Below are 115,343 nucleotides of genomic sequence, written 5' to 3'. Positions count from 1 at the left end.
AGCATGCCGCCATTGATGCCGATCGCTATCAGCAGATGTATCAACAATCAGTGCAGGACCCGGAGGCGTTCTGGGCAGAGCAGGCCGAGACTTTTTTAACTTGGGACCGAAAGTGGGATCAAGTGTGTGAAAGTGATCTGCGCGCCGACAAAGTGGCGTGGTTTCAAGGCGGTAAACTCAACGTCAGCGTCAACTGCATTGACCGCCATCTATCTGATCGCGCGGATCAAGTTGCCATCATCTGGGAAGGGGACGATCCCGCCGAAGATCAATTGATCACCTTCCGCCAACTGCATCTGGAAGTCTGCCGGCTCGCCAACCTGCTGCGTGAACGAGGCATAAAGAAAGGGGATCGGGTGTGCCTCTATATGCCCATGATTCCTGAAGCCGCTTACGCCATGCTGGCTTGTGCCCGTGTCGGCGCCATTCACTCGGTGGTGTTTGGGGGTTTTTCGCCTGAAGCTCTCAAGGATCGTATCCTTGACGCCGATTGCCAATTGCTCATTACCGCCGATGAAGGCGTGCGTGGTGGCAAAAGAATTCCCTTGAAAGCCAATGCCGACAAAGCGTTGGCGCAATGTCCCAACGTGCACACGTGTCTGGTTGTTCGCCGCACGGCTTTAGAAGGCATTGGCTGGGAAGAAGGGCGTGACCTTTGGTATCACGAAGGCGTCGCCAGCCAACCCGAGCAGTGTGAACCGGAAAGTATGGATGCCGAGGACCCGCTGTTTATTCTTTATACCTCTGGTTCCACAGGTAAGCCCAAAGGCGTACTGCACACCACGGCCGGCTATCTGCTGCAATGTGCTATGACCCATAAATACGTATTCGATCACCAGGAAGGTGATGTCTACTGGTGCACGGCCGACGTGGGCTGGGTAACCGGCCACAGCTACATTGTTTATGGCCCTCTGGCCAACGCGTGTACCACGTTAATGTTTGAAGGCGTGCCCACCTATCCTGATGCATCGCGCTCGTGGCAAGTGGTGGACAAGCATTTGGTGAGCACTTTCTACACCGCACCTACCGCCATTCGTGCCCTAATGGGGGCCGGAAACAAATGGGTGGAACAAACTTCTCGCAAATCGCTCAAGTTGTTGGGAACCGTGGGTGAGCCCATCAACCCAGAAGCCTGGGAGTGGTATTACAAAATCGTTGGCGAAAAACGATGCCCGGTGATGGATACCTGGTGGCAAACGGAAACCGGCGCACACATGCTTACGCCTTTACCGGGAGCAACCGATCTGAAACCCGGTTCAGCAACGCGGCCGTTTTTCGGGATACAACCGGTATTGCTGGACGAGAATGGCAAAGAGATTGAAGGGCCGGGCTCGGGTAACCTCGCCATACGCGCCTCCTGGCCGAGCCAGTTGCGTACCGTTTACGGCGATCACGAACGGTGTGTTAATACTTACTATAGCGCCTATCCGGGTTATTACTTCACCGGCGATGGTGCCCGGCGCGATGAGGATGGTTACTACTGGATTACTGGCCGGGTTGACGACGTGCTCAACGTGGCGGGCCACCGTATGGGGACAGCGGAAGTGGAAAGCGCTTTGGTGTTGCATCCATCCGTGGCGGAAGCGGCCGTGGTGGGTTTTCCGCACGACGTGAAAGGGCAGGGAATTTATGCCTATGTGACATTGATGGGTGGCGCGGAAGCGGGTGACCAGCTTGAACAGGAATTGCGAAACCTGTGCGTCGAGGAGATCGGCGCTATTGCCAAGCCCGATTGTATTCAGTGGGCGCCTGGACTGCCAAAGACGCGCTCGGGGAAAATCATGCGACGCATCTTGCGAAAAATTGCCGCCAAAGAATTTGATGGCCTGGGCGACACTTCAACTCTGGCGGATCCCGCTGTGGTGGATGATCTTATTAAAAATCGCGGAAGCTGATATCTCCTCCCCCTAAACCTCAACCTGGTGCGCGCTCAAAAGTTGCGCACTAGGTTCGTGGCTTAAAATGTTTTGGAAGTTGAATTGCGCCCTTTTTGATTTATATCAAATGTTGCGGGCTCCCTTATGCATTTTTATCGATTATAGTCGAAGAAAAAAACGCATAAGGATATAGAATGAAAATAAACACGCCTGTATCAAACATTGAAGAAGACTACCCGACCAACGCCAATATTCTCTCCACTACCGATCTCGACGGAAAAATAACCTACGTCAATTCCGACTTTGTTCACGTCAGCGGATTCACCGAAGACGAACTCTTGGGCCAAAACCATCATGTTGTTCGGCACCCGGACATGCCGGCCGCTGTTTTTAAAAGTTTCTGGGAGACCATTAAAGCCGGTCGTTCCTGGATGGGGGTGGTAAAGAACCGGTGCAAAAACGGCAATCATTACTGGGTTGATGCATACGTTACCCCTATCTATAAAAATGGCCGCATCAGTGAGTATCAATCGGTCCGTCGAAAACCAAAACTGGATTTTGTTGCGCGCGCACAGAAGGTGTACGCTAAAATGGCTCGGGGCAGGCCTAGAGTACGCGGACCTAAGTCGCTGCCTCTGAGAATAAAATTATTGCTTTGGGCATCCTTGCCTGCGTTGGCGATGCTCGCAGCCTATGCGATTAACCCGCCTATGATTCATCCCCTGGTGGTCGTCTCATTGGCTGTTCTCGTATCTGTCATGGGAATATTCTGGTCCATGCGGCCGTTCCAACAATTGTTAAAAAAAGCCCAGCAAATTTCCAATGACCCGGTGGCCTGTTACGCCTACACGGGCCGCACCGATGATATCGGCTGGATGTTCTTGGCGATAAAAATGCTTGAATCAGAAACAGCCGGTTTGGTGGGGAGAATTGCCGATTCGGCGACTAGTCTGACGGGTAACGTCGGCAGTCTCAGTTCCGTCGTCGACCAATCTCAAAGTGGTATCAATCAACAGTTCAGTGAAACTGAACAGGTTGCCGCTGCGGTCAACGAAATGACGATGAGTATTCAAGAGGTTTCCTCCAGCGCTCAGAGTTGTTCAACTGCGGCCCACACCGCACTTGAGGAAGCGACGCGTGGAAAATCTTTGCTGGACGAGAGTCGGTTCGCCACCGAGAAACTGAAGCAGGACATGGTCAGTGTTGAGCGTGTCATTGGGGATTTGAGCCGAAGGAGTCAGAGTATTTCGTCGATACTGGATGTAATTAGGGATATCGCGGATCAAACCAATCTTCTCGCGTTGAATGCCGCCATCGAAGCGGCGCGGGCGGGCGAAGCCGGGCGTGGTTTCGCTGTGGTCGCGGACGAAGTGCGCTCACTGGCCAATCGCAGCCAGTCTTCCACCGAGGAGATTCGGGACATGATTGAACAACTTCAAAACGGTGCGAATCACGCGGTCACCGCCATGGAGGAGAGCCAAAAGAGTGTAGATACTTGTGCGACACAGAGCTCCCAAGCCGTAGCATCCTTTGACATTATCCTGAAGTCCATTCAGGACATCAGTGATATGAACCACGGTATTGCCGCTGCCGTAGAGGAGCAAAGTGCCGTAGCGGAAGAGATTAATCGCACGATCGTTAATATTCGCGACTTATCCGAGGTAAACCTCACCGCTGCTGAAACAACTTCCAGTACGAGTCAGGCGATGCACAAAGTGACTAAAGGGTTCAGTGAATTGGCGGCGCAATTTTGGCAAAAACAAAGTGGTTAAATAAAAAAACCGGAAGCGTGGTGCTTCCGGCTTCACGTTACAGCGCTGTGCAGTGAGTTCCCTTATGGCTGGGTTCCTGGCTGAGTCTCGTCCGGTGCAGTGCCGGGCTGTTGGGGATCCCGCGGTTGAGTGCCGGGTTGCCCCTCCTGCTCTCCACCAGGTAGGCCTTCCTGCTCTCCGGGACCACCAGGTTGGGTTCCTGGCTGACCTTCCTGCTCACCGGGACCACGTGGCTGAGTTCCCGGCTGTCGTTCTTGCTGTCCGGGAGCGCCAGGTTGAGTTCCGGGCTGGCGGTCTTGTCCAGGAGTGCCTGGTTGGCCTTCTTGCTGCCCTGGTACACCAGGCTCAGTGCCGGGTTGGCCTTCAGGCTGGGTACCAGGTACGCCTCGCTCACCCTCGGGCTGGGTACCGGGTTGATTGCCTGGTTGTCTGTCCTGGGCACCAGGTGTCCGGCGTGGCCGCTCCCAGTCGTCATCGTCCTGCGTGTCCCTGTAGTTGCGGAACTCCTCTTCTGAAACGCGGCCATCGCCCGCTTCATCCATCTCTTCAAATTCTTCTTCAGAGATGCCAGCACGCTCTGCATCTTCCTGGCTGATGTAGCCATCACCGTCGCGGTCAATGACGGAGAATGCCGGGTCGGTATCCTGATCTCTGTCGTCATTCATACCGTCGACAGCCAAAGCGCTGGCAGACCCACCGGCAAGCAAAAGCGACGCGAGAATGGCAGTGTAAGTCTTCATAGTTAATCTCCTTGTTACGTCATTCATTGAAAGACCGTACATGGCATTAACTGCGCATGGACCTAAGTTAACGCAGGGATCATGCCAGTATAGAAAAACTCCCTGAAATCAGCCAATTGCGAAAATCCGTTCAACGGAGGGCTAAATGAGCTCGGTAAAAGTGTTGCAAGCCGGCAACCCTTACACGCGGTTTGAGAAAATTTTTTTGGTTCGGGCGCTTTCTTCAACAGGCTTGCACGTCCGCAGAGAGAATTGGTTGGATTGGCTGCAAATACTGCGTAAAAAAGGCAGCGCAAACCACGTCAAGGCGTTCCGGTAATACTTGTAGTGTTGCAAGTTGGCGACAACGGCAAAGGGATCTGGAGCTGGTCAGAATGGCCGCCGGTGGGAGTAAAACGTGGATAATCGTTAGAACAGCGGAAGGGAAGGGCAGGAGCCCCCAAAGGGCCCTGCAATTGTTGCGGACTGATGACCGAGCTGTCAAAACCTGAAACGCAATCCAAACTTCAAGGTATCAATGTCGGTAGTGTGATCCCCCGGCAGTTCCTCAAGCCGGTTATCAATATCATAGCGGGCGTATTCCACAATAAGATCTAAAGACTCCGTTAGGTTTACGTCCGTACCAACACCAAAGAAGAAATCATTGCCATCAGCACTGATGGAGCCGGCGTCGGTATCGATACTGGAGCGCCAAAAGAACTGGCCGGCTTTCGCGTAGATGCCCCAGACTTCCGATAATGGCAGCCTGCCCTGTACCGCTAAGCCAAAACCGTATGAGTCCGCAGAAGCGAGGTCGCTGCGATACCGACTGAAATAGATCGCGTTCGCCTCAACCCCGAAGTAGGCATTGAAGTAGCCACCGACGGTGCCTTCCAGAAAGTCGCTATCGTCATCGAAGTTGCCGCCGCGAGATCTGAAAAGCCCGTAGCTGCCGCCAACGTAAAAGTGGGGGGACTGATCGTATTGCCGCGCATCGTATCGGCCACGTGTTTCGGCTCGCTCCCGCGTTCCCGTACCAGGGCTAGTAGTCGCACTGACGAGAGATTCTTCTACCTCTGCTTCTTCGGCGTGAAGAATTGGGGTCCCGAGAGATAGTGAAGCGACAATCAAAGAATAAAAGAACAGTTTCATGCCATGACTCCTTCTGCAGTTACTTTCACCTTCTTCGCTTATAAGTTGGACATGGGCGAAGCCGGATTAATTCCCCTGTGTAATTAGCGGACTGGGCGCTGCGTCTATTGGGGGAGGTTCGGCGTTGCGTAAAATTATTAGTAGTCGAAATCGGTAGTTAATGCGGCCTTCAGGAAAGGTAGATCAGGAACCGCAGAGCGGCTCCCGATCCAGAGTCTGCAGTAGATTAATCGAGCAGACCATTGTCGTCGTCGTTGTCATCGCGATCGTAGGCACGATCTTGTTGATGTTGACGAAACTCTTCTTCGGTGACTCGGCCATCACCATCGCGATCCATCTCTTGGAATTCCTCTTCAGAGATGCCAGCTTCTTGAGCAGCGTCCTCGTCGATAAAGCCTTCGCCGTCACGATCCAGCTCGGTGAAGTCTTGATCTCCATGTGCGCCTCGCTCACCAGCGGTGCCCCGATCGCCAGCAGCGCCGGTAGCCGCCATGGCAGAAGAGCCTAACGCCAAAAGCATTGAAGCCAGAATAGCGTAAAAAGTTTTCATAGCTTTCCTCCTTTGATAACTCATTGGTTGTTGCGAACTACATGGCATATTTGCGCATGGACTGTTTACTACGCAGAGAGTGTGCCAGACATTGGTTTTACGTTTGGAATCAGCGAGATAGAGAATCTGCAAGAAAGGGGTAAACATCCTGGGCGACAGCACTGTTGCCTATTGGAGACGAATTGCAGAATCACCCTAAAAAAATTTCCGAGAAGCAGGCGAGTTCTAGCGATTTCGGTGACTGCCACAGAAAGTATCGGTGGTTCTTCTGTTGATAGAAGGCTTAGCTACAGCCTATACGCTCGACATGTCTTCGGTAAAAATCCCGGGCAATTCTCTTCGTGTATCACTTGTGGAAAGAGCTCCAAATGCGTGTTGTTGCCAATAGGCAACAACACGAAAAAAGTGGAGGGATTGTTGGTCGCGAGGAGTTGCAAGTGTACGGAAGCTAGATAGAGAAAACTGGCTGGCGTAGTTTCAAGCTAGAATCGGATTCGGGTCTTGCGCATAAACTGACTGTCGTCTTGCTCCATATCCCGTAACACGATTTTAGCGTTGGCGTGCCGGGGCTTAGCGCGCATGTTGCCTCGCTCGGTCGCCGTTACGTATTCTTGTGCCGGATGGGTTCTAATTTCAAGTATGTCGAAACAAGATTCAAGGTTGCTCTGAGAGTCGGATAGCCTGACGTCAGAATAGAGTTTCCATCCCTCAGAGCTTGGTAAGCTCGGTGGGGGAAGAGTTGGGCTTCCGCGAACCGATCGAGAAAATAATCCTGCTTTCCAGTCTTGACCTGAAGTGTAAGGACACTCCCAGGCAAGCTCAATGCTCGGCTCGGTCAGCGGAAGGGCTCCGCCGAAAACAGCGGCTAGCACGGTTCCCTTAATGGCAACTCCCACGGCAAATCCCATGGCACTACCTCCTTTTTCTACTGCTCGACCAGCTTGATTCGTCTCCTTCCTCGGTGTTCAATCGGGGAGTATGTTACTCCAGCACATCTTCACTGTATTCACCGTAGGTGTCGTGAAAACGGTGAAACTCCTCCTCGGAAATGCGTCCGTCCCCGTCCTTATCCATCTGTTCAAATTTCTCATCGCTGATGCCGGCTCTCTGAGCCTCTTCCTCGGAAATGTAACCTTCATTTGTCTGATCAAATTCAGAAAAGCGATCCTCAACCTCTTCTACGTCTAGCTCGCGCTCATTGTGATCATGGGCATTGGCTGAGCTGAAAGCTGCTATCAAAACTATGGAAGCCGTGGCCGTCAAAAATCGTGTCATATTCCACCTCCCTCTACCGACGTTGTGAAATGTAAGGTTTGTTTACGTGTATGGACTCGTCGCAGGTTTCATGCCAACTGGTTATCGGTCGCATAATTATCCGGTGTCATCGTCCGGTTCCACATTTTTGGTAAACGTTGTTTAGCTTCTGTTGCAAAATAGCTACACGTGTTTTGCGTATCGCGAAGAAATTCAGGTAGTATCCACTGGTACCTGTTGGCAAATGGCAACACTTTTAACGGCGACGTTCCGAGTAGCGTTAAGGAACATGCACTGGAATGAGAAAAGGACGTAACGTACTGTCGCTGTTTCAACAATGGCTTCTGATTGCCATCGTTTCCATGATTCCTGTCCTGGTCGTGGTCACCTATGCAACGTGGTCCTTTTACCAACAAATGCGTGTTCAAAACGAAGTGGTCAATGCAACGGATTACGCCAATCACTTAAGAGCGGTTATCAGCGAACAGTTGAAGGACCTGGAGCGTAACGCCCGACAGTATCGGTTGCTCAGAGATGAGCGTTTCGCAGAGTCGTATCAGCGGAGCCTGGAAAGTATGCGCAGAGTACATTATGCCCTGGAAGGCGTATCTCCGCTGGATGAAACAGCGTTGCAGGTGGATGCGGGGACGGTGGCGAGATGGGAGATGCCATTGGATAGAGCACGCGGAATGCTCGCGGCACTGGTTCATAGTCTGCGTCAGAATCCGCTGCGCGATCTGGAGGACGAAGGTTTTTCCGAACTCCTTGCCGATGTGAGTGAGTTTCGCGTGGAGTTTGATCAGCAAATTTCGATCTACATTCAGAACCTAACCGAGGAAAGCGAAGAGGAGTTGCAGTCAATACTCTGGCGTCTGTCGCTGATGGGGCTAATCGCTCTGCCTTTGACATTGCTCCTCATTGGCCTCGGATTTATACAGATGATTCGTCCTCTACGGCGATTGTCTTCTACGATTATTAATTTGGGGCATGGGGATTGGGAGTCTCCCATCTATATACCCGGGCCGAGGGACTTTCAGGTGCTGGGTGATCGGTTGGAATGGATGCGCGGCCAGCTGATAGAAACTGATCGACAGAAACAGGCTTTTTTACGCCACGTGTCACACGAACTGAAAACCCCGCTATCGGCTATTTTGGAGGCAGCTTCACTTTTGGAGGATGAGGTTCCGGGGGAAATTAATGTTCACCAAAAAGAGGTGTTGCGAATTTTGGTGAACAACTCGCAGAATCTCCAGGAACTCATTCAGCAACTTCTCAATTACAACGTCATTACGCACAGCTTTCGAGTGCAGAGCACATCGGTAAATCTTGCCGATCTGTGTGAGAAGATCAGTCGGCGACTGGACCAGAAGGTATCCCGGCATCATGTGGTTTGGGACTTCCAGGGTGTTCCGGAAACCATCACCACAGATCCACAGTTGCTGGAAATGATTCTTTCCAATTTGCTTTCCAATGCCTTTCATTTTTCCCCATCTGGCGCCACGGTAAAGGTTCGCTGGCGCCAAGAAGGCCAGAGCATTTCAATTGCTGTAGAGGATCAAGGCCCCGGTATTCCTATCGAAGAGCAGAATCGAATTTACGAGCCGTTTTTTCAAAGCTCGTCTCTGCGTCGGCACGGTCCGGCTCAAGGCAGCGGTGTCGGGCTTACGATTGTTAAGGAGTCGGTGCACAACCTGGGCGGACGAATTGATCTCAAATCCAAGCCGGGCGAAGGTTGCCACTTTTCCCTTTGGTTGCCAATCGCGGAGTAGGGATAGCTATGCTCAGGTATCGAGTTGCAATGCTGTTGATCATTGGGGGGCTGTCTGCGTGTGCGCTACAGCTCCCTCAAGTGGCTACCGAAACCTATTGTACGCCGGACCACAGTTATGTGCTGGAAGAGTCTCGACAGGAATCCAAGCGCGGGGTACATCCATTCCCCGACTTGCAAAGCTTAGTGGCGTACCGTCGCAGTGCTTGCGCGCTGACTGATCTTGAGCAGGAGCTATTATTGGCAGAACTGCAAGCGGAGGAGGGCGACGCCTCGACCATGGCGATTCTGATGCTGGCCAGTTGTGCGCCGGACCAGACGCCCGGACTATTGGCGAATCACTTGGTTAAAGCTCGTGCCATTGATGAGGGGCCGCCGGGGTTTCAGGATATGGTGGCTTTGCTTGGGGCTCAGCTGCGATCCTATTCGCTGGTTGAACGGCGTTTGCGGGAAACGGAAAAACAGTTGGAACGGATGATCACCGGAATTCGAGAGATCGAAGCGGAAATGGGCGGAGGGAATAACAGATCATGGGAGTAAAAACCGCAACGGACGCCAAAATTCTATTGGTTGATGATGACCCTGGAATGCTGCAGTTGCTAAGTATGCGGCTGGCGGCCTCGGGCTACAAAGCCACGAGTTGCGAGACTGGAAGAGAAGCCCTGGCGTATTTGCGGCGAGAGCTGCCCGCTGCCGTGGTCACCGACTTGCGCATGGAACCCATGGACGGCATGACCTTGTTTCATCAGATTCAGGAGCACTGGCCGAACATCCCGGTCATTATGCTTACCGCCCACGGCTCAATTCGAGAAGCGGTAGAGGCCACGCAGCAAGGCCTTTTCTCATTCCTGACTAAGCCCGTCGATAATCGCGAATTGCTGAATACCCTATCGCAAGCGTTGGAGGTGGGTTGTGGTGTCGGCCCTGAACGGGGTTGGGCCGACGACATTCTGACTCGCAGTGAAACAATGATGAAGCTGCTTGAGCAAACGCGCCTGCTGGCCCGCAGCGACATCAATGTTCTGATTAGTGGTGAGAGCGGAACCGGTAAGGAGCTGCTGGCGCAAGCTTTACACCGGGCCAGTGGCCGGCGTGACAAAAGTTTCGTCGCCGTAAACTGTAGCGCTATTCCGGCGGATCTGTTGGAGTCGGAGTTGTTTGGCCACGTTAAAGGTGCTTTTACCGGAGCCGTGCAAAACCGAGAAGGGCTATTTCTGGCGGCCGATGGTGGCACCTTGTTTTTGGACGAGATTGGCGACATGCCCGCTTCCTTGCAGGTCAAGCTATTGCGTGTGCTACAAGAGCAAAAGGTGCGCCCAGTGGGGGATAGTCACGACCGAAAAATTAACGTTCGAGTGCTGTCCGCAACCCATCGGGATCTGGATCAGGCAATCGTCGATCACGACTTTCGCGAAGACTTATACTATCGCTTGAATGTGGCGAGTATTGCTCTGCCGCCGCTACGGGAGCGAAAAGAAGATATTTTGCTGTTGGCGAAGAGCTTTCTTGACCAAATCGCCAAGCGTACAGGCGACATGACCAAGCAGCTGTCTCCACAAGCGCAGCAACTATTGCTGCAGTACCATTGGCCGGGAAATATCCGCCAGCTGCACAATGTCATTGAGCAGGTGGTGGCCTTGTCACCCACACCCTTAATCACCGAAAACTTTATCGCCGACGCTTTGCCAGGCGAACAAGTCGTGTCGCCCGTACCATTGAACGATGCCAAAAAGCAGTTTGAGCGGGACTATTTGGTTCAATTGCTGTACACCACCAAGGGCAACATCAGCGAGGCGGCCCGCATGTCAGGAAGGAATCGCTCAGACTTTTACAAAATCATGAAGCGGCATGATCTCGATAGCGAGCAGTTTAAACACGATTGAGGCTAGACGTGAGGCATACTTGCCAAGGCGGGCGAGCCTCGTCTATGCTGTTTTGTAATGGACACCCAAACTTCCAATTCCATTGCGCGGCCTTGGTATCGGCGCCCGGCGAGACTTGTGCTGGCTGGATTAACTGCCCTGATATTGGTGGCGGCATTCTACCTCTGGTTTGTATTGCTTAGTCCTTTCGGACATCAACCGCCCGAGGGTTATCCGGCGATTGATCCTACCCGTGAACACAAAGTCTTCGTGTATGGTACCTTGCGTAATCCACTGGTGCGCTTAGTGGTCATGGGCTCTATGGGGGATCCACGGCCGGCTACCTTGCCCGGTTACCGCAAGCAGGGCCTGGATCTGGCCGTGGAACCGGGTAGCGCTACAGAAGGTCTGGTGTTTATAGTCACGGTCGAACAATTGCGCCGCCTTGATCGATATGAACGGATCGGTATCCGCTATGAGCGCTTCGAATACACGTTAGAGGACGGCACCCGTGCCTGGGTTTATCGCCGGTTGCCGGAATGAACACGAGCACCACAATGAGTGATGATATGACCGGAGAGAGCAGTCCCCTCCAAATGCCACCTTGGCAGCACACCATAGATGGCGATTGGCGCCGTGTGGGAGTGGAGCTGGAAATGACTGGGTTGACCATCGATCAACTGGCGGAGATCGTGGCTGGGTATATCGGTGGCCGCGTTGACACCAAAGGGCGATACGAGCGAGCGTTAAAAGGTGACCCGGCCGGTGATTGGGTGGTAGAACTGGATTTCGATTTGCTTAAACGCCTGGGGCGAGAAACGCGGGACAAAAGTACGTTCGCTGGCGAATTGGGTGACTCTGCCGAGGAGGTCTTAAAGTGGCTGGCGGAAACGCTTGTGCCCTTGGAACTTGTCAGTCCACCGCTGCCCTTGAATCGTCTGGGGGAAATTGAAAAAATCATTGGCATGCTTCGTAGTGCGGGCGCCAAGGGCACCTCCGATCGTTTAGTAAACGCATTTGGGATGCAGTTCAATCCTGAGGTTCCCAGCACCAACCCCGATGTGCTTACGGCTTACGTAAAGGCTTATGCGTGTTTGTATGACTGGTTGTTTTTGCGCGCGGATATTAACGTCTCCCGCCAGGTCACCAATTACGTCGATGCGTATCCTGTCGATTATGTACGCAAGGTCGTCGCTCCGGACTACTGGCCGGATCTAAGCACCTTGATAGACGATTATCTTCTGGATAATCCCACGCGCAACCGGGCCTTGGACCTTCTACCGTTGTTTTTGCACTTAGATCAGGGGCGAGTGCGCAAGGTAGTAACGGATCCCTTGGTAAAAGCCAGGCCGACCTTTCATTACCGACTTCCGGACTGTGAAATTCATCTTCCCCAGTGGGGACTGTACCAAGCTTGGAATGACTGGGTGCAAGTGGAGCGCTTGGCGGCGGATCGAGATCGCCTTGAAGCCTGCTGCCAAGCTTACACGAAGTACCTGAATCAACCGCTGGAGCGGTGGTTCGGGGACTGGAGCAAGGAGTTGGAGGGGCAATGGCTCGTCCGGTAATCGCTATCACGGGTCCAGAGAAGGGTGCATTCGGGCCGCGTTCGACCGTGGCGCTTGCGGTGTGGCTTTATGGAGGCAAGCCTCTGCAGATCCGGCCCAGCCAAATTGACGAGACATTTGATTATCAAGGGGTGGTAGTTACCGGCGGGCACGACATAGACCCGGTACTTTACGCCGCTGAGCCCGAAGTAGAACCTCGCTACGACCGGGCTCGTGACGCGCTCGAAGCTCGGGTAATCAAAGACGCCTTGGCCCGGGGGTTACCACTGCTGGGTATATGCCGTGGGGCTCAGTTGCTCAATGCCAGCCTTGGCGGCAGTCTATTTCAGGACTTGCGTCCGCACCGCGATAAAACGTCCCACCGACGTACACTCCTGCCCCTGAAAACCTTACAGGTGGTCCGGGGCTCGGGTTTGGAGCGGTTGTTCGGTGCAGGCACTTGCCGGATTAACAGTCTGCACAATCAAGCCATTGATCGCGTTGGCGCCAATCTAGTCATTACCGGGCGTGACTTGGACGGAATTGTGCAGTCCGTGGAAGATCCTGACCAAGGCTTCCTGGTTGGCGTACAATGGCATCCGGAATTCCTACTGTTCATGCGCCGTCACCGGGGCCTGTTTAAAGCACTGTTGGAGCAGGTCAAACACAATAGGGAGTCGGACGGCTCCTTCGCTTAAACGGCTTTTATTGTGACGGGGCGGGCCTACCATATGGCCATTTGATTTGGATCAACCGTTCACCAGGCGGTGGCGGGTATGCTTCAGTCGCATTATTAGAGGTGCGGTAGGAGACAAGAGCGAAAACCACTGGGCTTGGATACAATTAATGGCGGAAGAGAATCAAAAGCACTTCCTCAGCCGTTTCGGAGTTGAGATCGCACTGGCGCTTTTTGTCGTTCTCACACTCGTGGCAATTGTCGCCGAGCGACCGATCCTGCAAACCGGCTTCACCATCGATGCTCGGCACGGAGAGGTATCTCACTACAACGACTCTGTCGATGGCGGTCTCAGCACCTCTGAAATCATTGATTCCGACGCCATGGAGTGGCGCTGTGTTTTGGCCGAACAGGCCATCTATTCGTTCTGCGGCTTTGAGTTGATACTTGATCAGGCACGGACGGACGGACTGGATTTGCGCAACTACGATCGCATCAGAATCTGGTTGGACTACGAAGGCCCCACAGAAAGCATCCGCTTCTACCTGCGCAATCACGACCCGGTTTATAGCACGCCCGAACTCCACGACACGACAAAATACAATCAGATCGAGTTTGATGCCGAGATGGCCAGCGGCGGGCCGTTTGAATTTTCCATGCACGACTTTTTTGTCGCCAACTGGTGGTTTCAACGCTACCGCATTGCGCCGGAGCTGGCACACCCGCAGTTCGACAATATTGTGGTTCTCGAAGTGCAAACCGGCTCTGCTCCACAACCAGGGCTGCATACATTCCGTATGGAGAGAGTGGAGTTCACTGGCCAGGTGCTCACGTCTGAGCGTTGGTATCAGGGCATTGTTGGCAGCTGGTTGATAGCGGCATTGGTGTTTCTAGGTTCGCGTACGGTCAAACTCAACCGCGAGCTGAGAAGAAGGAGTCAGCGCGAGCGGGAGCTGCTGGAAATCAACGCCCTGCTGGACCACCGCGGGCAGCAACTGGAACAAAAAACCAAAACCGACCCGCTTACTGGAGCCTTTAACCGCACCGGCATAGAAGAAGCGCTAAAGGTAGGGCTGGAAGAGCGGCGGCGCGCCGGAAAACCGCTGTCTATTGTGATGTTGGACATCGACCAGTTTAAACCCATTAATGACACTTACGGACACGCTGTGGGAGACCGTATCCTCACAGCGCTCTCTACACTCGTCCAGGAAAATATTCGCGGTAGCGACCTATTTGCCCGCTGGGGTGGTGAAGAGTTTGCGTTGGTATGTCGTAATACCAGTCTCAGAGATGCTGCCGCCATCGCTGAAAAGCTACGGGTGAAAATTTCCCTGCACCACTTTGATGAAGATGTCGGCGTCACGGCTAGCTTTGGTGTGGCCACTTTGGGTGAGCGGGAGTCTCTTGAGCAGATCTTTGAGCGTGCGGATCAAGCCCTATACCGGGCTAAGGACCTAGGCCGAAACCGGGTGGTGGTTTCCGACTGAATATACAGTAAAGGAGAAGCAAAAAGCCCGCGCGATGCGGGCTTTTTGCTTAGAACTATTAGCTAGCCCGACGCCGCATTCGATACAGCGCCAGCAATCCGATAAACAGTAGTGACGCGGCTGCAGGCTCCGGAACACGTGCTGTAACAGTTATTAGATCCTGTGATGTGTCTGAAGTCAGGATGTAAAAGTCGTATACCCCTGAGGCGGCATTGTTGTCCAGTGAGCCCAACCAACTACCGGCTAAGTTAAGAGTGGTTGAGCCGAAGTGAGATGCTCTAAAGGAACCGCTGCCCAAGTTGAGGCTGTCAGTACCTTCATTGATAATTTCCCACAGCGCCAACTGGAACGCCGCACTGCCCACTTGGCTGGATTTGGAGCTTTCGTAATAGCTAGAAAACAGGCGGTCTATGAGGGTGCCTTGGCTTGTGCCGGTAAAGCTACCGAGGCCGGCGGTGGCCGTGTACACCGAGCTGGTTTGTAGAAAGGTGCTGGTTTGAATACAAAATGCACTCAGTCCATCATCCCACTGAATCATATCTGTACTGTTATTGCTGGTGGAAAATTCAAACTCGCCCGCGAATACTCTGGGGCTTACACCAGTGATGTGCCCGGAAGGGGTGCCGCTACCGAGGTTGTGTTGATAGTTCAGTTGGATGGTCGCTGCTTGCGCCGATACGGCGAGTAGAGCTAGCAGGCCACCCGCCAGTAGTGCGCGGTAAACGCGTATTAGTTTCATGGCAATTCCTTATTGCTCTGTTGGTGTTGTGGTCGCTTTTGAGCAGATTTCGTGCCATGTTTAAAAAGTCCTTAAGTGATAATGGCTTAAACGGATCGGGTGACAGACGCGCTACAGTTAGTGGAAAATAGCCCGACACTCGCGCCTCAAATGGCGGCCCGTCACCGGATCTGCTTGGCGCACCCAAAATCTTCCCCACCATTGGAGTGGTCATGCGTCAGTTGTTATCTATCCTCACCCCTATGTATAACGAGGCTGCAGGCCTGGGCGAGTACTTTCAGGCTCTGGAAGCGGCCTTGGCCCCACTGGATATCGATTACGAGATCGTCTGCGTGGATGATGGCTCAAGGGACGACACTCTGTCTCTGCTCAAACAGCACGCCGAGCGCAATCCGCGGATCAAAATCGTGGCATTGAGCCGCAACTTCGGCAAAGAGGCCGCCATGACCGCCGCTCTGGATTACGCCAGCGGCGACGTGGCTCTGCCCATGGATGCCGACCTTCAAGACCCCCCGGAGCTGATCGCGGCCATGCTGGCCAAGTGGCGTGAAGGGTATCAGGTGGTCTACGCCAAAAGATCATCACGTAAAACCGATGGCCTCATTAAGCGAAAAACGGCGCGTTTGTTTTACAAGGTGTTTAACCGCCTGAGCGACATCAAAATCCCGGAGGACGTCGGTGATTTTCGGCTGCTGGATCGCGGAGTCATTGAAGCCATCAAGCAATTACCGGAAAAAGACCGCTTTATGAAAGGGCTTTTCTGTTGGCCTGGGCTCAAGCACACCGTCATTGAGTTTGAGCGACAAAAGCGCGCCCAAGGTACCTCAAAATACAACTACTGGAACCTCTGGAACTTCGCCCTGAGCGGCATTACCTCCTTCAGTACTTTCCCGATTCGCGCGGGTATTTACCTGGGGCTGACGGTAGCCACCTTCTCGTTTCTGTTTGGCCTCTGGGTAATCTTTAAAACCGTGATTACAGGGGTGGATGTGCCTGGTTATGCGTCTCTTTTGGTGGCCGTACTTTTTATGGGCGGTATACAGTTGTTCTTTCTTGGCCTCTTGGGCGAGTACATCGGGCGTATCTATAAAGAAGTAAAAAACCGACCCATCTATTTGGTGGAAGACGAAATCGGTTTCCATGCGGACAAGGCTAAAACTCCATAGCGGCTTCCCTACAAACTCATAAGCTCTTTGAGTCGCTGGGCATTGCGTCGGGATATTTCGATTGTCTCGCCATTTCTCATGGTCACGTCGTACCCCTCGTGAATCGCTTCTGAGATTGATGTAATCGCATCGAGATTAATAATGAACTGGCGGTTGGCTCGGAAGAAAAGCTTGGAGGGCAACCGCTGCTCCAGCTGACTAAGGGATTTTTTAACAAAAGCCTTTTTTCCATTAAAGAACAGTCGCGCGTAGTTTTTGCAATTCTCAAAATGCTCGATGGATTGAACTTCAATCAAATGGCATTCGCTCCCGTCCTTGACGAAAATTCGGCTGTTTAGCTCCAGGGGAGGCTCCGGTTGCTCGGAGTCTGATTCTTCCTCTGATGCCAGTTTTTCGATGGCCACCGCCAACCGTTCCTGGCTAATGGGTTTGAGCAGATAATCGACGGTCCGGTAGTCAAATGAGCGGATCGCGTGTTCTGAATAAGCGGTGGTGAATATAATGCGAGGCTGGTAGTCGAGGGTTTCAAGAAGCTCAAAACCAGTCTCGCCCGGCATATGAATATCGAGGAACAACAGCCCAGGACGGTGTTGGTCAATTAGTTCACGGGCCTGGACGGCATCTCCGGCCGCGCCTACAACTTCCAGATCTTTAAAACCCGACAGCATCTTGAGTAGACCGTTTCTGGCGAGGCGGGAATCTTCTATAACAAGTGCTTTCACGACGTCTCCTTCGGCAAAATCATGGTGACAACGAATTCGGTATTGACCTTGTCAGCTTTTAGGTGAGCGGCGTCACCGTACAACAGGCTAAGGCGCAGTTGAATATTTTTGAGGCCTGTTCCCGTGCTTTGCAACGGATCACACTGGGTATTTGGAACAGGGTTTTTCACAGTGATCCGCAGTTGTTGGCCGAGGTCTTCGGCCACAACTTCCAGAACCGATCGTTCTCGCAACTGGTCGATACCGTGCTTGATCGCGTTTTCCACCAACAGTTGCAGGCTCATGGGTGGAATAAGACAACTTTGTAGCGCCTCAGGAATTTGCAGTCGAAAATCCAGCCGCTCCTCCAATTGCAGAGACACCACTTCAATGTAGCGCTCAACGATGGCTAGCTCCTCGGCTAGCGTGACTTTTTCGTTTCGCCCACTTTCCAGAGAATACCGAAGAATTTCCGAAAATGCGGTAATGGTATGATCTGCATGCTCGGGGTTTTCATGGATCATAAAGCGAATATTGTTCAGGCTGTTGAACAAAAAGTGCGGGTTGAGTTGGTTGGACAAGCTGGCTAAGCGCGCTTCTTTTAAGCTGATAGCCAGCTTTAGGTTGTCCACCTCAGCCTGGCGGGCCCGTCGTGTGTTACTGATGCCCAGATAAACAAAGATCCAGGCGCTAGCAAAAAGGGCCGTGGCCAGAAAGTTGCCGACAAACATTTGCATCAGCTGCTCAGTTAGGCTCGTATTGGCCTCAGTCAGCGCTTCTGATACGAACTTTTCCGACCAGAAAAGGGGCACTAATATGGCCAGCGTAAGCAAGGTGACAAGTAATGCGACGCCGAGCGCGTAGCCAAACGAAAGCCCCATAAGGCGGCCAGTTTTCAGATGCTGCCAGCGGTATTTTTGGTAGTGCGCCCGGAAGTAAAGCACGCCGAGCGTGAACAGAGACAACCAGACGAACGTGCCCACTAAGTTAAATGGCTTCTCTTCCCGCCATAGAAAGATCTGTATCACTTGCGCTAAACCCACCAGCAACAAAAAAGTGCCCTGGTACATCCAGAAGGTGCGGTCCTTGGGAAACAGGCGAATCCTTTGCGAGATACCACCGATTTTTGGTGCGTCCAAAGCGTTCATAAAGGTAGGGCGACTCATATCAAATAGTCCAGGATCTAAGGCCGATCATGCCGTGACTTGCAAGGTGCAATGTGAAACCAAGGTGTAGAAGGGTCACTAAAGCACAGAAAACAAAAGTAGCTCGTTTGATACCCGTCTCGCGCAAGCGTACCAGAGTAACGCTACTCCACACGGCGGCTACGCCGTAAGCCAAGGTCAAGACAAACATGCTAAGAGACAGAGCCGAAATATGGCCCAAAGCGTTCAGCTGCGTATTATCCACGGTGGCGCCCCGAATGATCACGGCCAAAAGCAGCAGGCTTGTCATGGTTGGCCAGAACTTCGCCTGCGCCGGGGCAGAGCGAAACGTTTTTCGATAGACAGACAGTGGCGCCCATGCAAGTGCATAAATAATGGCTACTGCACTAAATAGAGCCAGCGCGGCCAAGAATCCCATTTGTCCCCACACCAACAGCGGGGATGTTTTCACGTACAGCCCTGAGTCAATTTGCAGGGCTTCGCCAGCTAATGGATCCTGTACCCAAGCCATATTGGGTAGACCAGTCCAGGTGCTGACCAGAAGGTTATCTCCCAAAGCGTATTCCTTGCTGGGCGCTGGCCAGCCGCCCGCCACCGGCATACGTCGAAGGTGGGAATCTTCAGTGTAAATGCGCAAGGCTGTTAGATAAGAAGGCAGAAAGTTATCTCTGTCGCTGCGAGGGTTGATGGGCGTGTACAGTCCCGTCGCGTTAGCGAATGATTCTGGTAAAGGGGACGGTTCTATTGTGGGGGGCACCCGATCGCGCAGCAGGTATTCGCGGATGGCATCTGAAACGCGACCCCTCACTTCGCCGTTGCCCGTGAAGGAAAAAGTATAGCCACTGTTCAGCTCGGGGGCGTAAGCAAAGGCGGACACGGCGCCCATCATGCCTCCGTCATGGCCGTAAAATGGCACGGCGTAGTCCTCAAACCCCGTCACGTAATTAGCCAAACCATAGCCGGAAAGGACGCCGTGTTCCGCACCCAGGGTGGTCGTGGGGCGCTCCATCCTGTCAATGGAGGCTTCTGCGACTAACGTGTTCTGCTCGAATTGGCCACGCTCAAGAAAGAAGTGCAGCAGGTTTACCATCTCCGCAGGTGACGCGTTGACGGAACCCGCGGGCCGGTAAATGATATGCCAGTAGTTCAGCGCTTCGTCGTTAGTATAAGCTCTGGCGTGGCGCTCGGCGTCTTCGGGTTTAAAGAAGGTAGCGGTGGGCATATTGAGCGGATCAAAGAAGTTTTCTTGCACATACTCTTCAAGAGGCATGCCGGTAACTTTCTCCACCACGTAACCCGCCACACCGGTTCCAGTATTGCTGTACGCCAGTCGCGTGCCGGGGACCCACCGGGATTTGCGAGTTTTTGGAAACAGGGCCAGTGCTTTGTCCAGAGTAATTGTGGCAGCGTCACGGTAAGCTAACTCGGCAATGAGCGAGTCGCCCCAGCCCGCAGTGTGTTCTAACATGTGGACCAGTCGGACCGGGTGCTCCGCTTCCCAAGGATTGTCAAAAGCCACTTCTGGAACCAATTCACGCAAAGGTGCGTTCAGGTCCAGTCGTCCTTCTTCTACCAGCTTGAGCACCGATAGAGCGGTAAACATTTTTGAGATGGAGCCGATCCGAAACAGGGTGTCCGGTGTGGCGGGAATCTGTTTTTCCACATTGGCCTGTCCCATGGCCTCCAGCCAAATCAATTCGCCTCTATCAATCACCGCAATGCCCAGGGCGGTGGTGTCCGTCTCCTCAAAGGCAAGGGCTACGGCGGCTTGGAGTTTTTCCAGAGTATTGATGGCCTCCTTCGGGGTTTCCGCGCGAGCTGGCAGTGCCAGTGCGAGCGACAGCAAGAAAAGTAGCAGAACGCTCCCCAAAAGTGCGCGTCCGTGAGCGACGCTCGCTGAAAAATCGTGTTTATTCGTGTAGACCATGGGTATCTTCCTTATATTGGCAGCGTCTCACCAGCCTTCCGAAAGCGCTTCAACCGTTGTTGTCTGCATTATCGACCTTCGCCCGGCTTGCCAGGGTAATAGGTGCCGAGCGGCAGTTATCCTATTTATTCCAAAACTGTCAACCTACGGATCAATCCATCCTCAATGGCATAGATTACCGTACCGCGTTTGCTGACGACGCGTTCGTCAATATGAAGGGTGAGGTCGACTTGATCGATCACATAGTCGCCTTGAATGATTCGTGACACAACCACTTCATGGGGCTTCATCTTGAAAGTCTCTGCAAAGGCCGCTCTGAATGATTCAATTCCTTGTAATTGCGGCTCTCCAAAAGGGCTATAGGCTTCAATTTCCGGGTGAAAAAACGCGAGCATCCCCTCTAAATCGTGGTCATTGTATGCCACCAAGTGACCATCAACTACGGTCGCCGCTTTACTTTCAGTTTCAGGAGATACGTCGCCTTCAGGTGCTTGTTGCTCGGGTGCTGAAGCGCAAGAGAAGGTGATTAAACATAGGGCGATTACTATCCATACAGATTTCATTGTGCATTTCCTTATTTGATGGCGAGAACGAAAGCGTTATGTTGTTATTGTTAAACAGTGCAGAAGTGAGCGGGACATTAGGTGCTAGACGGCGGCATTGGGGGATAAACGGCAATACCGGCTACCGCTGGGGTGCCTTGTGCAGTACATCGTTGTAAATCTTGTTTGCCAGAATAACCAGCGCTAACCCCAAGGTGATGGCATTGGCGGTCACTATGGCCCAGTCGCGCAGATGTAATCCATAGCTCAACCAAAGGGCGACACCCACGGTAAAAATGCTGTACATGGCCAGGGACAGCGACGACGTATCGCGCGAGCGTATGACCTTGATCGCCTGGGGTAGGAAAGACACAGTCGTGCAAAAAGCGGCGGTAAACCCCAATATGTCGAGATTGGTCATTGTCTGGTTCCAAATGTAGAGTAATAAAGTGCGAAAGATACGGCGCGGAGGAAGCAGTGCATTATAATGGTCGTAGGTATCGCTGACCATGAGCGAGCTTGATTCGCGCCCTCAAATTTGACCTATTTCTGACTATTTATTGACGGGAGACTCTGTGGCACACGAGAAGCATCTGGATAGCCCGGCCCAACCGATAAAATCGAACAAAGACGGCAAGCGCATTGCGCTGGTTCTGGGCTCGGGCGGCGCGCGCGGTTTGGCGCACATCGGCGTGATTCAGGAGCTGGAGGCACGCGGATACCGTATCGACGTGATTGCCGGTTGCTCTATGGGCGCTTTAGTGGGCGGATTCTATGCCGCTGGCAAGCTCGATGCGTACACCGAGTGGGCGATGACACTGCAAAAACTCGACATACTCAAACTCCTGGACCTGGGCGGTACCAGCGGTTTGATCGCCGGCCAAAAGATAATGACCAAACTGGAGGAATGGATCGGCGACATCCGCATTGAAGACTTGCCTATTGAATACACGGCGGTGGCCGTGGATATTGAGCGTGAGCGCGAGGTCTGGTTCAGTAAGGGCTCCCTTTACCACGCCATCAGGGCATCCATTGCCATTCCGGGGGTGTTCACACCGCACCTGTATAAAGGGCGAATCCTGGTGGACGGCAGCGTCCTGAATCCCATCCCCGTCGCGCCCACATTGCGCCGCATGACGGACCAGATTTTTGTGGTGGATGCCAACGGTCCGCCCGTCAGCGTTATGCCTCAACCGGAGGATACTGACGATAAGCCAGCTCAAGGCTGGTTGTCCTCCATGGCCAGAAAGGTCGGCCTTGGTTCTGACCCCGATCCTCAAACACGCGCAAAGCTCAGTGCCGTAAGCGTTATGGAGCGCTCATTGGATACCATGATGGCGGCGCTTACTCGCCAACACCTAGCAGTGTTTCAGCCGGATATGGTATTTCGCGTACCGCGGGATTTGTTCATGATTCATGAATTTCATCGGGCCACAGAAATCATAGAGATGGGGCGACAATTGGCTCGTGACCTGCTCGATAACCCCGAACTGGAGCGGCAGCAAAAGCTTTAGCGACGCTGCTCCCCTTCCTGCCTCGCCTGAATGGCGAACCAATCTTTCCATCATCGTGGCCCCGCGGGTTGACAAGGGCGACGGCGTGACTTACGATTCCTGACAACGTTGTCTTGGTTTCCCCCTGCGCTTTCTCAATACAGCGGGCCGTACGGGAACCCTGTTACGAGAGGTAAATTATGCTCAAAGCACCAGCCAATCAGCCCCTATATCTAGGGGTGGACGGTGGCGGAACCAAATGTCGTGCCTGCGTGGCCGATGGCCAGGGGAACCTGCTCGGCGTGGGCATGGCCGGTTCCGCCAACGCGAGTCAAGGGCTGGAGCTGGCTCAAAATTCCATCGTGTTGTCTGCCCAGCGAGCATTGGACGATGCGGGTTTGCCCCCGGAGACGCTGGGGCAATTGGTGGCAGGATTGGGCTTGGCGGGCGTCAACCTCCCCAGCGTCTATCGGGCCATGAAAGAGTGGGCCCATCCTTTTGCGTCCGTGTTTCTAACCACCGATCTGCACATTGCCTGTTTCGGCGCCCATGGCCAGGAAAACGGCGCTGTGATCATTGCCGGTACCGGATCGTGCGGCTATGTGCGCGTTGACGGTGATGAAACCATGTTGGGCGGCCACGGCTTCCCCCTGGGTGACAAGGGCAGCGGTGCCTGGATGGGATTGGAAGCAGTTAAAGCGATATTGCTCGCCTGCGATGACTTAGGGCCAAAGACCAGTCTCACGGCACAAGTGGAAGAGTTGCTGCAAGTTCGCGGCCTGGCTCTGGCTGAACGGCTCGCTAAGGCGGGGCCGAGCGAGTTCGCGCGATTGGCGCCATGCGTAATGGCCGCTGCGGACGCTGGCGACGAGATCGCACGGAACATCGTGCAGGAGGGAGCCGATTATATCAGCGCCTTGGCCGGACAACTCCTGAAATGCAATCCGCCACGGCTCGCTCTCCTGGGTGGGCTGGCACAGCCGCTGACACCCTGGCTCGACCCGGCGGTGGCGCGACAACTGGTGACACCCTTGGGGCCACCGGAATCTGGTGCGGTGCGCTTTGCTCAGCAAGAACACGTCGCTGGCGAAAGTTAGCGGTTGCATAAAGGAAAAAAGAAGTGCTTTGAAGAGGTCCTCGGTATGGATGATTGCATCCATCACGCGAGCGATCGGCATTTTCGATTACTGGGACATCAACCAACTCGCCCATACCAATAGTGAGTAATTATTATGCAAACATCTACGCCGAATGAGCAGCACCGGCCCAGCGCCTTGCTTCCCATGATCATCATTGGGGTTTTGTTTTTCGTCTTCGGTTTTGTGACCTGGTTAAACGGGTCCCTGATTCCGTTTCTGAAAATTGTCTGTGAACTGAATGAATTCCAGGCTTTGTTTGTCACCTTCGCCTTTTACATTGCGTATACCGTTATGGCTTTGCCCGCCGCTTTAGTGCTAAGGCGAACCGGCTACAAGTTAGGCATGGTCATTGGCCTGGGTGTTATGGCCGTCGGCTCCCTCATTTTCATCCCTGCTGCGCAAACCACTCATTACGCCGTCTTCCTTATTGGCCTGTTTGTACTTGGGACCGGGCTGACACTGCTGCAGACGGCCGCTAACCCCTACATTGTTTGCATCGGCCCACGCGAGAGCGCCGCCATGCGCATCAGCATTATGGGGCTGCTCAACAAAGGTGCGGGCATAGTCGCCCCGGTTTTGTTTACTGCATGGATTCTCACCAACATGGATCAGTTTGAAGAGAGTGCGCTTATGGCGCTGGATGCCGAGGCACGGGCCGCACAACTGGCTGAGCTGTCCCAACGACTGGTGGTGCCTTACATTTACATGGCCATTGCGCTGGTGGCGCTGATGCTGTTTGTACACTTTTCGTCTCTGCCGGAGCTGAACGTGGACTCGGAGCAGGATGACAATGTGACCGAGAAGTGGGGCATTTTGAAGCATCCTCAAGCTGTGTTGGGTGCCGTAGCTCTGTTTATGTACGTGGGTGTGGAAGTGATCGCTGGCGATACCATTGGGATGTACGGTCGCCATCTCGGTGTCAGTCATTTCGGTTCCCTGACCGCCTATACAATGGCGTTTATGGTTATTGGCTATCTGCTCGGCATCGCCTTGATTCCCCGCTATATGAGTCAGTCGCAAGCACTTGTAGGCTCCGCGGTATTTGGGGTGGTGTTTACGCTTGGGGTGTTGATGGGTTCCTCCGAAAGTCATTTATTGGCAACGGTTCTGTTTGGCTGGATGGGCATTCCCACAGTTCCTGACACCGTTACATTCCTGGCCCTGCTCGGTTTGGCCAACGCGCTGTGTTGGCCTGCTATTTGGCCCTTGTCGCTGCAGGATTTGGGTAAGTACACCAGTGTGGGTTCGGCTTTGCTGATTATGGGCATTGCTGGCGGGGCTCTGATTCCGCTGGTGTACGGCTATTTCGCAGAAAGCATTAGCAGTCGCGCAGCTTATTTCATTATGTTGCCTTGCTATGCCTTCATTCTTTTCTACGCATTCAAAGGCCACAAATTGCGCACCTGGGGCGGGCAGCCTTCAGGCGCTGCTGAGGCAGGCCGTTAAGCGCGGTTTTTGCGCGGTGTATCGCCAAGAGCGATGTATCGCGCACAAATAGTTCCTCGTTTGCGGGCGTGAAGACTTCGGCCGCTTTTTTTGTGAGGTGAGACCATGGCAAAAACGCGTTTTTTGGCTTTGGATGTAATGCGCGGCTTAACCCTCGCGCTGATGGTGCTGGTCAATACGCCGGGCAGTTGGAATGCGGTCTATGCGCCGCTACTGCACGCTGACTGGCACGGTGCCACCCCAACGGATTACGTGTTCCCATTTTTTCTGTTCATCGTTGGTGCAGCGCTGTTCTTTTCCAGTCGCCGTCCGGTGCCAATGGCGACCCAATGGATAAAAATTGTCCGTCGCAGCGCACTGATTTTTATAATCGGTGTACTGCTTAATGCCTTTCCGTTTACCGCACCACTGGATGAGTTGAGAGTGTTTGGGGTGTTGCAACGGATTGCTTTGGCTTACCTGTTTGCCGCGCCTATCGCCCTGTTTCTCAAAGGTCCCGCGCGCTGGGTGCTGATGGTGGCGATCCTGTTTGGGTACTGGGCTTTGTTGCAATTGGGCAGTGATCCGTACGGTTTAACCGGTTCGCTGGTTCGTGCCGTGGATTTATGGCTGGTGGGCCCGGACCATCTTTGGCAAGGTAAGGGTGTGGCGTTTGACCCGGAAGGGTTCCTATCGACTTTACCGGCGATTGTCAGCGTGCTGTTGGGCTTCGAAGCAACGCGGATTTTGTGCACCGTCGAGCCACGCCGTAAGGCCTTGGCAATTCTGGCGGTATCGGGCGTGCTGTTGATATTGGCCGGATTACTTTGGCATCCGTTCTTTCCGGTGAACAAGTACCTTTGGACTAGCTCGTTCGTGTTGTTAACCGGCGGAGCGGCCATTGTGTGTTTACTGGTATTGGTGTGGCTGGAACCCGTAACCCTGCTCCGTCCCATGTACCGCGCCTTTCAGATACTGGGTCAGAATCCGCTGTTCATTTATGTTTTATCCATTGTCTGGGCGCACGTACTCTATTTGATTCCGGTTGGGGATCAGTCCGCCTATCAATGGACTTTCGAGTTGTTTGATCAGGTGTTGAGCCCAAAGATCGCTTCGCTTCTCTTCGCACTGCTTAATGTGGCCATTATGTGGGCGGTGGCTTGGTATCTGCACCGTAAGCGGATCATCATTTCAATTTAGTCTGCACAAAAAAGAGGCCGGGCGGGAAAAGTCCCGGCCGGCCTAAAGGACTATCTTCGAGGGTCACACTGTTAAAACTTTTCCGTCGATCCAGCTCTGGTTTAGACGCAGGTCGTCATCAATGCAAATCACATTGGCTCGGTACCCGGGTGCAAGCGTGCCCAGTTCGCGGGCCATTCCCAGCAGTTCCGCCGGGTATCGGCTCGCCATTCGTACCGCTTCATCCAAAGGTAAATCCAAATCTTTAACGCAGTTGCGCACCGCGCTGAGCATATCCAGATCAGAGCCGGCGAGTGTGTCGTCAGCGGTCGCACAGCGGCCGTTGACGGCGCGAATGGTTTCGCCTTTGAGGACAAACTCTTTGTGTTCCGCGCCCACCGTAGGCATGGCATCGGTGACCAGCAACATCTTGCCAAGTGCTTTGGCGGCAATGGCCACTTTAAGGGTGCTGGGGTGAACGTGATAACCATCGACGATCAAGCCGCACCAGCTGTTGCAGTCTTCCAAAGCCGCGCCGACCACACCTGGCTCCCGGCTGCTCATGGGAGTCATAGCGTTAAACAAATGGGTAAAACAGCTCAGACCGGCGTTCAGCGCGAGCCGGGTTTCCTGATAGTCTGCCGCAGTGTGGCCAGCGGAGACCAAAACACCCGCCGATACCAGGGATCGAATCATTTCCGGTGTTGTTAACTCAGGAGCCAAGGTCACTAACGTTTTGCCGGTTTTTAAAGAACTCAGCAATTCCAGAGCTTTGCGATCCAGGCGGCGGAATTTGTCGGCGTCATGCACGCCCTTGCGTTGTGGATTCAGGAAGGGGCCTTCCAGGTGAATACCCAACACGCCGGGCACGCCCTCTGCCATGGCTTGAGTTACCGCTTCGATCCCCCGGGTCATCACTTCCAGGTCATCACTGATCAGAGTTGGCAAAAAACCGGTGGTGCCAAAACGCCGGTGTGCGGCGCCCATAATGCGCAAGGTTTCAACAGTCGGAGCATCATTAAACAAAACGCCACCGCCGCCATTGACCTGAATGTCGATCAACCCCGGCAGGAGGCATCGACCTTTTGCATCAAATACGGCGGCGTCCGAGGGGATTTTGGTGGTAGGACACAGGTCGAGAATACGCCCGGCCTCCATCACCAGTGCGTGATCGGTCAGCCATTCGTCGCCGGTAAAGATTCGTGCATTGATGAGCGCGTGTTTCATGGATTCGGTCTCGCTATGGTCAACGACGTTGGCATCAGGTGGTCTCCGTTACCTTGCGCAAATGCGGCGGCTCGTCGGGGTTATAACCGCGCGCGATGGCCAGTTCATTGACCATTCGATAGAAGCTTTGCACTGCCAGAATGGGGGCAATCGCTGGGTGTGCATCGGCCACTATGGGTAGATTGTCGGTGCCGGTGGCTCCGGTCATCATCACCCGGGCACCCCGTTGGCGAAATTCTCGTACCAACTCCTGCGTGTCAGCCAGCGTGTCGTCGATTTGGGTAATGGCCAGGACGGGAAAATTCTTGCCCACCAGCGCCATGGGGCCGTGTCTCACCTCAGCGGCACTGAAGGCTTCAGCGTGCAGGCCGCACGTTTCCTTGAGTTTCAGTGCGGCTTCCTGAGCAACCCCAAAGCCGATGCCGCGCCCGATCACAAACATGTTGTTCACCGGCTGAAAAGCGTTCACGGCTTCATGCCAATCGCACGCCCAGGCTTGACTGAGTGCGCCCGGTAAGGTGTCCAGAGCGCTGTGCAGTTCAGCACTTTCAGACCAGGCGGCCACCAGCTGGAATATCGCTGCCAGGCTACCGATGTACGATTTGGTGGCCGCTACGCTCACTTCATCACCCGCGTGTAGCGGTAGCACCAAATCCGCCAAGCCAGCCAAGGGCGAATCGGCCACATTGACCAGGGCCAGTGTTAGGGCACCGGCCGCCTTGGCGCGCTCCACATTGGCGAGCAGGTCGGGGCTTTTTCCGGATTGCGAGATGGCAATAAACAAGGTCTGGTCAAGCTGCTGCTCGGCCCGATACACGGAACCAATGGAGGGGGCTGCCGAAGCGGTTATCAATCCCAGGTGAGTTTCAATCAAGTATTTTGCATAAGTCGCTGCGTGGTCCGAGCTGCCCCGGGCGCAGGTGACGACCGCTCTGGGCTGGTATTGGCGCAGGCGCTGCACCGCTTCGGCCACCCGTTCGGTGTTCGCGGCTCTCTGCCTTTGCACCACCGCAGAGGCCTCGGCGGCTTCCCGAAAAAGGTGCGTATTTTGGGGCTCAATGTGTGCTGATTGGGGCATAACTCTCTCTTGTCTGTCAGTGTGGGCGTCAGTCCTGTTCAAGCCGTGGGAGCTTGTTGAGGGCTTGCTCCCGCTTAGACAACGTTGTCATATGGCGCTATTGTGCTCGCATTGGGTGGACCTGTAAAGCCCCCTGGCGATCCAGCGTTGCCAGAATCGGGCGTCGGGATGGGTATTAGGGGGTTGGTGGCGTCGTGGAATCGCGCAGGATCAGCTTGGGGTGGAAGCCTTCACTGTCCAGCGTGGAGGGACTCTTTTCCGCGCGGAGTCGGTTGATTAGAAGAGCCGTGGCGCGGCGGCCGATTTCGGCAATAGGCTGCTGCGCGGTGGTGAGATTGGGCCAGGCTTGACGGGAAAATGGGCTGTCTTCAAAGCCCACAATGGACAAATCCTTGGGCACTTCGATCCCGGCCAAGCGGGTGGCAAACAGGGTACCGGCGGCGATTTCGTCATTGCAGGCAAACACCGCGCTGGGCCGCTCGTTCAGCGCCAGCAGTTGTTTGCTGCGCTCAACCCCGGATTCAAAAGAGTACTGGCCTTGGAGAATCAGTTCGGGTGTGGGTTCGATCTGGTGCTCGCGCAAGGCTTCCAGGTAGCCCTCCAGCCGCTCGGTACTGGATTTGTGTGCCTCGTCCCCGCACAGGAAGGCGATGCGGCGATGCCCCAGTTCAATCAAGTATTCGGTGATTTGATGCGCAGCGGAGCGGTCGTCGATATACACGCACGGGCTGTGGCCTGCCGGGGGTTCGGAGCCAGAGATAATCGGGACCGTAGCAACGCCGCGCTGGCTCAAAGCCTCCAGCACCTGAGGCATTTCCGACGCGGGCGGTGTGACCACCAGCCCGCCCACTTGACTGCGATCCAGCATACGGAACAGCTCATTCAGCAGATCCGGCGCTTTGGTATCGCAGGGGTGAATTACCAGTTCGTAACCTTGGCGGTGACACTCTTCCAATATGCCCCGTTGCATATCGATGACGTAGTTGCTGTTGGGGTTGTCATAAATAAACCCGATCGACGAGGCCGCACCGCGCAGGCCGCGCGCGGACAGGTTGGGTTGGTAATTCAATTCCTTGATCGCCTTCCAGACCTTGTCCTGCAGGTCCTGACCCACTCTGGGTTCGCGGTTGATTACTCGGGAAACGGTTTTGAAGGACACCCCCGCGAGCTTGGCGACGTCTTTGATCGTGGGCTTCATTGGTGGTGACTCGCTTCCCTTGGTGAGCAATTTGGAGGACGGCAATATTAACACACTAGGGGTTGGGGCCGCTGTTACCGCCCTGGCTGCATACGCCGTGGCGGTTGTTCGGCGTTGTCAACGTCGATTTGCTATTGGCGCAAAAACGTTTTAATGTATTGCAGACAACGTTGTCTGAGCAGTCTGAGCCTGTGGCCAGACTGGCCGGAAATCACCGCCCCGCCGGCCCAAAACGGTTGGGAGCTGAGGAGAGCACGATAATGAGAAGTTTGATCCTTTTGACACTGAGCCTGTTCAGCCTGGCGGCATCCGCCCAGAACCTGAGTCAACAAGAGTTGAAGACCTTTGCGGAGGGTGCAGACCTACGTTTTGCGGCAATCAGCAACGTCGGCGCTGGCGCCCCGCACATCAAACTGATGTTGGAAAACAACACCGATGTCCAACTGCCGTCAGGTGCCGGAGACTGGGCCATTTACTTTCACTCAGTGCGCCGAATCACACAGACCGAGCAAGCCGGACTGAGGCTGTCGCACCTCCAGGGGGACTTGCACCGGCTTGAACCCACAGGGGATTTCCCTGGCCTCGGTGAGGGGCAAGAGGTCGAACTGAGTTATTCGGCCTCCGCGCATATGGTGAGCTACACCGATTTTATGCCCCGGGCATTTATTCACGTTCCGGGGTTGGAGCCGGTGATCTTTGCCAATACCGACACCGAGAATACCCGCGAATTTGTCGAACCTTTGGAGCGCGAGGAACAATTGCTGCGCTCCAGCTCCGATGTCACGCCCATTGCCACGGCGCAGAACCGTTACCAAGCCCATGAGGCGGCGAACCAGGTCCGCCCAAACAGCGCGCAGGTCCGTGAGCGTATCATCCCGAAGCCTTTACGCACCCAAACTCGCTGGGGTAACACTACCTTGGATAGCAATTGGCAAATTCGTTACGCCGGTCGCCTGACTGGAGAGGCTGCTTACTTACAGGATCGTCTCCGGGAAATCCTCGGTAGCGAGCTAAACAGCGAGCCGGACCATGTATCCATCGACGGGCCAGTGATCCGTTTGACCGTGGACCCAGAGGCCGACGCATTGCCCGAAGCGCCGGAGAGTTACACCTTGCGCTTCGAGCAAAACGCCATCGTCATTATCGGACGCGATAACGCTGGAGCATTTTACGGACTGCAAAGCCTGCTCAACCTGTTGCCCGCCGAAACCGAAGGCCGTTATGACCTGCCCAGACTCTCAGTGGTGGATAGCCCGCGCGCACCCTGGCGGGGTATGCACTACGACATGGGCCGCAACTTTCACGGTAAGGAAGTCACCCTGCGGCTGATCGAGCAGATGGCTCGCTACAAGCTCAACAAGTTGCATTTGCATCTGACCGAGGACGAAGGCTGGCGTCTGGAAATTCCGGGGCTGCCGGAGCTCACCGAGATCGGCGGGCACCGCTGTTTTGATCTGGATGAGCGCGAGTGCTTGCTGACCCAACTGGGTACTGGACCGCACACCAGCGGATCGGGCAATGGGTTCTACTCGCGCGAGGATTTTATTGAAATCCTTCGTTACGCCGCCGAGCGCCATATCGAAGTCATTCCGGAAATTGATATGCCGGGCCACGCCCGCGCTGCCGTAAAAACCATGGAAGCCCGCTACGCGCGATTGCAATCCCAGGGCCGGGAGACCGATGCGTGGCAGTATCGACTCGCGGACCCGGAGGACAGTTCCGAGTATTTAACCGTACAAAACTACGACGATAACTCCATCAATGTCTGCATGGAGTCCACCTACGCGTTCATCGACAAAGTGATGTACGAGTTGCAGCAAATGTACCGGGAAGCCGGCCAGGTACTCAACGTCTTTCATATGGGGGGCGATGAAGTGGGTAAGGGCTCCTGGACCGGATCCCCAAAATGCGCGGAGTTGATTCAACGCGAAGCCGGTGTGGCCGGTGTGGCCGATTTAAAACCCTACTTCGTGAGCCGAGTGGCGGCGCTCGCCAGCAAACGCGGCTTGGCGTTGGCCGCTTGGGAAGACGGCTTGATGTACGACGCCAATCAGCCGTTTAACCGCGCTCAGTTTGCCAACGAGCGGGTATTGGCCAACCCCTGGGACAACATTTGGGAGTGGGGTGCTGGCGACCGCGCCTATCGATTGGCCAACGCCGGTTACGAGATCATTCTCTCTCACGCCACACATTTGTATTTTGATCACCCTCATGAAGCTCACCCGGAGGAGCGCGGCTACTACTGGGCAACGCGTTACACCAACTTGGAAAAAGTATTCGGCTATATGCCGGATCACGTTTACGCCAATGCAACGCGCACGCGTGACGGAGCCCCCATTGAAAATCTGGAGGCGTTGGTGGGTCGCCCCATGGTGCCTTTGAAAAAACCGGACAACGTACTTGGGATGCAAGGGCAAGTGTGGACGGAAACTATCCGCACGCCCGAGCAACTGGAGGCCATGCTGTACCCGCGTTTAATGTCGCTGGCTGAACGCGCCTGGCACAGAGCAGACTGGGAGGGCTCGGCACCTGACACTCGAGCGCGCCGACAAGACTTTGTAAACTTCGCCCATGTTCTGGTAACGCGCGAGCTGCCCAAACTCGCCGCCAGTGGGGCAAACGCTCACCTCCTGCCACCCGGTGGAAAAATGGAGGACGGCATCCTCTATGCCAGCACCGACCTTCCGGGCCTGACGATTGAGGTGAGCACGGATGGGGGGCAATCCTGGTGGACCTATCGCGAGCCCGTAACCCTTGAGGCCGAGTCAGTACATCTACGTGCTCGTAGTCATACGTACCTGAGCCGCAGTACCCGGCTCAAATAGCTTGGGTAGCGCCGCCGGGTCGTTTGACCCAGGCCCTGTGGTTGTGGAACGAGGGGGAGCGAATTCTTATCAGCTACGACGACCCGGCTCGCTCAGCGAGCCGGGTTGCTTGAGGATGCGAATTGTTTAGGAGAAACCTGCCGGCCCCGAGTCAGCACCTGGCGGGCCCCCTGCGTTTGTTTTCCCGGGCTAACCCTTTGGCCCCAGTATCAACCACAAAATAAAGCCAATCACCGGTAAAAAGAGCAACACCAGAATCCACACTAACTTAGTCGTACCACGGGCACTGCTTTTTGCGGTTTTTACAATGGCGTAAATCACGCAAATCAACAGGATTAACCCGAGTATGCCAGTTACTTCTACGCCCATAACAACCTCCTTCTGTTAACTTCAGTAGACCACCCGTCAAGGTTGCCACAGTCCAGGGTGGGTTCATAGGGCGGGGTTGAAAGGGGTGATTGGAAGTGTGTGTCAAATACATCAGATTAAAGCCAACATGTGAAAGAAGCTTTAATCTCGGAGTTGGTCCCAACGTTACGGCGTACTAATGAGTGTGCTCTTCCGCCCTAGGAAGGGAAAAATACCTATTAAAAACAATAGCATAGAAAATTTGGTGGTCGGTGGGGCGCATTATTGTCTACTTCGTAGAAAAGAGTGCTATTATTGGTCGGCGTTTGAACAAAATTTAACAAGATAACAATAGCCAATTACCCCGACACGCCCAATCGCTTGCTAATGAAGCAGCCAAAAGCCGGTCAGGGCTCACGCACAAGGAGGTTTCCTGTGAGTACCCAATTCTCTTACCTTACTATTATTGCACTGGCGGTTTTTCTGACGGCCTGCGGCGGTGGTTCATCCACTGAAAAGTCTCCCGATTTAGGATCAAACCCGCCGCCGGTGGTGAGAGACGATACGGGCTCCAATAACGACTCTGATTCGTCCAACTCTGATGAAGAAGAACAGGATTCCCCTTCTGAAGAAACGCAGAATGACCCTCCCACCGTGTCGGAGCCCGAAGAGGAAGCCGAGGAGCCTGCTTCTGACGATGATGAGAACTCTGAAACCGAGCAGGGTGAGGAGGAGCCCTCCCAGGACAATGACGGAACTCCCGCTGAGCAATTTGACGGTGACGTAGCGGTGCATTTCCCTTGGCGTTCATCCACCGTTACTGGCAGCAGCCTTACCTTTAGAGGTGAAGTACCAGCCCTGCCCCCAGGCTATCAGTTGTTGATCAACGGTGAGCCTGTTGAGTTGATCGAGACACCCGTGTCAACCGCATCCGCCAAGCCTGGCCTTAGTGGCTATCATTCTCATGCAAGCATGAAATCAACGGCGGCGGCTTCTGAAGAAGTGATTGTTCCCCAAGCGACCTCTCGTTGGGAGTACATCGAGCAGGAAGTGGCAACTGGAGTAGTTGAGTACGTCATACAGGTAGTTGATGCCAACGGCAATCCGGCTACTCCGGAGAATCTCGTGAAGGTCGAGCGCAAGCTCGTTCCAACGAGCTTTGATTTCGACCCCGTTAGCCGTAGATTAGTTGGTCTAGCCGGTGGTCAAACTGGTATGGAGTTGGTGGACCTGGATGTGGTAACCGGTTCGACCACTCAAGATGACTCCATTATGACGTCCATACCCGTTGGGTCGTGTCACAAGCGCGACACTGATGAACTCATCTACTTAACAGTCGGGCATTCGCAGAGCGATCCAGAAAGCACCTATTTTGTGTTTCATCGTGCACCGCTTAGTAGTGACGCGGATCAGAGCGTATTCCATACTCAGCCTCAGCCGGACGGTGGTAATCAAGAGCTGGCTTTGTTGTGTGACCCAACACGGAGCCGCGTTTACCTTGTGGTTAACCGTCACTTTTTTGCCGAAGCGGATGAACGGTTTTCCATCGTCTATGAGCTTGATACTTCCGGCAATCAGGACGAGCCTTGGTCCACACTCTTTCAAGGTGATCTGTGGAAGGATGAAGGCATAGCGTTCAATCAGGCTACATTGGCAGAAGACCATATTCTAATTTATGCGAATCAACATGAGGTGACCGGCAAACGAGGTATTTACCGTATTTCTCTGGAAGACGGGGAGCTGGAAAGCGTAGCATTGGATTATGACGAGTTCGGGACAATGATCGCACAGGGTTCGGAGCCAGAAGAGTTATACACCGTGCATTTTGAGGGGGTTGATATCTTGAATGGAGAGGTGCATACCCGGATCAGCGACCAGGATGAGGATCATGACTTCCTATATTTTGATCAAATCCGCGGAGCTGCTTTAGACCGAGAAGAAAACCGCCTCTTGGTGGGGGATAGCGGCCTTAATTTGATAATGGGTATTGACCTGGACACTGGGGCCAGGGAAGCCGTTTTCTCTCCAGGACAAGGTGTTGGGCCTAAGTTATTGGCTGCCAGGGCAATGGCGGTCGCAAGCGACTTCCAGTCAGCCTATGTCATCGATGATGGCGGAAACACTCCAGAGAAACTGGTACGCATTAACCTTGATACTGGTGATCGTGACTTGATTGCGATTCTGCGGGACGACGGGTTTAATCAAAGTGCGCCCGGTCTCGCTCTGGATGAAACTGAAGGTCTTTTGTATGCCGTGCGGGGCAACTCCATTTACCGGATTGATGGTGAAAACGGGGATATGGAGATCATTGCCTCACCTGACGATGTTAGGGGTGCGGCCTATACCTACCTTAGCCAAGTCGTTTTTGATGAGGCCAACCAGCGCTTGCTGGTTGCGGCTCCGCTACTCCTAAATGATGACGATCCGTCGGATTCTGGTGCAATACTTGCCATCGACCTCAATGATGAAGATTACACCCGCACGGTAATATCCAAGGCGGGAGTTAAGGGCGAAGGCGCTACTTTGAATACCGTGAACGGCCTTGCGTTGCCTTCAGATGGTGGCATTCTGTATGTGGGTGACCAATACGCCGGTGCAATTTATGAAATAGATTTGGAGACAGGCGACCGGACGGCTTTAACTCCGAGTTGCAATCTCCTCGGTCTGCAAGAAGACGAGTCACTGAAGGCCATCGCGTTAAGCGCCGACGAAAGTGTGCTAATGATGACGTGGGAAGGTACTACCTTCATCGACCTGGAGTCAGGAGAGTGTGTGAACCATATCAACGATTTCTCCGCTCACCGCTTGATCCCCGCTAGGGGTGACAGCTTGTTCAGCCTGGAGCTCAAGGGGCTGTACTTGCTGGACCCCGAAACCTTGGAGAAAGTCATCGTCTCCCAGTAGGGTTATGGAGCCGCAGTGCACCAGAGAGGCCTCCGAGCTAGCATCCCGCTAGCCGGAGGCCTTTTTCGGTTGCACCCACTCAGTCTGAGGTAGCACAATACGGCCTGGATCCCTTTGCCGCACTCAAAATAAGCCCCACCCATGTTTTTTTCCCCTGAGCGCCAGCATTTCTTTAAGCCGCTGACCAGCAAGTACCGCGAGCAGGTGGTGCAGTGCCTGTGCCTGCTGTATGAGCGGCTGTACGGCTCCAATGCCGACTACGGCCACTCCCTGTCCCGGGATCAGGTGATCGAAATACTGGAAGAGGCTCTGGCGCGGGCGCCGGTGCTGGAAGCAGAGGGCGACGAGCCGGGGGAATCCCGTCAGGATGAGGCCCCCCAGCGTTTCAAATCCAACCGTGAGCAGGCCAACTGGATTCTCAAGCAGCTGCTGGACGGCGGCTGGCTGGAAAAGCAGGTGGATACCGCCACCCTGCAATCCACCTACCCCTTTACCCGCCTGGGCCGGCTGTTTACCCAGCCCCTGGTGGAATCGGACAGCGCCCGTATCCGCACCCGGCACCGCAATACCCGGAACACCCTCAACGCCCTGGAAGCCTTCCTGAGCCGCGGCGAGGTGCACGACCTGCTGGATGCCTACGAATACTCCGAGCGCATCGTCACCGACTTTACCGATGTGATTTCCGAGCTGGAGGAGCGCAAGCGCGAGCTGGTGCGGGAGGTGGAGTCCCAGCAGCTGGTACAACAGGCCACCGACCAGTTCTTTGAGTTTATGGAAAAACGCTTCCAGCCGGACGTGGCCGTGCGCCTGTCCGCCGACAGTGTGGAAAAACACCGGAATCAGATCGACAAGGCGGTGGCCCGCATTCGGGGCAAGAGCAAAGACTTCAAACAGCAAACCGAGCTGCAATTGCGGCGCCTACTGCCGGAACTGGCTCAGCCGGGGCAGTCCGTTCTGTGGACCATTCTGGACACCATTGAGCGGCGCATGGGCAATGCCGCGGAAATTATGCTCCCGGCCCTGCGCCGTGCGCTGCACAGCTTTACCAAGCGGGCGGATATTATTATTCGCCAGCTAAGTTATCTGAACAGCCAAAACAACAACGACCTGGTGGCCGTGTGCCAAACCTTGAGCCAGCTCGATCCGGCCGACGCCGAGCAACGACTGGAGGCCGCTGCCGAGCAGATGGCCGGCATGAAGCTGCAATTGATCGATCCCGGCCAAATCAAGCTTCAAGAGCGCAAACGTGCCGGTACCGTGCAAACAGCGGTGAGCGAACAGCCGCCTCTGGACCCGGAAGCTGAGCGCGAGCTGATGATTCAACGGCTGCTGGATCAAGCCTTTGTTCTGGACAGCGGTGGGCTGCGCGACTATGTGTTCCGCGCGCTCCGGGAGGGCCGTAAAGTGTCCAACCGGAACCTGCCTATCGATAGCGCGCGGGATCTGTTGGCCATGGCCCATGTAATTGAAGTGGGTGCAGTGAATAACTTGGGTGGTGGGCACCAATTTTCCGTCGAGCCGACCGGCCACTCCCTGTCCTCCGAATACTATCGAGAGATGGACGAATTTACGATCGAGCTAAAGTCGACCGAGACTTCTACTGAGTAAAAACATGCTGGATGAATACCTAACCGAACACTTGCAGCCGTTGAATCTGAGCCGGGAAGAGTTTTCCGAAGTGCTGTTTCGCCTGTTGGATTACGGCGTACTCTGCCGGGACGAAAGCCACACCGAGGCCGCCCTTTATGACCGCTACCTTCAGTGCAGCGGACTGGTTGAAGATTATCTATCCGTGCTGGGTGTACGCATACAACACGACCGTCAGTTCGCCTTTGTGCGCCTGTTTCCGCCCGGCGCCACCATCCCCGGCATGGCCGATGAAGACAGCGCACCGTTTAACAGCGGCTTTCGAATTCGGCCCACGCAACAGGAAGTGGCGGTGATTCTGGTGCTGCGTACCGAATACCAAAAGAGCCTGCGCGAAGGGCAAGTGGACGAAAAGGGCAGAGCCATGTTGTCTCTGGAAGGTTTGGCCATTGCCATGAACAATTTGTTGAAGCGCTCCCTGCCGGAAGGGCAAGTGGAACGCAAAAACCTGTTTCGCCGCCTGCGCCAGCTGCGCCTGATTCAATTCAACATGGACGACGATTTGGACAGTGACGAAAGCTGGCTGAGCATTCAGCCGGGCATTACCAGCTTTGTCAGTGACGAGGTGTTGGAGACCTTGTTGGGCGATGACGCGGGTGTAGTTGAACCAGATGAAGCGGCCAGCGCAGCGCCGATTCCCGCCAGCCAAATGTTTAATGACAACGACGCTCGCGAAACCGACGAGGAGAAAAACTGATGTTCCTCAAACGCGGTATCTTCGTGAACTGGGGCAATATCCCCCAACTGGAATTCGAATTCGGCCCCATCAACTTGTTTTCCGGTGGTAACGGCTCCGGTAAAACCACCGCCGCCGATGCCATACAAACTCTAATGACGGCGGCCCACGAAAACCTGTTCAATTACAACCCGGGTCAGGATGAAACTACTCAGCGCGGGCGCGGCGGCAAGCAAGTACGCACCTTGGCTTCATATGTATTGGGTTGCGACGATGGCAGCTACGCCCGCCCCTGGACCACCGACGGTTATGTGGCCGGTGTTTTCTGCCCCACAAAAGGCGAAACTGGCGAGGCCTTTACCGCCGTTATGTGCGTGCGCGCGCACCTGGACACCGCCGGCAGTCAAAAGCAGGCGCGCATGGATGAGCTGCGCTTTTTGATTCTGCCCGGTGAACAATTGAGCTTATCGCACTTCGTAAAAACCTATACCGATGGCAAGCACGTGGTGCCCATCACGGATATCACCACGCTGCTCAAAAAAGAGTTCGGCAGTAAGGCACTGGAAGAATACGACAAAAAAGGCGCCTACTTGCGTCGGCTCTACGGCGCCTTGCGCGGCCGGCGAGATGCGGTTTCCGATCGGGAGGCCAAACACGCCGCGCGTACCTTTGCCAATTTCATGGCTTACAAGCCGGTAAAAAGCATCACCGATTTTGTCGCCCGTGAAATTCTTGAGCCGCGGGATCTGGGCGACGCCATTCGCAATGTGTCCGAGCTGATGAAAACCATTCATCAAATGGAAACCGACACACGAGCGATTCGGTCCGCCATCGAAATCTTGGACGGTGCCCGGAGTCACGCCCAGAGTTACGCGGATCTTTGGACCCAGCGCTGCCTAACCCAGTACGCCGAAGCCAGTCGTAGTGTGTTGGTCAATCAACGTAATTATGTTGCAGGTAAAAGCGAACAGCGGAACATTCGCGAAGCCATCGAAGAAAACCACGAGCGGCAGCGATTGTGCGAACAGCGTCGTGCCCAGATTCACGAATCCCAGGTGGCTTTGGAAGCCCGGCGCCAGGGCATATCGGCTCTCAAGGACAAAGATCAGCTGGAGCAAAGCATCGCCGACTGCACCCGTGAACTGGGTAGCAAAGCGCGGCCTCTACACGAGCAGAGCCAGCAGCTAGCGAGCAATGTGCGTGCGACTCAGCAGCTGTTGACGCAACTGGCCGAATGCTCCCTGGGCGTAGACATTCCCGATCTGGATACCAAAACCTTTCGCAGCTTGGCCAAAGATGTCGTTGCCACCGAAGCTGATGTGGACATCGACCTGAGCCGCCTCCTGGCCAAGGACTGGGTGGGCATTGAGCAGTTGGAAAGCGACCTGGAAAAACTCATGGCCGCCGAAACGCAGCATCGCCGATGGGCCGATCGCTTACATAATCGGGAGGCCACGGAGGAGGGCGTCAGCCTGCGGGATCAGGTGAGTCGGCAGTGCGCCACCGCCGAGCGCAAGCGCCAGGAGTTAAACGGCAAGCTGAAACAAAAGCAAAAAGACATTCAGCGCTTGCAGAGCCGCCAAGTCAGCTATCCACCCTATGTGGAAGCGGCGCTCACCGCCATTGCCCAGGCTTGTCCGAGCGCGGACCCCCGAGTGCTGTGTGACTATGTGGAAGTCCTGGACCCACAGTGGCAAATGGCCATTGAAGGTTATGTGGGTGGCGCGCGTTTTTCCATTATTGTGGAAGAAGCTTTTGAAGCCGAAGCTATGCGCATTGTGCGCGCCATGCCCGGCGGACGGCGCAATCGCGCGCGGGTAATTCAGGGCCACAAAGCCCGCCGCGATGCGGATCGACAGCCAACGCCGCGCGATTCCATTATTGACGTTATGGAATTCAGCCACAAAACCGCTGAGTTTTACCTGAAGGCATCTTACGGCACTGTGCTGCGCGTGGAAGACGCCGAAGCCTTACGCAGAACTGCGCGCGGCATAACACCCGATGGCCTGGGTTCTGGCAATTACAGTATGTGGCGCTGTGATCTGGACGATGCCGAGCTGGTTTTTGGTCAGGCGGCCCGTGAACGGGCACTGCGTGCGAAAGAGCGGGAGTGCGACCTACTACTTGAAGAAGCCAACCGCGCCGAGCAGGATTACCAGCGCTTGGCCCGTATTCTTGAATTGATTGAGACGATTCAACCGGCGAGTTGCTCCGCCCCGATTCGTGCCATGTTGGAACTGCACCGGCAAATCAACCAGGCCGAATCCGCCTTGGCCCAGCTGGACCTCAGTGACTTCCAACAACTGGAAGACGAGTTGGCGCAACTAAAAGAAAATTACACCGAGCAGGAAACCCTGCGCGGCACCCTGCAGGAAGAGGTGGGCCGATTCAAAGAGCGCGAGCGCCAATGCGAACAACGGGTCAAACAGTTGGCGGATGCCCAGGACGGGTTGCAGTCTCACCAGGAACAATTGGAAGAGGCCGTTCAGTCCCTGGCAGAACACTACCCGGAAGTGGATGCGGAAAAGGCCTTGGAAGAAGCCGCCCAGCGCGCCGAAAAGGCCGGCAGTGAATTTAGCCTAATCGATGAAGTAGACTCCCTGACTCGACGCCTGGAAAATACAGAGCGCGAACTTGCCAGTGCTGTGATGAGTCACAACCAACAGTGCCAGCGCCACGACTCCATCGTTTACGACCTGGGTGTGGGCGAATACCACGGTCCCGAGTTTTTCCAAGGTATCGTTAAACTGCGTCGACAGATCGATCTTATCCACAATCGCCTGAAGAACAACGTGCTGGTGGATAAGTACGGGAAAATTGAAAGCCTGAAAGACAGCTTCAATACCGCTTTCATTACCAACCTGTGCCACTCCATTTACCAAGCGATCTGTGATGGCAAGCGAATCTTGGATGATTTGAGCAAGGAGCTGGAACACCACCGCTTTGGTGCTGACCGGGAGCGATTCTATTTCGGCTACGAATGGGTGCCGGAGTTTCGCGACTACTGGCGCTTCTTCAAAGAAATTATCGACGTGCCGAACCTGGGCGACGGCGCCAGCCTGTTTGACGCCGAGCTTTCGGAGCGCGCCTGCAGCGTGCGTGACAAAATGCTCACCATGTTGCTGGACCCGGACGAGCAAATCGCCTTACGGGAACTGGCGCGCATCAGCGATTACCGTAACTATCGCCACTATGAAATCTATAAGCAGCCCGAAGGCAAGGCCGCCATTGCCCTCAGCCAGTACGGCACAGGTTCCGGTGGTCAGTTGGAAACACCGGCCTACATTATTCGTTCAGCGGCGGTCACCTCGGCGTTTCGTTTTAATGAGGGCAACAACCATTTACGCATGGTGCTGGTGGATGAAGCCTTTTCCAAAATGGATGAGCACCGTTCCCGGGAAGTGATCAACTACCTGACTGAAACCTTGGGCCTACAGTTGCTGTTCATTATGCCCAGCAGCAAATCCGGCCCGTTTATGGATTTGATCAGCAACCAATTTGTGTTCAGTAAATGTCCCACGGCCACGCCCATGGGCGAGCTGCACAGCCGGGTACTGGTGGATCGCAAAGCCTGCAACCAAGAGAAAATTTTGCAGCTGTGGGCCAATCACAGAAAAACCGTTAAGCAGCAGGCACTTCTGGACTTTATGGAAGATATTCCCCAGTAACGGAGCTTAATGAGAGAAAGTTATGGGCGACGCACCTAAAAATCGACCCTTCGCAGAACCGCCTCCTTGGTTGGAGGAAGAAGCGTTGCCGCGTCGTCTTCTGGAGCGCTTTCTCACCAAGCTTGAAAAGGGCCAACAGCGGCTCAGCTTGCGCATTAATCCCAAAACCGCGCCGCAGCTCTATGACTTTCAAAACGAAGATGTATCTTTTCTGTGGGCATTGATCAAAAGCCTGGATAAGGAATACCAGATTCTTACCGTCAAACCGGCGAGAGTTCGGCCAGGAGAGGAGCCCTACGAAAATGCGCAACTGGTGTTTATGCCCGACAAGGAAGAGCTGGTGCGCCACTGGCTCAACCGACCAGCGTTAGATCCTTACGCGCTGGTGTGGCAGCACACCCTCGCCAAGATGGCCAATCGGTTTGAAGATGGCGGTGATGCGCTGGCGGAGAGAATGGTTCGAGTGCCGGAGCAGGGCGCTGAAAAAACCTTGAGAGCTTTCGCCCGTATTGGCGAAGAACTTCAGCAACCTCAAACATTAAGAACTCTGTCCGCGCGCTGCTTCTGGGGCGATTCCAAATTCCTTGAGCGCCATGAAGATCTGGTTGGAATGCTGTTTCCCAGCCTGGCTCACAACCTCATTCCCCGTCCTATTCTCATGTCCGTCTATCTTCCCCAGCGGCTGGAGAAGGTACTGTTTATCGAAAACCAAGATTCCTTTATCGGCCTGGCGCATCAGGAGCTGCCCAACTGCGCTCTCGTCTACAGTGCCGGTTTTCGAGGCAGCGCCCTGCGCATTCGCGACGCGGGCAATGCCGTATTCAGCTACCTCAACCCCGGTGATCACGGCGAGGTTCTGCAACAGTTTCGTGATTGGTGGTTCAATACCGCGGAGGAAGGATACGCCACCGATATTAAAACCCGCTTCTGGGGAGATCTGGATTTTTCCGGCATGGCCATCCTAAAAGCGCTGCGCCTGATCTTTCCCGACATTGACGCCTGGGAGCCCGGCTACACGCCCATGCTTGAACGCCTAAGGCAGGGTGAAGGTCACGCTCACGATTCCAGCGGTAAACACTTGCAAAAAGATCCTGGCAATACCGGCTGCGATTTTGCCGACCGCGAGCTGCTTCCCACCATCCGCACCACTGAACTTTTTGTGGATCAGGAAGTTGTCGGATTCTGAGAACCAATCTCTAATTGTCTCACTACCGCACAATGAGTCGTGATCTAATAACGCAAGAATCATCAAACACTGCTCGGATATTCTGAGAAGCAAAACTACTGAATGTTCATGTTCGCCTAGCTTTCATCACACTTTTTCTTTTGAAAGTTGCTACCGATACTTCTTCAAACCTTCACTCGCATTTCGGACTTCTCAAAGAAAACCTATAGAAATCGAAACTGGAGATCTTTTTTTTCGGGTGTTTCTCTCACAAAGTTTTTCTTGAAATCGAAAAAAATTGCTAAAAACTAAAAATATTTGAAAGAATTTCTTTTTCATGATGAATCGAACGCCCCGATCACGGTTTGTCGATGGCACAACTCTTGCCCGTGGGATATAGTTCCATCGACTTAGCGTCGCTCAAGGGCGAACCGCTCAGGTCGCTCTACGCCCGCCGCAAGCTTTGGGGCGCACAATTCGTTACTGTAGTTTTGTGATGGCGCGCGCTAATTTGGTGCGGCCGTCGCGTCTCTCGCACTACATCGTTGCATAAAAAGGAGAATAGTATGCACGCCAAGCGCAGTCTCATTGATTCATTTACCCCTTCCGTCACCTCCTCCAAAAATTCCCTAACCCAACCAACATTTCGACGGCTTTTACTTCCCAGTCTGATTGCCTCAACGATCATGGCAACGCCGGTGTGGGCGCAGGGCACACGCCAGTCAGTGGTGGAAGAAGTATTGGTGACGGCGCAGATGCGGGAACAAGACATGCAGGACGTGTCCGTGGCGGTGAGCGCTTTTTCCGGTGAGGCCATCGAACGCATGGGTTTTGAGGAAGGGCTGGATATTACTCAGCAGGTTCCCAACATGAACTTCTTTGCCATCTTTGGCGAAGCCTCAAGCCCCTCCATTGCCTTACGCGGCGTCAGCTTGGTGAACTTTTCTGACTCTTGGGAGGCGCCGGTCGCAATTTATGTGGATGATGTTTACCGTGGCAATCCCGCCGGTTCAGCTATTCAGTTATTCGATCTGGAAAGGGTGGAAGTGCTGCGCGGTCCCCAGGGCACGCTCTATGGCCGCAACACCACGGGTGGTTTGGTTCACTACATTTCCCGCAAGCCTACGGACACGCTGGAAGCCGCCGCCAGCGTCAGTTACGGCACTTTCAATGAAATGATCGTGGAAGGCATGGTGAGCGGTCCGCTGAGTGATGGGATACGCGGGCGCCTGGCTCTTAAGTCCACCACCAATGACGGCTGGCAGACCAATACCATCGGTGGGCAGGTCATCGATGGCAACACCATACCGGACGATAAACTTAACGAAACGGACAACCTGGGTTATCGCGGCCAAGTGGAGTTCGATTTGGGGCTGGATGGTCTGCTGCGTTTAAGTGTGCACGGCAGTCATGCCGACCAGACCAGTGTCGGTTTTGCCCATATGGGTTATTTGCAAGAACCGGTTGAAGGCAGCCCTAAATGCTCAGTCCCGGATATCCAAGCAGGCCGTTGTACCAGCGCTACCTTCGGCGGAATGGAAGATACTCCCGGTCTTACCGGCATGAGTCAAACCGACGGAAGATTTGGGCCGAAGTACGTAGCGTCTGGCGCCACGGGCGGCCTGAGAACCGAAATCGACACCTTCGGTGTCTCTGCGAACCTGACGTGGGACTTCGGCGGCTTTCAGTTGACCTCCATCACCGCCTACGAAGAGCTGGACAAATTTCTACAGGACGACGGCGATGCGACTCAAGTCATTTGGTTTGACGAGCAATACACGACCGAATCCGAGCAGTTTACTCAGGAAATTCGTCTCAATGGCGCTAATGATCGTATGACCTGGGTCACTGGCGTTTACTACTACGACGACCACCGTGACATGCTTACCGAAGCGCCAACCACCGCCGATGGTTTATGGCACCGGGAAGCGGTACAACTGGATACGGAATCCGTCGCGCTCTTTGGCCAAGTTGAGTACGATCTGACCAGCCAGCTAACAGCCGTTATCGGTGCGCGCTACACCGATGAGAGCCGCGAATTTCATCAAGACAACGGGCCCAGTTTCTATGAGGGCTTGGAGGAAATTAGTATAACGCGCGACTTTTCCGATAGCGCGTTCACTGGCCGTTTGGGGCTCGATTGGCGCCCCGTACCCGACACGCTGATTTATGCCAGCCTGTCTAACGGGTTCAAAAGCGGCGGCTTTTCCGCCAGCTACAACGGCTCAATTGAAGCTACCCTGCCCGTGGATTCGGAAGATATCGTCAACTTTGAAGTGGGTTTGAAAACCGACTTGGCGGACGGCCGTGTGCGCTTGAATGCCGCCGCCTTCACCTATGAAATTAAAGGTTACCAGGCGCAGGTATTCCTGACTGTTGCGGAAGGCAGTGTAATAACCAACGCTGGTGACGTGCGCGGTATGGGCGCTGAGCTGGAAGTGACGGCACAGGTGACGGATAACTTCGAGCTGATTGCAGGCGTGGGTCTTCTAGACACCGAGTTCGACTCCGAACAGATGTTTATCGTGGCCGGTGACGAATACGGCCTGGATGGCAACGAGCTGCCCTCGGCGCCGGGGCTCACCTACAACTTTGTAGCGCGCTACTACATGGGTCTCGCCAACGGCAGCGAAGTGGTATTCCAGGGTGATTACTCCTGGCAGGACGATCACTATCTGCAATTATCAAATGACCCCTACGCACACCACGACGCTTACGGTATCGGCAACGCCAAAATCAGCTGGCATTCTCCGGATCAGCGTTACACCGTAGCAGCATTTGCCAATAACATCTTTGATGAAGAGTACTACACCTACCAAAACACCTTGGGTCCCGACTGGGGCTACGGCGTTTGGGGTAAACCGCGCACCGTCGGCGCGCGCTTTGCTTGGAAGTACTAAGCGTGAAACAGTCGGCCGCCTCTGGGGCGGTCGACTCTCTGAAGCAACGATCAACACCCACCACAACGAAGTAGCTCTGCTATAATCCGGAAAAACTGCCGGGACAGGGAGCTCCTGACGCTTGTCAAACACTTATCACACCGCCAGCGCTGCCATCCATCCAGACCGCCATATGGTAGAGATCGGCGGAGTTCAAACGCGCGTCCGCCCTAAAACTTTCCAGCTGTTACTTCTATTCCTGGCTCACCCGAAGCAGACGCTGAGCAAACAATACTTGCTGGATACCGTCTGGGATGACGTATCCGTAGATGAGCAGGTGTTGTTTCAGTCGGTGCGTGAAATCCGACAGTTGTTTAAAGACAACGACTTGATCAAGACCTATCCCCGCAAAGGCTACGCCTGGATGGCGGACGTGCATCTTCAAGAGAAGAGAAAAGTTCGGTCTAAATTGCACATATGGCGACTTGCGTCCTTGTTTGTGTTGTCGCTCTCGTTATTTACCGCGTTGATTTACACCTATGCCCGCCCAACGTCGAGCGGTTTGGAGGGGCCGGTTTTAGTACTTCCTGTAAAAAATCGCATAGCCGACAACAACCATAATTGGGTTCCGTTAGGAGGCATGGACCACCTTATCGCTTTGCTTTCAGTGCACCAAACTATTCCGGTTTCAGGCACAGAATCCGTACTCCAAGCAATGCGACATGCGGGCCTTGAGCGAGACTATCTAAGTGCTGATCTTACCCGTCTACAGGCGCAAACAGGCGCGGCACTGGTGGTTGAAAGCGAACTCGCGGGGTACGTTGAAGATTACCGCCTGAACTATCGGCTTTACTTCGGGCCTAGCATAAAACGCGGCACCGTCTTGGCGGCTACGGTCGAGCAGGCATTGGCAGAGTTAAGCAAAATTGTGGCACGGCAAACGGGCCAAGCTCCCGCCGCCTTAGCCACGCAAATCGACAGTAATTTTAGCCATGAGCTCATGTTTCGCGCCTTTGAACAGTGGGATCAAGGCGAGCATCGAGCCGCCGCCAATTTACTGCGGAGTCTAGTGGATCTGGAGCCGGGTAACCTCGTGGCGCACCGTTTACTCGGCGAATTGTGGATTCACCTCGGGGACACAGATGTAGCGGCGGAGCTTCTAGAACGGGCCTTGCATTACAGCCAGACTTTAACGGTGCCAAATGGCGCCGAAACGGGGCGATTGGCTTACTGGTTGGCGCGAGCCAGCGCCGAGCAGGGTGAAAATGAAGTTGCTCTAGATCTACTGCACTTAGCGGATACGGCGTCGGCTGAGCAAGACGATTGGCTTTACTTGGCGTATAACGCCCAGCTGCTCGGCAGGCTGAAGCAAAAAGGTGGTCACCACAGTGAAGCAGAACAAGCCATTCGCGCCGCTATTCGATACCACCAGAGGATCCGCTGTCCGTTGGGTGAAGCCCAAGCCCGCCTTCAACTGGCCGAACTTTCGTCCACTCAGGGGGAGAATGCTCTGGCAGAACGCTATCTCTCTCAGGTGCGTGACTTGGTTGAACGCCATCAGTTAGGCCAATTGGCCGACTTCGCTGCTCTCAGTAATTCTTTATAAAACAACAGTTTGAGAAAATTTAAGAATATTTCATTGGCTCAATAGTTCCCTGAGCCTGAATACTGCGCGCTACCTTCACTCAGGTCCGCCGCACTGCAATGAAAACAACTAAATTCTTCTCTGTCCGTACTTTTACGTCCCTAAGTCTGTTCCTGGCGATTCTCGTCATGGCAGTGACCTCGATTCTGCTGTTCGTAAATCGCCATACTACGACGGTCGCTCTGATGCACACAGTGCTGGGCTTACTTTTTCTGGTCATGGCCTTTTGGCATTTGAAGAACAACTTCGCCGTACTTAGGCAATACCTGAAAGTTAAAACGAGGGCTGGCGCTATCAACGGCGCGTTACTGCTCGCTTTGCTGGTTGCTCCCATCGTGACCATTGCGGCCTACTTTCATGCGCCGCCGCTGCTGAGTTTCTACGAGTGGGGCAATACCTTGAGAGCCGGAGACCGAGCGGAGGTGCAGCAAAGATTTCAGTATGTGCGGGTGAACCGGAAACAGGCTGATGCCCCTGGGTTGGGCTTAACCATCGATGTTCGGACTGGGCCATACTATCGCTGGCCTCAGTACGCTATTTGGCTGGAAACCTTGGATGGCAACCTGATAGAGCCTATTTATGTCACTGGCAAACTGGCTTCCAACCGCTTTGACATCCGAGTTGTGCCCAAAGACGCCTCTGCCGTTCTTACCTCTGATCCGTTCGAATCGGGCGAACAAAGCCCGGAGCAAATATTCTCATTCATCAACGAGCCGGAAACGCGCGACCAACGGCTTAGGCCCGAATCCCTGCCAGTGTTTTTGCACGCTATGGGAGCGGCCCAGCGGTCGGCCATCGATTCCCTTGAACTTGACGGTTACACCGGCGCTACTTTACTGGATAGCTTTCTACTATCCGCTAATGCTCAAGCGCAGCTGGGAGAACCTTTCAAAGTTCGTTTCGAAATCAACCAGTCTTTTGATTTTAACGACTACTGGTCCAGCAATCGCTTTCCCGACGATCCTGTGTACTCCGGTGACGGCTATAGCGCCCAACCCTCGCTGATTTATGAAGCCATTATCGATCCCCGGTCGGCAGCTCGGTATTATCCCATGAGCGTTGTGGGCCGAGGCCATCATTCGGGACGCGATGGACATGTTCATCCCGATATTTCAACAATGACAACCGCTCTCGAACTCGTGGACCGAATCATCGTTGAAGTCGATTACCCTTAACCCATAGGTGACACTCATGGTATTCAAACCGACCACCACCACACTGCTAGTGGTAACCCTATTCACGTTCGGGTGCGCCGTGCATGGCGGAAAAACCCCAGAAATTGAGCGAACGCACTACGGCGATCATGAGCCGGAGATTGGTTACACTCAGGTCGTCCGCGTGGGCAACCGGCTGTATCTGGCCGGCTTAACGTACCAGGCGGATACCGTCGCCGAACAGCTTGTCGGCATATACGACAACATTGAACAGATCCTATCGGACTTTGACGCCACCACGGCTCATATCCTCAGGGAAGTTGTATACACGACGGACATTGAAGCACTGATAGAGACGATCCCTGTTCGAAAATCCTATTTTCCCAGCGGGGCTTATCCCGCGGCCACTTGGGTGCAAGTGGAACGTTTGTTCTTGCCAGACTTGAAAGTTGAGGTAGAGGTGACCGTGCTGCTACCGAATTAAGGATAACTTTCGTGAGCGTTCGCAGGGGGAATAAAGGGCCGGCGCGCAGTCAGCTTCTTAAAGACTCCCTCTAACGTTGAGGCTCCCTGATCATCGCTCGCATTGTGGGGGATGACCCGTGTTGAATTTCTCCCACCACGTGAAACCCATGGCGCTCGTAAAGGGGAATATTGCGCGGGTTCGAAGAATCAAGATAGGCCAGCTGGCCTTCCTTATCACATTGGCGCAAGGCGTAGTCGAGTAATGCGGCGCCGTACCCCTTGCCCTGTTGGCTAGGGTCAACCCCGATCAGTGGGAGATACCAGTACGGCTCATTTGGGTGGTAGCGGTCCATTTTCTCCATAACGCCGTAGATTTCTTCAAGTCGTTCTGGCGTTACGCTTTTCTCCGCAATTTTCGCCATAGCCTCTTCGTCGGGCCTCGTGCCTGGTGGTAGCCACAAGGCGGCTCCGCGTCGGTCACTGGTGCAATGGGCTGTGTCGGCGTTAAACGCCTTACCTCCGAACGCTTCAACGAAACTCGGCATGACAGCCAGGTACTGGTGTGCGTTCGGCCAACTCCAGCGCATCATGGGGTCTGATGCGAAAGCTAACACGATGGTACTTATCACTGGTGCCACGTCAGAGGCAGAGGTGTTAACGACTTCGGTCGCCATAAAGATTCTCCCGCTGTAATTGACGTTGCATACGCTCGTCCATTTCCAGTGGTGGGGCAATAAACGACACGCCGCATTTTCATTGGACTTTCAAGGTCCTTATTAGACACGAATAGTGTCTGTATGTTTTTAGCCCAACAGGTGGTTATCTGAGCAAGAACACGCTGTCAGAAAAGGTAAGAGATCTCTTGGCCTAGGGCGTGGGTTTCGTCAGAAATCTGCGAAAAGCGCGGCGTAGTTCTTCAGTGCCATTCTCGGTATACCATCGACCATGAGCCAATATGACCCGCTCGGGATCCCACGCAAGCATCGTGTCGACCACGCTTCTGATATGCTCAGGACGCCGTTGAAACGTGGCCGCCATATCGCGCGGCATGCGGCCATCGGGGTCGCACACGCCACCTAGTTTCAGCAGAGGTCGTGTCCACCAAGGCATTTTCGTCAATTCAAAGTTTTCAATGAGGTCAGTCAGTATCAGCGTGCGGCTGGCGTGGTGGAAGAAAACCACTTCTCTATGGATGCCCGAGTCGGCAACCCGTTGGCTAATCTCTGATGCCCATTCGAGAGGGGCTTTATTTCCTAGCTCGTGGTCAAATATCAGTGGAACGCCTTTACCTTTGGCGCGGTCGACCACGCCAGGACTAACCCAGGTTGCCGCATCCTGAAAGCGATCTTGCCACGGTGAAACCCAGGCATAGTGGATCCAGTTCGGCGCGATTAAATGGCGCACCGGGCCGAGAGCGGCAACCGCCTCAGAAAGACCTTCCCTATCAGCGATGGGTGAGTGCATCCAAATATCGCCGTTGGCCAATCGAACCACTGTCATCCGAGTGGGGAAGGGTACACCATAAAACGAAATCCAGCCGCCATCCGCAATCCAAATGTCCGTAGCAACATTCTTCAAAGTGTACAGCGGCTCGTAGCCTGTCGTTTTCCTTTTGAACATAAGAGATCCCTAGTGGATTTTAGATGTCCAGACCATCATCCCTGCGTGTTGCGATCTCCAAAACGAGCAAGGTGGTGCCAGACCTTCTTTAAATCCTGAGCATCGTACAAATCTGAGGAAACTGCTTCCCAATAATGGGCGGAGTGATCATCATTCCTTAATGATCGAGGGTTCCGCGGGTTGTCCGTACAGGGATTCCAACTCTTCAATCTGGGTAATTGCCGACATTTTCGACTCCTTTCCGGTTTGTGGACCATGATCGCACACCGGAATGCCGGGCGAAATAGTAGACCATCGCCCGATACGAGACTGGGCGATGGTCTATTCGTGCGGAGACGGCTGTCGGTTTACGAAGCAGCAATAAGGTCCGCTTCGACCCGCGGCTCGGTGAGTTGTTGGTTCATCTCGCTGAACAGTGCTTCTAATCCCCGATAGTTGTCCTTAAAGACCGAAATCATGTATTGGCTTGCCGGGTCTGGGAAGATATCCAGCTCGCCTCGCTGCAGCGCGGTCAGTGTGTTGTTCGCGGCCTCGGCGGGCGCAGTTTTAGGTCCGTCCGAGCTAGCGGTCATGTCCGTATCGATTGGGCCGGGATTAACCGTGAACACCTCAATATGGTCGCGCGCCAACTCGATACGCAGCCCCTGGCTCCAGGACAAGGCCGCGGCCTTGGATGCACAGTAGCCGCCCAGCACGGGCAAATTGGCAAAAGCGCCAATTGACACCACGTTGACAATAGCGGCAGGGTGGCCGGCTGAAGCGTTGGCTCGCAGTGTCGGGATCAGTGCGCGGGTGACATCGATCGGCCCGTAATAGTTGGTATTCATATCGCGGACCACCTCAGCGCGCGGCGTGCCCTCGAACGGGCCAGCAGCCACAATGCCGGCATTGTTGATCAGCAGGCTGAGATCAGTGGTGCGTGCGGCGATGGCGGCAATTTGCGCAGCATCCGTGATGTCCAAGGCCAACACTTCGACCCGCGCGTCGTTCAGCTCTGGCATGCTCTCTGGATCGCGGCAAGTGGCGTACAGCTTTTGGATGCCGGCGCTCAACAGCGCCTGGGTTAATGCCAGGCCGATGCCCCGGTTGGCGCCGGTGACAAGAGCGGTGTGTCGGGAAAAATCCATGGTCGTACTCCTTTGCGTTGGAATGAGGCGGTTTTGGCTATAAATGGGACCAATCGGTCCATATATGGGCCAAAGAAAAGCGAGCACAAACGGCTCGCTTTTCAATTCACTGTGCTTTCTAACCGGTCGTCTTCACAAGACTGGGTCCAGCTCCAGGTATAATAGAACCGAATGGTCCAATAATCAAGAGGGCAGGCGACGCCGGCTCACCGCACCAACAAAAGCTAACGCTGCCGGTTATTCAACGACAATTTCAAACAGTGCCCGCATATTCTCCTTTGCGGCAACCGAGTTCTGGTTGCTGGGGTCTGTTTCATAGCTGACTGGGCGGGTATTGCCGTAGCCGATGGTAGAGAGCCTGCGGTTGGAAATACCCTGATCAATCAGATAGTTTTCAATCGCGGTAGCGCGGCGCTCACTCAGTGCTTGGTTGTGCTCCGCTGTACCGGAAGCGGACGTGTAGCCCGCGATGCGCACTTTGGTTTTCGGGTTTTCTTTCAACGTTTTTACGCTCGTTTGCAGAAGCGCCTTCGCCTCACTGGTGAGTGTTGATTGGTCGAAATCGAAATGAATATCGTCAAATGTCAGTGCGATTACCTTCTCCTCGACAACCGCTGGGCGGGGTGCAGGCGAAGGTCTTACCACTGGCTCGTTGCGGGTTTTTGATGTGCTACCGCCAAAGGTGAAGGTGACACCCATAGTCGCGCTGACGTTGTGAAAGCCATCGCTGAAGACTTCGCTTACGAAGTGATCGCGCAGATCAAAGCGCAAGGCCAGGTTTTCAGCGATCCAATACTTCGCACCGACGCCCAAGTTGAAGGTGGACATATTTTTGTCGGAAATGCTGGGGCTGTAATCGGCCGCGCCGTAGCCGAACACAACATAAGGCGAAAGTTTACTTCGCGGGCGAAAGTGATACAGCGCATCCAGCTGATACAGCATTAGGTCAACACTGTCCGCTGGGCTCGAAAATTGCCCTTTGGCTGGGTCAGTTAAGGTTGCATCGTCAACATCGCTGCCAACGAAGGATACCGCACCTTCAAGCGCCCAATGTTCGGTGAAGCTGTAACCGAGGCGGATACCGTAGGTGAAGGAATCTTCCAAGTTCTGTTTACTTTCAAACTTGTGAAGCCCCACAAACGGGCTTACTGAAAACTGACCTGCTTCGGTGTTCGCCTGCGCGGGGAATGATGCTGCGAGAGCGAGGGCAAGCAAGGAAACGGCGGTTGGCATTACCAGGGCTTTACGCGCAACGGCGGTAGGGCATTTTGTGTATGTAGTGATTATTTTCATTGTTCGATACCGGTAGGGGTGGGGCGTGGGCGCCACGGAAGTCGGGCGCCCTTGCTTAATACTGTGTCAGTAGAATTTACTCGGCGGGCACGGTAATCAGGGCACCGTCTTGTACTGTGACCTCGGCGCCGCGAGCAAACGCGCGTCCAGACATTTCGGTACCGCTGTTAACCGTAATACCGATCATCGCCATCACCGTGCCAATGAAGTTGGAGTCAGTCCCGCCGATGGTTGCCGAGCTGCCAGCGACCCAGAACACGTTCTTGGCCTGAGCACCGTTGGCAAGCAGTATGTGAGTGTTTCCGCCGATGGTGTCGATGGTGGATTCCGATTGGAAGATAAACACCGCATCCGCATCGTTGTGGGCATCGAGAGTGATCGTGCCATCGACGGGGATTTCAATGGAGGTTCCTGACCAGTAAAGACCGGGAGCAAACACACCGTCAGCGCCGCCACCACAAGTGGCTGAAGGGTTGGTGGTCAAAACACCTGAGTCAACCAGAGTACAGCGATTGGTTGAACGGTTTAGTGCCTCGTCATAAGCCGCTTCCAGGTCGTCCATTGCGTCGCTTGCCAAGGTGGTGCCGATCTCAATCACGCCACTGACAGTACTGTTATCACAACCGATACAGGCGCCCGCCGGAAAGATACCCACATCACCGTCAATACGCAGGCCCGTGGTGCTGTCTGGTCCGCCACCCAAGGTAACTCCGGTGTTAGACAGAACACCGTAGGGTAGAGTTGAGCCCAGGGTAATCGTGTCCTGACAAAATGTATCGCTGGTGGTGAAAGTCCAGGTCACATCATTGTCCAGCGAATTGCCATTCACGTCGGTAACTTCCGTGGTGACTGTGGCGGTGTATTCAATGTTGGCGTTCAGCTCCGATGCGGGTACAAACGTCGCCGTGGTGCCCTCCGAATCAAGACTCACGGTACCGGCAACCTCGATGGTGTTCTCTGTTTCCACCAAAAAGAAGCTGGTCGCGGGTGATTCAATCGTGTCGGCATTCAGTGGTTGATCAAAGACGGCCCTAATCGTTTTGTTGGTGCACACATCAGAGACTTCATTTTCTGGATTCATTTCACTGACAGCGATCGGCTCGGCGTCCACGTTGAGCGTCGTAAACATCCAACTGTAGCTGCTAGCTAGTGCTGTGCCGTCTTCACTTTGCACGCCTGTGGTGATTTTGGCGGTATAGAGAGTGCTCGACTCCAAGTTGTCAGCAGGCACAAAGGTCGCTGTCATGTTATTTGAGGAGTAAGTCACATCCCCGGTCACCGCTGTGTTATTCGGAGCTGTCAGGGTAAAGTTGGCTGCGTTGATGCTGTCTGCATCCATCGCAACGCTAAATGTGGTGTTGACCGCTGTGGACAATGCTACATTGCTCACATTATTGCTGGGGTTAGTTCCTGTTACAGTGGGAACGATATCTTCAGTTGGAGGGGTGAGGGAATCTCCATCCCACTTGCCGCCGCCACAGCCGGTGATAACAGCCATTGCCAGTACGGCAGTCAGCCATACTGATAATTTAAAACAGTGCATAAGGTTTTTCATATTAATTATTCTCTTAGGGGTGCAAAGTCGTATACGGCAGACGAAAAGAGGCCTGCGCACGACGGTGTGTGCGGTGGATGGTATAAGGGAGTTCTGCTATCGAAGGTCGAATGAGGAGCATTGCGGCCCGCGCTAGGGGGCATGAATGCTTAAAACTCTAGTTCTGTGGCTTGGTTCAAATCTTGTGAATCGTCAACTAAGCGTTAAACGAATCAACTTCCTATACCAGTCACTGTACTCCCTATTCTCGTAAATAGGTGAGTTATATTTTACTGCTTTAATTCAGCAGCGCTTCCACCATCTGCATGCTATGGCGCCGCTGCTCGGGGGTGAAACGCATCTTTTCCATGACTTTCAAGCCGCAGATCAGCGCAAACAACTGATTTGCGATTGCCTCCGGGTCGCGCTCGGGTGCCAGCTCCCCGCATTCTCGCATCGCCAGGCAAGCTTGGCGCAAAATCTCCAGCGCTTTGTCCCGGCGTTTGAGCAGCATAGGCCCGGCAAAATCGTTGCTAACCCCCAGCTCGCAGGCACTGTTCACCAATAGGCACCCGTCGGGCTCGTGATCGGCCTGATAGCTGGCCGTGGCCTCGATTAGATCCATCAAGAACTGCTTGGGGGATTCAGTCTGCGCCAAGGTGTCGCGCATATAGCTAGCGGTCATCTCCCCGTAGCGGTCCAGGCACAGATTGAACAGCGCATCCTTTGAACCAAAAGTTTGGTACAGGCTGCTTTTTGACAGCCCCATCGCGTTCATAAGCTGGTTGGTGGAAGTGGCTTCATAGCCGTGACGCCAAAACAGCAATATGGCTTGCTGCAGCGCCTGCTCAGGGTCAAATTGCAGTGGCCGGCCGCGGCCGGCAGAGGTGGACTTGGTCATATTAGCTCCCGTTGCTGGAATAATAGAACCGGGTGGTCCAGTAATCAAGAGGGTAGTTTAAGTAATTGCCATGAGCCCCGTCAGAGTTCGCGCGGAAGCACATTGAGTTCACGCAACATAGCGCGCACAAGCACGAGGCGTGCAGAAGGCTTACCCCATTTGTTCCATACGTGTTCACCTTCCATATTTAACGCATAGAACCACACGTCCTCCTCGCGCTCAACGTAACCAACTAACCATAGAAGCTCGCCATTCGGAGTTACATCGGCCGTACCGGTTTTTCCACTGAGTCGATAGTCAGGGTTTTCCTCTAATACGATGATGTCTCTAACTAACTGGAATGAGCGCTCACTTAACCCAAGCCTTCCGCTGTACATGCGCTCTAAAAACCGTACCTGCTCATCTGGAGAGATTCGAAGGCCACCGTGGAGCCAGAACGCATCAATCCCCCCGTCTATGGATTGATTACCGTAGTCGAACTGGTCAAGGTAGGCCAGCATACGCTCGGCGCCAATCTCGCGTGCGATCTCCTGATAGTACCAATAGGCGGAAGTCCGCATGGCGGAGCGAAGTGTGTGATCTTTTGACCATGTGGAAGACCAAAAGCCAGCATCCGCTGGAATGTTTCCGTCCCATGGGATCAAGTGATCTGGCCCCTTTGCGACCCCGGTTTCAATAGCAATCAAAGCGTTCGGAATCTTATAAGTAGACGCTGCCGGAAACCGCTGCTGCGCGCGCTCCGGATTGTGCCTGATGAGCTGTCCGGATGCGGGGTGGTAAACCACAAAGGTGGAGTCATTCGCGTCGGTCCCGGAGAAGTATTCACTCAGATCGACTTCTCGTTCCTGTAGGTTTGCACCCTCTGGGCTTGGGGACTCAGTTGAAGGAGCGCAGGCGATGCTAGTCGATGCTAGTAGCAGAGGGGCGAGACGTCTAAGAATTGAAGCGCTAAGCGAGCCGCGCAGGGTGAGCAATGTCATTGATAAAACCCTTGGGAATAGGTTCCCAGCTAAAATTTGAGGTTATCGCCAATCCGATTTCGTTATTTTGTAGAGTACATGCTCGGAGAGTGGGTGATCTGGCTCGATCTTGGGGTGATTAAAGTTATTGCCGGTATTGGTCATACCAAGGCGCTCCATTACCGAGCGAGAACGCTGGTTGCGTACGGTTGTGAATGACACTACCTCATCCAGGTGCAGCTCCTCAAACGCAAACCGTAACGATGCGTTGGCCGCCTCTGTAGCGTAGCCTTGGCCCCAATAGTTTTTATGGAGTCGCCAACCCACTTCTACGCAGGGTGAAAATGGCAGGTACGCGGGATCATGCAAGCCAACGAACCCGATGAAAGCCCCACTTTCCTTTAAGCTTGCGGCCCAGAAGCTCCAACCTCTATCTGTAATCAGTTGCTTGCAGGTATCTGCCAACGAGTCACTTTCCGCACGTTCGAGGCACTTTGGGAAGTACTCCATAACGACCGGATCTGAATTCAGCTCAGCGAACACACGGAGATCGTCATCTCTCCACTGTCTGAGGCACAAACGATCCGTCTCCAGCTCCTTTGTGTTCACTTTCAACTGTCCTTGTTACAGGGGAGTGCGCCTCTATCCCAAACAAACCAATAAGTTGGCACGGCGCTGCCATCTGGCGCATTCCATACGCTCTCTTGGGCGTTGTGTGCACCGAGTGATTTGTAAAATTCCTGCGCGTTCACATTGTTTTGGTTCACCAGCAAGCACAAGCCGCTGCTTGGTTCCTGTTGCTGGCACCAACGGGAGATTTCAATTAAAAGCGCTTTTCCGATGCCGTTTCCTTGATGTGTTTTGCGTACATGCAAGTTGTCCAAGTAGGAGCCCCATTCGGGATTTTCGCCTGCGTAAGCGCAGGCGAAACCTAGGAGTTCTCCATCCTGTTCCGCAATGGCCACGTACTGGTTAGGCTTTGGACTATTTAGCCGGCTTGTCCAGATATCATTTCGTTCCTTCGGAGCAATGTCCGCAAGATACTGCGCCGTTAAAGCGTTGTGATACGTTTCTCGCCAGCTCGTAGTATGGATATCAGCGATATTCTGGGCATCGCTTGCCAATGCTGCTCGGATCTTCATGTGGGACTAGGTTCCTGGTGCGCCTGTTTTGGTTAGAGCTCTCGCTCTGGAATACCAACTTATCAGTAGGGCTCGGAGGTATGCGTACCGATTTCTTGGGCACCTCAAAGCCCGGGAGGCCCGGCTAACCCGCGCCGCTTATGGTGTCTCCGTTGAGCTGACTGTTAATTCGTAGCTTCATCAGAAAGAATGATATACCGGAAAAAGTTTGGCGGCCATTTTCGATGGTGAAGCCTAGTCTCTCGTAGAAGGGTACACCGGCGCTTGAAGAACGGACCCAAAATTCTACGGGGTCGGTGTCTTGCTCACTCTGGACGTGCACGGCCTCCCATAGACGGCTCGCGACTCCTTTGCGTCTATGATGTGGGCAGACAAATAGAAGATCTATCTTGTCGCCACCGGTCAGTGAGATAAGCCCCTGCATCTGATCTCCTTCTTCGGCGATAAGCGTTACGCGCCGGTCCTCACCGAGTTTAGCGACGATTCCGGATTCTGAGTTCGATTCGACAAAGCGAAACCAGCCAGCGTCATCGAAATCATCCTCCCTGTGAGGCAAAGCAGACCGCTCGATTAACTTTGAGATGTTGTGAGAGTCTTCGATCCTCGCGCTCCTGATCCTCATGTCTAGTCCCTCGTAGTGAATCCAGTCGTCTTCATCGGCATCCGAGTCGTGATTGTCGTCCCTGCACATTTCTTTCATTTTTTGTCCACTTTCCTTGCTGAGTGTTTGTTTACTTTAGAACCGTACCTGGCGCCCTTCCCAAGAAGTACGCCCTAAAGAAACCATCACTATTAAGGAAATGACCATGAAAAAGCTAATTTTGATCGCCCTGGCTATCACTGCAACCACTGGCGCAGCACAAGCCCACGACCACGACATAGAGCAAACTGAAAAGGCAGCGATTGTCGAACTGATCCAACGTGAACAGTCATCAGTAACTTCCCTGGAGCGCAGTATCCGCGAATACCACGAACTAACCAAGCAGCAGATCCGTAAGATCCAGGAACAGGTAAGACAGCGGGCCGAAGAAGTAGAGACCTTCAAATATCTGACTTTTTCCAACCCATTCTTTGGAAGATAGTGTGCTTTCGTTTATTGATGTTTGGGTCACTAGGCGATTCTATCCCTCGCCTCCCGTGGCAGAGCCCCAAAACGCAAATACAGCGCCGGCAACACGATCATGTTGAGCCGGGTTCATTACCCTCTATCTGGTCAAATACCACAAGGGGCTCTGCAGGCACATTAATTCAGTTCGCGGCTAGTCGCCATTGTGTCGCTTTGTGTCTTGCTGCCAGAAGTGTAATGCTGCACGATATCTCAGAATTTGTATCGCTTAACTAAAGTAAGAATGAGGAGAACTATCATTCCTTTGAGGTCGCTCTCAATCCATGTCTAACTCCTTGCAGTTTGACTCAGATCAAAGCGTACCTTGGCAGGTCAAGTAGCCTCATTGGCGTTGATGATTACCGAGAAACATGGCATTTATGAGTCAACGAGCGAGCATGACGGGGCCGGGTTTGCAGTACCGGTAGATTGTACGAACAGTACCGGGGTTAATCATGAGCACTGAAGCAAAACCTACGACAGCCTTGGCGAAGCTGACTGTGCCAGGCATGGGCTCGGATCATTGTGCTGGCATTGTAAAAACCTCTCTGAAGCGCCTGGAGGGGGTGGGAGAGATTTCCACCAATATCGCCGCGCACCGGGTGGAAGCTAGCTACGATTCCAGCGTGCTGGATCTGGCCGATATCCGCACAGCGGTCGAAAAGGCTGGTTACGACGTCGCCTCTGCCAGTAGTTCGGGGGCGGGCAAAACCGTTCAGCTAATCGTGCCGGGCATGGGCTCTGATCACTGCGCCGGTATTGTGCGTGAGTCCCTCCAGCGGCTGGAGGGTATCGAGCATATCGACACCAGTATTGCCAGCCACAAGGTTCGTATTGCACTGAGCGAGGGCGGCCCCTCTGTAGAACAGCTTAAGCAAGCCGTAGAAAAGGCCGGTTACGACGTCGCCCAAGCCTCCTCTGAGGGCGACGATGAAAGTACCGAGAGCGATGCCGATATCGAAGGCGCCTACTTGAGCCAAGCGCTGAAGCGCTTGTGGATTGCTGCGGTACCGACCACTCTGATCATGCTGCTGATGATCCCGCACATGTTCTGGCAGCCCATTCCTGGGTATCTGCTGATTGTAGCGCTACTAGCGTTTCCGGTGGTGTTTCTCTACGGCGGCGCGGCTACGCACAAGTCCTCCTGGCGCTCGCTTACCAACCGCACTTTCAACATGGATGTGCTGATTACCATGGGTAGCTTGCCGCCCTATGTGATCGGGCTGCTAGGCTTTTTTATCACCATGACGTCCTTTATTGAGATGGCCGCCACCATCATGACGTTTCACCTGCTCGGGCGTTATCTTGAAGCCAAGGCCAAGGGCCGCGCGTCGCAGGCCATTCGCAAGTTGTTGACACTGGGCGCCAAAACCGCCCGGGTGGAACGCGACGGTCAGGAACTGGAAGTGCCCATCAAGGAACTTCAGACCGGCGATATCATGGTAATTCGTCCGGGTGATAAGGTGCCCACCGACGGCGAGGTAATAGAAGGCGAAAGCCACCTGGATGAATCCATTGCCACCGGCGAGTCGGTACCCGTGTATAAAGCCCCCGGCGATAGCGTCATTGGCGCAACCATTAATAAAGAGGGGCGTTTGCGCGTGAAAGCCACTAAGGTGGGTGGCGATACCTTTTTGTCACAGGTCATCAAATTGGTTGAGCAGGCACAGGGGTCGCGCGTGCCTATTCAGGAATTTGCTGATCGCATGACCGGGCGTTTTGTCCCTATCGTTATCGTCATTGCTCTGGCGAGCTTTGTCGTATGGCTACTGGCCGCCGACAGTCTGCGCCCGATACTGGCCTGGGGCGCAGAGTTCTTACCCTGGGTTGACCCCACCGGGGCCACTGTCTCTCTCGCTCTTATCGCCGCTATCGCCGTGTTAGTAATCGCTTGTCCCTGTGCTTTGGGTTTGGCTACGCCGACTGCGCTGATGGTGGGCTCGGGTATAGGCGCGGAGCGCGGCATTCTGATTCGCTCCGGCGAGGCCATTCAAACCTTCAAGGACGTCAAGGTGATGGCGCTCGATAAAACCGGCACCATCACCCGAGGCGAACCCAAACTGACGGAAGTCGTAGCGGCCGACGGCGTTTCTGAGAAACAATTGTTGCAGTGGGCGGCGGCCGTGGAAAACGCCTCTGAGCACCCCATTGCCCGCGCCATTGTTGAGGGTGCCGGTGAGCGCGAGGTAACACCGGGCGGGGTATCAGAATTTCGCTCCACCGGCGCGCGTGGTGTTTCCGGCAAGGTCGATGGTGCCCTTGCGCTCATTGGCAACCGCAAGCTGCTGGACGAAGAAGGCGTAACCGGGCTGGAGGCCTTAGATAAGGATCTGGATGATCTGGAGGGACGTGGCCGCACCGCTGTATTGGTCGCTGTTGACGGTAAAGCCTGCGGTATTGTCGCGGTGGCCGATACCATCAAAGAGGAATCGGTTACCGCCATTCGCGGCATGCATGATCTGGGTCTGCATGTGGTCATGATCACGGGCGACAACGAACGCGCTGCCCGCACTATTGCGGAGGAGGTGGGCATCGACGAAGTGCAAGCCGGTGTTCTTCCAGAAGGCAAAGCGGATGCCATCCGCGAGCTACAAGAAAAGTACGGCAACCATGTCGCCATGGTGGGTGACGGCATTAATGATGCGCCCGCGTTGAAGCAGGCCAATGTGGGCATTGCCATAGGTGCTGGTGCCGATGTGGCCATCGAGGCAGCCGATGTCACCCTGGTTCGCGGTGAGCTGACCGGTGTGGTGGACGCTATGTACCTCTCCCGCGCCACCTTTGGCAAAATCGTGCAAAACCTGATTTGGGCCAGTGGCTACAATTTGGCGGCAATACCCATCGCCGCTGTTGGTTTACTGCACCCCATGATTGGTGTGATAGCCATGACGGCGAGTTCGCTATCGGTGATTGGGAATTCACTCCTGCTCAAGCGGGTAAAGCTGGGGGCAGCGAGCAAACCCGAAACCCGATAAAACTACCATCCGCACAGTCGATAAAGGAAAATTCAACATGGCGAAAAAATCTAACTACTGGACGAGCTTGCACGGGCTGGCAACGCTCACTCTTATCGCCGCGGCACTCTATTTTATCTTTGTGGAGCACGGCTCCCATGTACTTCCGTATCTACCTTTCCTGATTATCTTGCTGTGCCCATTGATGCATATATTTATGCACAAGGGCCATGGTGGCCACAATCACGGCGCGGGCAAGTCCAGTGAGGCGGAAGAAGCCTATCGTCGCGGACTGGAAGAAGGCCGAAAACATTCGAACAGAAACTCCTGATGACAGGAGTATCGTCAAAATGTAACGACTTACCCCCCTGGGAGAAGTCGTTGCAGGACCGCTTTCTAGGAATATGAGTAGTTGCTCCTGATCTTTTCGAAATTCGAATCTTGAAAAAATCCCACCTCTGGATGGGACGGTTGATTAGAGAAGCAATAAACGCCGTAGATGAAACCGATACTGGTGTTGTGGCGCTCGTCGGTGACTCTAATCCGTTATTGAGCAAAAAACCGGAGGATTCATGGCTGAGCAGGAAGACAGAACAACGCAATACAAGAAAGGAAGCTTGACGCTACCGGGGACTGTAATGCTGGGAACCGGCGTTATGATCGGGGCCGGAATCTTTGCTCTTACCGGGCAGATGGCGGAGATGACAGGGGCTCATTTCCCATTTGCATTTCTGGCGGCTGCCGTGATCGTTGGTTTTAGCGCCTATTCTTACATTAAAATTTCCAATACGTGGCCATCCGCTGGCGGCATCGGCATGTATCTGCACAAGGCTTACGGCGACCGCTTGCCGACGGCGTTTAACGCCTTGCTGATGTATTTTTCGATGGTGATTGCCCAGAGTTTTCTGGCCCGCACGTTTGGCTCTTACACCATGCAGCTTTTCGGTGGTGATGAAAGCGGCCGTATGGTACCCATTCTGGGGGTGTCACTCATCCTGGCCGCTTTTTTGATCAATCTTTTGAGCAATCGGCTGATTCAGGGGGTGGCATCGTTTATTGGCGTGCTGAAAATTGGTGGTATCCTAATCTTCGGCCTTGTGGGTGTTTGGGTCGCAGACAGTATTTCTTTCGACATTTCTCCCGATACAGAGGTTGGATCGCTCGGCAATTTCCTAGGGGCAACCGCTCTCGGCATACTCGCATTTAAGGGGTTTACCACCATTACCAACAGCGGTTCGGAAATCAAAGATCCGCACCGCAACGTCGGCCGCGCCATCGTAATTTCCATTGCGGCCTGCGTGGTGATCTATACCCTGGTTGGCTTCGCCGTTGCGAGCAACCTGTCGCTTGCTGAAATCATCGAGACACGGGACTACTCCCTTGCTGCAGCGGCAAGGCCGGCGCTGGGCGAGTATGGCGTCTGGTTTACGGTAGCGATCGCCATCATGGCAACCGCAGGGGGCATCTTGGCCAGCATTTTTGCAGTTTCCAGAATGTTGGCCATGCTGACCGAAATGAAACTGGTGCCCCACAGTCACTTTGGTATGCCCGGCAGCATTCAGAAACATACTCTGGTATACACGGTAGTTCTGGGGCTGGTGCTGACCGCTTTTTTTGATCTTTCCCGGATCGCGGCTCTGGGTATTGTGTTCTATCTAATAATGGATATTGCTATTCACTGGGGTGTGCTTCGTTATCTCCGCGAGGAAGTTAAAGCTAGAGCGTGGGTGCCAGCCACAGCGATTTTACTCGATTTACTCGCGCTCGGGGGCTTTGTCTGGGTCAAATTAAATTCTGACCCCTTCGTGATCGGTGTGGCGGTTGCCGCGATGATCATCATTGCGGTTGTCGAATACGTTTTCCTGAAAAAATCTAGGCAGGTCGAACAGTCGGGTAGAGAGGGCTCTCATACTCACCACCACTGACAACTTGAAATCAACGTGGAGAATAGAAATATGATGGGTCACTCAATGTGGGCAGGGCATTGGCTTTGGATATTGGCTATTGCCATCTTAGTCGTCATCCCGGCTTGGCGCATCTGCCAACGTGCGGGATATCCGGGATGGCTAGGCCTCCTGATACTGATACCCCTCGTCAATATCGCTCTCTTTTATTTCATAGCGTTTGCGAATTGGCCCGCAGATAAAACCCGAGAGCCTAATGGCTGATATTCATCAAGCCCTTGGCCCGGTTAACCCACTTTTTATTTTCTCAGAGGAACAATCGAATGCAAATTAAAACCTTTTTTGATTTAATTGATTGGACGCGAGGATTGCACGAAAAGCTGGCGAAATGCCTTTCCCATTGTGCTTCACGTCATCAAGATGAACGTGCTTCAATGCTGCTTAATTATCTGGCCTCGCACGAAACTGAGATGGAGAAGATGGTCGCGGCGTTTGAGCGTCAGGCGGACCCCAAAGCGGCTCACACCTATGTTTATGATTATGTTCCGCACAACCCAATTACGACACATTTAGTTTGCGATAATCACTACGCCAATCTGGACGCGGCCTCTATCAGGGATGAAGTCTTCGATTTTCACGAGCACATTATTAGACTCTACCGAACGCTCCTTGGGAAAGCTGAAATTCGTGAGGCTGAAGAATTGGTGCAATCACTGCTGGATATGGAAGAGTATGAAACCAAGCGGTTAGTTCGCCAGGTAGAACGAATGGATGATCTATAGAAACATCAAGGGCATCACTTATCGCTGGGTCCACCGGGTGGTTTTCGGAAATGGTAGGGAACTGATCCTACTTAATAAGTACTGGCGCGAACCCACCTCCCGGTGTACGAAAATTGGTAGTCTGGCCCCGGTAAAGGCGCGCTGCCGCTAACAGCAGGTTGCCGCGATAAGTATATAGGCGCACATCGACCTTGAGCATTTCCCGTTCGCCATCGACCATAACCAGGCGCTCTGAAGGTGGCACAAAAGCCTGGGCGACATAGTCGTTTTCGAGAATTCGGGTGAATGTGCTTTTGGTAAGCTTGCTGCCCTTGTACACCCCTTTGCTCCCATGGCCTGCAACTGGCTTAAAGAACCATTGTCGCCGCTGTTGCCAAAGGTCCTCTCCATTACTGGCATTGACCTGTAGGGTGCGCGGAATACTAAGGCGAAGCAATTCAGTGTTCTCAGCGCTTAAGCCCCAGTCCATAAGGGTGGTGGGATCGGACAATAGCGCCAAATTGCGTTTGTCCGCGAACAGTGCATGGGTGCGTGGGTTGGGGGTAATGACTGCAGCTTCTTCCAGCCAAGCCGAGCGCAACGCAGCATGTTCAGGAGCCTCCAGCCCGAAGTCCACCAGACGGTTGTAAACTAGGTCGATCCGCTTGCCGTTCCCATACAAAACGCCGTCTTCATAATGCAGATCTTCGGGGGAAAGGATTAGTGCATCGATGCCAGCTCTTTGCATAACCTGCTGAGCCAGCCTGAACTCTGGGTAAAGGTATTGTTGTTCCGGTTGTTCGTCGATTATCGCGATTCTCTCCGGGCGTCCATGCCCGCGCTGAGCGCGCCATTCACTCTCGAATTGACGGATGACCGCACCCTCGAAGTCGGCGTTCCCGGACTCACTGGTGGTTCCGCCACAGCACTGGCGCTGGGCGCGGGCCAGTATGGCATTAAGAAACGCACCGCCTGCGTTGGTATTGATTTCGATCAGGCGTGGCCCGTCTTTGCCAAGATGAAAGTCATAGCCCATAAAAGCGCCGACGGGGCCGGGGTCCAGTTGAGCCGTTGCCGGCGCCCAGGAAAGCACCTTTTCCCGATAGCTGGGAAGCGTAGCGGCGGTCTCCAGCGCCTGGACCATAGCCTGCATTTGCGCCAAATCCTGAGGTGCTAAAAATAGGGTGACGTCGGAAAAGAACTGACGCCAGACTTCGCTGGACAAAAGATCGGTGGCTTCATCGCCCAGTTGATGGGCGAGTTCCCGCGTTACTGCCGGCCGATCAAGAGTGATGCAAGCACAGCTCTGGTTCAGTCTTGCTGAGTCTGTTTGATCTGGAGTTTCAGAGGGTGATTGCACGGGACTACCCACCAATTAGGTTTACGAAGTTTGCTGTTAGGTTTTGATCAGGACTGAAGTGCCGCGCTGGACCGGCGCGTCTCGCTCGGCAACGCTCCAAAGCGCAAATACAGCGCCGGCAACACGATCATGTTGAGCAGGGTGGAGCTCAGCAGGCCGAACAGAATGACGATGGCCATGGGCGCCTGGATCTCGCTGCCGGGCTGGCCGGCGGACAAGGCCAGCGGCACTAGTGCCAGCGCAGTGGCCAGAGCGGTCATGGTGATGGGGACCAGGCGCTCCAGAGCGCCCCGGCGCACCTGCTCCCAGGGATCGGTGACACCCTCGTGTTGAGCCAAGTGTTGCATATGGGCAATGAGCATCACGCCGTTGCGGGTAGCGATTCCGAACAGGGTGATAAAGCCGATCAGCGTGGCTACGGTGAGCACACCGCCGGCCAGCCACAGGCCCAGCACACCGCCGAGCAAGGCCAGGGGCAGGTTGACCATGACCAGCAGGGCGTCCCGGCTGGCGCCCAGCACCAGATGCAGCAACAGAAAAATGCCGACCATCACCACGGCGCTGAGCATCAGCAATGTGCGCGTGGCCGCCTCGGCCTGTTCAAACTGTCCGCCGTATTCCACAAAGTAACCCGCGGGCAGATCAACATTGGCCTGGATGCGCTCGCGCGCTTCATTGACCACGCCGGTCAGGTCGCGTCCGGCGACATTGGCCATGACGATGATGCGCCGTTGAACGTTTTCCCGGCCGATCTGATTGGGGCCTCGGTCGTAATCCACTCGGGCCAGAGCCGACAGGGGTATCTGAGCGCCGCTGTCAGTGGTGACCGGCAGCTCGCGGATGCTGTCGATATTGTCCCGCGCTCTGTCGGGCAGACGCACCACCAGATCAAAACTGGCGTCGCCCTCCAGCACCCGGGATACCGCCGTGCCGAAAAAAGCGGTTTCCATCAGGTGGCTGACCTCGCCCAGGCTCAGGCCGTAGCGGGCCAACGCGCTTCGGTCGAAGTCGACGGTGACAAAAGGAATCTCTGCCTGCTGTTCCAGCGAGACATCGACCGCGCCGGGCACGGCGCTGACCTGTTCTTCGATCTGCGCACCGAAGCGGCGCAGGTCGTAGAGATCTTCGCCAAAGAGTTTGATGGCGATATTGGCGCGGGTGCCCGAGAGCATATGGTCGATGCGGTGGGAGATCGGTTGGCCGATGGTGATATTGGCACCGGCAATCCCCGAAAACTGCTCGCGCAGATGGGCCAGTAGTTGCGCCTGGCTGCGTTCCTGCATAGCCAGGGTCACTTCGATTTCAGAGGCATAGATTTCCTGGGCGTGGGGGTCGCGCTCGGCGCGGCCGGTGCGCCGACCGGTGGCCACCACCTCCGGCTGTTCCAGCAGAATGGCTTCGACCCGGCCGGCCAGGTCATCGGACAGTTCCAGGTCGGTGCCGGGCAGGGTGACCACGTTGATGGTCAGGCTGCCCTCGTTAAAGTCGGGGAGAAAAGCCCGGCCGGCGGAGGCCAAAGCAAACAGGGTGATGGCCACCCCGATAAAAGAAATCGCGGCCAGGGTGCGCCAGCGCGGCAGGGTGAAAGTGAGCAGAGGGGCGTAGCCGCGCTTGAACCATGCTGCCAGGCGGGGCTCCTTCGTCTGGCGAAGGATGCGTCCTTTACCCAACAACCAATAGGACAGCACCGGCGTCACCGTGACCGCCACCACCAGTGAGGCGAACATGGCAACAATATAGGCAAACCCCAGCGGTTGTATCAGCCGCCCTTCCACGCCCACCAAAAAGAAAATCGGCAGCATCACCAGCACCACACTCACCGTGGCAAAGACCACCACGCCCTGGACTTCCCGGGTGGCGGCGTTCACCACCGACAGAGTGTTGTCCCGTTCGGCTTCAGGCTTGGAGGCGTTGATCCGCAGACGCCGGAGAATGTTTTCCACCACCACAATGGCATCGTCCACCAGCACACCTAGAGCGATCACCATGCCGCCCAGAGTCATGGTGTTGATACCAATACCTGCCGCCTTCATGGCCAGGATGGAAGCGACCAGCGACAACGGAATCACTGTGACGGTGACCAAAGTGGCGCGCGCACTGGCGAGAAACGCAAAGACAATGGCGATCACCAGCAGGGCACCGTCGCGCAGGGCGGTGGCCAGATTGTTGATGCCCAGCTCGATAAAATCCGCCTGGCGAAACAGGTCGCTGTGCAGGGTCATGCCCTCGGGCAGGCTGCGCTGAATGTCCGTAAGGGTTTCATCCAGGCTGCGGGTCAGGGCCAGGGTGTTGGCGCCGGGCTGCTTCTGGATGCCGAGCACCACGGCGGATTCGTTGTTGTAACTGGCGGTGCCGCGTTTGGGTGCCGGTCCTATGCCCACGTCTGCCAGATCGCGTACCAGTACCGGCCGGCCGCCGCGCTCGGCGACAAAAATCTCGCCGATTTCGTCACTGTGTTTGATGCGCCCCAGACCGCGAATCAGAAATTCCTGATTGTTGTCGACATGAAAACCGGCGGAGGTGTTTTCATTGCCCCCGGCCACGGCGGCCATCAGTTGCGAAAGGGTGACTTCATACTCCGCCAGGCGTTGGAAGTCCGCCACCACCTGAAACTGGCGGGTGTCGCCGCCGTTGGGGATCACTTCCGCCACGCCCGGCAGGGCCATCAGGCGCCGGCGCACCACCCAGTCGGCGGTTGTCTTCAGATCCATAGTGTCGTGCCGGTCCGATTGCAGCGCGACAAACATAACCTCGCCCATGATCGATGTGACCGGCGCCAGGGTTGGCTCGGGCAGCCCCGGGGGTAGTTCACCGCGCGCGGTGGCCAGGCGTTCGGTCACGATCTGCCGGGCCTGGAAAATATCCGATTCCCAATCGAACTCCACCGTGATGATCGAAATCCCCACGCTGTTGTGGGAGCGTACCCGGCGCACGCCGGAGGCGCCATTGAGCGCAGTTTCGAAGGGTAGGGTGATCAGGGTTTCCACTTCCTCCGGTGCCATGCCGTGCCCTTCGGTGAGCACGGTGACGGTCGGAGCGGTCAGGTCGGGAAATACATCCACTGGCATCTGCCGCGTTTCCATCAGGCCCCAAGCGAGCAACAGCAGCGCAACAAACAACACCACCAAGCGGTGGCCCAGTGACCAGCGGATCAGGTGTGCGATCATGCGGACGGCCCCCGGTTAATGCGCATGGCCGTGGCCCATGGCGTCGGGGGTGGCGGCGGCCAGGCGAACCTGCATGGCGCCTTTGCTGACAATGCGCTCGCCTTCGGCAAGGCCCTCCAACACCTCGAACCGGTCGCCGTCGCGGGCGCCCAGGCGCACCGGGCGGCGACTGAAGGATTCGCCGCTGACCATCACGTACACCACCGGCTCGCCACCGTCCTGAATCACGGCGGATGCCGGAATGGAGAGCGCCTCTCGGGATTGACCGGTATAGATGCGCGCCTGCACCCGCTGGTTAACCTTAAGTCGGGGATCGGGCGCTTGCAGCGCAAAGATCACCGGCAGGCTGCGGCTGACTGGGTCGATCATTGAACCCACGCCCACCAACTGGGCGTTGTCGCCAACGTTCACTGTCATAGGCTCGGCCACACCGGGCAACTCAAAGGCCGCGCCGCTGGGGGAATCCAGCCGTCCTGCATCGGCCTCGCTGACCAGCACTTCCAGCCACAGCTCGCGCGGATCGACAATATGAAACAGGTGGCTGCCGGCATCGACGGCAGCACCGTGGGCCACCGGCACCCGGGCAATAATGCCATCCAGCGGCGCCAGCAACTCCAGTGCACCACCGTCCTCGCTGCCCAGTTGAGCAAGACGCAGTTCCGCCGAACGCAGGCGCGCCTGGGCCAGTTCCTGTTCGGCGCGCGCCTCTTCCAAGTGCTGGGTGGAAACCGCGCCCCGCTCGTGCAATTGCTCGACTCGGGCCAGTGTCGCCTGCGCCAGTTCCAGTGCTGTGCGCGCGGCCCGCTGTTCGGCGTCCAAAGAGGCGTGATCAATACCTTCGCCGGTGCGAGGCACTAGGTTCGCCAGCACCTGACCTTTCTCAACCGGGTCGCCGAGCGCGGGAAAATCACCAACGGCACGCACTGACCCAGATACTACCGCTGTAACCACAAACTCTCCGTTGGCAGCCGCGCGCACTCTGGCCGGTGCGCTTACGGAATTCCGCAGCGGTTGGCGCTGCACCGGGGCAACGGCAAAATCACTGCGCCACTGTTGTTCTTTATACAGTCCGATTTCGCCCGTCGATGCGCTGGGGTGGCGCGCACGGCGAGCGTCACTCTTTGAGGCGTGGACGGTGATCGTGCCTAGCTCGTGGGTGATCTCCTGCTCGTCGATGCTCAGCACCAGCCGCAGCTCACGCTCACCGTCGGCGCGCGGGGCGATGGTGGGGCGAAAAATCCCCGGAGCGCGTTGGGCCTCGATGCGAAAGCGCTCCATGGGTTCACCGCCGCCAGAGAGCACTACATCCAGATGGCCCTGTTCAATGGGGCGGTAATCGGCCAGCCGGGTGAAGTGCGCTACCAGGGCCGTTCGCTCACCGGCGATCAAGGGCTGGAATTCGAGAAACAGCTCCGCCGTATCGGTGAAGTGAGTGATCTCCCGAGTGGGCAACTCATGCTCGTGGGAGTCTGCGTGGTGATGGTGGTCGCTACAGGCCGAGATCAAGAGCGCGAACAACAGGGCCCAGGTGAATCGAGATAGTGGCCGTTGCCATACGGACATCGGATCAATGATCATGACTGTGGTCGTGGTCGTGGTCGTGGTCGTGGTCGTGGTCGTGGTCGTGGTCGTGGTCGTGGTCGTGGTCGTGCCCATGTTCGTGATCATGGTCGTCCGGCAGCGCTTCGATGGAAACCGGTTCCTCATCGCCGTAGTAGGCTCGTGTTTCACCCTCGGAATCTGATGTGTGTTCGTGTGGGTGATCGTGGTCACCGTTGTGATCGTGCCCGCGGTCGCACGCCGCCAGCGTCAAGATAGTGCACAGAAGGATTAGGGTAAGGCGAGGTGTCATGGCAGTTCTCCGGTAATTATTGTGTCATTCAGTTCTGCTTAGCGCGCCGTTCGGCAATTAGGTCCGCCAATTTGTCCAGTTGATCCGGCCCGCCGCGAGCGGTGAGGTCAACATAAGCTTTCAGCAGCTCATCCGAGCCGGGGTTAGCGATGCGCTGAACGGTTGTTTCCACCATCCGGCCAATGAGCTCCTGACGAGAGACGGCCGCCGAGTATTGGTAGGCGTGTCGGATTTTTTCCCGCTGCAGCAACCCTTTGCGGTACAGACGCTCAAGCGTGGATTGCACGGTGTTAAGCGCAATGGCGCGTGCGCTGCCCACGCGGGCGTGCACAGCTTTTGTGTCGCTGGAACCTGAGCGCCAGATATCCTCAAGTACGGCCACCTCAAGGTCACCTAACGCTGGTGCCTGAAGGTTATTCATAGAAGAGTATCCAGGCGGGCTGTGAGGCGTTTGAGTCTGGCAAACGTAAAACCGACTGTCAATCGGTTTTCGGAGGAATGCCAGGGGGAGTAGCGGGTAGACTTGAGGCGCTAAGTTGGGGAGCAGCGCGCCGCTTGGCGAACTGACTTCTCCTCATACATGCGGCGGTCGGCGTCGGCTATGGCGTCTAGTATACCTCGCGTTGGATCGCGGGTGGCTTTGCCTATCGACGCCAAAACGCCACTTTCATCCAGGGAGGCGCGAAGCCGCTCCGATAAACCATCTAACTCTGTAGCGCCGGATTCGACGGCCAGAATCCCAAACTCATCACCGCCGAGCCGTGCAACAATATCGCTTTTTCTCGCCGTGTGGTTGAGGACTTGGGCTGCACGGCATAGCAGTTCATCTCCCTTGGCGTGCCCCTCCAGGTCGTTTATTTCCTTTAGCTGGTCCAAATCGAGAATGACAACGCCTACGGGGCTGCCGTAGCGACGGGCTCGGGCCTCTTCCGTTGCAACCGCTTCGTCCCAGCCTCGTCGGTTGAGAAGGCCGGTCATAACGTCCGTCATTGCCTCGCGCTGGCTCCGCTCCGCGACGCGTTCATGCTCGATGGCGTTGAGTTCGTGCGACAGTATGGTGCCAAGGAGCCTCGCAAAAAGCTCAACCAAAGGGAGTTCGTTTTCGATCGACTCTAACTGTGGGTTTGGATCGATTCCACATAAAGTGCCGAACAGTGAGCCATCGTCCCGATACACCGGTACCCCGACGTAGGCTCCTACCTTTACCTGCTGATTAATGGGCGCTTTTGCGTAGGCGGAAACCTCTAGGGCATTCGGCGCAATTCTTGGCCCTTCCCCCCGCACCATGCGAGAACAATAGCTGTCTGCCCACTGAAAAACAGCGCCGTCCGCTACGCCATAGCTGCAGTCCTCCGCTTGTAGCACAATCCAGTCATGGCCCTCGGTTCGTGTCATCATCCATAAGTCAAAGCCGAGTCGCTCACGAAGTTGGCGTAGGACGGCTCGGCTGGCCGAGTCAAAATCCTCGAACGGCGTCATATTGATGGCGTTTTCTTGCATTTTCTTTCCTCTGGGCGAAGTTCGCCCTGGCGACATTAGGGTGGAGCATAGCTGGCGTTCCTTCCAGGGGCGTAAACGGAAACTTTAGGCGCGATGAAACGTCTGGGCCGAATGTTGTGATTTCTTATCGTTCGGGTCGTAAAAATACATTCGGTTAGAGCCGGATTTTTTGGCCTTATACATCGCCTGGTCAGCGTCTTCCACCAGCGCCTCAGGAGAAGAAGCATCCTGGGGGTAGAAGGCGATGCCCACGCTGACCGAAATTCGGACAGAACTTTGCGCGACCTGAAATGGTTGTGCCAGGGCCTCAATAATGGTGTGTGCCACAAGCTCAACATCCTCGCGCCGGTCGGCCCCGGTGAGTATCACGGTGAATTCATCGCCACCCAGTCGGGCAACCGTATCCTCCTCGCGGACGCACTCAGTCAAGCGCCCGGCCACTTCAGTCAGCAACAGGTCCCCGGCGTCATGGCCGAGCGTATCGTTCACGTACTTAAATCCATCAAGGTCCATAAACAGTACGGAAATGGGCTGGTTGCTGCGCTTTGCGTGTTTGACTTCCTGCTCAAGGCGATCCTGGAACAGTCGCCGATTGGGCAGCCCGGTAAGTAGGTCGTGATGAGCATTGTGCCATACTTTTTCTTCCGCGAGCGCTCGTTCAGTCTCATCCCGGAGGATGCACACCGTCGCTTCGGTGTTTTTCCGCTCATCTAGCACGGGCGCAAGTAGGTATTCGAACCGTTCACCCTGACCAGACGCGAACCTATGATGAAATTTGCCTCGGTAAGTGGATTGGTCGGTAATGACTCTTTTAAGGTTGCTCTGGAAGTCAGAGGCAAACGAAAAGCCTAGGTCGATCGTGGATTTTCCAATGATATCCGGTGGACTAAGCGCAAAAAGTTCAGCAGTGGCTCTATTCGTATAAATAATCCCTCCGTCCAAATTCATGACAAAAATCGGATCAGGCGAAGCGAGCAAAATGGCGCCGAACAGTCGAGTTTCCATCTCTTTTTCAGTGGTATAGTACTCTAGCGATTCCGCCACGGCCTGGTCTATGGCTTCATGGAACCGGGTAAGGTCTTCAAGCTGTTGTCCTGTTACTGTTGGGTATTCGCTCGTCCAGAGTGACACCACGCTCGCACGTAGGGCGCGAAACTCCGATACAGTGTCCATAACACTAAAGCCGCTGTCGTGTCGCTCGCCGCCGTGTACTTCCGCCCAGGATTCCTCCTCACCCTCTGGTCCGCAGCCTTTGGATTTGGCAGTTTGCTCGTCTTCGCTTTGGTAACAGTCGAGATCATCGGCAATCTCCAACAGCATATCCCTGGCGTGGTCGCGCAGGCCCGCCCTGTCCATGTCGTCTGCTTGGGAGATGGTCTTGGCGAACGCTTCCCAATTTTTCAGAATCGGTTCTATCTCGGATCGAATGAAATGAGCTAATCGCACGTTCGTTGACATTTCGTTGACTTCCTTTAATGGGATCAAGATGGCCCCTAGACTGGCCGGCGCAGAAAGGGATGAGCCTTGGTGGTGGGCCTTATATGGAGCGTCGAGCGATAGAACTCGCTTTGGTCGTTGCTGGAACGCACACTCTTTGTTTTCGACATAGGTTGATCGTCGAAGTTGCCCTGTTAAACCAAAACCTTCTTTGGGTGTCGGTCTTGTCGGCTCGGCTAGGCCGAAGGTCTGCTTGGTTGATGAGTGGTCCCGTAAAAACACATCCGATTTGAGCCAGCTTGTTTGGCCTGATACATGGCGCGATCGGCGGCCTCGAGTAGAGCGATAGGAGAGGATGCGTCTTTGGGGAAAAAGGTGGTGCCAATGCTGGCAGAAACCTTGACAGATTGTTGGGCGACCTTAAATGGTTGAGCAAGCGAGTCTATAATATTCTGCGCTACATGCTCGACATCTTGGTGATTTTTTGCCCCAGTGAGAATCACGGTAAACTCATCGCCCCCCAAACGGGCAACCGTATCCTCCTCTCGGACGCAATGGTTCAGCCGCTCAGCCACCTGCACTAGTAGCAAGTCCCCCGCTTCATGCCCCAACGTATCATTAACACTCTTAAAGCCATCAAGATCCATGAAGAGGACGGAAAGTGACTGGCCAGTGCGCTTTGAATGTTTGATCTCCTGCTCCAAGCGATCAAGAAACAGGCGACGATTCGGCAGCCTGGTGAGAAGATCGTGGTGAGCGCTATGCCATACTTTTTCTTCAGCAATCGCCTGTTCAGTTACGTCGCGAAAAATGCACACGGCCGCTTCGGTGTTGTTCTTCTCGTCCAGCACGGGCGCAAAAAGGTAGTCGAACCGTTCGCCCTGACTGGAAGCAAAGGTGTACCTGATTTTTCCTCGGTGCGTGGAGTGGTCAGTAATCACTTTTTCAAGATTTCGCTGAAAGTCCGAGGCGAACGAAAACCCAAGGTCAAAGGCCGTTTTTCCGATGATCTCCTTAGCATCTAACGCAAAAAGATCCGCGGTGGCCTTGTTGGCATAAACAATCCTTCCCTTTAGGTCCAGCACATAAATCGGATCAGGTGACGCAAACAAAATGGCGCCGAACAGCCGAGTTTCCATTTCTTTCTCGGTGGCGTACTGCTCCAATGATTCCGCCACAGACTGATCTATGGCTTCATGGAAGCGGGTAAGGTCGTCAAGCTGTTGCTTTGAGGCGGTTGGATAATCTGCGGTCCAGCGTGACACTACGCTCGCGCGCAGGGCGCGAAACTCCGATATTGTCTCCATGATGCTAAAGCCGCTGGAGTGTCGGTCGCTGCCGTGTATCTCCGCCCAAGACTCCTCCTCTTGTCTTGGCCCACAGCCTCTCGAATTGGCGATTTTTTCAGAATCGCTCTGGCAGGCGTCCAGATCGTCGGCAATCTCCAGAAGCATATCCCTGGCGTGATCACGCAGATCGGCCTTACCTAAACGATTCGTCCGAAAAATGGTTTTGGCAAATTCTTCCCAATCCTGAAGAATCGGTTCCATTTCTGTCCGGATAAAATCCGCTAAGTGCACGGTCTTTGGCATTTCTTGTCTCCCAATGATACGAGAGGTCGGGCGGTGCACCGCCTGACGGCACAGAGCAGGGAAGCATAAACCTTGAGGTTGGCGTCCCGTACAGTCGGGGTGGCGGCTGCCACATAGCGAGAAAAGATCGAAGGGTAAACCGCCATTAAGTGGCTATCGGTGCAACGACCAGACTCACTGTGTGGTGATCGCCGATTTGTACTCTCAGGCTCGGACAATAAAATACTTATCGAAGTTGCCGTACTGATACAAAAATCTATAAACTAGTCCACTCCTAGTGCAACTTAGCGGGTTGTCGAATGCCAAACTTCTAGCAAAGAGAACTTGATCTGTTCTCTGAACCTCTCTTCCGTGATGGACTCTTAATATGCTTAGGCACTCTCTTCAGTTGCATGAATTTTTACGCCATGAACACGAGGCCATCCTCGCGGAGTGGGAGAGCATGGACCGTCGATTGCTCGAGTCCGCCGATGGCCTATCGCAGAAAGATCTTCGCAATAATATTCCTGGCATATTGAAGAATTTGGCGGATGTCGCTGAAAAAGCCCAGGGGGATCCCTCGAAAGTCAAAATTTCCAGCGATGGACCTGAAGGGCATGCACAGTACCGGTGGAGTCAGCGCTTTTCTCTGGAAGAAGTAACTCGGGAATACGCCTTCTTGCGTACGGTGATTCTGCAAAAACTTGTGCCCCGTGTCGGCGAACTGAGCAGCGGTGAGTTGGTGCTTGTCAACGAGGCATTGGATCAAGCCATTGTGCAGTCAGTGATAACGTTTGTGGCTAAGGCGAACAGTGAACTTAAGGCTGAGCGTGAGCAGTTGCAGGTTACGCTGAGGAGCATTGGTGACGCGGTAGTGAGTACCGATGTCAATGGCCGCATCACGTACTTTAATCCCGCTGCGGAGAGGGTAACCGGCTGGTCGCAGGAAGAGGCCTTAGGGCAGCCCGTGGGTGATGTGTTAATCACCGTTCAGGAGCTGTCTTCCCGTGCATCTCAGACCTTGAACTCTGACAGAGAGCTGGCAGGTAATGAAGCCGAAGTACTTTTGAAGAGACGTACTGGTGAATTACTGCCAGTGGAGGAATTAACGGCGCCCTTGTGCAACGACAAGGGCGAGGGACTGGGTGCGGTGACCACAGTCCGGGACATGAGCACCATTCGCGCCTTGACGTCAGAACTAACGTATCAGGCCAGTCACGACCCGCTCACAGGCCTGCCCAATCGGGCACTGTTGTACGCAGAACTGGAAAAGGCGCTCGTCATTGCCGAACGCGAGAAGGGCCGACTGGCGTTGCTGTACCTGGATCTGGATATGTTCAAGGACGTCAACGACATGCTGGGGCATACCGTTGGGGATGAGCTACTCAGGCAGGTCGCAAAGCGACTGCAGCATTCAGTGAGGCGTACCGATACGGTCAGTCGACTGGGGGGGGACGAATTCGCGATTCTCCTTACGGGCTTTGAGCCGCTGAAGTATCTGGGCGACGTGAGCCTTAAGGTGGCGCGACACCTTCGCGCACCGTTCGTGTTGGGCCAGGATACCATTGACGTATCTGTCAGTATCGGTGTTAGCGTGTATCCGGAAGACGGGCGAGATGCCGACACCCTGGTCAAGCACGCCGATGTAGCTATGTATCAGGCCAAGGCGTGCGGCCGGGATAACATTCAATACTTTGCGCAGGAAATGAACGAACGGGCCATCGAGCGCTTCCACTTAGAAGCCGATCTGCGCAGGGCCATTGCGGAACATCAACTGTCTTTGTGCTTCCAGCCGCAGATTGCCTTGAACTCCGGGCGCATCATAGGCGCTGAGGCGCTGCTGAGATGGAAGCATCCGCAGAAAGGCCTAATTCCGCCCGATCGGTTTATTCCGGTAGCGGAACAAAGTGGTCACTTAATGATGTCTATCGGGGACTGGGTTCTGGAGGAGGCCTGCCGGCAGGCGAAGGCCTGGAGTGATGGGGGGCAAGCGCCTATCCGGATATCGGTAAATGTTTCCATGACTCAGCTTCGGTCTGATCGCTTCCAGAAACGTGTTGAACAGCTACTGCACCAATACCATATGTCGCCTGACCAGCTTCAACTGGAGCTGACAGAATCCATTATTATGAGCGATGTGGCCGGCGCGAAGGATCATATCCGGGCACTTAAAGAGCTGGGCGTCCGGATTGCCGTAGACGACTTTGGCACCGGGTATTCGTCCCTGAGTTACTTAAAAGATCTCCCTGTGGACGAGTTAAAGATTGATCAGAGCTTCGTGCACGATATTTCTTTGGATGCCAACAAGGCCGCGATCGTTCAAGCGGTAATCCGCATGGGCCAGAGCTTGAAGCTGCGAGTGATAGCGGAGGGCGTTGAAGACCAGGCGGCCGTGGATTTTCTCACCAGCAATGATTGCGAAGCGGCGCAGGGGTATTACTACAGCAAACCCATTACCGCGGCGGCATTCGAAACCTGGGCTAACCAAAGCCACGCACAGCATGTTTCATCAGTTGGGCTTACAGGTTCTACGCTCTCAAATACCCGCAACTAAATTCAGACTGCTAGGGCGTCGGAGCCGCTTGCGCTAAGATTTGTTTGATTAACCGGCGGTTGGTGGGCATGGCCTGCAGATATTGCGGCAGGCGCTTGAGCACTTGCTCGAAGGTCGAACGTGCCGCAGCGTAGTCGCGCGCACCCCGTGAGCCGAACAAAACCTCGGGTTTAAAACCCATGCCATAGAGCACATACCAGTAGCTGGCCGCCGGAAATACTTCATCCACATGATAGAAATCGTTACGGTTCGGTGTACGCTGCTGCCAGAGGCTTAACAATTCCGTTAGTGACTGGGGGATGCTGTCAGCGTCGCGGTTATCCTGCCAATAGGCGCCTGGGCGCTGGCTCAACACATAGTGCAACTTCAAAAATTCAATGATGCGGTTCCACCGGTAATGGAAGCGTTCATTAAAACGCTTGGCTACCACGCCCATGGTTGCCCGGGTCATTGGCAGTTCATCGCTGATCATTTTGGCTGACAGCTCCACCAGCGCCAAGGCCGAGGCCTCCAGCGGCTCCAAAAAGCCCGAAGCCATACCAACAGCTACACAGTTGTGCTGCCAAAAGACCTGGCGGTAGCCTGGTTCAAAGCTGATCAAGCGCGGCTCCAGTGAATCGGCGGTGGCCGTATCCACGCTAGCCCGTAAGTATTGGTCTAGGCATACTCTTGCCTGGTCTTCGTCGGTATAACCACTGGCGAACACATAGCCGACACCGCGACGGCTGGGTAGGCCAATATCCCAAATCCAGCCAACGTCCTGGGCGGTGGACAAGGTGGCCGAGGCGATATCGGCATCGTCGGTGGCGTAGGGCACTTGCACCGCCAAGGCCCGATCATTGAACAAGATATGGGATTGGGATCGAAAGGGCACCCCATAGTGTTCCCCAATCAGCAGTGCCTTAGATCCCGAACAGTCGATAAACAAGTCACCCTCTAGGAGACCGTGCTCTCGGGTATGCAGGCCTTCGATATCGCTGTGCTTATCGCCATTTATCCCGGTGACGTGATCGGAAATAAAACGCACGCCTAATTTATTCGTGCAATGCTGTTTGAGGCGCTCCCCAAAAAGACCGGCATTTAAGTGATAGCCGTAGTTAAAAACGCCCTCGTAATCGGGCGTAGTGATTTGCTTAGGTGCTAAAGCCCGCTCGCACACATGGGGTTGGGCGCCCATTACCTCGGCGAAGGGCTTGTCGGTGGGCAGTCTTTGCCAAACATCAGCCACGGGAAAGTCATGGTAACCTTCGGGCAGCATGAAAGGATGATAGTACTGGTCGCCCAGCTCACCATTCGCCCAGCCGATAAACTTGGAACCTTGCTTAAAGGACGCTTCGCAGGAGGCAATAAAATCGCTTTCTGGCAAGCCAATGCGCTTGAGAGTTTCTCGCATTGTAGGCCAGGTGCCTTCACCGACACCGATGGGGCCCACGTCGGGGGATTCAATGAGGGTAACCTGAACAGAATCGTCAAAACCGGGTGGATGATCTGCGGCAATCAATCCTGCCGTAATCCATCCGGCGGTACCTCCGCCTAATATGACAACGCGCTTAACGGGGTTGGTCATGATCATCTCTCATGGGTGCATTAACAAAATTCAATAAACACATTGGCGGTTAAGCGGCCGTTTGCGGGGTTGGATTGAATATCTCGAGTAGGATCTATTAGACCGGAATGCAATAAATTGCCTGGGTAAATCACCAACCGATTTGGGCGGTGGTCAACCTTTCCAATTAACTCATAATGGTCATCGCTACCCTGCATGTAGGAGGATTCTGGCAATCCGTTTTCTTGCATGTAGGATTGTGCGGCGGCGATATACTCGCCACGACGCGCCACTGAGATTCGTTCGAACCCTGTCGGGCGATGGCGAAAGAACCCCGTGCCGCCAAAGGGGCCATCTGTCATATAGTAGAGCATGGCGAAGAAAAATCGCTCGTGGCTGTCGTAGTGAGGAACTCGCTGCAATAAAGCCAAGTCCTCTGGCTGTCGGGTAACGACAGAGAAAAAACGCTCGATCACTTTCTCCGTCAGAGTTGCGGGCACAGCATACTGGCGATACAGCAAGGGTGAGCACACCGTCTTGATTGCGTCATAGAACTCCGTGGGCAGCTCTGACTTAATGCCTGGGTAGGCGCTGACTTCGTCGGCCTTAAAGGTTGTTTGATCGAGGGCCAATTTCACAAGCGCATCGACGTCGTCTAGCACGTCGTCCACGATAACGATTGGCGTTTTTTCATTGCCAATTCGTTCGACGGACCAGTTCAGCGCTGATGATAGCGTTATTTCCTGCATAGCAAACTCTTCAGGCCTTATCGGTGCTCATGCCGGATTTTGCGGTAGCAGATCTACAGTAATAATTAATGAAGTCAGAATGTATGGGCAGAGAGGCGAGATCTTTGTTGACCTTCTCTTTAATGCCGGACAAAAAGTTCGACAGTTCGTCGTCATTCATCTCGCTGGTGACTGCGTGGGGCAGCTTCGGCATCAAGCCTTGACCAATCATCACTTGAATCCATGACTCCTCTCCAAAGAGCTCGAGCCCATGCTTGAATATCCTGCCCGTCTCTTTGAAAAGCTCTATACGGCTTGCCAGTGAATCCGGTACAGACATGGTTCGGCAGTAGTTCCAAAAATCGGTATCGTTACGCTCGGTGACCTTGTAATGCAAGATTATGAAGTCTCGGATGTACTCAATTTCGGTGCTTAGCTGTCGGTTATATTCATCTATGTCAAGTTGACGAATGGTGTCCGCCGGGAAAAACTTAATAAGGTAGTGAACGGCGCGTTGAATCAAATGGATGCTGGTCGACTCCAAAGGCTCAAGAAAGCCACTGGACAGACCCACGGCAATACAGTTCTTTTGCCAGTGATGGGTTCTAGTACCTGTTCTAAAGCGAATAGGTTTTGGCTCGGTAATGGGTTTACCTTCAAGGTTCCCCAACAAAAGTGAGTGTGCCTCGTCATCCCCCATGTAACCGCTGCTGTAAACCAAACCGTTGCCAACGCGGTGCTGTAGTGGGATGCGCCACTGCCAGCCACTGCCATGGGCAATAGAGCGAGTGTAAGGAATAGGCGGTGCTACGGATTCGGTTTGCACAGCCAGAGCTCTGTCACAGGGCAACCAATGGCTCCAGTCTTTATAGCCAGTCCCCAGGGCGTCGCCGATCAGCAATGCCCGGAAGCCCGTGCAATCAATAAAGAGATCGCCCTCGATTACCTCCCCCCGCGCCAATTGCAATGACTCTATAAACCCATCAGATTCCCGCAACTTAACGGAGGTAATTTCTCCTTCATGGCGCTTAACACCCCAAGGCTCGCTGAGCTTGCGTAAATAGCCGGCGTAGAGGCCTGCATCAAAATGGTAGGCATAGTTGAGTCCGGTTCTCGGCAAAACGGCGAACTTATTTTGCCGGGCGGCCAAGTGCTCGGTGCAGTAGTCACCGTACTCAGTCACCATGCCCCGTTGCTTGCCGGCCAGCCAGTAGTTGAAAAATTTACATACCCAGCTATCCCGACCCGCAAAGCCAAACGAGTGGATGTAATCAAGGCCCACGTTGTGCCAGTTCTCGAAGGCAATGCCCAGCTTGAAGGTGGCATTCGTCGCCGCCATAAAGGCTTTCTCGTCGATCCCCAGAATGTCATGCAGAGTTTGCAGGGGCGGAATGGTGGCTTCACCGACGCCAACAGTCGGAATTGAATCGGACTCAATCAGCGTGATATCGAGCGTCTTGCCCATGACTCGGGATAAGAGTGCCGCCGTAATCCAGCCCGCGGTGCCGCCGCCGGCTATTACCACTTTTTTCACTTGCTGGTTGTTCAATGGACTCTCCACAGCGAGTTAACCCGCTTTTATCAATTGAAGTTAAACGAAACGCACAAAGATATTGGCCGTTAGTCGTCCCTTGGCTGGGTCCGCACTGATATCCCGATCTTTTTTGACCAGTGTAGAGTGCAGGAGATTGCCAGGGTAAATCACGAGACGGTTAGGCTTGTAGTCGACCTGATGGTACAGCTTGAACTGGCCAGAGCTCCCCGTAATGTAGTCCTTCGGCGGCTCGCCATGTTGGCGAAAATACTGCTTTACACTATCGAAGTAGTGCTTCTCTGTATCCTGAGTCACGGAATACAAACCCGTGGGGACGTGCTGAAAAAAACCGGTGCTACCATGTTCGCCGGGGGATAAGTAGTGCAGGACGGCAAAGAAGTGCGGGTCCGGCGTGTCAAAGTGGGGCACGGTCTGCATCAAGCTCAATTGGCTTTCAAGACGGCTAATTAAAGAAAACGCGGCCTGCTGCGGCCGAAGCTGTTTATCTTTGGGGATGTTGTAAAGCTGGTAAAGCCCGCCAATTGCTGGCCGGAGCACTTCAATAACATAGTCCGTGGGCAGTGGTGCCCTGACACCCGGATACATAAAGCTCGCTTCGGGCTCAAACTGGGCCTTAAGCGCATGTGCCACTAAGGACTGACCTTGGTCAATAGTGACATTGTCAATTTGGATCAAGGGGACTCGGTCCGGACCTAAATAGTCCACCTGTATAGTGGGCGTTGGATTGATGGCGAACGCCGACGTTGTGTTGCTATTGGGTGGCATGTTCACAACCTAGGTAGCCTTCGCCTTCATTGGCATATCATCCGTTTGGCAATAGCTGCGGATAAAATCCATATGATTCGGCCACTTGGCAACGGCTGATTGCGTTGAGCTTTTTATATTTTCGAGGAACTGTTTCAGCTCGTCGTCACTCATGAAATCAACAATCGGGTGATATTGTTGAGGGAGTAACCCCTGCCCCAGGAGGACCTGGAACCAGGACGCCGTGTTAAACAATTCTTCATCCTTCTTGAAAAACTGCCCGCTTTGTGTGACCAGCTCCAGCCGATGCCGCAGGGAATCCGGAATCGTCATGGAGCGGCAGTGGCGCCAAAACGGCGCGTCTTTCCGGTCAGTCACATGATAGTGAGCGACGATAAAGTCCCGGATGTTCTCCATCTCAACTCGCGTTTGTGAGTTAAACTCGTCGACATTGGCCTGGACAATTGACTCGGAGGGAAACAGCTGTAGGAGTTTGATAATGCCGCGCTGAATCAAATGAATACTGGTGGATTCCAGTGGTTCAATAAAGCCACTGCTCAAACCCAAGGCCACGCAGTTCTTATTCCAGTGCTTGCGGCGTGTGCCCGTGAGAAAGCGGATCACTCGCGGCTGATTGATGGGCTCGCCCAGAACGTTTTTTTGCAGTGTCGCTATGGCTTCGTCGTCTGACATGTAGCGATCGCAATAGACAAGTCCATTACCGGTCCGCGTTTGCAGGGGAATGCGCCATTGCCAGCCACTGTCGTGGGCGATAGCGCGGGTGTAGGGCACATGCTCCTCATCTTGAGAGGTGGTCTGCATGGCGACAGCGCGGTTCATGGGTAGCCAATGGGACCAATCATCGTAGCCAGTGTGCAGTGCTTTTTCGATTAACAGCGCACGAAAGCCGGTGCAATCGATAAACAGATCGCCTTCGATCAGTTGGCCATCTTCCAAATTGAGCGAGGTAATAAAACCGGTATCTTCATGCAGATTAACGCGGGTAATCTTTCCCTCCACCCGCTTGACGTTAAAGGCCTCGGCCAGCTTGCGTAAATAGGCCGCGTAACGAGTGGCATCCAGATGGTAGGCGTGGTTCAGCTCTTGATTGGGCGCGACCGCAAAGCGCCCTTGCCGACAGGCGAGGTGCTCCTTGCAGTACTCACCAATATCCTCACTGAAGCCTTTTCGCAGACCTTTTACCCAGAAATGATGGAACTGTGCCGCCCAGCAGTCTTGCCCCAAAAAGCCAAACGAGTGAATGTAGTTTTTGTCTACATCCCGCCAATTCTCGAAGGAAATGCCCAGCTTAAAGGTAGCGTTGGTGGCGGCCATGAATTCGGATTCACGAATGCCTAACAAGCGGTGAAAAATATGCAGAGTAGGGATGGTGGCTTCGCCGACGCCTACGGTGGCGATTTCATCAGACTCCACCAAGGTAACCGTCAGGTGTTTACCCATCAGTTTGGAAATGGCTGCGGCGGCCATCCAGCCAGCGGTGCCGCCACCGGCAATCACGATACGGTTTATCTTTTGCGAAGACTCCACCACGGCACCTCAGCTTATACTTTTAAACGGTTTAGTAAATCAGCACGTAACTTGCGTGCGCTCAGTTCATCCATGGGCAGTTTGAGCATACCCTGGACTTCTTCGGGAATATTCTGAATGTCATCGGGGTCTGGATTAAACACGAAGTGATCAAACAGCGCCCGCCAGGCTTGGCGCTGTTCGTATGACAAGCCGCGTAAACTCAGGATGCCCAACAACAAAGCATTGGTGGGTCGCCCCATAAAGCCCGGCGAGTTGCGCCACCAATGGGTGTAGAGCACATTTAAATCGTCGAGTCCGTCCACATGGTGCCACCACATACCGGGCAGAAAAAGCGCATCTCCCGGTTCCAGCTCTGCCACTTGTGCGTGTGTCAAAGCCTCTTTGAATTTTGGAAATGTTTCGAAATCAGGCGCGTGAAGATCCACCATGCTGATTTCCTGTCCCCCTGGTGCAAATTCCATCGGGCCGGGATACAAATTGCTGACCTGGTCGGGAGGAAAGAGGGTAAACCGGCGCCTACCCACTACCGAGCAGGCAATGTTATCCGGGAAGTCGTAGTGCGCCGCGATTCGAGTACGATTGCCCGCCCATAGCAGTTTAATGGGTTTAAGGTGTTCCAGGCCGGCCGGTTGCTCCTCGCCGAACTGCGGAAACCAAGCCGATACATCGGTAGAGGGCATGTACAGTGCGCGTGGGGCTGCGGTACTGGTCTCGGCCAGTATCTCTTCCATAAAGGCTACAAAATCTCCGTTGGTAGCCTTAAAGTTAAAGCCCGTCATCTGCTCGTTATAATAGATTCGGCCCTTCGTCTCCGGGTTGCCGCGGCAGGTCGTTATGGGCCGTCCATTCCACACTTGCTTCAAATAGGCGATCGCGGCTTTGTCGGATTCCAGCCCGGCTTTGACAATAGGCCAGTCGGAACCAAAACCCCTCAGCACTATAGGTTGAGTGGAAGTTAGAATACGCTCATCCAGCGTTTGCGGAGTAATTCCTTCCAACTCGTTAACCCGTGTATGCACGAGACGATCTGACTGCATGCGAACAAGCCTCAATTGCCAAACGTGAAGGCGAAAAAGTTACTTCATCAACCTCTTGTTTTTTTCGGTAACCAGATAGTTGATATGACTTTGTGACGCCAACTGCATGTAAATGGGTTCCAAGAAACGGCGTTTATGTAGGTCTGCAATGGCCGCGTCGTCGAGCGCTCTTAGCTTGTCTTCATTGATGGTATGGAAGCCCACCAATTGGTGGGTAGTTTCGTCTACCAAGGTTACTTCGAGGGTAAAGGGCTCTAGCAGCTCAAATTCGACCAGTGCTTCAATGAACGCGTCCATTTCATCAAGGCCGGTGTGGATCGTCTCAAGGATGGTGGCGACGCGGTCAAGGTAAGGCGTATTGCCGCCGTACTCGCCAAACAATAATTCGCCCTCGGTGTCGCTAACCCGCGGGTCATCCATGTCGATATGGATAACGCGTTGAATAGCGTCCATGCCCTCTTGAGCAACACGCTGTTTGCCAATCAAAAAAGGCTTACGCAAGATGGTCATGGGGATGTATGGCGCATCCCACGTATTTCCGTTCAAGAACAGGTTTTCACCTTGTTCAAAACCAAACAAGGTGACGGCAATGAACTGTCCGGATTCTGGGGTTTGCTGGAAAAAAATGGGGTAACACATTTGTGCTGTACGAAACTCGCTAGGAAAAGTTAGGGCGTACCAGGTATCGTCGCCATACTTTTCGCCGCGTTCGGTAATAATTCGAAGGTTTTTGTGCTCAACGCTATTGAGCAAAACATGATTGGCCATCTTCTCTCCTGATGCCGGGTACACCCGGCGAACAACCTGAATGATTATTATTCTAAAAATGAGGCGTGTTGAACGCCTTTTTTAGGCGGAAAAATCACATAAATCATTGTACGAAAAAAGCCACTGGTTTCCCAGTGGCTTTTCGTTTACACCAGCTTAAGGAGCTCGCTTAGAAAGTAAAGCGAGCACCCGCAGCCCAGCGTGCACCGCGCTCAACATAGTTGTGAGTCATCTGAGGGTCACGACCATATTGACGGTTTGGCTCGTCAAGAATGTTAATGCCCTGGAAGAAGACCTGCCAGTAATCATTGATCTGATAAGAGGCATTGAGATCCAGCGTAGCAAACTCGTCGGTGTAGACCGGGTTAGGTCCTTCACGGAAGCGAGACTGAAGGTACGAATCACGCCAGTTGTAGGCAAGACGAACATTGATACCGTCTCTGTCATAGAAGCCGACGATATTCATGGTGTCACTAATGCCCGTGATGGCTTCCTGATCAGCCACGCGACAGATATCCATGTCATTGTCATCGCTGGCCTCTACACAGTAGGAGTCATCGTAGCTGAAGCGGGCGTTGGCCACGGTGTAGTTGAACACGGCGCCAAAGCCAGTTTCACCAAACATGTGCTGGACATTGAACTCAACACCTTCAACCACTTGGTCCCGACCGGCATTGGTGGGGCGCGTGATGTCAAAACGCATCGGATCGTTGCCTGGCCCACCAGAGATAGTTCTGGCGTCGGCATTCACATTGGGATCGCCGGCGTGGTTGTCAAAGATATAGCCGCGTATTGCAGCGCCTTGACCGCCAACGGATTCACGTGCTTCCTGAGCAATGCCACCTTGAGCTGGGTTGGTGAGACCAAACAAGCCTATCTCTGTCTCAACGACGGTAGAGATAAAGTTGGTGACGTCCTTCGAGAAGTAGTTGAGCGACACATAGCTGGCGTCGCCGTAGTACCACTCAATCCCCAAATCCAGGTTTCTAGACTCAAATGGTAATAGACCTGGGTTACCGGCTGAACCGCTGCCACCACCTTGGTTGGCACCACTGCCTACGTTAACACCACCCATGATGTCACCAAATCCACCACGTGCGATGGTTTTGCTGTAGCCAGCGCGGGCGATCAGGTTGTCGGTAAGCTCGTAGGACACATTCAGGTTAGGCAGGAAGTGATTGTAGCTACCGGTCTCGGTCAAACTTGTAACACCAGCGCTCTGCAGAGTGATTTCAGTGTCCGCTGTCCACACCGCGCCGTCGTAGGCGGTCAGGCGTGAAGTAGAAGTTACGTCCGTCTGCTCCCAGCGTAAACCTAACTGAGCGCGGAAGCCGGCGTCATTCTCGTAGTTGTACTGACCGTACAAAGAGGTGGTTTCTTCGTTAGTGAAACGGTTTTGTGCACCACGAGCTTCAGTGTCAAGCCCTGAAACATTCTCACCGCCTGTGTCGTAGTCGGTGGGGGCGGTCAGGTTTTCTGCGGGTACGCCCAAGTTGGCAATGGCGTCAGCGCGACCGTCAACCATGTCCCACATAAAGAAGCGATCCAGACGATCCTCAGAAAGGTTGGTGCCGTCAGCCAAAACACCGCCATTATCCAGGCGAGATGCGTCGCTGAAGTTGCCCATACCACTGAACTGATCCAGGATGCTGGCAGGGGTAAAGAAAGCATCGGGATCACCGAAGTGTCCTACACCACCCCAGTCATTACGGCTTACTTCGGCGTAACGGCGATGGTTGTCGGCATCGGTGAACTGCACACCAAAGTCGATGTTGTGGTTTTGATCGAACTCAAAGTTACCACCAATGCGGACCTGGGTGATTTCCTGAGCTTCGTTTTCGTTTTGGAAGTAAGAACCGGTCAACACCATATCGCTGGGCTGTACCTGGTTGCCGCCACCTACGGCCAAGGTCGGTACATCGGTAGTAAAGTCACCAGCAGCAGAGGAGCGAACAAAAGCTGCAGTCGACAGACCGGTGTTAGAACCCAGAGGGCTGTCAGGAGTACGTGAAGCCTCAGAGTGGGCCAGGTCGAATTCCATGTGCAGCTGGTCGTTCACTTGCCACTCGAAGTTGAAGCCAACGGCGTCTGTCACCCATTTGCTGGCTGCATTACCGGCCGCCATGGAGAAGTCTTCTGGGCAGAACAGGTTACCATTGCGCTCTACAGTGAAGCGGAACGGGCTATCGCTACACAGAGTGCCTGCTTCATCACCGCCGAAGTAGGTTTCAGTATAGATTACAGGTGTTGCCACAGTGCCGTCGTTGAACACGTTCTCTGAAGGCGCAAAGGTAAACCAGGCAGAGGCTTCGTTAGACTGGCGAGCTACGGTACGCTCAAAGCGGTTGTAATCGAAGGTGGCCGTCATATTCTCGTTAGGCGCCCACTGCAGTACCAGGTTGCCGTTCAGGCGCTCGCGCTGCTCTTCGGTAAACACGTAAGTGATAGTTTGTGGTACACCGTAGTGAGTGCGTGATTCATCAAGGTCGGTGGGGTCTGGGCGATTAACTTGCCCTTCTCTCGGGATACCGCCCCAAACGGGCTGCGCATCACCTTCACCAGACCAGTCTTGGTCTTGACGGGCATCAAAGATGCGCCAGCCGGTGCCGACTTCAGAGCGGCGGTTACCGTCGTCACGCTCTTGATAGCTCAGGGCCACAGCCACACCGATGGTGTCATCAGCAAAGGTATTGGAGAACAGGCCAACGATTTCAGGCGTTACGCTGGCATCGCGAGAAGAGCTATCATAGATACCCTTGCCGCTGATCAAGGCAGTCATGCCAGGGCTGTCTAGCGGGCGCAGAGTTTGCAGGTCAATGGTGGCACCCATGCCGCCGCTGAAAAAGCGGGCATCGGAGGTTTTGCTAACATTAACCGCGGTGACCATCTCGGCTGCGATGTTGGCGAAGTCAAAGGAACGACCACCGGTGGTGCTGGCAATGGAGCGACCGTTTAAGGTAACCAGGTTGAAGTCTGGTCCCATACCACGAACGGTTACCTGGCTACCCTCACCACCTTCGCGACTGATCGCTACACCGGTGATACGCTGTAGCGATTCGGCCAGGTTTGTGTCGGGCATCTTACCGATATCTTCGGCGATGATGGAATCAACCACGCCGCGGGAGTCGCGACGAATATCCATTGAGCGTTCGAGGGACGCCCGGATACCGGTCACTACCACCTCTTCCAGCATCGGCTCTTGCGCAAGTGTCGCGCCACTAAAGCCCGTCATCGCGGAAGCCACCGCGGACGCGATTAGCGTTTTCTTAAAGTTGCTTGTCTTGGACATGTAGCCCTCTCCTTTACATTATGATTAGAATCGTTTCCAGTTAATGGAAATCCATCCGACCGCTCACCTGTTGGGTGGTGAACTGACGGACAACATCACACTGCCAATAGCACTGCGAATTCTTTTGGGATGATCATTGCCATCCTCATGTCATGTGCCAATAAACCTCGGCTAACGCACAGTTTTTTGCTCAGCGGTATCGACCTATCTTTGAGGTTCACGTCGCTTCGCATATGAAACCGGTTTCCTAAAGTCGATGAAATCAGCACATACCAAATAGGGAATACTGCATACGGTCGTTAATTACGCCTTACAACCGCAGAGAATAATAAAGAAAGTACGGTAGACGTACGGACACCTAACTGCTGCCGCAAGACGGCCCATAGCAGAGGTGTGGGAGGGGTCTAATTAAGGATCTAATAGTAGCCATGGTTGCTCTCCTATATCGGTCAGGATTGGGCCCGCCAATATTTATCTTTTAATAACATCGATCAGGATTGGGCCTGCCGACATTACCACTTAACTCAAGCCGCTAAAGCCTAGCCTTGCAGGAACGCACTGTTACCCTAGTTGGCTCGTAGAGCAGGCCCTTCAAGGGCTGACTACATCTGGCCAGCGGTAGCTGCATTACCCTCTAGCGGGGCTCAGCAATACTACTATTAATACTACTGTTGGGTACAGTGCGTACTCCCAAAGGATAAGACGCACCCGAATATACACCAGATATTTTCGAAAGTCTCCCTCGTGCACCACACGTTTAGCGGCTTGCGAGAGGGATACAGCCCAAATTGAGCGCTTTTTAACCAATTTGGGTTCGTTGCAGGAGACGGTGAAGCTCGCTGGGGAAGTTAGGGCGAATTGCGGCCATTCGGCTCGATAGGGTCTGGGGCCTGAATAGGCAAGGTTTTCGCTCCTGGATATCGACTCAACCACTAAACAAGCCGAAGCCCAGAAGAACTTGCACTAGGGTGGCGTTCGCTATGTCGATAAAGAAGGCACCCAGCAGAGGTATCACCAGGTAAGCCTTGGGGCTGGGCCCGAAGCGGCTGGTTAGGGCATTCATGTTGGCAATCCCCACCGGGGTTGCGCCCAGGCCCATACCTATGAAGCCGGCGCTGATACAGGCCGCGTCATAACTGCGCCCCAGCATGGGGAAAATCACCCACACAGTAAAGACCGTAATCACCAGCGCCTGCATTAGCATTACCAGGCTGATCATTCCCAGCGCACCCTGCAGTGACAGTAGTGGCAAACTGATTAGGCTCATGCCGAGAAACAGCTGTAAGCTTAAGTCGCCAGCTAGCTGGATCGGTCGATGATCTACTTCCACCTTGAACAGCTCCAACGCGTTGGTAACCAAAATACCGAGAAACATCGCCGTCAAGAATGCCGGCAAGCGAATTCCAAACCCAGACACCCATTCATACACGGCCGCACCCAGAGCAAAACATAAGGCAATAAGCAGCACAGCGGTCAGTAAGCTATTGAGCTCAATCATATAAGTGATCCTCTTGCCCACGTCTACATGGGGCAATTCCGGGTCATGTTGATCCGATGACAAATGGTTGCGTCGAATCAGGTAAGCTCCCACTGGCCCGCCTATGAGGCCGCCGGTTATCAGCCCAGCAGTGGCGAAGGTCATTCCCAGTGAGGTGGCGTTCTCCAGACCGAAGTGCTCTTCAAACAGCTGCCCCCAAGTGATCGCCGTACCGTGGCCACCCGCCAGGGAAATACTTCCGCCGATCAGGCCATAAAGCGGTCGTTCCCCCGCCATCAACGAAAGCAACGTACCTGTCAGGTTTTGGAATAGCAGAAACACCACCGCCAAACCGAGCATAACCGCCAGCATCTTTCCACCTTCCAGCATTTGTCTGAGCCGGGCGGACAAGCCGATGGTGCTAAAGAAGGCGATCAGCAGGAGATCCCTCAGTTGCAGGTCAAAGCGAATGTCCCAGCCGGAGCTCAGCTCAGCGATAGCCACCAGCGCACTGATTGGCAAGCCCCCGGAGACCGCGGGAGGGATGTTGTATTCATGCAAGAAGCGGATGCGCTGATTGATGCGGTAACCCAGCCACAATGCAACAATTGCCAGCGCTAGCGTGATGGGGGTATTGATCAGTAGGGTGGGGTTGTCGTGCATAGCGAGTCTTTGAAGTTCTTGAGCTCATGCCGCAACGGCGACAACGCGTTGTGTTTCCTTGCGCTGGTACTTTCACACTCTAATAATATTCAGCTCTAGCGCCTCTTGCTGCCGCAGTTGCTGACTCTTTAGCTCGTCGCGCTGCTCTTCCAGCTCTCGCAAGCGCTGCTCGCTCTCTGCCTCCAAAAGCTCCGTTTGCTCCTTGAGCTTTTTGAGGTCAGCATCCTCTTGTTCAAAGTTACTTGCGTGATTATGCTCAAGGGCTTTTAGGTAAATGTAAGAGCTTGCCAGGCTTCCCGTGGCGACCCCTAGTGTAATGACCAGAAACAAAAGAAACCACTTCACTTTACTCCCCTCCATGTGATGCCAGCCTTTCCTTTAGCGTGCCACTCCTGTGTACCCCATACTTTCCTGGTACACAAAGTTGCGACGTCAGAGAATACTGAAACAATGGAAATAGGCTGTCAAGCACCGCATCTTGGCGTGCTGGGGACGCCAGAGTGGAGGCGGAAGCGAAGACGCTATTTCATTTTAGTTCTTTTCAAGTTGGCCTTCTAAATCGCGCGTAGCCATGTTTCTCGGCAGAGAGGTTCATCAGTATCATCCTCTTCGTAGCCCCTGACTCTATAAACGCCCGTCTTCTTCAACCTAATTTACGGCGGCGATATTCTCAAAATACATGTCGCAGTTTTTGGTCTTGTTTCTGGCGCCTCCTTCCTCAAGATCAAAACGCGGGCTCAAGCATATAGAGGAACCTTTCGGTGCTTCGTCTGCCTGTAATTTAAACCATGCTTGTATTAAAGGTACTCTTAGAGGATCGTTCCGATGGATAAGCTGCCGCCAAAGCTGATCGACCCTCTGGCTAAGTCCGGACGAGTAATTGGCCTTGGCCGTGCACTGCTAGGACTGCCCCTATTGTGATTCGTACCCAGGCTCCTCAACAGGTTCTCTTTGTCGCCGCTTCTAACGCTCAAGGAATGGAGGTGTTAGAACCGACTGCTCATGAGGTGCGCACTACGGGGCTAATGGTTTCCATCGTCACGGAAGTGGATGTGGTTGAGCAGTTAAAAAGTGCTTCAGCGGCGGCGGAAGAAGTTGCAGTGGTGGTCTTCGGGCCTGGCGTCAATAAGGTTTTGCCTCTCGCAAGACGAGTACGCAGCCTACTGAGGTTGACTCACTTTGTCTTTGTGCCGGATTCCAGACAGTTTGGGGAATTGAAGCACAAGCTAAGTCGAGCGCCCATGATCGGCGCTTGGTCGGTTGTAGAGTTTGGATATAGTTCTCTCCCGAAGCGGATCGTTGAAGCAGCGAACAGTGTTCGGCGACGAGCACAGCTCCGTACTACGCTCGACCGGGCCAATGTTCAGGTCGCTACCCCCAAGCTGATCGATAGCCACGACTATCGACGGCTGGTGATTTCCGAACACTGTCTCAAAAGTCTTCTTTCCCAAGTCCATGAGTCCATCATATCTTTAGATTCGACCGCTAAAATACTCTATTGGAGTGACGGTGCCGAACGAATGTTTGGCCTCCAAGCTGAGCAGGTGGTAGGCCGGACCGTAGACCACCTGTCGTTTTGGAGCGATACCTTAGCCGACTACCTTGATCAAGTGCGTAACGGTGAGAGGGTCATTACCACGAGTTCGACTATTCCGACGCCCTCGGGCCTCGCCCAGGTCGAAACTATTATTTCCAGCGTCTGCGACGATACCGGTAACCTGATTGGATTCTCCCTATTCATGAGCGATGTCACCGAACGCAATCAAGCGCTCGAAGCGGAACGCGAGGCACTCCAGAAGCAGGAAGTGGTCGTCCATGAAAAAGAGCAACAGCGCCGAGTGTTTGAGTCTCTGCTGTCCGCAGCGGAGGACCAGAGTTATGTGCTCGATCTCGAAGGTCGCTTTCAGTATGTCAACCGCGCTTTAACGGAACAGCTTGAAGTGGATCTGGATCAGGTCCTTGGGAGGACATTCTATGAATTCGGGCTTGAACTCGGCTTTGATGTCGAACAAGTCGAGAAGGTATGCGAGCATACGCGGGAGGTCGCCATAACCCAAAAAAGGATTCGCGCCGACGTACCCCTAACCACCCCCTCCGGTAGGCAATGGTTTTTCGAATACATTTTGGTTCCGGTTGTTGACGAACGAGGCCAAATAGAAGCCATTGCCGGTACGACCCGGGACATAACGGACCGCAAGGCAGCGAGTGACCGGGTTTGGGCGGAAGCCAATTATGACAGCCTAACCGAACTGCCAAACCGGCGCTTGTTCCGCGACCGCTTAGAACTTGAAGTCAAACACACGCTGCGTAACGGGACATCCTTGGCGCTCTTCTTTGTCGACCTCGATCATTTCAAGGAAGTAAACGATCTTTACGGCCATGACGCGGGGGATGCTTTGCTCAGTCAAGCGGCAGCGCGCATCCGCGCCAATGTTCGTGAATCCGATACGGTGGCTCGACTTGGAGGAGATGAGTTCACGGTTATTTTGACTGATCTGGAGGATAGTGCCCACGTCGAAGTCACGGCACGGAAAATACTTGATGAATTGGCTCGTCCATTCAACGTCCACGGCAGTATCTGCCATGTGTCGGCTAGTATCGGCATCACGCTTTATCCTACGGATGGCGCTAAGCCGGACGATCTGATTAGAAACGCTGACCAGGCCATGTATGTGGCCAAGCATTCAGGCCGAAGCCGGTTCAGTTTCTTCACACGTAAACTTCAAGACGCCGCACTGAAGCGGTTACGGTTGCAGAAAGATCTTCGTGAAGCGCTGAATGAAAAGCAACTTAGGCTGCATTTCCAACCGATTATCAGTCTGGCTGATGGTGAAATCGTCAAAGCCGAAGCCCTGGTACGCTGGGAGCACCCCATCAGAGGCCTGCTGCTCCCGAGCGAATTTATCGCACTGGCAGAGGAGAGTGGGCAAATCACCGAGTTGGGTAACTGGGTTTTTACCGAGGCCGCAAACTGTTCCAAAAGGTGGAGCCAGTTGCTCGGACGAACCTTCCAAATCAGTATCAATAAATCGCCGATTCAGTTCGAGGAGCTTGGCCACAGCATGGATTGGACAGCTCACCTCAAAGAATTGGAGTTAGCCGGTAGCAGTATCTTAGTCGAAATTACCGAGGGGGTAATTTTAAACGCGACGCCGACAACTTCCGACAAACTCCTTGAACTTCAGGAAGTGGGTATTGAGCTGGCTATCGACGATTTTGGTACCGGCTACTCCTCCATGGCCTATCTCAAAAAATTCGACGTCGACTACCTTAAAATCGACCAATCCTTTGTCCAGGATATAGATAAAAACGTAAACAGCCGCACGATCGCTGAGAGCATCACGGCCATGGGGCACAAGCTCGGAATAAAAATTGTTGCCGAAGGCATCGAGACAGAGGAGCAATATAAGTGGCTTCGCTCGATGGGTTGCGATTATGGTCAGGGCTATCTTTTCTCCAGGCCAGTTCAAGCCGATCAGCTTGAAGAACTTTTGAGAGCAGGTCGCGTAACGCGTCCGTTGGGATTCTCAAGCTCCAGCGTCAACGCTCGGGAGCGGCCTTTAAGCCACTGAGAAACAGAAAAAGCCCGTCTGGTTTTACTACAAAGATTAGCCATTGGAGCAGAGGAGGTAGTTGTGCAACACTAGTCCAAAGCGCTGAGTTCTTGATCAATAAAATCGAGAAAAACGCTCGGTCGGTTGGTCGCAGGTCTGCCTCCGGGCCGCAAGCTTAGCTAGGATGAGAGAGCTCCCTACTCGAGCCTACGCCAAACCTCGTACTCTACCCGAACGTCACCTTCCCAGCGTGAGTTATACCAGTATTCGTCTTCGACTTTTGTGTCAAAGGTGAATGTGGTCCCAGGCGCTTCATCGAATGAGTTGTATTGCAAAGTCTCGATGTACTTGCCGTTGACGATTTCATAAGTACCGGTGCCAGAGGCCCAGAACTCATTGCCCTTCATGGACGTAAAGCTAAAATGAGAGTTGGAAATCATTTTCAACGATTGAAGTTCAAGCGCTTCGTAATCCAAAAGCTCTCCCTCCCCATCGATGTATTCCCCGGAAACGAGTTCCCAGACTCCCGCAAGGTCATTTGCCGCCGCTGTGGCGCCAATAAAAAGAAAGTAAACCAATAAAAATATTTTAGCCATAAGTTGCGCGCTCCCACCAGAGGTAGCTTAAGATCGGTGTAGATTGCCGCAGATTAGGACAAATTACCATCCTCATCGAAATTGGTCGCTTAAGTGGCTTGATATTTCAACGACGAAGGCCGCCACTCATCATTGACAGGAAATGGCTGGCCAGCAGATAGGCCTGATCTACCGTGCCGGCCAGGTTCTCCGACTCCTCAAGTGCACTTTCACTGTTCTCTACTGACTGATCGCCCAGCGCCAACAAGTTTTGCGACTGCATGCTTGCGCTACGGCTGAGCATAGTTTGCTGTTCGGTAGCACTCGCTACTTCTTCAGAGTGGTGGGCGATAACATCAATATCCTTCAGTGTGAGATCGATGCTGTGGCGGGCCTCTTCGGTAATGCCGAGGGTGTTTTCTGAGGCTTGGGCACCGTTTTTGATGGTGGTTACCACTTGTTGAGTCACGTCCTGCAAGGTACGGATAATCGCGGCGATTTCCTCCGTCGAGGTATGTGTTCTGCTCGCTAGCGCCCGTACCTCATCCGCCACTACCGCGAAGCCACGGCCGGCGTCTCCTGCGCGGGCCGCTTCAATGGCCGCGTTGAGAGCCAAGAGGTTTGTTTGCTCCGCAATATCAGAAATAACATCCAGCACCATGGAAATCGCTCCGCTCTTGGAGGACAGATCCAAAACCCCGACTTCCGCCTCCTGAAGACGAGCGGAGAGGTCGCTCATGGCTGAAGCCATGTGCTGCATTTTGCTTTTGCTGTCCGTGGCAGAGGATTTGGCCGTGCGAGTGGCGTCGTGGGTAACCGTTGTTAATTCAGCGACTCGCGAAACGCTCTGGCTTAGTTCTTCAAAGGCGTTGGAGATGTTGCGTACTTCCGCCTGCTGGCTGCGAATGGTTGTCACAGAGCTGGCCACCCAATTAACGGTGCGCACTTTACGGGCCTCAAGCTCACCCACATTGGAGTGCATACGCGCGGAGATGGCGCGAACGGTAGAATCTCTCTTGAGCCGGTCAAACATGAGCCACGCCGCATCGTCTCTTCGCCCGGTGTAGATGTACGCCGTCACGGGGTGGGAGACATTGCGCACCGCTTCGATTTGTTTAGCCACCGAGCGTGTTCCGAGGAAAAAGAGACCGAAAAGAACTGTCGCCAGAGCGGCGCCGGTCAGTGCCCAGTCCCAACGCCCTAAGGTGCCACCGAGCACGGAAAAGACAATAATGATCGCGGCCCAACACCAAACGGCCCGGGCGTGGGTGGACGGAGCCACAGCCTGATACTTTCGCGGTAGATCGCCTTGTTTCCAAGTTTTGTAGACACGCTCCGCGCGGGCAATCTGTTCAGGGGTGGGGCGGGTGCGTACCGATTGATACTCGACGACTTTGCCGTTCTGCTGAATCGGGGTAACGAAGGCGTCCACCCAATAGTAGTCGCCGTTTTTACAGCGGTTCTTGACCAAGCCTTTCCAGGATTGCCCCGCCTTGACGGACTTCCACAGGTCTTCAAAAGCACCTGGCGGCATGTCCGGATGCCGAATAATGTTGTGGGGCTCCCCGAGCAGCTCATCTTCGGTGTAACCCGCAACCTCAAGGAAATCCTGATTTACGGCGGTGATCCGGCTGCTGAGATCGGTGGTGGTGATTAGGTGCCAGTTGTCGGGGTACTGAGCCTCCCGCTGGGTGACAGGTTGGTTGTTGCGCATGTGAGAATTCTACTTTTTGGTAACTAAAAGGAATAAATAATAAGTTTATTTAGTCCGTAAAGGGATAAAAGGGCGTAAAACAGTAATTTATACGTGGGGGAAGGGGAGGTGGATCACGTCTACTAGGCACCGCAACAAAAAAAAGGCCACTCGTGTTGGTGGGCTTCGTTGTTTGGTGGACGACTGCATGGATTCAGGAGGGGCTGGCGTTCCAGCAACGCGGGAGCCTGGAGAACGTCGACGACGCTATGGCCGACCTGGTTCCCAAGGTCGCCCGGTCGCACAAGGTCCAGCACGCCCTGTGCAACGGTTTCGGTTTTGGCGGTGTAAACGCCGCCCTGATTGTTAGCAAGATATAAGTGCGTTGACTGGCGCTGTCGCTCTGGCTGCTCAGGCATGTAGCGCATTTCCGGCCACTCGATTATGCGTTCGGGATCTTCGCCTGCGGCAAGGTGCTTCACCAAGCTCAAGGTGGGCACATTCCAGGTGTCCGCTTCTGCGGTGATATTGACAGACCAAATCCACCAAACCGCTGCCGAAGAAGCCATTTAAAAGGCCACCCATTTGAGTGGCCTTCGTTGATTGGTAAGTTCGCCATGCTACCGATGTCTCCATGGGCCCGGGGCGCGCCAGTAGTAATTACTTATCGTGCCCGGCGCTAAAAAGACACCGAGAAACTCCGCCAATGCAGAGCATACCTCAGCCAAGTTCTCTGGGACGCCTGGGGAGTCCAGACGCCGGTGAAACGCATTCCACTGTGACTGTTTATCGACTACGAACCTTCCTTCAAAGGGTAGGACGCTAGGTCGGTCTGTGCCCCGGTGCAGGAAGGTCTGGTGAATTGCCTCACCCAGAATGGCGGCATTGAAGTCAAACCGCCGGGCCAGCAGCCAGATATCGTAAAAGTCTTTCATGCGGCTGTTCAGGCCACCTAACTTGACCATGGCCTCAAACTTTTCCGCAATGGCGCTTTCGCGGCTATAGCAGAGTAAGTAGGGGGCGGGGAAATCCAGCAGGGTGGGGAAATGCTCGAGGCAGGCGTCGGGCACCAGAGCATCGCCAAAGCCGATGTCCAGTTGCAGTGGGATGCGGGCGCCGCTGAGCTTGGCTTCCAGGCGGATGCGTAGGCCTTGGTAGTCAGCTTCCTCAGTGATGACCTCTGTGCGCAGTTGGGTTGCATCGTACTCCATGCCGTCGTCCGCCACCGGGGTGTGAGTGATCTCGGCAATTTGCGCGGCGATAGCGTCTGGCTGATTCGCGGTTCTGCCCAGCATATCGATATCCATCGTGGGCCGCGCCTCGGGGGCTTGCCACACACGCAGCATTAGCGCCCCTTTAAGAACAAAACGTTCATTGTGGATGGATTGGCTCAGGCGGTATAGAAACCGCTCCATGGCGTAGTATTGCAGCAGCTCGTTAAAGGGCCGCTTTTGTTGCCGGGCTTGGTTTAACAGGCGCTGTCGAATGGAGGCGGCGATATTGGTTTTGTTTTTGCTCATAGTGGTACTTCCCTGTTTAGGTGCTTTACAGTCCCGCCTCCAGGTAGGGACGCATGACATTTTCCACTCGGCAGATTGCTGCGTAATGCAGTATATCGGCAGGCTTGATCTTGCAGCGGGTCTTATACAGTTGAAGGGCCTCCAGGGCCACGTCCTGCCCGATTTTGTGCCGAAACTTGAAACAGTCGGCCAGGGTTTTCTCCGGGTTGTACACCCGTAGGGGCGTGCTATCCACGCTCACCGTGGTAATACCTGCCTCGAAGGCCGCCTCGGCAAAGCGATAACCCTGTACCGGCGGGTAGTCCAGATCGGGCAGGCGGTCGCGGCGGCTGACCGCCAGGTGGACCCGTTGGGGAATTTGGGTGGTAATGCCATGCCAGGCGAGTGCCGAAACCAGGCACAGTACTGCCTTGGGGTAGCGGCTGGCCACGGCCACCAAATCCGGCTGGTCGATGGGGGGCAGCTCGGTCAAGCGGTACAACCCCCGGCTAATGGGCTCAATCACCCCAGCATCGCGCAGGCGGTAGAGCTGGTAGCGGTTCAGGCCCGCCGCCAGCGCCTCACTCATGCGCATCTGCCCGCCGTGGGCGCGAAATACCGCCTCGGGGCTTGGGCTGCCTGTGTCAGACATAAAGTTGCCACTTGTTAATAAGTGGTAATACTATGTCTGGTGTTGGGGGTTGCGTCAAGGGGCGAGGGGCACTGGCGGAGTGGCTAACGGGGGACACTCTTTACTGCCTCCAAACAACGAAGGCCCCCGTTTGGGTGGCCTTCGTTGTTTGGTGGACGACTGCATGGATGCAGGAGGGGCCGGGCTGGCGCTCCAGCAACGCAGGGAGCGCTTGCCGAGGCGGGGTGCGTTCGACCAATAAAAAACCCCCAGATCTTGCGATCTGAGGGTTGTTTATTGGTGGAGGCGGGGGGAGCTACTCGCCTCTTCGAGGCTCGCCCTGCGGGCCGCCCATTCGGGCGTTGTCTCCGCTTGCTGCGCAAGCTCCGGCTGAACCCCGCTACGGGGGACACTCTCTACTTGCCACCACAAACAAAAAAGGCCACCCGTGTGGGTGGCCTTCGTTGTTTGGTGGAGGCGGGGGGAGTTGAACCCCCGTCCGCCAGTACTCCGCTCGCGGCTCTACATGCTTAGTTTCCGTTAATTAATTTAGCAACTTACAGCCCAACGGGCAGGACGTAAGTCGCGATCCTGATAGAGTTTTAACGGATCCACCCCAGGCAGGCTTCACCGCGATCCAGTTCTATATGACAGTCAATAACGCGGTACTGGCACCTTGCTATTGACCGCTAGCAGGTCTTAAGCTGCTAGAGCGTAGTTGTCGTCGTTGGCAACTATAAAGTTACAGCTTTGGATTAACGTGATTCGCTGCCATCACGACATGCACCTTGAGTTTTGTTACCGGCGTCGAATCCAAATCGCCCCCGTAAACTGGGGGTAACCGGTGCTCAGGCCCAGTGCGGACCTGGCTCTACATGGACTTTGGGGCGAGCCCAAAGTTCCACTGCACCGCCATTGTAGGCGGGTGCAGTCGGAGTGGCAAGTTGTTAAATCACGCCTATTTGCAATATGGCGGTGGCGATGGACAGATAAATCAGGATTCCACAAATGTCGGCAATGGTGGTGATCAGAGGCGCACTGGCCGTGGCAGGGTCCATGTTGAAGCGGTTGAGCACAAACGGCAACAGCATGCCGATCATGCTGCCGATCACGACCACCAACAAGGTGGACAGCGAGACCACCAGGGCCACATCGTAACCGCCGCGCCAAAGGCCGATGCCCCAGATGGCGGCGCCCATGGTCAGGCCCAACGCAAGGGATACGCTCAGCTCCTTGCCCCAGAGTTTCAGCCAGTCGCGCGCGTGAACGTCGCCGGTGGCGAGAGCGCGCACCATCAAGGTGGCGGCTTGGGCGCCAGCGTTACCGCCGGAGGCGACGATCAACGGCAGGAAGAACACCAGCGCTATGACCGCCTCAATAGTCGCTTCGAAGTGAGCGATGCTCGCGCCGCCAAACAAATTCATAAAAACCAGCAGCACCAGCCAGCCGATTCTTTTGCGGTACAGCAGTGCTGGGCTGGCATCGCGCAGACTCAGGCCCACAGCGCCCATACCACCGATTTTGTGGAAGTCTTCGGTGTTTTCTTCTTCCGCCACGTCCATGACGTCATCCACCGTGACCACACCCAGTAGCGCGCCATTGGCGTCGACCACGGGTAGGGCGGTGATGTCGTAGTGCTGGATTAGGCGTACAGCTTCGGTGCGATCTTCGGACGCAAAAATGCTCACGGGCTCGCCGGAGACTAGCTCCTCCACTTTGCGATCCGGGTCTTCCAGCACCAGGCGTTTCAGACTGATGGTGCCCTGCAGCCGGCCTTTGTGATCCGTAATGTAGAGGGTGTTGATGGTTTCCTGATCGTCCCGGTGCCGGCGCAAGTGCGCTATGGCGGTACCCAGAGTCCAGTATTCGCGCAGGGTGATAAAGCCGGTGGTCATCAGGCGACCGGCACTGTCTTCGGGGTAGCCGAGCTGTTGCAGCGCGTGTTTGAGTTCGCCGGGGCTTAACAGCTTAAGCAGTTGCTCCACCTGGTCGGCGGGCAGGGCTTCCAAAAGGGTGGTTCGGTCATCCGGTGAGAGGTCGCTCATGATCAGGCGGCCACTCTCATCGTCCAGTTGCTGGAGGAGAAGGTTCTGGCAGTTCAGGCTCAGGTAGGAAACGATGTCCGGCCAGCTTTCCTTGGGCAGCTCCTCCAAGGCGCGAGCGACGACGTCGGGCTCCAAGCCGTCCAGTGCGGCGGCGATATCCTGCACATGCATGTTCTCGGCATGCGTAGCAACTTCGCTCCAGGTTTCGTGTTGGATGAGATCGCGCATGAGCGCGCTATCAGTCTGCTCCATAATTCCCCCACCTTGGCATGCCAAAATTTTAGACTGCCTGCCAATGTAGCATAGCGGGAGGGGCGCGTAAATGATTGATTCTATTGAATAATCGCGAAGGAAGACCCGGTGCCGTTAAAAAGTTTTTGCTGTGAAGGCACCGAGTCGGGGCAATGGCTAAGCCTAAAGTGGTTGGGTTAAACGCTCAAGTAAGTCTTGATGTGATCATCGTTTAGGTCCGTCATGGCACCCGTGGCCACCATGCGCCCACGCTCCATAATAAAGAAATCATCGGCCACTTTACGGGCGAAAGGTAACTTCTGTTCCACCAACAGTACGGTTAACCCCAGCTCGTTGTTCAGTTTGCGAATCACCTCACCAATGTCGCGCACAATATTGGGTTGTATCCCTTCGGTGGGTTCGTCGAGGATCAGCAGTTTCGGGTCCAACACCAGGGCGCGGCCAATGGCCAGCTGTTGTTGCTGGCCGCCGGAGAGGTCGCCACCACGGCGGCTGTGCATGTCTTTGAGCACGGGAAACAATTCGTAAATGTGTGCCGGAATGCGCCGCGCGCCATCGGAGCGAGCCCCCAGGGAAATGCGTAAATTTTCCTCCACGGTAAGCAGCGGGAAAATCTCCCGGCCCTGAGGCACGTAACCGATTCCGGCTCGAGCGCGGTTTTCTGTGGAGGCGCGGGTAATATCTTTGCCATCCAGATGTATGGTGCCGCTGCGCACCGGCAGCAAACCGGTGATGCATTTGAGCAGTGTGGTTTTACCCACACCGTTTCGCCCCAGCAGGCAGCCACAGGTACCGCTTTTCAGGTCAAAGTCCAGGTCCCACAAAATGTGGCTCTGGCCGTAGTATTGGTTAACGTTTTCAATCTTGAGCACGGGACTCTCCAGTACAACGTTCGATTTCACTTTTCATTCGGTGCGCGTTGGCGCCATTACTCGCCCAGATAAACTTCCACTACTTTGGGGTTGTTTTGTACCTGGTCCATGGTGCCTTCCGCCAAAACCGAGCCCTGGTGCAGCACGGTGACCTTGCGGGCAATGGAGCGCACGAACGCCATATCGTGTTCCACGACGATTACGGAGTGTTTACCTTCCAGGGAGGTAAGCAGTTGCGCCGTGTGCTCTACCTCTTCACCGGTCATGCCGGCCACCGGTTCATCCACCAGCAGCACACGCGGGCTTTGCATTAACAGCATGCCGATTTCCAGCCACTGTTTTTGCCCGTGGGACAGCGCCCCCGCCAGTTGATGGCGGTGTTTAGGCAGGCCAATTTGATGTAGCACTTCATCGATGCGATCGCGCTGCTCGCCAGTGAGATCCTTCAGTAATGTGCTCCATACCCGCTTGTCGCCGGCGATGGCCAGCTCCAAGTTTTCGTATACGCTTAGCGGTTCAAAAACGGTGGGCTTCTGAAATTTCCGGCCAATGCCGCCACGGGCGATTTGATGTTCGGAAAGGCTCAACAAATCAATCTGTTGGCCAAAATAAACCGTACCCGCATCGGGCTTGGTTTTGCCGGTGATCACATCCATCATGGTGGTCTTGCCAGCGCCGTTGGGTCCGATAATGCAACGTAATTCGCCGTCATCCACATAAAGGTTCAGATCATTCAGCGCTTTAAAGCCATCGAAGCTGACGGTTATGCCTTCCACATAAAGGACCGGGCCGTGGCTGGTGTCCAGATTGGCACCAAAGTTAGGGTCCCGTTTAGGGATGGCTCGGTAGCCGAACTCGCGGGCTTGTCTGATAAAGCTCATTGGTTGCCTCCGCTTTTGAGTTCTGATTCATCGTCTGCTTTCTCTTCCTCCTCCGGAAGCTCGTGTTTGAGCTTGCGGCGGAAGCGGTTAAACAGGCCTACCAAACCATTCGGTAGCAGCAAGGTCACCAGTACGAACAAACCGCCGAGAATGAACAGCCAGGCTTCTGGTGACCAGGAGGTGAAAAAGGTTTTCGCGTAGTTTACGGAGAAGGCGCCGACGATGGCGCCAAACAGTGTGCCCCGGCCACCCGCCGCCACCCATATCACCATTTCAATGGAGTTCAGTGGGGAGAATTCACCGGGGTTGATAATGCCCACTTGGGGAACGTACAAAGCGCCCGCGATAGCGGCAAGCATCGAGGAGAATACAAACAGCCACAGTTTGTAGGACTCCACTTTGTAACCACTGAAACGGGTGCGGCTCTCCGCATCGCGAATGGACAGGATGACTCGCCCCATGCGCGAGGTAACAATGTACCGGCAGGCCATATAAGCGAGAATTAACATCACCGCGGAGGTGACAAACAGGCCTACCCTTGTACCTTTGGCACTGATACTGAAGCCTAGAATCTCTTTAAAATCGTTCAGGCCGTTGTTGCCACCGAAGCCCATCTCATTGCGAAAAAATGCCAGCATCAATGCGTAGGTCAGTGCTTGAGTGATAATGGCAAAGTACACACCGGTGACGCGAGAGCGAAAGGCGAGAAAGCCAAAAACCAAAGCTAGCAAACCCGGCACCAGCAGCACCATCAGCATGGCGAACCAGAACATATCAAAGCCCTGCCAGTACCAGGGTAGGGATTCCCAGTTCATCACCACCATAAAATCCATCAGCTCGGGATGGCCGTACACGCCCCGGTCGCCAATCTGTCGCATTAGGTGCATACCCATGGCGTATCCGCCTAGGGCGAAGAAGGCGCCGTGGCCCAGTGACAGAATGCCCGCATAGCCCCAGATAAGGTCCACGGACAAAGCCAGTAGCGCAAAGCACAAAAACTTGCCCAACAATGCCACCATGTAGTTTGACACGTAGAAGGGGGAGTCTGGCGGTACGGCCAAGTTGAGTATGGGAATGAGGAGTGTCGCCACGGCGATAATGCCCAGTACGACCATGCCGCCGCGATCACTCAGTAATAGACGTTGCATCAACATAAAAGTGGTCTCAAAAATACAGTTCGTTCGGGTGCGGCGGGGCAAGCCCGCCATCCGTTTGCTTGTGCTCGCTTAGTCGGCGGCGGCGCGGCCCTTCTGCGGAAACAATCCTTTGGGGCGTTTCTGAATGAACAGGATGAGCATGATCAACACCATGACCTTGGCCAACATGGCGCCCGCGTAGGGCTCAAGGAAGTTATTGATTAAACCCAAACTCATGGCGCTTACCAGCGTGCCCCACAAGTTGCCCACGCCGCCGAACACCACCACCATAAAGGAATCGATGATGTAGGCCTGACCCAGATTGGGGCCGACGTTGGTGATCTGTGACAGGGCCACACCTGCAATGCCGGCCACGCCCGAACCGAGGCCAAAGGTCAGTGCGTCCACCCAACTGGAACGTACACCGACGGCGCGCGCCATAGCACGGTTCTGAGAAACAGCGCGCACTTTCAAGCCCAGCGAGGTGCGTTTCATCACCAGCATCAACGCGGCAAACACCAGAAGACCAAAAATGAGAATGTATAGCCGGGTGTAGGTAATGGAGAGCACCGGATTAATGGTGAGCACGCCGCTGATCCAGTCAGGCGAGCTGACGGAGCGGTTCAGTGGTGTGAACAGGGTGCGCACCGCCTGCTGCAGAATCAGGCTGATACCAAAGGTGGCGAGCAGGGTTTCCAGTGGTCGGCCGTACAAAAAGCGGATCACGCCCCGCTCAATGGCAATCCCCACTAAACCGGACACCACAAACGCGGCAGGAATCGCGATGAGCAGGCTCCATTGAATCAAATCGGGGAACAGTTGCTGCACCATCCAGGTGGTGTAGGCGCCGATCATAATCAGTTCGCCGTGGGCCATATTGATAACGCCCATTACGCCGAAGGTGATGGCCAAACCGATGCCCGCAAGCAGCAGTACGGAACCCAGGCTGAGGCCAAAAAATACGGTTTCAATAAAGCGAAAAAAGCGCATCTTACCGGCGATGGAGTTAAGCGCGTTTTCGGCCGCGGTGCGTACTTCCTCGTCAGGGTCATTTTCTGACAGTTGACGCAAGGTGTTGCGTGCTTCGCGCTCTAGGGAGCCCCTGAGTATGCTAATGGCTTCCAAGCGGCGCGTCGGTTGATCACTGCGTAATTCGTAAAGTGCCAGGGCTGTGGCTATAGCGCCATTAACCCGAGCTGCAGATTCGATTCGTTGTCGGTCTTGGAGGAGCGTAATCGTGTCTTCATCCACGCCGTCGCGAATCATGCGACGCACGGCGTTGTAGCGCACGTCCACGCTTTCATCGTTGATGCTGAGCTGTGCCATAAGAGTACGCAGCTGGCTGCGCAGGCGGTTGTTGATACGCACCTGCCGCAGTTCGGCCACCGTCTCGTCGAGTAATGGTGCGCCGGTGAAAAATTCTGTGGTGGAGCCGTTGTTGTGCCGGATAGCAATGGTGGGTGGCTCGGAGCGGTCGGCGTACAGGTCGCCACTACCCAGTGCGTCGAACACGTCAACTACACGCGGGTTGTCCAGTTCGGTCAGAGCGTCAACAGCTTCGCCCATTTGTCGCAGGTTGCCTTGCACAAGTTGATAGACCAGCTCTTCAAAAGTAGGAGCCTCGGTAACCTCCGCGTTTACTGCAGCCTCATCCTGTGCATGGAGCGTAGCGCTGCAGGTGATGGCAAAAACAAAAAACAGGCAGAACCTCGAAAGCGAGCGCCATAATGTGTGGTGGCAATTGTCGGTCATAAACCTGCCTCGTGAAATTTAGCGTTGAGCATTCCCCGCCCGTAGGCGGGCGGGGAAAAGTTACTACTGAGTTAGTCGCGCATGGCGGCCGAACCGATACACTGTTTGGTCTTGGTGTTGTAGTTTCCGCAGTTGATGGGAGCGGTCCAGTCAGCGATCAGATCTTTACTGCCTTCCAGGTAGTTGGACCAGGCGTCGCCGGGAACCAAATCTTCGGTTTCCCAAACTACGAAGTACTGACCGTCTTCCTGAATTTCACCAATCAATACCGGCTTGGTGATGTGGTGGTTGGGCAGCATGCGGCTGACGCCACCGGTGAGGTTAGGTACTTCTACACCAACGATGCTGTCGATCACTTTGTCGGATTCAGTGGAACCGGCTTTCTCAACCGCTTTCACCCACATGTTGAAGCCAATGTAGTGTGCTTCCATCGGGTCGTTGGTAACCCGGTTGGTGTTACCGATGAAGTCGTGCCATTGCTTGATGAAGGCTTCGTTCTCAGGCGTTTCCACGCTCATGAAGTAGTTCCAGGCGGACATGTGGCCGACCAGCGGGCTGGTGTCCATGCCAGACAGCTCTTCTTCACCCACAGAGAAAGCCACTACGGGAATGTCCTCAGAGGAAACACCCTGGTTACCCAGTTCGCGATAGAAAGGCACGTTGGCATCACCGTTGATGGTGGAAACCACGGCGGTGGGCTTGCCGGTGCCACCGAAGCGTTTGATTTCCGCAACAATGTTCTGCCAGTCAGAGTGGCCGAAAGGCGTGTAGTTGATCATGATGTCAGCATCGGCCACGCCGTTCGCTTTCAGGTAGGCTTCCAGAATGCGATTGGTGGTGCGCGGGTATACGTAGTCAGTGCCAGCCAGAACCCAACGCTCGATGCCCATCTCGTTCATCAGGTAGTCCACAGCGGGGATGGCTTGCTGGTTGGGCGCGGCGCCGGTGTAGAAAACGTTGCGCGAAGACTCTTCACCTTCGTATTGAACCGGGTAGAACAACAGGCCGTTCAACTCTTCGATCACTGGCAGTACCGCCTTACGGGATACGGAGGTCCAGCAGCCAAAGATAACGTCAACGCCTTCCTGCTCAATCAGCTCGCGAGTGCGCTCAGCGAACAGGGGCCAGTTGGAGGCAGGGTCAACAACAACCGCTTCCAGCTTCCGGCCCAGAAGGCCGCCTTTTTTGTTTTGTTGCTCTACCAGCATTTCCACCGTGTCTTTCAGGGTGGTCTCTGAAATTGCCATGGTGCCGGACAAAGAGTGCAGTACGCCCACCTTAATGGGGGGCTTGTCTGCGTGGGCGGTTAGTCCCGTCATTGCCAGTGTGCAGGCGAGGCCTAATGCCGCAATGGGCTTGAAATATTTCGTAAGCTTCATAAGTCGATCTCCGTTGATTATTACGCTACAAGTTGTTGAATAAATGACCTCTGCGCCCGGGGAACGCGGTTGAGGATGACTCCCTGATCACTCTACTTCTGAAGAAATCTTCGTCCTGAAAATTCCTGGTGTTTATTTACTCGGCTAGCGAATTGCTTTCGTTTTTTACTAGATCAGTGACGGCAGTTGCTCGTAGGTTTCGGGCCGTAAGCCTTGGTTTTGTCGTGCTTCGTGCAGCATGTGTAAGGTGATTTTGCGCACTTCCGCTTTACTTTCTTCAATGTGTGTTTTCAGTAACCGCTGTGCGTCGTCGGGCCGACGTTTGATGATGGTGCGCAAAATCTTGGCGTGTTCTTCGTAGGTGGCCTCGACTCGCGGGCGCTGGGTAAAATCAATGCGTCGGATAATCCTCAGGCGCTCGGTAATATCGTGGTGAATGCGAGCCATTTCAGCGTTGCCGGTGGCCGCCACCAGTTGCACATGAAAAGTTTCGTCCAAAGCGCACACCGTGGGGCCATCCTTTAACCGATCCTCGGGCTCCACCAACCAGATGCGTTTCAACTCGTCCAGCCCGGTGGCCAGTTCCATTTCACACAGTCGACGAACGGACGCCATTTCGAGCACGATACGCACGTCATAAAGTTGTTCGAATTGCTCAAAATCAAAAGGCCGCACTTGCCAACCGCTGCGGAAGGAGACTTCAACAAACCCTTCGCGCTGCAGACGCATAAGCGCTTCCCTGACTGGGGTGCGGCTGGCCGCTACACGTTCGGCCACTTCGTTTTCGGTAAACCGGTCGCCGGGCAGCAATACGAAGTCAAAAATCTCACTTTTGATGGCGAGGTAGATTCGTTCGGTCAGGCTTTGGCGATCTTTCTTTTTCACGGTTTAGACCTCAATACTCATGTTTCGGGGTTCGATCCGAGACGCCGGCATGGCGAACCCCACTGCGGGACACGCTGTGAATACATCCCTGTAAGCTCGACGTCGGCATCCCTGCCTCCGACGGTCCCGCAGTGGGGTTCGCCACGCCAGCTTAGTGCCACCCAACAAGTTTTAACCCCGAAACGTGAGTTACCTATTTGCCAGCAGGTAGGTTCCTGTCTGGCTAGCTTCATGAGTCTTGCTCCGGTGCATCTTGTATGCAGTCTTGTATTCAGCACTAAGTGTGCCAATCTGATGGCTTACCACTAGAGACCCGGTGTTTGTTCTGAAGGCCGCGTCACAGCTGGGGTCTTGGTGTCTTGCTGAAAAAGAGAGACTGCTGTTGCGTTATTGTTAGTGCTTTCAGTGCGCGCTTTTTGTGCACCAGAGAAATGCTCTGTGCATGGGTGTGCATTAAAATGGCGCGCGACAAAATTGTGTTCATAAAAACTGAGAGGCGTCCCTGCCTGATCAATCGAATTTCCTAGTCTTGGAGGACAACCAATAGGTCGCCCGCATTGACTTGATTGCCCGGCTCGCAGTGAATGCTGCTTACGGTCGCAGAACGGTCGGCGCAGACAGAAAATTCCATTTTCATGGCCTCCACAATCAGCAGTGGTTGGTCTACCTCCACTGTCTCACCCGGCTCAACCAGCAGCTTCCAAATACTGCCGCTGATGTCAGCGGTCACAGCGTGGCCGTCCACCTCTACGGGTCCGGAGGGTGCTTTGGCTTGCAGCGCTTTTTCAACTTCCTGCTCTTCATCCGCTTGCCACAAGGCAACTTCTTCTACATAGGCGGCATGCTGTTTGGTTTGGAACTGGGCAATGCTGTCGGCGTTGTCTTTCAGGAATTGTTCATGCTCGGTGATATCGAAGTACTCTTCTTCAATACGAATGCTAAGCCGTCCCTCACGGAAGGCCTCCCGCTGTTCGGTCAGTTCTTCTTCGGTGACTGGGTAGTAGCGCACCTGATCAAAAAACTTCAGCAGCCAGGGTTCGCCGTTCACAAACACTGGGCTTTTCAGGAATTTGTTCCAAATGGGCAGGGTGCGGCCCACCAGTTGATATCCACCCGGTGAATCCATGCCGTAAATGCACATGTATACGCCGCCTATGCCCACGGTGCCTTCGGCGGTGTAGGTGCGTGCGGGGTTGTATTTGGAGGTCAGCAATCGGTGCCGCGGGTCAATCGGTACGGCACAGGGCGCGCCCAAGTAAACATCACCCAATCCCAGTACCAGGTAGCTCGCGTTAAACAGTACATCGCGTACGTCGTCGATGCTGTCGAGTCCGTTGATGCGACGCATAAACTCGGTGTTACTGGGCAGCCAAGGGGCCGTGTCGCGCACCGATTGCCGGTACTTAGCCACGGCGTCCAGCGTGGCGGAATCTTCGAAGGCCATGGGCAGGTGAATGATGCGGCTGGGTACGCGCATGGTGTCCACGGGGGGCAGGGTTGCCTCCGTGTTAAGCAAGGTTGCCACCAGGTCGCGCTGATGAACGATACGGCTGTCGTAGTTTACTTGCAGGGATCGAACACCGGGCGATAATTCGATGATGCCGTCCACCGGGTTCTCTTTGAGTGCCTCCATCAAGGCGTGCACACGCAGGCGGAAACGCAGGTCCATTTCCAGCGGGCCGTATTCAATCAGAATGTATTTGTCCCCGGCTTGACGATACACCACTTGTGGTCGGTCTTCGGTTTCCGGGAGGTTGGCCAGAATGCACGCGGACAACTCATGTTCGGGCGCTACCACTGGGACGTTCGTAACAGGCGGCTGCTCGGTCAAACTTTCCATGGCGCGGTCGGTGGCCAGTTCCATGGCCAAAGCGGTATCAAAGCTTAGGCGTTTAAAACGAATTTTATCGCCGGGTTTTACCTGGCCCACTTTCCAAAGCTCGGCCTTGACGATGGTGACCGGGCAGACGAAACCACCCAAGCTCGGGCCATCTTTGGTCAAAATCACCGGCATGTCGCCGGTAAAATTGATGGAGCCTACGGCGTATTCGGTGTCGTGAATGTTAGAGGGGTGCAGGCCGGCTTCGCCGCCGTCGCTGCGCGTCCAAGTGGGCTTGGGTCCGTTCAAGCGAATGCCCAAACGGTTGGAGTTGTAGTGCACTTCCCAAGCGGTGTTAAAAAACATCTCGATGGCTTCGGGTTGGAAAAAGTCCGGTGCGCCATGGGGGCCGTAAAGTACACCGATTTCCCATTCGCAAACATCGTTAACGGGTTCAGGGTATTGGGGAATCAGTCCACTCGGTGCCGCGGCGGGCTCATAATCCGGCGCGGGTGTTGTGCAGGCGGGTAGCTCCGGGTTGCTAATGGGCAGCATGTCGGTGGCGCGCAGGGTGCGGCCAGCGTGGCCACCAAACTGACCGAGTACGAAGGTGGAGCGGCTGTCCAAATACAGAGGCACGTCCAAACCGTTGCGCACGGCTAAATAAGAGCGGCAGCCTTTTGCGGCCTTGCCCACGTCTAATACTTGGCCGGCTTTGGCGGTCACCGGCTGCCAGAACTCGATCGGTTTACCATCCAAAGTCGCCGCTGATTCGCCGCCGGTTAAGGCGATGACAGTGTCGGTATGAAAACGCAGTTTTGGTCCGATGAGGGTAACTTCCAGGCCTGCTGCACTCTCATGATTGCCAACAATACGGTTGGCCAGCCGGAAGGCGTAATCGTCCATGGGGCCGGAAGGCGGTACGCCTATGCCCCAGTAGCCAGCGCGGCCGGGGTAGTCTTGCACGGTGGTGTAGGTGCCCGGTTGTAACACTTCGATGACCGGCGGCTGGTAGTCAAAGCTGGCCAACTTGTTGGTGGCCACGTCGCCGTTGGCAAAAAAATCGGAGGCGACGATTTGGCGCAGGTAATCCAGGTTGGTGGCGATGCCCATGGCCCGGGTGTTGTTCAGGGCGCGGCTCATATTGGCGATGGCATCGGCGCGGTCTTTTCCGGTCACAATGATTTTGGCAATCATGGGGTCGTAGTAGGCGGACACTTCTGTTCCGGTGGCCACCCAGGTGTCTACCCGCGCTTCTTCTGGGAACTGCACGTCCGTCAGTACACCGGGGGAGGGTTGGAAGTCGCGCACTGGGTCTTCTGCATAGAGGCGCACTTCTATGGCCGCGCCTTTGGGTTCGATGGGGGTGTTTAAGTCCGGCGCTTCACCCGCCGCGGTGCGAATCATCCATTCCACCAGGTCGACGCCGGTGCAGGCTTCGGTGATGGGGTGTTCTACTTGCAGACGGGTGTTCACTTCCAGGAAGTAGAAGTCGTCCCGTGCGGCGTCGTAGATGTATTCAATGGTGCCGGCGGAGCGATACTGGACGGCTTTGCCCAGTTGTACTGAGGCGTCCAGTAGGCGTTGTCGGGTGGTGGGGGGCAGATGCGGTGCGGGTGTTTCTTCGACGACTTTTTGGTTGCGTCGTTGCAGGGAGCAGTCGCGCTCGCCCAGTGCTAAAACTCCGCCTTTTCCGTCACCAAAAATTTGTACTTCGACGTGGCGAGCGTTATCCACAAAGCGTTCGATGAAGACGCCGCTGTCGCTGAAGAAGTTTTGGCCCAGGCGTTTGACGCTTTCGTAGGCTTCCACTAGGGCAGCTTGGTCGTCGCATCGGGTTAGGCCGATGCCGCCACCGCCGGCGGTGCTTTTGAGCATGATGGGGTAGCCAATGCGTTGCGCGGCTTCGATGGCTTCTTCTAAAGATCCTAGAAGTCCGGTACCCGGGGTTAGGGGTACGCCGGCGTGTTCGGCGATGTCGCGGGAGGTATGTTTTAATCCGAATTCGCGAATCTGGTTGGGTGTGGGGCCGCAGAAGGCGATGCCGGCGGCTTCGCATTGTTCACAGAAGTCGGCGTTTTCGGATAAAAATCCGTAGCCGGGGATGATGGCCTGGGCGCCGGTTTCTTTGGCGGCGGCGAGGATTTTTTCGGTTTTCAGGTAGCTTTCGGCGGCGCTGTTGCCGCCCAGTGGCACGGCGATGTCGGCGGCGTCCACGTGGGCGCTGTTGCGATCCGCGTCGGAGTATACGGCCACGGATTTGATGCCCATGGTTTTTAGCGTCTTGGCGATGCGGACGGCGATTTCGCCTCGGTTGGCGATTAGGACTGTGTGGAACATGTGAGTTATCTCCCCAGTATTATTTATTTGTGCCTGTCTTGTGGTGGCGCTTGCTGGTGTTGGTTCTCCATGGCGCTGTTTTGAAGCGCTGAGAGTTGGCCGATGGGGTCAGGCTTTCTGGAAACGCGGTGAACACATCCCTGTAGCTCCCGCGCGTCGTCCGTGACGCGAGGGTTCCAGAAAGCCTGACCCCACCGGCCTTGCTGCCAATCGTTACTTATCATGTGGCGTTACGTTGGGTTGGGCTTACTGTGCGGCGCGCTGTCGTTCTTCTTCGACATGCGCCAGATAAATCGCAACCTTCTTAATCAATTCAAAAAATAAAATTCCATTAATTCGCTTTCAGCGCCTGAATGTATGCTCGCCAGCCACCCAAATGTGTTATGTCCTCTGCGCCTTCCGCGGCAGCACCTTCACAGATAAACCCTTTCACTTGACGGCCATCGTTGAGTGTCAGGGTGCCTATGCCGAGGGGAGCTGGAATCAAGGCGACAAAACTCCCGAACTGTTGGACGGGTATGTCCCAAAGCTCGACGATGATTTCTTTGCCTTGGCCACTGCGAATCAAACCGGGTTTCGGCGGAGTGGTGTTGGGCAGGGCGAATAATTGGTATTGATCGGCGGTGTGGGTGCTTTCCACAAAGCGGGCGTTGCGTTCGGTCAATTGGCTGTTGAGCGGCATGCCGGTCAGGTGCGCGCCGACGACGGCGAGGCGCACGTAGCCTTCGGGTGCGCTTGTGGCTTCTGTTGTTGACGGTGCGTTTCGGTCGGTGGCGCCCAGTTTCCAGGGGGCGGCTTTTTGCCAGCGGTGGCCGAATTCGGCCAGGGCGGCGTCTTGCCATGCGGGGCCTATCAGGGTGATGCCGAACGGCAGGCCGTCGGTGCGAATGCCGGCAGGTAGGGCCAAAGCGGAGCAATCGGCCAGGTTGACGAAGTTGGTCCAGGTGCCCAGTTGGCTGTTAACGCCCACGGGATCTTTGGCTACGTCGGCGATGGTGGGGAGCCGTGGTGAGGTGGGCACTACTAGGGCGTCGACGCTTTGCATTAGGGTTTGAATTTCCCGCGCTAACTCGGCGCGCCGATATTCGGCCCGGTAGGCGTCGGTGGCGGTAAAGCGTTCGGCCTGTTCGATGATGCCTTTGACTACGTCGTTCATGTCGTCGGCGTGGTCGCGCATAAATTCGGCGATGGCGGCGTGACGCTCGGCTACCCAAGGGCCGCCATAGAGCAGTTCGGCCAGGGCACGCATGGGGGTGAAGTCCAAGGGCACCAGTTCGACGTCCAGGGTTTTCAGCTTCGCCAGGGTTTTTTCCCAGGCGTTTTGTGAGGCGTGGTCGCCAAACCAGAGCGGGTCGCTGGGTATTCCGAAGCGCGGTTTTTGGCTTAGGTATACGGGAGGTGCTGGCGGCTTGCGGGAGTAGCCATCGGCCGGGTCAAACGCTTCCAACGCGGAGGCTACGGTATCGGCGTCTTGAACGGTTAAGGCAAATATCGATACGCAGTCCAGGCTGCGGCAGGCGGGTACTACGCCCAGTGTACTGAAGCGGCCTTTGGTGGGTTTTAGGCCGACAATGTTGTTAAAGCCTGCGGGTACTCGGCCGGAGCCGGCGGTGTCGGTTCCCAAGCTGAACGGAAACAAGCCTGTGGCTACGGCCACGGCTGACCCGGAGCTGGAACCGCCGGAGACGTACTCGGGGTTGAAACTGTTGGGCACGGCGCCGTAGGGGGAGCGTGTGCCAACAAGGCCGGTGGCGAACTGATCCAGGTTGGTTTTGGCCAGTACGATGGCTCCGGCGGCTTTTAAGCGCGCGACGGTGGTGGCGTCCTGTTGGGCAACGTAGGTATAGGCGGGACAGGCGGCGGTGGTGGGCAGCCCGGCTACGTCGATGTTGTCTTTTACCACAAAGGGTACGCCATACAGTGGCAGGGTTTCGGGGCTGCCAAGCGTTGCCAGCCGCTCCAACTGAGCGTCTAGCTCAGCTTCTGAAATAATGTAAATCCAGGCTGGGTCCTCTGGCTTCAAGTGGCTGCGCAGTTCGTGCAATGCGCGGCGCGGATCCAGGGATTGCTCAGCATAGGCGTGCGCCCATTCACTCAAAGTCCAGCCATTCGGATGCATTGGGGTTCCTTATAAATACCATCTTGTATACAAGCCAGTATTCAGCAGAAACTGTGCCAATGGGGCGGATAGGCCCTGTTAGGGTATGGTGACGCCGGTAGAAATATTGGAAAAACAGTCGCTTAGGGATGCTTACTTACGTCGAGGTCAACTTGTCTTCCGCTCCATTGAGTTGAGATTTTGTGCGCCCCAATTGGGCGCCCTGTTGAGAGGCTGAACAAAAATGGTGCAACTTGGATCCTTTAAGCCTGAGGTCGGGAGTGACTTGCCAACGCCGATCGCGGTAGAGTGAAGCTCTGGTTTTTGTGCAATAAGCAGTGGGGAAGTGTGTCAATGTCCATGAATTGGGAGCAGCTTCTGAGCGCCGAGCGTTTGGGTAACCGGCCGGCGAAAAGTGAAGAGGGGCGCTCGGCCTTTTATTCGGATCACGACAAGATTATTTTTTCCGGCGCATTTCGTCGCCTAGCGCGCAAGACGCAGGTCCACCCGTTGGTCACCAACGACCATGTGCACAACCGCCTCACTCACAGTCTGGAAGTCGCCTGCGTGGGTCGTACATTGGGCATGCGCGTGGGCAACGCGCTTAAAGCGAAGGGCGATTTGCCGGCTCACCTGGAGCCGACCGACATCGGCGATATCATTCAGGCCAGTTGTCTGGCCCACGATATTGGCAACCCACCGTTTGGCCACACGGGCGAAGAAGCCATTCGCAACTGGTTTCAAAAAGACGGGGCGCATTATCTGGCCAGCTTGAGTGAGCCGGAGCGTGATGACATCCGGCTTTTCGAAGGT

Annotated in this window: 89 protein-coding genes and 1 other RNA gene (2 of these 90 running past the window's edge); 33 read left to right on the top strand and 57 right to left on the bottom strand. The window is 54.7% G+C overall.

Going from position 1 to position 115,343, the window contains the following annotated elements; genetic code table 11:
* On the top strand, positions 1-1,895 hold the 3' portion of the coding sequence (gene acs / locus RBH33_RS04530; RefSeq protein ID WP_306730946.1) for an acetate--CoA ligase. Its footprint begins 43 nt before the window's first position; 1,895 of the gene's 1,938 nt are visible here — the last part of the coding sequence; the start codon falls outside the window, past its left edge; it ends in the stop codon at positions 1,893-1,895.
* 176 nt (positions 1,896-2,071) lie between these two features.
* On the top strand, positions 2,072-3,649 hold the full coding sequence (locus RBH33_RS04525) for a methyl-accepting chemotaxis protein (protein WP_306730945.1): 1,578 nt from the start codon (positions 2,072-2,074) through the stop codon (positions 3,647-3,649).
* A 62-nt stretch (positions 3,650-3,711) separates the two neighbouring features.
* Here RBH33_RS04525 and RBH33_RS04520 read toward each other — a convergent pair whose 3' ends face one another.
* A complete protein-coding gene (locus tag RBH33_RS04520) occupies positions 3,712-4,389 on the bottom strand; it encodes an EF-hand domain-containing protein (protein ID WP_306730944.1) in 678 nt (225 codons plus the stop codon).
* Between the two features lie 145 nt (positions 4,390-4,534).
* Between RBH33_RS04520 and RBH33_RS04515 the strand changes: the two genes are divergently transcribed.
* Positions 4,535-4,708, top strand: coding sequence for a hypothetical protein (locus tag RBH33_RS04515; RefSeq protein WP_306730943.1), 174 nt, complete (start codon positions 4,535-4,537; stop codon positions 4,706-4,708).
* Between the two features lie 161 nt (positions 4,709-4,869).
* On the opposite strand, the gene RBH33_RS04510 is transcribed toward RBH33_RS04515, so the two are convergent.
* The 3 genes from RBH33_RS04510 to RBH33_RS04500 all read right to left on the bottom strand — a co-directional run bounded on the left by RBH33_RS04510 (position 4,870) and on the right by RBH33_RS04500 (position 7,345).
* Positions 4,870-5,520, bottom strand: coding sequence for a porin family protein (locus tag RBH33_RS04510; protein ID WP_306730942.1), 651 nt, complete (start codon positions 5,518-5,520; stop codon positions 4,870-4,872).
* A gap of 226 nt (positions 5,521-5,746) precedes the next feature.
* Positions 5,747-6,070: an EF-hand domain-containing protein gene (locus tag RBH33_RS04505; protein WP_306730941.1), complete on the bottom strand. Its 324-nt coding sequence runs from the start codon at positions 6,068-6,070 to the stop codon at positions 5,747-5,749.
* 981 nt (positions 6,071-7,051) lie between these two features.
* Positions 7,052-7,345 carry an EF-hand domain-containing protein gene (locus RBH33_RS04500; RefSeq protein WP_306730940.1) on the bottom strand — a complete coding sequence of 98 codons (294 nt, stop codon included), beginning with the start codon at positions 7,343-7,345 and terminating at the stop codon, positions 7,052-7,054.
* A 278-nt stretch (positions 7,346-7,623) separates the two neighbouring features.
* On the opposite strand from RBH33_RS04500, the gene RBH33_RS04495 reads away from it, so the two are divergent.
* From RBH33_RS04495 to RBH33_RS04465, 7 genes are all read left to right on the top strand, one after another.
* Entirely contained in the window at positions 7,624-9,093 is a 1,470-nt protein-coding gene (locus RBH33_RS04495) for a sensor histidine kinase (protein ID WP_306730939.1), read from the top strand.
* A 29-nt stretch (positions 9,094-9,122) separates the two neighbouring features.
* Positions 9,123-9,632, top strand: a complete 510-nt coding sequence (locus RBH33_RS04490) for a hypothetical protein (RefSeq protein ID WP_306730938.1) — start codon at positions 9,123-9,125, stop codon at positions 9,630-9,632.
* Positions 9,623-10,975 (top strand): sigma 54-interacting transcriptional regulator, encoded by a 1,353-nt coding sequence (locus tag RBH33_RS04485; RefSeq protein WP_306730937.1) that lies wholly within the window; start codon positions 9,623-9,625, stop codon positions 10,973-10,975. Before RBH33_RS04490 ends, RBH33_RS04485 begins: the two co-directional genes overlap by 10 nt.
* Before the next feature lie 57 nt (positions 10,976-11,032).
* Entirely contained in the window at positions 11,033-11,497 is a 465-nt protein-coding gene (locus RBH33_RS04480; protein ID WP_306730936.1) for a gamma-glutamylcyclotransferase family protein, read from the top strand.
* A 14-nt stretch (positions 11,498-11,511) separates the two neighbouring features.
* Complete coding sequence (locus tag RBH33_RS04475; RefSeq protein WP_306730935.1) at positions 11,512-12,522, top strand: amidoligase family protein; 1,011 nt, start codon at positions 11,512-11,514, stop codon at positions 12,520-12,522.
* Positions 12,507-13,199: a gamma-glutamyl-gamma-aminobutyrate hydrolase family protein gene (locus RBH33_RS04470; RefSeq protein WP_306730934.1), complete on the top strand. Its 693-nt coding sequence runs from the start codon at positions 12,507-12,509 to the stop codon at positions 13,197-13,199. The genes RBH33_RS04475 and RBH33_RS04470 overlap by 16 nt, the downstream gene beginning before the upstream one ends.
* 148 nt (positions 13,200-13,347) lie before the next feature.
* Positions 13,348-14,664, top strand: a complete 1,317-nt coding sequence (locus RBH33_RS04465) for a GGDEF domain-containing protein (RefSeq protein ID WP_306730933.1) — start codon at positions 13,348-13,350, stop codon at positions 14,662-14,664.
* Between the two features lie 58 nt (positions 14,665-14,722).
* On the opposite strand, the gene RBH33_RS04460 is transcribed toward RBH33_RS04465, so the two are convergent.
* Positions 14,723-15,403: a PEP-CTERM sorting domain-containing protein gene (locus tag RBH33_RS04460; protein WP_306730932.1), complete on the bottom strand. Its 681-nt coding sequence runs from the start codon at positions 15,401-15,403 to the stop codon at positions 14,723-14,725.
* Positions 15,404-15,615: 212 nt separating this feature from the next.
* On the opposite strand from RBH33_RS04460, the gene RBH33_RS04455 reads away from it, so the two are divergent.
* Positions 15,616-16,569: a glycosyltransferase family 2 protein gene (locus RBH33_RS04455; RefSeq protein WP_306730931.1), complete on the top strand. Its 954-nt coding sequence runs from the start codon at positions 15,616-15,618 to the stop codon at positions 16,567-16,569.
* 8 nt (positions 16,570-16,577) lie between these two features.
* On the opposite strand, the gene RBH33_RS04450 is transcribed toward RBH33_RS04455, so the two are convergent.
* The 5 genes from RBH33_RS04450 to RBH33_RS04430 form a co-directional block, all read right to left on the bottom strand.
* Positions 16,578-17,291: a LytR/AlgR family response regulator transcription factor gene (locus RBH33_RS04450; RefSeq protein ID WP_306730930.1), complete on the bottom strand. Its 714-nt coding sequence runs from the start codon at positions 17,289-17,291 to the stop codon at positions 16,578-16,580.
* Positions 17,288-18,436 carry a sensor histidine kinase gene (locus tag RBH33_RS04445; RefSeq protein WP_306730929.1) on the bottom strand — a complete coding sequence of 383 codons (1,149 nt, stop codon included), beginning with the start codon at positions 18,434-18,436 and terminating at the stop codon, positions 17,288-17,290. The genes RBH33_RS04450 and RBH33_RS04445 overlap by 4 nt, the downstream gene beginning before the upstream one ends.
* Before the next feature lies 1 nt (position 18,437).
* A complete protein-coding gene (locus RBH33_RS04440) occupies positions 18,438-20,363 on the bottom strand; it encodes a serine hydrolase domain-containing protein (RefSeq protein ID WP_306730928.1) in 1,926 nt (641 codons plus the stop codon).
* 125 nt (positions 20,364-20,488) lie between these two features.
* Positions 20,489-20,926 (bottom strand): nuclear transport factor 2 family protein, encoded by a 438-nt coding sequence (locus tag RBH33_RS04435; RefSeq protein WP_306730927.1) that lies wholly within the window; start codon positions 20,924-20,926, stop codon positions 20,489-20,491.
* Positions 20,927-21,047: 121 nt separating this feature from the next.
* The gene (locus tag RBH33_RS04430; RefSeq protein WP_306730926.1) at positions 21,048-21,326 is read right to left on the bottom strand and encodes a SemiSWEET family sugar transporter; all 279 of its coding nucleotides are present in this window, start codon (positions 21,324-21,326) and stop codon (positions 21,048-21,050) included.
* A gap of 154 nt (positions 21,327-21,480) precedes the next feature.
* On the opposite strand from RBH33_RS04430, the gene RBH33_RS04425 reads away from it, so the two are divergent.
* The 4 genes from RBH33_RS04425 to RBH33_RS04410 all read left to right on the top strand — a co-directional run bounded on the left by RBH33_RS04425 (position 21,481) and on the right by RBH33_RS04410 (position 26,162).
* On the top strand, positions 21,481-22,419 hold the full coding sequence (locus tag RBH33_RS04425; RefSeq protein WP_306730925.1) for a patatin-like phospholipase family protein: 939 nt from the start codon (positions 21,481-21,483) through the stop codon (positions 22,417-22,419).
* Between the two features lie 179 nt (positions 22,420-22,598).
* Positions 22,599-23,495, top strand: a complete 897-nt coding sequence (nagK, locus tag RBH33_RS04420) for an N-acetylglucosamine kinase (protein WP_306730924.1) — start codon at positions 22,599-22,601, stop codon at positions 23,493-23,495.
* Positions 23,496-23,630: 135 nt separating this feature from the next.
* Positions 23,631-24,983 carry a sugar MFS transporter gene (locus RBH33_RS04415; protein ID WP_306730923.1) on the top strand — a complete coding sequence of 451 codons (1,353 nt, stop codon included), beginning with the start codon at positions 23,631-23,633 and terminating at the stop codon, positions 24,981-24,983.
* Between the two features lie 105 nt (positions 24,984-25,088).
* Positions 25,089-26,162 carry an acyltransferase family protein gene (locus tag RBH33_RS04410; protein WP_306730922.1) on the top strand — a complete coding sequence of 358 codons (1,074 nt, stop codon included), beginning with the start codon at positions 25,089-25,091 and terminating at the stop codon, positions 26,160-26,162.
* Positions 26,163-26,225: 63 nt separating this feature from the next.
* Here RBH33_RS04410 and nagA read toward each other — a convergent pair whose 3' ends face one another.
* The 3 genes from nagA to RBH33_RS04395 form a co-directional block, all read right to left on the bottom strand.
* Positions 26,226-27,368: an N-acetylglucosamine-6-phosphate deacetylase gene (gene nagA, locus RBH33_RS04405; RefSeq protein ID WP_306730921.1), complete on the bottom strand. Its 1,143-nt coding sequence runs from the start codon at positions 27,366-27,368 to the stop codon at positions 26,226-26,228.
* 34 nt (positions 27,369-27,402) lie between these two features.
* A complete protein-coding gene (locus RBH33_RS04400; RefSeq protein ID WP_306730920.1) occupies positions 27,403-28,446 on the bottom strand; it encodes an SIS domain-containing protein in 1,044 nt (347 codons plus the stop codon).
* A 175-nt stretch (positions 28,447-28,621) separates the two neighbouring features.
* A complete protein-coding gene (locus RBH33_RS04395; protein WP_306730919.1) occupies positions 28,622-29,644 on the bottom strand; it encodes a LacI family DNA-binding transcriptional regulator in 1,023 nt (340 codons plus the stop codon).
* A gap of 260 nt (positions 29,645-29,904) precedes the next feature.
* On the opposite strand from RBH33_RS04395, the gene RBH33_RS04390 reads away from it, so the two are divergent.
* Positions 29,905-32,469, top strand: a complete 2,565-nt coding sequence (locus RBH33_RS04390) for a family 20 glycosylhydrolase (RefSeq protein WP_306730918.1) — start codon at positions 29,905-29,907, stop codon at positions 32,467-32,469.
* Positions 32,470-32,658: 189 nt separating this feature from the next.
* On the opposite strand, the gene RBH33_RS04385 is transcribed toward RBH33_RS04390, so the two are convergent.
* Positions 32,659-32,838, bottom strand: a complete 180-nt coding sequence (locus tag RBH33_RS04385; protein ID WP_306730917.1) for a PLDc N-terminal domain-containing protein — start codon at positions 32,836-32,838, stop codon at positions 32,659-32,661.
* A 414-nt stretch (positions 32,839-33,252) separates the two neighbouring features.
* Here RBH33_RS04385 and RBH33_RS04380 point away from each other — a divergent pair, with 414 nt between their 5' ends.
* From RBH33_RS04380 to RBH33_RS04340, 9 genes are all read left to right on the top strand, one after another.
* Positions 33,253-35,721 (top strand): hypothetical protein, encoded by a 2,469-nt coding sequence (locus RBH33_RS04380; RefSeq protein ID WP_306730916.1) that lies wholly within the window; start codon positions 33,253-33,255, stop codon positions 35,719-35,721.
* Between the two features lie 141 nt (positions 35,722-35,862).
* Positions 35,863-37,329, top strand: a complete 1,467-nt coding sequence (locus RBH33_RS04375; RefSeq protein WP_306730915.1) for a Wadjet anti-phage system protein JetA family protein — start codon at positions 35,863-35,865, stop codon at positions 37,327-37,329.
* A gap of 4 nt (positions 37,330-37,333) precedes the next feature.
* The gene (locus RBH33_RS04370; protein WP_306730914.1) at positions 37,334-38,065 is read left to right on the top strand and encodes a DUF4194 domain-containing protein; all 732 of its coding nucleotides are present in this window, start codon (positions 37,334-37,336) and stop codon (positions 38,063-38,065) included.
* A complete protein-coding gene (locus RBH33_RS04365; protein WP_306730913.1) occupies positions 38,065-41,712 on the top strand; it encodes an ATP-binding protein in 3,648 nt (1,215 codons plus the stop codon). Before RBH33_RS04370 ends, RBH33_RS04365 begins: the two co-directional genes overlap by 1 nt.
* 22 nt (positions 41,713-41,734) lie before the next feature.
* Positions 41,735-42,898, top strand: coding sequence for a hypothetical protein (locus RBH33_RS04360; protein WP_306730912.1), 1,164 nt, complete (start codon positions 41,735-41,737; stop codon positions 42,896-42,898).
* Between the two features lie 545 nt (positions 42,899-43,443).
* Positions 43,444-45,777, top strand: coding sequence for a TonB-dependent receptor (locus tag RBH33_RS04355; RefSeq protein WP_306730911.1), 2,334 nt, complete (start codon positions 43,444-43,446; stop codon positions 45,775-45,777).
* A gap of 121 nt (positions 45,778-45,898) precedes the next feature.
* Positions 45,899-47,362, top strand: a complete 1,464-nt coding sequence (locus RBH33_RS04350) for a winged helix-turn-helix domain-containing protein (protein WP_306730910.1) — start codon at positions 45,899-45,901, stop codon at positions 47,360-47,362.
* A 98-nt stretch (positions 47,363-47,460) separates the two neighbouring features.
* Complete coding sequence (locus RBH33_RS04345; protein ID WP_306730909.1) at positions 47,461-48,576, top strand: DUF4405 domain-containing protein; 1,116 nt, start codon at positions 47,461-47,463, stop codon at positions 48,574-48,576.
* 16 nt (positions 48,577-48,592) lie between these two features.
* Positions 48,593-49,039 carry a RidA family protein gene (locus tag RBH33_RS04340; protein WP_306730908.1) on the top strand — a complete coding sequence of 149 codons (447 nt, stop codon included), beginning with the start codon at positions 48,593-48,595 and terminating at the stop codon, positions 49,037-49,039.
* A gap of 70 nt (positions 49,040-49,109) precedes the next feature.
* On the opposite strand, the gene RBH33_RS04335 is transcribed toward RBH33_RS04340, so the two are convergent.
* The 10 genes from RBH33_RS04335 to RBH33_RS04290 all read right to left on the bottom strand — a co-directional run bounded on the left by RBH33_RS04335 (position 49,110) and on the right by RBH33_RS04290 (position 58,296).
* A complete protein-coding gene (locus tag RBH33_RS04335) occupies positions 49,110-49,694 on the bottom strand; it encodes a GNAT family N-acetyltransferase (protein WP_306730907.1) in 585 nt (194 codons plus the stop codon).
* A 193-nt stretch (positions 49,695-49,887) separates the two neighbouring features.
* Entirely contained in the window at positions 49,888-50,640 is a 753-nt protein-coding gene (locus RBH33_RS04330) for a DUF4336 domain-containing protein (protein ID WP_306730906.1), read from the bottom strand.
* Positions 50,641-50,987: 347 nt separating this feature from the next.
* Positions 50,988-51,767, bottom strand: coding sequence for an SDR family NAD(P)-dependent oxidoreductase (locus RBH33_RS04325; protein WP_306730905.1), 780 nt, complete (start codon positions 51,765-51,767; stop codon positions 50,988-50,990).
* Between the two features lie 237 nt (positions 51,768-52,004).
* On the bottom strand, positions 52,005-53,060 hold the full coding sequence (locus RBH33_RS04320) for an OmpA family protein (protein WP_306730904.1): 1,056 nt from the start codon (positions 53,058-53,060) through the stop codon (positions 52,005-52,007).
* Between the two features lie 76 nt (positions 53,061-53,136).
* The gene (locus RBH33_RS04315; RefSeq protein WP_306730903.1) at positions 53,137-54,615 is read right to left on the bottom strand and encodes an Ig-like domain-containing protein; all 1,479 of its coding nucleotides are present in this window, start codon (positions 54,613-54,615) and stop codon (positions 53,137-53,139) included.
* Positions 54,616-54,892: 277 nt separating this feature from the next.
* The gene (locus tag RBH33_RS04310) at positions 54,893-55,495 is read right to left on the bottom strand and encodes a TetR/AcrR family transcriptional regulator (protein ID WP_306730902.1); all 603 of its coding nucleotides are present in this window, start codon (positions 55,493-55,495) and stop codon (positions 54,893-54,895) included.
* 80 nt (positions 55,496-55,575) lie between these two features.
* Positions 55,576-56,475: a penicillin-binding transpeptidase domain-containing protein gene (locus RBH33_RS04305; protein WP_306730901.1), complete on the bottom strand. Its 900-nt coding sequence runs from the start codon at positions 56,473-56,475 to the stop codon at positions 55,576-55,578.
* A gap of 42 nt (positions 56,476-56,517) precedes the next feature.
* Positions 56,518-57,063: a GNAT family N-acetyltransferase gene (locus RBH33_RS04300; RefSeq protein ID WP_306730900.1), complete on the bottom strand. Its 546-nt coding sequence runs from the start codon at positions 57,061-57,063 to the stop codon at positions 56,518-56,520.
* Positions 57,064-57,065: 2 nt separating this feature from the next.
* Positions 57,066-57,596 carry a GNAT family N-acetyltransferase gene (locus tag RBH33_RS04295; protein WP_306730899.1) on the bottom strand — a complete coding sequence of 177 codons (531 nt, stop codon included), beginning with the start codon at positions 57,594-57,596 and terminating at the stop codon, positions 57,066-57,068.
* 124 nt (positions 57,597-57,720) lie between these two features.
* A complete protein-coding gene (locus RBH33_RS04290) occupies positions 57,721-58,296 on the bottom strand; it encodes a GNAT family N-acetyltransferase (RefSeq protein WP_306730898.1) in 576 nt (191 codons plus the stop codon).
* Between the two features lie 106 nt (positions 58,297-58,402).
* Here RBH33_RS04290 and RBH33_RS04285 point away from each other — a divergent pair, with 106 nt between their 5' ends.
* From RBH33_RS04285 to RBH33_RS04265, 5 genes are all read left to right on the top strand, one after another.
* Positions 58,403-58,678, top strand: coding sequence for a hypothetical protein (locus RBH33_RS04285; protein WP_306730897.1), 276 nt, complete (start codon positions 58,403-58,405; stop codon positions 58,676-58,678).
* A gap of 478 nt (positions 58,679-59,156) precedes the next feature.
* The gene (locus RBH33_RS04280; protein WP_306730896.1) at positions 59,157-61,676 is read left to right on the top strand and encodes a heavy metal translocating P-type ATPase; all 2,520 of its coding nucleotides are present in this window, start codon (positions 59,157-59,159) and stop codon (positions 61,674-61,676) included.
* A 37-nt stretch (positions 61,677-61,713) separates the two neighbouring features.
* Positions 61,714-61,986, top strand: coding sequence for a DUF2933 domain-containing protein (locus RBH33_RS04275; RefSeq protein ID WP_306730895.1), 273 nt, complete (start codon positions 61,714-61,716; stop codon positions 61,984-61,986).
* Between the two features lie 241 nt (positions 61,987-62,227).
* Positions 62,228-63,580: an APC family permease gene (locus RBH33_RS04270; RefSeq protein ID WP_306730894.1), complete on the top strand. Its 1,353-nt coding sequence runs from the start codon at positions 62,228-62,230 to the stop codon at positions 63,578-63,580.
* A 302-nt stretch (positions 63,581-63,882) separates the two neighbouring features.
* The gene (locus RBH33_RS04265; RefSeq protein ID WP_306730893.1) at positions 63,883-64,341 is read left to right on the top strand and encodes an ATPase; all 459 of its coding nucleotides are present in this window, start codon (positions 63,883-63,885) and stop codon (positions 64,339-64,341) included.
* Between the two features lie 67 nt (positions 64,342-64,408).
* Here the strand turns inward: RBH33_RS04265 and RBH33_RS04260 are convergent, their stop codons facing one another.
* The 8 genes from RBH33_RS04260 to RBH33_RS04225 all read right to left on the bottom strand — a co-directional run bounded on the left by RBH33_RS04260 (position 64,409) and on the right by RBH33_RS04225 (position 75,228).
* Entirely contained in the window at positions 64,409-65,680 is a 1,272-nt protein-coding gene (locus RBH33_RS04260) for an ATP-grasp domain-containing protein (protein ID WP_306730892.1), read from the bottom strand.
* A gap of 47 nt (positions 65,681-65,727) precedes the next feature.
* On the bottom strand, positions 65,728-68,847 hold the full coding sequence (locus RBH33_RS04255) for an efflux RND transporter permease subunit (RefSeq protein WP_306730891.1): 3,120 nt from the start codon (positions 68,845-68,847) through the stop codon (positions 65,728-65,730).
* Between the two features lie 15 nt (positions 68,848-68,862).
* A complete protein-coding gene (locus tag RBH33_RS04250; RefSeq protein WP_306730890.1) occupies positions 68,863-70,425 on the bottom strand; it encodes an efflux RND transporter periplasmic adaptor subunit in 1,563 nt (520 codons plus the stop codon).
* Positions 70,415-70,699, bottom strand: a complete 285-nt coding sequence (locus RBH33_RS04245; RefSeq protein ID WP_306730889.1) for a hypothetical protein — start codon at positions 70,697-70,699, stop codon at positions 70,415-70,417. Before RBH33_RS04245 ends, RBH33_RS04250 begins: the two co-directional genes overlap by 11 nt.
* Before the next feature lie 28 nt (positions 70,700-70,727).
* The gene (locus tag RBH33_RS04240) at positions 70,728-71,120 is read right to left on the bottom strand and encodes a BlaI/MecI/CopY family transcriptional regulator (RefSeq protein WP_306730888.1); all 393 of its coding nucleotides are present in this window, start codon (positions 71,118-71,120) and stop codon (positions 70,728-70,730) included.
* Positions 71,121-71,230: 110 nt separating this feature from the next.
* The gene (locus tag RBH33_RS04235; protein WP_306730887.1) at positions 71,231-72,199 is read right to left on the bottom strand and encodes a sensor domain-containing diguanylate cyclase; all 969 of its coding nucleotides are present in this window, start codon (positions 72,197-72,199) and stop codon (positions 71,231-71,233) included.
* Positions 72,200-72,283: 84 nt separating this feature from the next.
* A complete protein-coding gene (locus tag RBH33_RS04230) occupies positions 72,284-73,657 on the bottom strand; it encodes a diguanylate cyclase domain-containing protein (protein WP_306730886.1) in 1,374 nt (457 codons plus the stop codon).
* 215 nt (positions 73,658-73,872) lie between these two features.
* The gene (locus RBH33_RS04225; protein ID WP_306730885.1) at positions 73,873-75,228 is read right to left on the bottom strand and encodes a diguanylate cyclase domain-containing protein; all 1,356 of its coding nucleotides are present in this window, start codon (positions 75,226-75,228) and stop codon (positions 73,873-73,875) included.
* Between the two features lie 367 nt (positions 75,229-75,595).
* Between RBH33_RS04225 and RBH33_RS04220 the strand changes: the two genes are divergently transcribed.
* Positions 75,596-77,761, top strand: a complete 2,166-nt coding sequence (locus RBH33_RS04220; RefSeq protein WP_306730884.1) for an EAL domain-containing protein — start codon at positions 75,596-75,598, stop codon at positions 77,759-77,761.
* Between the two features lie 10 nt (positions 77,762-77,771).
* Here RBH33_RS04220 and RBH33_RS04215 read toward each other — a convergent pair whose 3' ends face one another.
* The 10 genes from RBH33_RS04215 to RBH33_RS04170 all read right to left on the bottom strand — a co-directional run bounded on the left by RBH33_RS04215 (position 77,772) and on the right by RBH33_RS04170 (position 91,464).
* Positions 77,772-79,328 (bottom strand): tryptophan halogenase family protein, encoded by a 1,557-nt coding sequence (locus RBH33_RS04215; RefSeq protein ID WP_306730883.1) that lies wholly within the window; start codon positions 79,326-79,328, stop codon positions 77,772-77,774.
* Positions 79,329-79,348: 20 nt separating this feature from the next.
* Positions 79,349-80,056 (bottom strand): DUF6445 family protein, encoded by a 708-nt coding sequence (locus RBH33_RS04210; RefSeq protein WP_306730882.1) that lies wholly within the window; start codon positions 80,054-80,056, stop codon positions 79,349-79,351.
* A gap of 10 nt (positions 80,057-80,066) precedes the next feature.
* Positions 80,067-81,584, bottom strand: a complete 1,518-nt coding sequence (locus RBH33_RS04205) for a tryptophan halogenase family protein (RefSeq protein WP_306730881.1) — start codon at positions 81,582-81,584, stop codon at positions 80,067-80,069.
* 42 nt (positions 81,585-81,626) lie between these two features.
* A complete protein-coding gene (locus RBH33_RS04200; protein ID WP_306730880.1) occupies positions 81,627-82,355 on the bottom strand; it encodes a DUF6445 family protein in 729 nt (242 codons plus the stop codon).
* Between the two features lie 9 nt (positions 82,356-82,364).
* Entirely contained in the window at positions 82,365-83,882 is a 1,518-nt protein-coding gene (locus RBH33_RS04195; protein WP_306730879.1) for a tryptophan halogenase family protein, read from the bottom strand.
* A gap of 14 nt (positions 83,883-83,896) precedes the next feature.
* Positions 83,897-84,922 (bottom strand): cupin-like domain-containing protein, encoded by a 1,026-nt coding sequence (locus tag RBH33_RS04190; protein ID WP_306730878.1) that lies wholly within the window; start codon positions 84,920-84,922, stop codon positions 83,897-83,899.
* Positions 84,923-84,961: 39 nt separating this feature from the next.
* Positions 84,962-85,690, bottom strand: coding sequence for a SapC family protein (locus tag RBH33_RS04185; protein ID WP_306730877.1), 729 nt, complete (start codon positions 85,688-85,690; stop codon positions 84,962-84,964).
* A gap of 169 nt (positions 85,691-85,859) precedes the next feature.
* Positions 85,860-88,979, bottom strand: coding sequence for a TonB-dependent receptor (locus RBH33_RS04180; protein ID WP_306730876.1), 3,120 nt, complete (start codon positions 88,977-88,979; stop codon positions 85,860-85,862).
* A gap of 925 nt (positions 88,980-89,904) precedes the next feature.
* Complete coding sequence (gene gltS / locus RBH33_RS04175) at positions 89,905-91,119, bottom strand: sodium/glutamate symporter (RefSeq protein ID WP_306730875.1); 1,215 nt, start codon at positions 91,117-91,119, stop codon at positions 89,905-89,907.
* A gap of 72 nt (positions 91,120-91,191) precedes the next feature.
* Positions 91,192-91,464, bottom strand: coding sequence for a hypothetical protein (locus tag RBH33_RS04170; RefSeq protein WP_306730874.1), 273 nt, complete (start codon positions 91,462-91,464; stop codon positions 91,192-91,194).
* Positions 91,465-92,036: 572 nt separating this feature from the next.
* Between RBH33_RS04170 and RBH33_RS04165 the strand changes: the two genes are divergently transcribed.
* Positions 92,037-94,691, top strand: coding sequence for a sensor domain-containing protein (locus RBH33_RS04165; RefSeq protein ID WP_306730873.1), 2,655 nt, complete (start codon positions 92,037-92,039; stop codon positions 94,689-94,691).
* A gap of 179 nt (positions 94,692-94,870) precedes the next feature.
* Here RBH33_RS04165 and RBH33_RS04160 read toward each other — a convergent pair whose 3' ends face one another.
* From RBH33_RS04160 to atzF, 15 genes are all read right to left on the bottom strand, one after another.
* The gene (locus RBH33_RS04160) at positions 94,871-95,269 is read right to left on the bottom strand and encodes a hypothetical protein (RefSeq protein ID WP_306730872.1); all 399 of its coding nucleotides are present in this window, start codon (positions 95,267-95,269) and stop codon (positions 94,871-94,873) included.
* Positions 95,270-95,375: 106 nt separating this feature from the next.
* Complete coding sequence (locus tag RBH33_RS04155) at positions 95,376-96,962, bottom strand: methyl-accepting chemotaxis protein (protein ID WP_306730871.1); 1,587 nt, start codon at positions 96,960-96,962, stop codon at positions 95,376-95,378.
* Positions 96,963-97,084: 122 nt separating this feature from the next.
* Positions 97,085-97,510 carry a hypothetical protein gene (locus RBH33_RS04150; protein ID WP_306730870.1) on the bottom strand — a complete coding sequence of 142 codons (426 nt, stop codon included), beginning with the start codon at positions 97,508-97,510 and terminating at the stop codon, positions 97,085-97,087.
* 51 nt (positions 97,511-97,561) lie between these two features.
* Positions 97,562-98,461: a nucleotidyl transferase AbiEii/AbiGii toxin family protein gene (locus RBH33_RS04145; protein WP_306730869.1), complete on the bottom strand. Its 900-nt coding sequence runs from the start codon at positions 98,459-98,461 to the stop codon at positions 97,562-97,564.
* Positions 98,462-98,486: 25 nt separating this feature from the next.
* Positions 98,487-99,092 (bottom strand): type IV toxin-antitoxin system AbiEi family antitoxin domain-containing protein, encoded by a 606-nt coding sequence (locus RBH33_RS04140; RefSeq protein WP_306730868.1) that lies wholly within the window; start codon positions 99,090-99,092, stop codon positions 98,487-98,489.
* 448 nt (positions 99,093-99,540) lie between these two features.
* Positions 99,541-99,897, bottom strand: a transfer-messenger RNA (tmRNA) gene (gene ssrA / locus RBH33_RS04135).
* 121 nt (positions 99,898-100,018) lie between these two features.
* Entirely contained in the window at positions 100,019-101,368 is a 1,350-nt protein-coding gene (mgtE, locus tag RBH33_RS04130; RefSeq protein ID WP_306730867.1) for a magnesium transporter, read from the bottom strand.
* Between the two features lie 176 nt (positions 101,369-101,544).
* Positions 101,545-102,240, bottom strand: coding sequence for an urea ABC transporter ATP-binding subunit UrtE (urtE, locus tag RBH33_RS04125; protein WP_306730866.1), 696 nt, complete (start codon positions 102,238-102,240; stop codon positions 101,545-101,547).
* 56 nt (positions 102,241-102,296) lie between these two features.
* Positions 102,297-103,121 carry an urea ABC transporter ATP-binding protein UrtD gene (urtD, locus tag RBH33_RS04120; protein WP_306730865.1) on the bottom strand — a complete coding sequence of 275 codons (825 nt, stop codon included), beginning with the start codon at positions 103,119-103,121 and terminating at the stop codon, positions 102,297-102,299.
* Positions 103,118-104,275: an urea ABC transporter permease subunit UrtC gene (gene urtC, locus RBH33_RS04115; protein WP_306730864.1), complete on the bottom strand. Its 1,158-nt coding sequence runs from the start codon at positions 104,273-104,275 to the stop codon at positions 103,118-103,120. The genes urtD and urtC overlap by 4 nt, the downstream gene beginning before the upstream one ends.
* 72 nt (positions 104,276-104,347) lie before the next feature.
* Complete coding sequence (gene urtB, locus RBH33_RS04110) at positions 104,348-106,009, bottom strand: urea ABC transporter permease subunit UrtB (RefSeq protein ID WP_306730863.1); 1,662 nt, start codon at positions 106,007-106,009, stop codon at positions 104,348-104,350.
* 71 nt (positions 106,010-106,080) lie between these two features.
* Positions 106,081-107,328: an urea ABC transporter substrate-binding protein gene (gene urtA / locus RBH33_RS04105; protein WP_306731270.1), complete on the bottom strand. Its 1,248-nt coding sequence runs from the start codon at positions 107,326-107,328 to the stop codon at positions 106,081-106,083.
* Between the two features lie 228 nt (positions 107,329-107,556).
* Positions 107,557-108,273 (bottom strand): GntR family transcriptional regulator, encoded by a 717-nt coding sequence (locus RBH33_RS04100; protein ID WP_306730862.1) that lies wholly within the window; start codon positions 108,271-108,273, stop codon positions 107,557-107,559.
* A gap of 523 nt (positions 108,274-108,796) precedes the next feature.
* The gene (gene uca, locus RBH33_RS04095) at positions 108,797-112,432 is read right to left on the bottom strand and encodes an urea carboxylase (RefSeq protein ID WP_306730861.1); all 3,636 of its coding nucleotides are present in this window, start codon (positions 112,430-112,432) and stop codon (positions 108,797-108,799) included.
* 331 nt (positions 112,433-112,763) lie between these two features.
* Positions 112,764-114,551, bottom strand: a complete 1,788-nt coding sequence (atzF, locus tag RBH33_RS04090) for an allophanate hydrolase (RefSeq protein WP_306730860.1) — start codon at positions 114,549-114,551, stop codon at positions 112,764-112,766.
* Between the two features lie 333 nt (positions 114,552-114,884).
* Between atzF and RBH33_RS04085 the strand changes: the two genes are divergently transcribed.
* Positions 114,885-115,343, top strand: the 5' end (the start) of a protein-coding gene (locus RBH33_RS04085; RefSeq protein ID WP_306730859.1) for a deoxyguanosinetriphosphate triphosphohydrolase. 903 nt of this gene lie beyond the right edge of the window; only the first 459 of its 1,362 coding nucleotides appear in the window; the start codon lies at positions 114,885-114,887; its stop codon lies beyond the right edge, outside the window.

The sequence above is a fragment of the Marinimicrobium hydrolyticum genome, assembly GCF_030848505.1.
Classification (GTDB): Bacteria; Pseudomonadota; Gammaproteobacteria; order Pseudomonadales; family Cellvibrionaceae; genus JAVDDU01.
The sequence above is the reverse complement of the archived record's forward strand: the minus strand, read 5'-3'. Positions and strand labels throughout refer to the sequence as shown.

Coding starts and splice junctions, on each gene's coding strand:
- RBH33_RS04525 (WP_306730945.1), top strand. CDS start 2,072: ATGAAAATAAACACGCCTGTATCAAACATTGAAGAAGACTACCCGACC.
- RBH33_RS04520 (WP_306730944.1), bottom strand. CDS start 4,389: ATGAAGACTTACACTGCCATTCTCGCGTCGCTTTTGCTTGCCGGTGGG.
- RBH33_RS04515 (WP_306730943.1), top strand. CDS start 4,535: ATGAGCTCGGTAAAAGTGTTGCAAGCCGGCAACCCTTACACGCGGTTT.
- RBH33_RS04510 (WP_306730942.1), bottom strand. CDS start 5,520: ATGAAACTGTTCTTTTATTCTTTGATTGTCGCTTCACTATCTCTCGGG.
- RBH33_RS04505 (WP_306730941.1), bottom strand. CDS start 6,070: ATGAAAACTTTTTACGCTATTCTGGCTTCAATGCTTTTGGCGTTAGGC.
- RBH33_RS04500 (WP_306730940.1), bottom strand. CDS start 7,345: ATGACACGATTTTTGACGGCCACGGCTTCCATAGTTTTGATAGCAGCT.
- RBH33_RS04495 (WP_306730939.1), top strand. CDS start 7,624: ATGAGAAAAGGACGTAACGTACTGTCGCTGTTTCAACAATGGCTTCTG.
- RBH33_RS04490 (WP_306730938.1), top strand. CDS start 9,123: ATGCTGTTGATCATTGGGGGGCTGTCTGCGTGTGCGCTACAGCTCCCT.
- RBH33_RS04485 (WP_306730937.1), top strand. CDS start 9,623: ATGGGAGTAAAAACCGCAACGGACGCCAAAATTCTATTGGTTGATGAT.
- RBH33_RS04480 (WP_306730936.1), top strand. CDS start 11,033: ATGGACACCCAAACTTCCAATTCCATTGCGCGGCCTTGGTATCGGCGC.
- RBH33_RS04475 (WP_306730935.1), top strand. CDS start 11,512: ATGAGTGATGATATGACCGGAGAGAGCAGTCCCCTCCAAATGCCACCT.
- RBH33_RS04470 (WP_306730934.1), top strand. CDS start 12,507: ATGGCTCGTCCGGTAATCGCTATCACGGGTCCAGAGAAGGGTGCATTC.
- RBH33_RS04465 (WP_306730933.1), top strand. CDS start 13,348: ATGGCGGAAGAGAATCAAAAGCACTTCCTCAGCCGTTTCGGAGTTGAG.
- RBH33_RS04460 (WP_306730932.1), bottom strand. CDS start 15,403: ATGAAACTAATACGCGTTTACCGCGCACTACTGGCGGGTGGCCTGCTA.
- RBH33_RS04455 (WP_306730931.1), top strand. CDS start 15,616: ATGCGTCAGTTGTTATCTATCCTCACCCCTATGTATAACGAGGCTGCA.
- RBH33_RS04445 (WP_306730929.1), bottom strand. CDS start 18,436: ATGAGTCGCCCTACCTTTATGAACGCTTTGGACGCACCAAAAATCGGT.
- RBH33_RS04440 (WP_306730928.1), bottom strand. CDS start 20,363: ATGGTCTACACGAATAAACACGATTTTTCAGCGAGCGTCGCTCACGGA.
- RBH33_RS04435 (WP_306730927.1), bottom strand. CDS start 20,926: ATGAAATCTGTATGGATAGTAATCGCCCTATGTTTAATCACCTTCTCT.
- RBH33_RS04430 (WP_306730926.1), bottom strand. CDS start 21,326: ATGACCAATCTCGACATATTGGGGTTTACCGCCGCTTTTTGCACGACT.
- nagK (WP_306730924.1), top strand. CDS start 22,599: ATGCTCAAAGCACCAGCCAATCAGCCCCTATATCTAGGGGTGGACGGT.
- RBH33_RS04415 (WP_306730923.1), top strand. CDS start 23,631: ATGCAAACATCTACGCCGAATGAGCAGCACCGGCCCAGCGCCTTGCTT.
- RBH33_RS04410 (WP_306730922.1), top strand. CDS start 25,089: ATGGCAAAAACGCGTTTTTTGGCTTTGGATGTAATGCGCGGCTTAACC.
- nagA (WP_306730921.1), bottom strand. CDS start 27,368: ATGAAACACGCGCTCATCAATGCACGAATCTTTACCGGCGACGAATGG.
- RBH33_RS04400 (WP_306730920.1), bottom strand. CDS start 28,446: ATGCCCCAATCAGCACACATTGAGCCCCAAAATACGCACCTTTTTCGG.
- RBH33_RS04395 (WP_306730919.1), bottom strand. CDS start 29,644: ATGAAGCCCACGATCAAAGACGTCGCCAAGCTCGCGGGGGTGTCCTTC.
- RBH33_RS04390 (WP_306730918.1), top strand. CDS start 29,905: ATGAGAAGTTTGATCCTTTTGACACTGAGCCTGTTCAGCCTGGCGGCA.
- RBH33_RS04385 (WP_306730917.1), bottom strand. CDS start 32,838: ATGGGCGTAGAAGTAACTGGCATACTCGGGTTAATCCTGTTGATTTGC.
- RBH33_RS04375 (WP_306730915.1), top strand. CDS start 35,863: ATGTTTTTTTCCCCTGAGCGCCAGCATTTCTTTAAGCCGCTGACCAGC.
- RBH33_RS04370 (WP_306730914.1), top strand. CDS start 37,334: ATGCTGGATGAATACCTAACCGAACACTTGCAGCCGTTGAATCTGAGC.
- RBH33_RS04365 (WP_306730913.1), top strand. CDS start 38,065: ATGTTCCTCAAACGCGGTATCTTCGTGAACTGGGGCAATATCCCCCAA.
- RBH33_RS04360 (WP_306730912.1), top strand. CDS start 41,735: ATGGGCGACGCACCTAAAAATCGACCCTTCGCAGAACCGCCTCCTTGG.
- RBH33_RS04355 (WP_306730911.1), top strand. CDS start 43,444: ATGCACGCCAAGCGCAGTCTCATTGATTCATTTACCCCTTCCGTCACC.
- RBH33_RS04345 (WP_306730909.1), top strand. CDS start 47,461: ATGAAAACAACTAAATTCTTCTCTGTCCGTACTTTTACGTCCCTAAGT.
- RBH33_RS04340 (WP_306730908.1), top strand. CDS start 48,593: ATGGTATTCAAACCGACCACCACCACACTGCTAGTGGTAACCCTATTC.
- RBH33_RS04335 (WP_306730907.1), bottom strand. CDS start 49,694: ATGGCGACCGAAGTCGTTAACACCTCTGCCTCTGACGTGGCACCAGTG.
- RBH33_RS04330 (WP_306730906.1), bottom strand. CDS start 50,640: ATGTTCAAAAGGAAAACGACAGGCTACGAGCCGCTGTACACTTTGAAG.
- RBH33_RS04325 (WP_306730905.1), bottom strand. CDS start 51,767: ATGGATTTTTCCCGACACACCGCTCTTGTCACCGGCGCCAACCGGGGC.
- RBH33_RS04320 (WP_306730904.1), bottom strand. CDS start 53,060: ATGAAAATAATCACTACATACACAAAATGCCCTACCGCCGTTGCGCGT.
- RBH33_RS04315 (WP_306730903.1), bottom strand. CDS start 54,615: ATGAAAAACCTTATGCACTGTTTTAAATTATCAGTATGGCTGACTGCC.
- RBH33_RS04310 (WP_306730902.1), bottom strand. CDS start 55,495: ATGACCAAGTCCACCTCTGCCGGCCGCGGCCGGCCACTGCAATTTGAC.
- RBH33_RS04305 (WP_306730901.1), bottom strand. CDS start 56,475: ATGACATTGCTCACCCTGCGCGGCTCGCTTAGCGCTTCAATTCTTAGA.
- RBH33_RS04295 (WP_306730899.1), bottom strand. CDS start 57,596: ATGAAGATCCGAGCAGCATTGGCAAGCGATGCCCAGAATATCGCTGAT.
- RBH33_RS04290 (WP_306730898.1), bottom strand. CDS start 58,296: ATGAAAGAAATGTGCAGGGACGACAATCACGACTCGGATGCCGATGAA.
- RBH33_RS04285 (WP_306730897.1), top strand. CDS start 58,403: ATGAAAAAGCTAATTTTGATCGCCCTGGCTATCACTGCAACCACTGGC.
- RBH33_RS04280 (WP_306730896.1), top strand. CDS start 59,157: ATGAGCACTGAAGCAAAACCTACGACAGCCTTGGCGAAGCTGACTGTG.
- RBH33_RS04275 (WP_306730895.1), top strand. CDS start 61,714: ATGGCGAAAAAATCTAACTACTGGACGAGCTTGCACGGGCTGGCAACG.
- RBH33_RS04270 (WP_306730894.1), top strand. CDS start 62,228: ATGGCTGAGCAGGAAGACAGAACAACGCAATACAAGAAAGGAAGCTTG.
- RBH33_RS04265 (WP_306730893.1), top strand. CDS start 63,883: ATGCAAATTAAAACCTTTTTTGATTTAATTGATTGGACGCGAGGATTG.
- RBH33_RS04255 (WP_306730891.1), bottom strand. CDS start 68,847: ATGATCGCACACCTGATCCGCTGGTCACTGGGCCACCGCTTGGTGGTG.
- RBH33_RS04250 (WP_306730890.1), bottom strand. CDS start 70,425: ATGATCATTGATCCGATGTCCGTATGGCAACGGCCACTATCTCGATTC.
- RBH33_RS04245 (WP_306730889.1), bottom strand. CDS start 70,699: ATGACACCTCGCCTTACCCTAATCCTTCTGTGCACTATCTTGACGCTG.
- RBH33_RS04240 (WP_306730888.1), bottom strand. CDS start 71,120: ATGAATAACCTTCAGGCACCAGCGTTAGGTGACCTTGAGGTGGCCGTA.
- RBH33_RS04235 (WP_306730887.1), bottom strand. CDS start 72,199: ATGCAAGAAAACGCCATCAATATGACGCCGTTCGAGGATTTTGACTCG.
- RBH33_RS04230 (WP_306730886.1), bottom strand. CDS start 73,657: ATGTCAACGAACGTGCGATTAGCTCATTTCATTCGATCCGAGATAGAA.
- RBH33_RS04225 (WP_306730885.1), bottom strand. CDS start 75,228: ATGCCAAAGACCGTGCACTTAGCGGATTTTATCCGGACAGAAATGGAA.
- RBH33_RS04220 (WP_306730884.1), top strand. CDS start 75,596: ATGCTTAGGCACTCTCTTCAGTTGCATGAATTTTTACGCCATGAACAC.
- RBH33_RS04215 (WP_306730883.1), bottom strand. CDS start 79,328: ATGACCAACCCCGTTAAGCGCGTTGTCATATTAGGCGGAGGTACCGCC.
- RBH33_RS04210 (WP_306730882.1), bottom strand. CDS start 80,056: ATGCAGGAAATAACGCTATCATCAGCGCTGAACTGGTCCGTCGAACGA.
- RBH33_RS04200 (WP_306730880.1), bottom strand. CDS start 82,355: ATGCCACCCAATAGCAACACAACGTCGGCGTTCGCCATCAATCCAACG.
- RBH33_RS04190 (WP_306730878.1), bottom strand. CDS start 84,922: ATGCAGTCAGATCGTCTCGTGCATACACGGGTTAACGAGTTGGAAGGA.
- RBH33_RS04185 (WP_306730877.1), bottom strand. CDS start 85,690: ATGGCCAATCATGTTTTGCTCAATAGCGTTGAGCACAAAAACCTTCGA.
- RBH33_RS04180 (WP_306730876.1), bottom strand. CDS start 88,979: ATGTCCAAGACAAGCAACTTTAAGAAAACGCTAATCGCGTCCGCGGTG.
- gltS (WP_306730875.1), bottom strand. CDS start 91,119: ATGCACGACAACCCCACCCTACTGATCAATACCCCCATCACGCTAGCG.
- RBH33_RS04160 (WP_306730872.1), bottom strand. CDS start 95,269: ATGGCTAAAATATTTTTATTGGTTTACTTTCTTTTTATTGGCGCCACA.
- RBH33_RS04155 (WP_306730871.1), bottom strand. CDS start 96,962: ATGCGCAACAACCAACCTGTCACCCAGCGGGAGGCTCAGTACCCCGAC.
- RBH33_RS04150 (WP_306730870.1), bottom strand. CDS start 97,510: ATGGCTTCTTCGGCAGCGGTTTGGTGGATTTGGTCTGTCAATATCACC.
- RBH33_RS04145 (WP_306730869.1), bottom strand. CDS start 98,461: ATGAGCAAAAACAAAACCAATATCGCCGCCTCCATTCGACAGCGCCTG.
- RBH33_RS04140 (WP_306730868.1), bottom strand. CDS start 99,092: ATGTCTGACACAGGCAGCCCAAGCCCCGAGGCGGTATTTCGCGCCCAC.
- mgtE (WP_306730867.1), bottom strand. CDS start 101,368: ATGGAGCAGACTGATAGCGCGCTCATGCGCGATCTCATCCAACACGAA.
- urtD (WP_306730865.1), bottom strand. CDS start 103,121: ATGAGCTTTATCAGACAAGCCCGCGAGTTCGGCTACCGAGCCATCCCT.
- urtC (WP_306730864.1), bottom strand. CDS start 104,275: ATGTTGATGCAACGTCTATTACTGAGTGATCGCGGCGGCATGGTCGTA.
- urtB (WP_306730863.1), bottom strand. CDS start 106,009: ATGACCGACAATTGCCACCACACATTATGGCGCTCGCTTTCGAGGTTC.
- urtA (WP_306731270.1), bottom strand. CDS start 107,328: ATGACGGGACTAACCGCCCACGCAGACAAGCCCCCCATTAAGGTGGGC.
- uca (WP_306730861.1), bottom strand. CDS start 112,432: ATGTTCCACACAGTCCTAATCGCCAACCGAGGCGAAATCGCCGTCCGC.
- atzF (WP_306730860.1), bottom strand. CDS start 114,551: ATGCATCCGAATGGCTGGACTTTGAGTGAATGGGCGCACGCCTATGCT.